At 62.2% G+C, this 114,166-nt stretch carries 105 protein-coding genes, 4 tRNA genes and 2 pseudogenes (1 of these 111 cut by a window edge); 65 read left to right on the top strand and 46 right to left on the bottom strand.

The window, feature by feature from the left end:
* The 4 genes from QMK31_RS10870 to QMK31_RS10855 form a co-directional block, all read left to right on the top strand.
* Positions 1-394 carry the 3' portion of a (2Fe-2S) ferredoxin domain-containing protein gene (locus tag QMK31_RS10870; RefSeq protein ID WP_283500956.1) on the top strand. The gene continues 32 nt to the left of window position 1, outside the view, so 394 of the gene's 426 nt are visible here — the last part of the coding sequence; its start codon lies beyond the left edge, outside the window; the stop codon is at positions 392-394.
* Between the two features lie 21 nt (positions 395-415).
* Positions 416-727, top strand: coding sequence for a GTP-binding protein (locus QMK31_RS10865; protein ID WP_349361557.1), 312 nt, complete (start codon positions 416-418; stop codon positions 725-727).
* Positions 724-1,368: a TetR/AcrR family transcriptional regulator gene (locus QMK31_RS10860; protein WP_283500955.1), complete on the top strand. Its 645-nt coding sequence runs from the start codon at positions 724-726 to the stop codon at positions 1,366-1,368. The genes QMK31_RS10865 and QMK31_RS10860 overlap by 4 nt, the downstream gene beginning before the upstream one ends.
* A gap of 101 nt (positions 1,369-1,469) precedes the next feature.
* Positions 1,470-3,998, top strand: a complete 2,529-nt coding sequence (locus tag QMK31_RS10855; protein WP_283500954.1) for an MMPL family transporter — start codon at positions 1,470-1,472, stop codon at positions 3,996-3,998.
* 48 nt (positions 3,999-4,046) lie between these two features.
* Here QMK31_RS10855 and QMK31_RS10850 read toward each other — a convergent pair whose 3' ends face one another.
* Positions 4,047-4,529 (bottom strand): pyridoxamine 5'-phosphate oxidase family protein, encoded by a 483-nt coding sequence (locus QMK31_RS10850; protein ID WP_283500953.1) that lies wholly within the window; start codon positions 4,527-4,529, stop codon positions 4,047-4,049.
* Positions 4,530-4,679: 150 nt separating this feature from the next.
* On the opposite strand from QMK31_RS10850, the gene QMK31_RS10845 reads away from it, so the two are divergent.
* From QMK31_RS10845 to QMK31_RS10825, 5 genes are all read left to right on the top strand, one after another.
* Positions 4,680-5,000, top strand: coding sequence for a DUF2249 domain-containing protein (locus tag QMK31_RS10845; RefSeq protein WP_283500952.1), 321 nt, complete (start codon positions 4,680-4,682; stop codon positions 4,998-5,000).
* 9 nt (positions 5,001-5,009) lie between these two features.
* On the top strand, positions 5,010-7,622 hold the full coding sequence (locus QMK31_RS10840) for a multicopper oxidase domain-containing protein (RefSeq protein WP_283500951.1): 2,613 nt from the start codon (positions 5,010-5,012) through the stop codon (positions 7,620-7,622).
* Between the two features lie 216 nt (positions 7,623-7,838).
* Positions 7,839-8,408, top strand: coding sequence for a hypothetical protein (locus tag QMK31_RS10835; protein WP_283500950.1), 570 nt, complete (start codon positions 7,839-7,841; stop codon positions 8,406-8,408).
* A gap of 130 nt (positions 8,409-8,538) precedes the next feature.
* Positions 8,539-9,975, top strand: coding sequence for a glycosyltransferase family 2 protein (locus tag QMK31_RS10830; protein ID WP_283500949.1), 1,437 nt, complete (start codon positions 8,539-8,541; stop codon positions 9,973-9,975).
* 5 nt (positions 9,976-9,980) lie between these two features.
* Positions 9,981-10,241 carry a hypothetical protein gene (locus QMK31_RS10825; RefSeq protein ID WP_283500948.1) on the top strand — a complete coding sequence of 87 codons (261 nt, stop codon included), beginning with the start codon at positions 9,981-9,983 and terminating at the stop codon, positions 10,239-10,241.
* On the opposite strand, the gene QMK31_RS10820 is transcribed toward QMK31_RS10825, so the two are convergent.
* Both QMK31_RS10820 and QMK31_RS10815 read right to left on the bottom strand, forming a co-directional pair.
* Positions 10,231-10,644: a DUF1294 domain-containing protein gene (locus tag QMK31_RS10820; RefSeq protein WP_283500947.1), complete on the bottom strand. Its 414-nt coding sequence runs from the start codon at positions 10,642-10,644 to the stop codon at positions 10,231-10,233. The genes QMK31_RS10825 and QMK31_RS10820 overlap by 11 nt on opposite strands.
* 181 nt (positions 10,645-10,825) lie before the next feature.
* Positions 10,826-11,563, bottom strand: a complete 738-nt coding sequence (locus QMK31_RS10815) for a flavodoxin family protein (RefSeq protein ID WP_283500946.1) — start codon at positions 11,561-11,563, stop codon at positions 10,826-10,828.
* A 150-nt stretch (positions 11,564-11,713) separates the two neighbouring features.
* Here QMK31_RS10815 and QMK31_RS10810 point away from each other — a divergent pair.
* Positions 11,714-11,786 (top strand) — tRNA-Arg (locus tag QMK31_RS10810).
* Positions 11,787-11,842: 56 nt separating this feature from the next.
* Here QMK31_RS10810 and QMK31_RS10805 read toward each other — a convergent pair.
* A complete protein-coding gene (locus QMK31_RS10805) occupies positions 11,843-13,120 on the bottom strand; it encodes a tyrosine-type recombinase/integrase (RefSeq protein ID WP_283500945.1) in 1,278 nt (425 codons plus the stop codon).
* On the bottom strand, positions 13,113-13,376 hold the full coding sequence (locus tag QMK31_RS10800) for a helix-turn-helix domain-containing protein (protein WP_283500944.1): 264 nt from the start codon (positions 13,374-13,376) through the stop codon (positions 13,113-13,115). Before QMK31_RS10800 ends, QMK31_RS10805 begins: the two co-directional genes overlap by 8 nt.
* A gap of 257 nt (positions 13,377-13,633) precedes the next feature.
* Between QMK31_RS10800 and QMK31_RS10795 the strand changes: the two genes are divergently transcribed.
* On the top strand, positions 13,634-14,266 hold the full coding sequence (locus QMK31_RS10795; RefSeq protein WP_283500943.1) for a hypothetical protein: 633 nt from the start codon (positions 13,634-13,636) through the stop codon (positions 14,264-14,266).
* Between the two features lie 38 nt (positions 14,267-14,304).
* Here the strand turns inward: QMK31_RS10795 and QMK31_RS10790 are convergent, their stop codons facing one another.
* From QMK31_RS10790 to QMK31_RS10780, 3 genes are all read right to left on the bottom strand, one after another.
* On the bottom strand, positions 14,305-14,655 hold the full coding sequence (locus QMK31_RS10790; protein WP_283500942.1) for a hypothetical protein: 351 nt from the start codon (positions 14,653-14,655) through the stop codon (positions 14,305-14,307).
* Between the two features lie 219 nt (positions 14,656-14,874).
* Positions 14,875-15,369 (bottom strand): hypothetical protein, encoded by a 495-nt coding sequence (locus tag QMK31_RS10785; RefSeq protein ID WP_283500941.1) that lies wholly within the window; start codon positions 15,367-15,369, stop codon positions 14,875-14,877.
* A 158-nt stretch (positions 15,370-15,527) separates the two neighbouring features.
* The gene (locus QMK31_RS10780; RefSeq protein ID WP_283500940.1) at positions 15,528-15,956 is read right to left on the bottom strand and encodes a hypothetical protein; all 429 of its coding nucleotides are present in this window, start codon (positions 15,954-15,956) and stop codon (positions 15,528-15,530) included.
* A gap of 249 nt (positions 15,957-16,205) precedes the next feature.
* On the opposite strand from QMK31_RS10780, the gene QMK31_RS10775 reads away from it, so the two are divergent.
* The 6 genes from QMK31_RS10775 to QMK31_RS10750 all read left to right on the top strand — a co-directional run bounded on the left by QMK31_RS10775 (position 16,206) and on the right by QMK31_RS10750 (position 27,336).
* Positions 16,206-16,409 (top strand): helix-turn-helix domain-containing protein, encoded by a 204-nt coding sequence (locus tag QMK31_RS10775; protein WP_104136694.1) that lies wholly within the window; start codon positions 16,206-16,208, stop codon positions 16,407-16,409.
* A 161-nt stretch (positions 16,410-16,570) separates the two neighbouring features.
* Positions 16,571-19,777, top strand: a complete 3,207-nt coding sequence (locus QMK31_RS10770; protein WP_283500939.1) for a helicase-related protein — start codon at positions 16,571-16,573, stop codon at positions 19,775-19,777.
* The gene (locus QMK31_RS10765) at positions 19,774-20,478 is read left to right on the top strand and encodes a DUF4391 domain-containing protein (RefSeq protein WP_283500938.1); all 705 of its coding nucleotides are present in this window, start codon (positions 19,774-19,776) and stop codon (positions 20,476-20,478) included. The genes QMK31_RS10770 and QMK31_RS10765 overlap by 4 nt, the downstream gene beginning before the upstream one ends.
* On the top strand, positions 20,466-22,328 hold the full coding sequence (locus tag QMK31_RS10760; RefSeq protein WP_283500937.1) for a site-specific DNA-methyltransferase: 1,863 nt from the start codon (positions 20,466-20,468) through the stop codon (positions 22,326-22,328). The genes QMK31_RS10765 and QMK31_RS10760 overlap by 13 nt, the downstream gene beginning before the upstream one ends.
* Before the next feature lie 4 nt (positions 22,329-22,332).
* Positions 22,333-25,383, top strand: a complete 3,051-nt coding sequence (locus QMK31_RS10755; protein ID WP_283500936.1) for a type III restriction-modification system endonuclease — start codon at positions 22,333-22,335, stop codon at positions 25,381-25,383.
* A gap of 585 nt (positions 25,384-25,968) precedes the next feature.
* Positions 25,969-27,336, top strand: coding sequence for a hypothetical protein (locus QMK31_RS10750; protein ID WP_283500935.1), 1,368 nt, complete (start codon positions 25,969-25,971; stop codon positions 27,334-27,336).
* Here the strand turns inward: QMK31_RS10750 and QMK31_RS10745 are convergent.
* The 3 genes from QMK31_RS10745 to QMK31_RS10735 form a co-directional block, all read right to left on the bottom strand.
* Positions 27,333-27,509 (bottom strand): hypothetical protein, encoded by a 177-nt coding sequence (locus tag QMK31_RS10745; RefSeq protein WP_283500934.1) that lies wholly within the window; start codon positions 27,507-27,509, stop codon positions 27,333-27,335. The genes QMK31_RS10750 and QMK31_RS10745 overlap by 4 nt on opposite strands.
* Positions 27,510-29,390: 1,881 nt before the next feature.
* The gene (locus QMK31_RS10740; protein ID WP_283500933.1) at positions 29,391-30,002 is read right to left on the bottom strand and encodes a hypothetical protein; all 612 of its coding nucleotides are present in this window, start codon (positions 30,000-30,002) and stop codon (positions 29,391-29,393) included.
* A gap of 766 nt (positions 30,003-30,768) precedes the next feature.
* A complete protein-coding gene (locus QMK31_RS10735) occupies positions 30,769-31,026 on the bottom strand; it encodes a hypothetical protein (protein ID WP_283500932.1) in 258 nt (85 codons plus the stop codon).
* Between the two features lie 42 nt (positions 31,027-31,068).
* Here QMK31_RS10735 and QMK31_RS10730 point away from each other — a divergent pair, with 42 nt between their 5' ends.
* Complete coding sequence (locus QMK31_RS10730; protein ID WP_283500931.1) at positions 31,069-31,311, top strand: hypothetical protein; 243 nt, start codon at positions 31,069-31,071, stop codon at positions 31,309-31,311.
* An 8-nt stretch (positions 31,312-31,319) separates the two neighbouring features.
* Here QMK31_RS10730 and QMK31_RS10725 read toward each other — a convergent pair whose 3' ends face one another.
* The 3 genes from QMK31_RS10725 to QMK31_RS10715 all read right to left on the bottom strand — a co-directional run bounded on the left by QMK31_RS10725 (position 31,320) and on the right by QMK31_RS10715 (position 33,052).
* Positions 31,320-31,565 (bottom strand): hypothetical protein, encoded by a 246-nt coding sequence (locus QMK31_RS10725; protein WP_283500930.1) that lies wholly within the window; start codon positions 31,563-31,565, stop codon positions 31,320-31,322.
* A 107-nt stretch (positions 31,566-31,672) separates the two neighbouring features.
* Complete coding sequence (locus tag QMK31_RS10720; protein WP_283500929.1) at positions 31,673-32,104, bottom strand: hypothetical protein; 432 nt, start codon at positions 32,102-32,104, stop codon at positions 31,673-31,675.
* A 171-nt stretch (positions 32,105-32,275) separates the two neighbouring features.
* The gene (locus QMK31_RS10715) at positions 32,276-33,052 is read right to left on the bottom strand and encodes a hypothetical protein (RefSeq protein ID WP_283500928.1); all 777 of its coding nucleotides are present in this window, start codon (positions 33,050-33,052) and stop codon (positions 32,276-32,278) included.
* A 258-nt stretch (positions 33,053-33,310) separates the two neighbouring features.
* On the opposite strand from QMK31_RS10715, the gene QMK31_RS10710 reads away from it, so the two are divergent.
* From QMK31_RS10710 to QMK31_RS10695, 4 genes are all read left to right on the top strand, one after another.
* Complete coding sequence (locus QMK31_RS10710) at positions 33,311-33,616, top strand: ATP-binding protein (RefSeq protein ID WP_283500927.1); 306 nt, start codon at positions 33,311-33,313, stop codon at positions 33,614-33,616.
* Positions 33,617-35,977: 2,361 nt separating this feature from the next.
* On the top strand, positions 35,978-38,104 hold the full coding sequence (locus QMK31_RS10705; protein WP_283500926.1) for a GTPase: 2,127 nt from the start codon (positions 35,978-35,980) through the stop codon (positions 38,102-38,104).
* 2 nt (positions 38,105-38,106) lie between these two features.
* Positions 38,107-39,825 carry a GTPase gene (locus QMK31_RS10700; protein ID WP_283500925.1) on the top strand — a complete coding sequence of 573 codons (1,719 nt, stop codon included), beginning with the start codon at positions 38,107-38,109 and terminating at the stop codon, positions 39,823-39,825.
* A gap of 127 nt (positions 39,826-39,952) precedes the next feature.
* Positions 39,953-40,708 carry a uracil-DNA glycosylase gene (locus QMK31_RS10695; protein WP_283500924.1) on the top strand — a complete coding sequence of 252 codons (756 nt, stop codon included), beginning with the start codon at positions 39,953-39,955 and terminating at the stop codon, positions 40,706-40,708.
* Between the two features lie 16 nt (positions 40,709-40,724).
* Here QMK31_RS10695 and QMK31_RS10690 read toward each other — a convergent pair whose 3' ends face one another.
* Positions 40,725-41,267, bottom strand: coding sequence for a hypothetical protein (locus tag QMK31_RS10690; RefSeq protein WP_283500923.1), 543 nt, complete (start codon positions 41,265-41,267; stop codon positions 40,725-40,727).
* Positions 41,268-43,586: 2,319 nt separating this feature from the next.
* Here QMK31_RS10690 and QMK31_RS10685 point away from each other — a divergent pair.
* The 3 genes from QMK31_RS10685 (at position 43,587) to QMK31_RS10675 (ending at position 48,439) form a co-directional block, all read left to right on the top strand.
* Complete coding sequence (locus tag QMK31_RS10685; RefSeq protein WP_283500921.1) at positions 43,587-46,586, top strand: hypothetical protein; 3,000 nt, start codon at positions 43,587-43,589, stop codon at positions 46,584-46,586.
* Between the two features lie 367 nt (positions 46,587-46,953).
* Positions 46,954-47,256 (top strand): hypothetical protein, encoded by a 303-nt coding sequence (locus tag QMK31_RS10680; protein ID WP_283500920.1) that lies wholly within the window; start codon positions 46,954-46,956, stop codon positions 47,254-47,256.
* Between the two features lie 100 nt (positions 47,257-47,356).
* Positions 47,357-48,439, top strand: coding sequence for a hypothetical protein (locus QMK31_RS10675; protein ID WP_283500919.1), 1,083 nt, complete (start codon positions 47,357-47,359; stop codon positions 48,437-48,439).
* A gap of 317 nt (positions 48,440-48,756) precedes the next feature.
* Here the strand turns inward: QMK31_RS10675 and QMK31_RS10670 are convergent, their stop codons facing one another.
* Positions 48,757-49,188 carry an antitoxin VbhA family protein gene (locus QMK31_RS10670; RefSeq protein ID WP_283500918.1) on the bottom strand — a complete coding sequence of 144 codons (432 nt, stop codon included), beginning with the start codon at positions 49,186-49,188 and terminating at the stop codon, positions 48,757-48,759.
* A gap of 104 nt (positions 49,189-49,292) precedes the next feature.
* Between QMK31_RS10670 and QMK31_RS10665 the strand changes: the two genes are divergently transcribed.
* Positions 49,293-50,096, top strand: a complete 804-nt coding sequence (locus QMK31_RS10665; protein WP_283500917.1) for a metallophosphoesterase family protein — start codon at positions 49,293-49,295, stop codon at positions 50,094-50,096.
* 2 nt (positions 50,097-50,098) lie between these two features.
* Here the strand turns inward: QMK31_RS10665 and QMK31_RS10660 are convergent, their stop codons facing one another.
* The 3 genes from QMK31_RS10660 to QMK31_RS10650 all read right to left on the bottom strand — a co-directional run bounded on the left by QMK31_RS10660 (position 50,099) and on the right by QMK31_RS10650 (position 51,493).
* Positions 50,099-50,365, bottom strand: coding sequence for a hypothetical protein (locus QMK31_RS10660; protein ID WP_283500916.1), 267 nt, complete (start codon positions 50,363-50,365; stop codon positions 50,099-50,101).
* A gap of 235 nt (positions 50,366-50,600) precedes the next feature.
* Positions 50,601-51,200, bottom strand: a complete 600-nt coding sequence (locus QMK31_RS10655; protein ID WP_283500915.1) for a hypothetical protein — start codon at positions 51,198-51,200, stop codon at positions 50,601-50,603.
* Entirely contained in the window at positions 51,197-51,493 is a 297-nt protein-coding gene (locus QMK31_RS10650; RefSeq protein ID WP_283500914.1) for a hypothetical protein, read from the bottom strand. Before QMK31_RS10650 ends, QMK31_RS10655 begins: the two co-directional genes overlap by 4 nt.
* A gap of 93 nt (positions 51,494-51,586) precedes the next feature.
* Here QMK31_RS10650 and QMK31_RS10645 point away from each other — a divergent pair, with 93 nt between their 5' ends.
* Together QMK31_RS10645 and QMK31_RS10640 are read left to right on the top strand one after the other, a co-directional pair.
* A complete protein-coding gene (locus tag QMK31_RS10645) occupies positions 51,587-51,856 on the top strand; it encodes a hypothetical protein (RefSeq protein WP_283500913.1) in 270 nt (89 codons plus the stop codon).
* Between the two features lie 74 nt (positions 51,857-51,930).
* A complete protein-coding gene (locus tag QMK31_RS10640) occupies positions 51,931-52,413 on the top strand; it encodes a hypothetical protein (RefSeq protein WP_283500912.1) in 483 nt (160 codons plus the stop codon).
* A 226-nt stretch (positions 52,414-52,639) separates the two neighbouring features.
* Here the strand turns inward: QMK31_RS10640 and QMK31_RS10635 are convergent, their stop codons facing one another.
* Both QMK31_RS10635 and QMK31_RS17385 read right to left on the bottom strand, forming a co-directional pair.
* Entirely contained in the window at positions 52,640-53,365 is a 726-nt protein-coding gene (locus QMK31_RS10635; protein WP_283500911.1) for a CBS domain-containing protein, read from the bottom strand.
* Between the two features lie 83 nt (positions 53,366-53,448).
* A pseudogene (locus QMK31_RS17385) lies at positions 53,449-53,629 on the bottom strand (IS256 family transposase); the annotation flags it as partial.
* 227 nt (positions 53,630-53,856) lie between these two features.
* Between QMK31_RS17385 and QMK31_RS10630 the strand changes: the two are divergent.
* The 3 genes from QMK31_RS10630 to QMK31_RS10620 all read left to right on the top strand — a co-directional run bounded on the left by QMK31_RS10630 (position 53,857) and on the right by QMK31_RS10620 (position 58,979).
* Positions 53,857-54,120 carry a hypothetical protein gene (locus tag QMK31_RS10630; protein WP_283500910.1) on the top strand — a complete coding sequence of 88 codons (264 nt, stop codon included), beginning with the start codon at positions 53,857-53,859 and terminating at the stop codon, positions 54,118-54,120.
* A gap of 46 nt (positions 54,121-54,166) precedes the next feature.
* Positions 54,167-54,853, top strand: coding sequence for a hypothetical protein (locus QMK31_RS10625; protein WP_283500909.1), 687 nt, complete (start codon positions 54,167-54,169; stop codon positions 54,851-54,853).
* A 403-nt stretch (positions 54,854-55,256) separates the two neighbouring features.
* Positions 55,257-58,979, top strand: coding sequence for a YobI family P-loop NTPase (locus tag QMK31_RS10620; RefSeq protein ID WP_283500908.1), 3,723 nt, complete (start codon positions 55,257-55,259; stop codon positions 58,977-58,979).
* Positions 58,980-59,272: 293 nt separating this feature from the next.
* Here QMK31_RS10620 and QMK31_RS10615 read toward each other — a convergent pair whose 3' ends face one another.
* On the bottom strand, positions 59,273-59,962 hold the full coding sequence (locus tag QMK31_RS10615) for a hypothetical protein (RefSeq protein WP_283500907.1): 690 nt from the start codon (positions 59,960-59,962) through the stop codon (positions 59,273-59,275).
* A complete protein-coding gene (locus QMK31_RS10610; RefSeq protein ID WP_283500906.1) occupies positions 59,955-60,566 on the bottom strand; it encodes a hypothetical protein in 612 nt (203 codons plus the stop codon). Before QMK31_RS10610 ends, QMK31_RS10615 begins: the two co-directional genes overlap by 8 nt.
* A 479-nt stretch (positions 60,567-61,045) precedes the next feature.
* Here QMK31_RS10610 and QMK31_RS10605 point away from each other — a divergent pair, with 479 nt between their 5' ends.
* The gene (locus QMK31_RS10605; protein ID WP_283500905.1) at positions 61,046-62,509 is read left to right on the top strand and encodes a cryptochrome/photolyase family protein; all 1,464 of its coding nucleotides are present in this window, start codon (positions 61,046-61,048) and stop codon (positions 62,507-62,509) included.
* 12 nt (positions 62,510-62,521) lie between these two features.
* Here the strand turns inward: QMK31_RS10605 and QMK31_RS10600 are convergent, their stop codons facing one another.
* The 4 genes from QMK31_RS10600 to upp all read right to left on the bottom strand — a co-directional run bounded on the left by QMK31_RS10600 (position 62,522) and on the right by upp (position 66,219).
* Positions 62,522-63,220, bottom strand: coding sequence for an SDR family NAD(P)-dependent oxidoreductase (locus QMK31_RS10600; protein ID WP_283500904.1), 699 nt, complete (start codon positions 63,218-63,220; stop codon positions 62,522-62,524).
* Between the two features lie 252 nt (positions 63,221-63,472).
* Positions 63,473-63,934, bottom strand: a complete 462-nt coding sequence (locus QMK31_RS10595) for a MarR family winged helix-turn-helix transcriptional regulator (RefSeq protein ID WP_502852947.1) — start codon at positions 63,932-63,934, stop codon at positions 63,473-63,475.
* A 422-nt stretch (positions 63,935-64,356) separates the two neighbouring features.
* On the bottom strand, positions 64,357-65,061 hold the full coding sequence (locus tag QMK31_RS10590) for a winged helix-turn-helix domain-containing protein (protein WP_283500903.1): 705 nt from the start codon (positions 65,059-65,061) through the stop codon (positions 64,357-64,359).
* A gap of 525 nt (positions 65,062-65,586) precedes the next feature.
* Positions 65,587-66,219: a uracil phosphoribosyltransferase gene (gene upp / locus QMK31_RS10585; RefSeq protein ID WP_283500902.1), complete on the bottom strand. Its 633-nt coding sequence runs from the start codon at positions 66,217-66,219 to the stop codon at positions 65,587-65,589.
* A 45-nt stretch (positions 66,220-66,264) separates the two neighbouring features.
* On the opposite strand from upp, the gene tadA reads away from it, so the two are divergent.
* Positions 66,265-66,732 (top strand): tRNA adenosine(34) deaminase TadA, encoded by a 468-nt coding sequence (gene tadA, locus QMK31_RS10580; protein WP_283500901.1) that lies wholly within the window; start codon positions 66,265-66,267, stop codon positions 66,730-66,732.
* A 3-nt stretch (positions 66,733-66,735) separates the two neighbouring features.
* Here tadA and QMK31_RS10575 read toward each other — a convergent pair whose 3' ends face one another.
* Complete coding sequence (locus tag QMK31_RS10575) at positions 66,736-67,698, bottom strand: cation diffusion facilitator family transporter (RefSeq protein ID WP_283500900.1); 963 nt, start codon at positions 67,696-67,698, stop codon at positions 66,736-66,738.
* Between the two features lie 92 nt (positions 67,699-67,790).
* Here QMK31_RS10575 and proC point away from each other — a divergent pair, with 92 nt between their 5' ends.
* Positions 67,791-68,639, top strand: coding sequence for a pyrroline-5-carboxylate reductase (gene proC / locus QMK31_RS10570; protein WP_283500899.1), 849 nt, complete (start codon positions 67,791-67,793; stop codon positions 68,637-68,639).
* A gap of 41 nt (positions 68,640-68,680) precedes the next feature.
* Here proC and QMK31_RS10565 read toward each other — a convergent pair whose 3' ends face one another.
* The 3 genes from QMK31_RS10565 to QMK31_RS10555 all read right to left on the bottom strand — a co-directional run bounded on the left by QMK31_RS10565 (position 68,681) and on the right by QMK31_RS10555 (position 72,339).
* A complete protein-coding gene (locus QMK31_RS10565; RefSeq protein ID WP_283500898.1) occupies positions 68,681-70,075 on the bottom strand; it encodes a MinD/ParA family ATP-binding protein in 1,395 nt (464 codons plus the stop codon).
* 115 nt (positions 70,076-70,190) lie between these two features.
* On the bottom strand, positions 70,191-70,862 hold the full coding sequence (locus QMK31_RS10560) for a potassium channel family protein (protein ID WP_283500897.1): 672 nt from the start codon (positions 70,860-70,862) through the stop codon (positions 70,191-70,193).
* Positions 70,855-72,339, bottom strand: coding sequence for a TrkH family potassium uptake protein (locus QMK31_RS10555; protein ID WP_283500896.1), 1,485 nt, complete (start codon positions 72,337-72,339; stop codon positions 70,855-70,857). Before QMK31_RS10555 ends, QMK31_RS10560 begins: the two co-directional genes overlap by 8 nt.
* 51 nt (positions 72,340-72,390) lie before the next feature.
* On the opposite strand from QMK31_RS10555, the gene QMK31_RS10550 reads away from it, so the two are divergent.
* The 4 genes from QMK31_RS10550 to QMK31_RS10535 all read left to right on the top strand — a co-directional run bounded on the left by QMK31_RS10550 (position 72,391) and on the right by QMK31_RS10535 (position 73,724).
* On the top strand, positions 72,391-72,837 hold the full coding sequence (locus tag QMK31_RS10550) for an ArsR/SmtB family transcription factor (protein ID WP_283500895.1): 447 nt from the start codon (positions 72,391-72,393) through the stop codon (positions 72,835-72,837).
* Positions 72,838-72,946: 109 nt separating this feature from the next.
* Positions 72,947-73,045 carry a 30S ribosomal protein bS22 gene (locus QMK31_RS10545; protein WP_003792170.1) on the top strand — a complete coding sequence of 33 codons (99 nt, stop codon included), beginning with the start codon at positions 72,947-72,949 and terminating at the stop codon, positions 73,043-73,045.
* Between the two features lie 113 nt (positions 73,046-73,158).
* Positions 73,159-73,428 carry a glutaredoxin family protein gene (locus tag QMK31_RS10540; RefSeq protein ID WP_283500894.1) on the top strand — a complete coding sequence of 90 codons (270 nt, stop codon included), beginning with the start codon at positions 73,159-73,161 and terminating at the stop codon, positions 73,426-73,428.
* The gene (locus tag QMK31_RS10535; RefSeq protein ID WP_283500893.1) at positions 73,425-73,724 is read left to right on the top strand and encodes a Dabb family protein; all 300 of its coding nucleotides are present in this window, start codon (positions 73,425-73,427) and stop codon (positions 73,722-73,724) included. Before QMK31_RS10540 ends, QMK31_RS10535 begins: the two co-directional genes overlap by 4 nt.
* 137 nt (positions 73,725-73,861) lie before the next feature.
* Here the strand turns inward: QMK31_RS10535 and aspS are convergent, their stop codons facing one another.
* Positions 73,862-75,175 carry an aspartate--tRNA(Asn) ligase gene (gene aspS, locus QMK31_RS10530; RefSeq protein WP_502852999.1) on the bottom strand — a complete coding sequence of 438 codons (1,314 nt, stop codon included), beginning with the start codon at positions 75,173-75,175 and terminating at the stop codon, positions 73,862-73,864.
* Between the two features lie 90 nt (positions 75,176-75,265).
* On the opposite strand from aspS, the gene QMK31_RS10525 reads away from it, so the two are divergent.
* The 5 genes from QMK31_RS10525 (at position 75,266) to ccsB (ending at position 80,025) form a co-directional block, all read left to right on the top strand.
* Positions 75,266-75,910 carry a histidine phosphatase family protein gene (locus QMK31_RS10525; protein WP_283500891.1) on the top strand — a complete coding sequence of 215 codons (645 nt, stop codon included), beginning with the start codon at positions 75,266-75,268 and terminating at the stop codon, positions 75,908-75,910.
* 26 nt (positions 75,911-75,936) lie between these two features.
* Positions 75,937-76,509, top strand: a complete 573-nt coding sequence (locus QMK31_RS10520; RefSeq protein WP_283500890.1) for a TlpA family protein disulfide reductase — start codon at positions 75,937-75,939, stop codon at positions 76,507-76,509.
* On the top strand, positions 76,506-77,267 hold the full coding sequence (locus tag QMK31_RS10515) for a cytochrome c biogenesis CcdA family protein (RefSeq protein ID WP_283500889.1): 762 nt from the start codon (positions 76,506-76,508) through the stop codon (positions 77,265-77,267). Before QMK31_RS10520 ends, QMK31_RS10515 begins: the two co-directional genes overlap by 4 nt.
* Positions 77,251-78,927 (top strand): cytochrome c biogenesis protein ResB, encoded by a 1,677-nt coding sequence (gene resB, locus QMK31_RS10510; RefSeq protein WP_283500888.1) that lies wholly within the window; start codon positions 77,251-77,253, stop codon positions 78,925-78,927. The genes QMK31_RS10515 and resB overlap by 17 nt, the downstream gene beginning before the upstream one ends.
* Before the next feature lie 69 nt (positions 78,928-78,996).
* Positions 78,997-80,025, top strand: a complete 1,029-nt coding sequence (ccsB, locus tag QMK31_RS10505; protein WP_283501022.1) for a c-type cytochrome biogenesis protein CcsB — start codon at positions 78,997-78,999, stop codon at positions 80,023-80,025.
* Between the two features lie 293 nt (positions 80,026-80,318).
* Here ccsB and QMK31_RS10500 read toward each other — a convergent pair whose 3' ends face one another.
* The 4 genes from QMK31_RS10500 to QMK31_RS10485 are packed head-to-tail and all read right to left on the bottom strand — an operon-like array spanning position 80,319 to position 82,971.
* Positions 80,319-81,302 (bottom strand): o-succinylbenzoate synthase, encoded by a 984-nt coding sequence (locus QMK31_RS10500; protein WP_283500887.1) that lies wholly within the window; start codon positions 81,300-81,302, stop codon positions 80,319-80,321.
* Positions 81,303-81,361: 59 nt separating this feature from the next.
* Positions 81,362-81,616, bottom strand: coding sequence for a hypothetical protein (locus tag QMK31_RS10495; RefSeq protein WP_283500886.1), 255 nt, complete (start codon positions 81,614-81,616; stop codon positions 81,362-81,364).
* Entirely contained in the window at positions 81,613-81,948 is a 336-nt protein-coding gene (locus tag QMK31_RS10490; RefSeq protein ID WP_283500885.1) for a DUF7882 family protein, read from the bottom strand. Before QMK31_RS10490 ends, QMK31_RS10495 begins: the two co-directional genes overlap by 4 nt.
* Positions 81,949-81,987: 39 nt before the next feature.
* The gene (locus QMK31_RS10485; protein ID WP_283500884.1) at positions 81,988-82,971 is read right to left on the bottom strand and encodes a sigma-70 family RNA polymerase sigma factor; all 984 of its coding nucleotides are present in this window, start codon (positions 82,969-82,971) and stop codon (positions 81,988-81,990) included.
* A gap of 219 nt (positions 82,972-83,190) precedes the next feature.
* Between QMK31_RS10485 and QMK31_RS10480 the strand changes: the two genes are divergently transcribed.
* The 3 genes from QMK31_RS10480 to QMK31_RS10470 are packed head-to-tail and all read left to right on the top strand — an operon-like array spanning position 83,191 to position 86,333.
* Positions 83,191-84,102, top strand: coding sequence for a 1,4-dihydroxy-2-naphthoyl-CoA synthase (locus QMK31_RS10480; RefSeq protein ID WP_283500883.1), 912 nt, complete (start codon positions 83,191-83,193; stop codon positions 84,100-84,102).
* Positions 84,103-84,117: 15 nt separating this feature from the next.
* The gene (locus QMK31_RS10475) at positions 84,118-85,344 is read left to right on the top strand and encodes an AMP-binding protein (RefSeq protein ID WP_283500882.1); all 1,227 of its coding nucleotides are present in this window, start codon (positions 84,118-84,120) and stop codon (positions 85,342-85,344) included.
* On the top strand, positions 85,341-86,333 hold the full coding sequence (locus QMK31_RS10470; RefSeq protein WP_502852938.1) for a 1,4-dihydroxy-2-naphthoate polyprenyltransferase: 993 nt from the start codon (positions 85,341-85,343) through the stop codon (positions 86,331-86,333). The genes QMK31_RS10475 and QMK31_RS10470 overlap by 4 nt, the downstream gene beginning before the upstream one ends.
* Here QMK31_RS10470 and QMK31_RS10465 read toward each other — a convergent pair.
* A complete protein-coding gene (locus QMK31_RS10465) occupies positions 86,307-86,606 on the bottom strand; it encodes a DUF4229 domain-containing protein (protein ID WP_283500881.1) in 300 nt (99 codons plus the stop codon). The two genes, QMK31_RS10470 and QMK31_RS10465, sit on opposite strands and share 27 nt — an antisense overlap.
* A 72-nt stretch (positions 86,607-86,678) precedes the next feature.
* Between QMK31_RS10465 and QMK31_RS10460 the strand changes: the two genes are divergently transcribed.
* The 3 genes from QMK31_RS10460 (at position 86,679) to QMK31_RS10450 (ending at position 89,817) form a co-directional block, all read left to right on the top strand.
* On the top strand, positions 86,679-87,161 hold the full coding sequence (locus QMK31_RS10460) for a PLD nuclease N-terminal domain-containing protein (RefSeq protein WP_283500880.1): 483 nt from the start codon (positions 86,679-86,681) through the stop codon (positions 87,159-87,161).
* Positions 87,154-88,872 (top strand): 2-succinyl-5-enolpyruvyl-6-hydroxy-3-cyclohexene-1-carboxylic-acid synthase, encoded by a 1,719-nt coding sequence (gene menD, locus QMK31_RS10455; RefSeq protein WP_283500879.1) that lies wholly within the window; start codon positions 87,154-87,156, stop codon positions 88,870-88,872. Before QMK31_RS10460 ends, menD begins: the two co-directional genes overlap by 8 nt.
* A 99-nt stretch (positions 88,873-88,971) precedes the next feature.
* On the top strand, positions 88,972-89,817 hold the full coding sequence (locus tag QMK31_RS10450) for a SirB2 family protein (protein ID WP_283500878.1): 846 nt from the start codon (positions 88,972-88,974) through the stop codon (positions 89,815-89,817).
* Between the two features lie 219 nt (positions 89,818-90,036).
* On the opposite strand, the gene QMK31_RS10445 is transcribed toward QMK31_RS10450, so the two are convergent.
* Positions 90,037-91,278 (bottom strand): isochorismate synthase, encoded by a 1,242-nt coding sequence (locus QMK31_RS10445; RefSeq protein WP_502852997.1) that lies wholly within the window; start codon positions 91,276-91,278, stop codon positions 90,037-90,039.
* A gap of 100 nt (positions 91,279-91,378) precedes the next feature.
* On the opposite strand from QMK31_RS10445, the gene ubiE reads away from it, so the two are divergent.
* From ubiE to QMK31_RS10430, 3 genes are read left to right on the top strand one after another with little or no spacing between them, the layout of a single operon-like run.
* Positions 91,379-92,080 carry a bifunctional demethylmenaquinone methyltransferase/2-methoxy-6-polyprenyl-1,4-benzoquinol methylase UbiE gene (gene ubiE, locus QMK31_RS10440; RefSeq protein WP_283500876.1) on the top strand — a complete coding sequence of 234 codons (702 nt, stop codon included), beginning with the start codon at positions 91,379-91,381 and terminating at the stop codon, positions 92,078-92,080.
* Between the two features lie 22 nt (positions 92,081-92,102).
* Positions 92,103-93,173 (top strand): polyprenyl synthetase family protein, encoded by a 1,071-nt coding sequence (locus QMK31_RS10435; RefSeq protein WP_283500875.1) that lies wholly within the window; start codon positions 92,103-92,105, stop codon positions 93,171-93,173.
* Between the two features lie 33 nt (positions 93,174-93,206).
* Positions 93,207-94,589, top strand: coding sequence for an FAD-dependent oxidoreductase (locus tag QMK31_RS10430; RefSeq protein ID WP_283500874.1), 1,383 nt, complete (start codon positions 93,207-93,209; stop codon positions 94,587-94,589).
* 74 nt (positions 94,590-94,663) lie between these two features.
* On the opposite strand, the gene QMK31_RS10425 is transcribed toward QMK31_RS10430, so the two are convergent.
* Entirely contained in the window at positions 94,664-95,152 is a 489-nt protein-coding gene (locus QMK31_RS10425; RefSeq protein ID WP_092106423.1) for a YajQ family cyclic di-GMP-binding protein, read from the bottom strand.
* Between the two features lie 168 nt (positions 95,153-95,320).
* Here QMK31_RS10425 and QMK31_RS10420 point away from each other — a divergent pair.
* The 3 genes from QMK31_RS10420 to QMK31_RS10410 all read left to right on the top strand — a co-directional run bounded on the left by QMK31_RS10420 (position 95,321) and on the right by QMK31_RS10410 (position 97,676).
* Positions 95,321-95,405, top strand: a tRNA-Tyr gene (locus QMK31_RS10420).
* Between the two features lie 76 nt (positions 95,406-95,481).
* Complete coding sequence (locus QMK31_RS10415) at positions 95,482-96,315, top strand: inositol monophosphatase family protein (protein ID WP_283500873.1); 834 nt, start codon at positions 95,482-95,484, stop codon at positions 96,313-96,315.
* 185 nt (positions 96,316-96,500) lie between these two features.
* On the top strand, positions 96,501-97,676 hold the full coding sequence (locus tag QMK31_RS10410) for a M23 family metallopeptidase (RefSeq protein ID WP_283500872.1): 1,176 nt from the start codon (positions 96,501-96,503) through the stop codon (positions 97,674-97,676).
* A 97-nt stretch (positions 97,677-97,773) separates the two neighbouring features.
* On the opposite strand, the gene QMK31_RS10405 is transcribed toward QMK31_RS10410, so the two are convergent.
* Positions 97,774-98,556, bottom strand: a complete 783-nt coding sequence (locus QMK31_RS10405; RefSeq protein ID WP_283500871.1) for a GTP pyrophosphokinase — start codon at positions 98,554-98,556, stop codon at positions 97,774-97,776.
* Positions 98,553-100,253 (bottom strand): glycoside hydrolase family 13 protein, encoded by a 1,701-nt coding sequence (locus QMK31_RS10400; RefSeq protein WP_283500870.1) that lies wholly within the window; start codon positions 100,251-100,253, stop codon positions 98,553-98,555. Before QMK31_RS10400 ends, QMK31_RS10405 begins: the two co-directional genes overlap by 4 nt.
* Positions 100,254-100,379: 126 nt before the next feature.
* Between QMK31_RS10400 and QMK31_RS10395 the strand changes: the two genes are divergently transcribed.
* The 3 genes from QMK31_RS10395 to QMK31_RS10385 all read left to right on the top strand — a co-directional run bounded on the left by QMK31_RS10395 (position 100,380) and on the right by QMK31_RS10385 (position 101,036).
* A tRNA-Thr gene (locus QMK31_RS10395) sits at positions 100,380-100,451 on the top strand.
* A gap of 31 nt (positions 100,452-100,482) precedes the next feature.
* Positions 100,483-100,556: transfer RNA gene (locus QMK31_RS10390), tRNA-Met, on the top strand.
* 135 nt (positions 100,557-100,691) lie between these two features.
* Positions 100,692-101,036 (top strand): hypothetical protein, encoded by a 345-nt coding sequence (locus tag QMK31_RS10385; RefSeq protein ID WP_283500869.1) that lies wholly within the window; start codon positions 100,692-100,694, stop codon positions 101,034-101,036.
* 455 nt (positions 101,037-101,491) lie between these two features.
* On the opposite strand, the gene QMK31_RS10380 is transcribed toward QMK31_RS10385, so the two are convergent.
* On the bottom strand, positions 101,492-102,094 hold the full coding sequence (locus tag QMK31_RS10380; protein ID WP_502852995.1) for a cation efflux transmembrane domain-containing protein: 603 nt from the start codon (positions 102,092-102,094) through the stop codon (positions 101,492-101,494).
* Between QMK31_RS10380 and QMK31_RS17380 the strand changes: the two are divergent.
* The 3 genes and pseudogenes from QMK31_RS17380 to QMK31_RS10370 all read left to right on the top strand — a co-directional run.
* Positions 102,026-102,223: pseudogene (locus tag QMK31_RS17380) on the top strand (transposase); the annotation flags it as partial. The gene QMK31_RS10380 and the pseudogene QMK31_RS17380 overlap by 69 nt on opposite strands.
* A 146-nt stretch (positions 102,224-102,369) precedes the next feature.
* Positions 102,370-102,924, top strand: coding sequence for a hypothetical protein (locus tag QMK31_RS10375; protein ID WP_283500867.1), 555 nt, complete (start codon positions 102,370-102,372; stop codon positions 102,922-102,924).
* Between the two features lie 553 nt (positions 102,925-103,477).
* Complete coding sequence (locus QMK31_RS10370) at positions 103,478-103,987, top strand: GNAT family N-acetyltransferase (RefSeq protein WP_283500866.1); 510 nt, start codon at positions 103,478-103,480, stop codon at positions 103,985-103,987.
* Positions 103,988-104,166: 179 nt separating this feature from the next.
* Here the strand turns inward: QMK31_RS10370 and QMK31_RS10365 are convergent, their stop codons facing one another.
* Positions 104,167-104,649, bottom strand: a complete 483-nt coding sequence (locus tag QMK31_RS10365; RefSeq protein ID WP_283500865.1) for a MarR family winged helix-turn-helix transcriptional regulator — start codon at positions 104,647-104,649, stop codon at positions 104,167-104,169.
* Positions 104,650-104,689: 40 nt separating this feature from the next.
* Here QMK31_RS10365 and QMK31_RS10360 point away from each other — a divergent pair, with 40 nt between their 5' ends.
* From QMK31_RS10360 to QMK31_RS10345, 4 genes are all read left to right on the top strand, one after another.
* Positions 104,690-105,604 carry an EamA family transporter gene (locus QMK31_RS10360; protein WP_283500864.1) on the top strand — a complete coding sequence of 305 codons (915 nt, stop codon included), beginning with the start codon at positions 104,690-104,692 and terminating at the stop codon, positions 105,602-105,604.
* A 283-nt stretch (positions 105,605-105,887) separates the two neighbouring features.
* Positions 105,888-106,292, top strand: a complete 405-nt coding sequence (locus QMK31_RS10355) for an ArsR/SmtB family transcription factor (RefSeq protein ID WP_283500863.1) — start codon at positions 105,888-105,890, stop codon at positions 106,290-106,292.
* The gene (locus QMK31_RS10350; protein ID WP_283500862.1) at positions 106,289-108,193 is read left to right on the top strand and encodes a heavy metal translocating P-type ATPase; all 1,905 of its coding nucleotides are present in this window, start codon (positions 106,289-106,291) and stop codon (positions 108,191-108,193) included. Before QMK31_RS10355 ends, QMK31_RS10350 begins: the two co-directional genes overlap by 4 nt.
* 40 nt (positions 108,194-108,233) lie before the next feature.
* On the top strand, positions 108,234-109,478 hold the full coding sequence (locus QMK31_RS10345; protein WP_283500861.1) for an MFS transporter: 1,245 nt from the start codon (positions 108,234-108,236) through the stop codon (positions 109,476-109,478).
* 49 nt (positions 109,479-109,527) lie between these two features.
* Here the strand turns inward: QMK31_RS10345 and QMK31_RS10340 are convergent, their stop codons facing one another.
* The 3 genes from QMK31_RS10340 to QMK31_RS10330 are packed head-to-tail and all read right to left on the bottom strand — an operon-like array spanning position 109,528 to position 114,025.
* A complete protein-coding gene (locus tag QMK31_RS10340; RefSeq protein WP_283500860.1) occupies positions 109,528-113,304 on the bottom strand; it encodes an SCO7613 C-terminal domain-containing membrane protein in 3,777 nt (1,258 codons plus the stop codon).
* Positions 113,301-113,549, bottom strand: coding sequence for a helix-turn-helix domain-containing protein (locus QMK31_RS10335; RefSeq protein ID WP_283500859.1), 249 nt, complete (start codon positions 113,547-113,549; stop codon positions 113,301-113,303). Before QMK31_RS10335 ends, QMK31_RS10340 begins: the two co-directional genes overlap by 4 nt.
* Positions 113,549-114,025, bottom strand: a complete 477-nt coding sequence (locus QMK31_RS10330) for a DUF2975 domain-containing protein (RefSeq protein ID WP_283500858.1) — start codon at positions 114,023-114,025, stop codon at positions 113,549-113,551. Before QMK31_RS10330 ends, QMK31_RS10335 begins: the two co-directional genes overlap by 1 nt.
* Between the last annotated feature and the right edge of the window lie 141 nt (positions 114,026-114,166).

Genomic DNA, 114,166 nt, shown 5'->3' with positions numbered 1-114,166 from the left:
TCCCGGCGCGAGCGGCCCACTCGTCGCTCTCTGCGCAGGACACCGCTGCGAGGCTCTGCACCGGCTGGCCGATGACCAGACCGGCACCGACAGAGTGCGCACCACGATTGTGAGCGGCCGCGGCGCCGTGCTCGTGTCCGCACCCTGCCTGGGAGCCTGCGCTAACGGGGCAGTCGCCGCTGTTGCCCGCCGCGACGGAGTCACCGGCACGACCGGACCATCCGTCTGGCTGGGTGGCGTGGACCGGCCCGCAATCCTGGACGCGCTCCTCGGGTGGATTCGCTCCGGCGGACCGCTGCCAGGCGAAATGCCGGCCAACGACGTACCCCTCACGCTGCAGGACGCCGTCCTCGGCATCGGCAAACCCATCCTGACGCACCGTAGTAAGCGTTAGGCAGAGCCGGCTGCACCGCCAGTGGCACGACCGAACGAAGGAGAGGCATCCGCTGTGCGGCAAGTTCCGGTGATCGCCCTCACGGGCCACCTTGGCGCCGGCAAGACCACGGTGCTCAATCACTTACTGGGCGCCCCGGGCGCGCGCCTGGGCGTCGTCATCAACGACTTGGGCGTCCTCAACGTCGATGCCGGGTTGGCGATCGGCCACATCAATGAGATGGCGGGCATCAGAGGCAAACGGGCGCATGAGCATCCGTTCGCGACTAGCGCTGGGCTCAAGCGAAGGGGTTCTTGCACTTTGTGCGTCGATGCACTTAGTGTAGGCAGGTGACAACGTCCAGCATCGCCCCTGATCGCCGCTCCGAACTCAAGGCTCGGTACCGCCAGGCCATTCTGGATGCCGCCGCAGCACTCATCCGCGAACGAGGCAAGCCGCAGTTCAGCGTCGACGAACTCGCTGAGCGTGCCGACGTCTCTCGGCGCACGGTCTTCAACCATTTCTCATCGCTCGACGACGTGATCATGACCACCTGCACCCAAGTGCTCACCGCCACCGTTGATGAATTTCGTGCGGCGACGGCATCCACTCCTGCTGGTGACGGTAGTCGCAACGGACTGTTCGACGAGCTCAGTGCGGCGCTGCGCAATATCGACCTGCCGCCCGTGGTCGCCTACCTCGCCGGAGTGCTCACCGTCGAGGGCGAGGACGGTCGTTCACGGCACAGCATCAGCGACGTCTTCACCCGCACCACCGAACAGCTCTCGACCGAGATAGCCGAACGCACGCGCGCGATTGACGAATTCGAGGTTGCGATCCTGGTGAGCTCGGTGATGAACGGCATCGCCGTGGTGTCTGGTCATTGGCTGGCCCGCACCGGCGGGGCGCTCGATTCGTCCTCACGCAGAGTGTGGAACGAACTACTCGACCGCCTCATTGCCACCATCCGCACCGGCTACGCGCCGCCCAACTGAGCCGGCTCCTTTCGATCTGGCGCCTCGATTCCGACGACGCGATGCGAGACGCCACCTCGGTCACCCGACCACACCCGACACGCAGAAAGTACCTGAGAACTATGGCTTCCCTTCTCTACCGTCTCGGGCGGTTCTCCGCCCGCCGAGCGTGGCCGGTTATCGTCGCCTGGATGGTCATTCTTGGCCTCGCGGTCGGTGCCTTCGCTGTCTTCGGCGGAACACTCACCTCGTCCGTCAGTATCCCGGGCACCGCTACCCAGAAAGTCAGCGACGAGCTCGCGGCGAAGTTCCCCTCGGCCAGCGGTGGGCGTGGCACGGTTATCTTCACCACAACGGATGACTCCACCTTCACCGCCGCACAAAAGACGGCAATCGGTGACCTACTAGCCCGCACGGTCGACCTCGACAGTGTGAAATCGGCGACGAACCCCTTCGATACCCAGGCTCAGATCGATGATCAGTCCCGGCAGGTTGTGGACGGCCGCCAGACGATCGCCGACGCAACGGCCCAGCTCAATGACGGGCAGGCTCAGATCGACGTGGCCACGGCCCAGGCCACGGCCGGGCAGGCGCAGCTCGACGCCAGCCGCACGCAGGCCGAGGCCGCGGGGCAACTCGCCGCCGCTCAGCCGACCCTCGATGCGCAGCAAGCCCAGCTCGACGCGGGTCTGACGGCGATTGCCGCGCAGCAGGCCACTCTCGACGCGAGTCGCACCGAACTCGAAACCCAGAGCACCACGCTGGAACAGGGCGCCGACCTGCTCGACCTGGCCGCGGGCATCCGTCAGGTATCGTCCGACGGGACCACCGCTGTTGCGAGCGTGCAGTTCGACACGTCGCTCAACTTGGTGCCGGCCGAGTCGAAGGAAGTCGTTGTCGCAGAGATGAACGACGCCGGGATCGACGGCGTCACGGCTGAAGTCTCCAATGACATTGCCTCCAGCATTCCCGAGATCCTCGGCCCGGGTGAGATCGGCGGCGTGATCGTTGCGGCCATCGTGCTGTGGGTCATGCTGGGAACACTGATCGGCGCGGGGCTGCCGTTGTTGAACGCGCTGATCGGCGTGGGCGTCGGTGTGCTCGCTTCCCTTGCACTGTCCGGATCCGTCGAGATGCTCTCCGTCACCCCGGTCCTCGGAGTGATGCTCGGACTGGCTGTCGGCATCGACTATTCGCTGTTCATTCTCAACCGGCATCGCACCCAGCTGAGTCGTGGTCTGCCCCTGCAGGAGTCGATCGGACTGGCCAACGGCACGTCCGGAAATGCGGTCGTGTTCGCGGGTGCCACCGTGCTCATCGCCCTGCTCGCCCTCAACCTCACCGGCATCCCCTTTCTCGGGCTCATGGGCACGGTCGGTGCTGTCTGCGTCTTCGTCGCGATTCTCATTGCGATCACGCTGACGCCGGCAGTGCTGGGCCTGGTCGGCACAAAGATTCTCACGAAGAAGGCCCGCGCCAAGGTTGGCCACGCCAGCAATTCTGCCCGAGTGCCGGTCAGGCCGATGAACACCGCGCGGGCCGTCGTCACGGTGGTCGTGGGCATCGTCGTGCTGCTCATTGTGGCCATCCCCGCGCTCTCGATGCGCCTCGGACTCCCCGCGGGCTCGTCCGAACCGCTGGGTTCGAGCGCTTACAACGCGTACAAACTGGCGGACGACAAATTCGGGGCCGGCGTAAACGGCCCGCTGCTCGTCGTCGCGGATCTTGAGACAGCCATCACGCAGGACGACCTGCTCGCCGAGCAGGTGCGCATCGGCGCCGCACTCCGAGCGGAGAATGACGTCGTCGCCGTCGCGCCGATCGGTGCATCCGACGATGATCTGCTTCTCGCTTTCCAGGTCGTTCCCGCAGAGGGGCCGAACAGCGAATCGACCGAGCAGCTGGTGCGCGACCTCCGTAGCCTCAACCTCGACGGTGTCACCTCCCTCGGTGTCGCCGGGAATGCATCCGGAAACATCGACGTGAGTGAAAAACTCGCCGCCGCGCTCCCGCTATACCTTCTCGTTGTCGTTGGGCTCTCGTTGATCATTTTGATCTTCGTGTTCCGCTCGATACTGGTGCCGATCACCGCAACCCTGGGCTTCGTCTTGTCGCTTTTCGCATCCTTTGGAGCGATCACGGCGGTCTTCCAGTGGGGCTGGCTCGGGGCAGTGTTCGGCATTCACGATCCGGGGCCGATCCTGAGCTTCCTGCCCATTCTCGTCGTGGGTGTGCTGTTCGGACTGGCGATGGATTACCAGTTGTTCCTGGTGAGCGGAATGCGCGAGTCGTACGTGCACGGCGCTTCGGCGCGCCTCGCCGTGCAGCGCGGGGTGCACGCCGGGCGTACCGTGGTCATCGCTGCCGCGCTCATTATGGCGTCGGTCTTCTCCGGTTTCATCTTCTCGAACTCGGTGATGATCCAGTCGATCGGTTTCGGGCTCGCCGGTGGTGTACTGCTCGACGCGTTCGTGGTGCGGCTGCTGATCATCCCGGCCGTGATGCACTTGCTCGGGGACGCGGCCTGGTGGCTGCCGAAGTGGCTCGATCGCATCCTGCCCAACGTGGATGTGGAGGGTGCGTCGCTCGAGCGGTCGCACCCGGCGCACCTGCCGAGCAAGCCCGAGCGCGTCACGACGTCGATCGGTTAGAAGAGCGTGTCGGGCGGCGGCAGCGCTGTCGCCCGACACTCGAGCCTTCTAAAGTTCGACCTTGCTGTTGTCGCCTCCGTCGAAGGGCTGGCCGGTGACCTTTGCCTTGACGAGACTGATCACCGAGGCAATACGCCCGCCGGGGGAGTCCCAATATTCAGCGCTGTCCGCGGTGAATTTTATGAGCACAGTGTTGGGGTCGTCGGGTCCCTCGGGGAACCACGCTTCGACCCATTGGTTCCACAGTTGACCGATTTTCTGGGAATCTTCGACGACTTCTGCGGTTCCGGAGAGGGAGACCCAGGTGTCGTTGGACGCAAAAGAAACCCCCACGATCGGGTCTGACGTTAGCTCTGTGACGGTGTGCGAATTTCGAGCGGCGATGAACCACAGGTCGCCGTCGAACTCTGCCTCCTGCACGGTCATCGGGCGAGCCACCAGTTTGTCGCCCGGGCCGGTGGTGGTGAGCATGGCGAAACGAAATTCTTTGACCAGTTTCGCTACCTTCTGGACATCGTTGGGGTCACTCATGCCTGCTCCTTCTGGATGCGTTGTGGCGCTGTTGCGCCATTCGCCAACCACAGTACCCAGATCCTGGTTTTCCGCTCTCGCGGAGGGTGAGTATATTAAACGGAAATCTATACTCTAAAATAGGAGTGCACACCGATCCGAGGAGATACCATGACCGCCGAACCGATCCTTATTGCTGCCGGGCCGAGCGCACACGCCCACGAACCCGCTGGGGCGACATGTACCTGCGGTCACGATGACAGTGAATCGATCGTCTTGGACAGCCGCACCATCCCGCACGCGATTCGTCACGCCGCGATCTTCGGCGCGCTGGAGGCAATTCAGCCCGGAATATCGCTTGACCTGATGGCATCGCACAACCCTCTTCCGCTGCTGGCCCAGCTCGAACGAAACCACCCGAACACGTTCAGCATCAGCTACCTGGAGAGTGGTCCCGATGTGTGGGCCCTGCGCCTGACCCGTATCGCCTAGCTGTCCGTCATGAAACCCAGCCTTAAACGCCGGCTGTGGCATCAGGTCACCGGCATGCTCGTGCCCGCTTGGCTGACCCTGGGGATTGTCAGCGTCGTTCTCTATCGGGCATCGTCGTTCGGGCCCTGGCTCATGGTGCACCTGCTGCTGCTCGGCGCGCTCTCGACGGCCATCCTGGTCTGGAGTCAGCACTTCGCCGACAGCCTGCTGAAGAACACCGCCCCCGGCGGCCGATACTGGCTCGGTGTTCGACTGACCGTTCACACGGTCGGTGCGGCGCTGGTGATGATCGGAATGACCGGGGTCTGGTTGCACGTTGTACTCACCGGGGGAATCCTGGTCGGGCTCAACGCGGTCGTGCACGCCACGATTCTCGTGCGACAGCTGCGCGGCGCACTCCCGGCCCGGTTCGCGCCACTGGTGCGGTACTACATTGCGTCGGCCGGATGCCTCGTGGTCGGTGTCACCCTCGGAGTTTTGATGGCCCATCCCGGCAGTACGGCAGCGGGTGACTACTACGAGCGGCTCTACATCGCGCACATCGGGTTAAACCTGCTCGGCTGGGTCGGTCTGACCGTCATCGGAACCGTCGCCCTGCTGCTCCCGACCGTTCTGCACTCCCGAGTACTGTCGACCACCCAGGCGGCCTCCCGGGCTACCCTGCCGCTTCTTCTGGCCGGACTGGTGGTTCTGGGTGCCGGCTCCTACGCGGACTCCCGAATCATCACCGCGGCCGGTGTGCTGATCTACCTGGTCGGCTTCGCTCGGGTGGGGCGGGAGTTGGCCGGTCATCTTCGCAGCTCACCCGCGGTCAGCTATGCCGGGTGGAGTGTCAGTGCCGCACTGGCCTGGTTCGCGCTGTGCGCGGTCGGTTTCGCCGTCGTAGTCGTCACCGCTGTTAGCTGGGCGGATGCCGCGGCCGGGCTCAAAGCGCTCGTGCCGTACTTCGCGGTCGGCTTCGGCGGCCAGATCATGATCGGTGCGCTGAGTTTTCTTATCCCGGTCGTGCTTGGCGGGGGACCGCGAGCGTTCAAGGCCACCGCGCACGAGCTCGATCGTGCCGGGCTGTTTCGAGTGAGCGTCGTCAACGGCGCACTCATTCTCACCCTTTTGCCGGTGCTCGACCTCGTCACCGCCGGGCTCTGGGCGGTTATCTTGACGACCCTCGCTGCGTTCATCGTTCTGATGGTGCGGGCCCTGCGCCTGAATCGAAAGACCCGTACTCCGCCGGGAGCGGGGCTTCCGCCCCTGGTCCGCGATGTCGCGGCCGTTCCCCCGCCGAAACCGCATTCTCGCACCGGCCCGTTGATCGCGGCTGTGGCGGTCCTCGCCCTCACCCTCTCCGTCGGCGTCGCGCTCGAGCCCGCCGGCACGACCCTCACCTCCGGAGATACCGGCCATACGACAACCATCGACATCACGATGATCGACACCCGGTTCAGCCCCGACAACATCGATGTGCCGGTCGGCGACACTCTGGTGATCACCCTCACCAACGCCGACACCATGCTGCACGACCTCGTCTTCGACAACGGAGTGGATTCTGGCTCGGTCGAGCCCCACGCAACGACGATCGTCGACGTCGGGATCATCGATGCCGACCTGGGTGGTTGGTGCTCGCTGGGCGGCCACCGGCTGCTCGGAATGCTGCTGACCGTGAATGCGATCGGTGCGGAGTCGACCGCCGCTGCCGATTCGAACGCTGACGCGGTGCCGAGCGATGCGTCGGCATCCGCTGCTGCCGACATCGATCCCACGGCCGTGCCGGGCGACGACTTCGTCGCGCGTGACGCGCGACTTGCGCCCGCGGCATCCGCTACCGTGCACGCGAGCACGATGACCGTGAGCAATACCGAAACCGAGGTGGCGCCGGGCGTTACGCAGATGCTCTGGACCTACAACGGAACGGCGCCGGGACCGACGCTGCGTGGCACGGTCGGCGACGTCTTCGAGGTCACCTTCGTTAACGAGGGAACGATTGGCCATTCCCTCGACTTTCACGCCGGTTCTCTCGCCCCGGACAAACCGATGCAGACCATCGACCCCGGCGAGGAACTCACCTACCGGTTCACCGCGACCCGGTCGGGAATCTGGATGTATCACTGTTCCACGATGCCCATGTCGGTCCACATCGCCAACGGCATGTTCGGTGCGGTCATCATTGACCCACCAGGGCTGAGGGCCGTCGAGCGGGAATATGTGCTGATCCAGTCCGAGTTCTATCTTGGCCAGCAGGGCGAGGAAGGCGACCCGGTCAAAGTGCAGATGCAGCTGCCTGACCTGCTCACCTTCAACGGCTACGCCAACCAGTATCTTGCGGCGCCGCTGACCGCGACCGTCGGCGAGACGGTGCGCATCTGGGTTCTCGACGCCGGGCCCAATGCGAACAGTTCCTTTCATGTGGTCGGTGGCCAGTTCGACACGGTGTTCTCGGAGGGCGAGTACCTTCTGCAGGACGGCGGCAGTACCGGAACGGGCGGGGCGCAGACGCTCGCGCTGGCACCAGCCCAGGGCGGCTTCGTCGAGCTCACCTTTACGGAAGCCGGTAACTATCCGTTCGTGAGCCACGTGATGTCGGATGCGGAGAAGGGCGCGCGCGGGCTGTTCGTCGTCGCCGGCTGAAAGAGCGGATGCTGCGCCAGTCGCCGAACCGCCAAAGTAGATGCGCGGAGGGGAGGTCGCTCCACCGACCCTGGACGACTATTAGCGATAACGGTAGGGAGCAAATAATACGGCAGCATAAAATAGAAGTCACCTGCACGAGGAAGTGGTGGCGCAATCATTTGGAATCGGTCCCGGCGTCGTGCTGACGCTCACGCGCACGTCAGTGAACCCGACGTGAACGCTGAGCTGCCCGACCTTGAGCGCACGGTTGACGAAGGCCTGCTCATCGCGCTTTCGGCGGTGCGAATGGCGGTGAAGAACGACATAATCGTCGGAGCACTACGAGAACACTTTGACTACGATCCCGCGCGGTACGCCGACAACGCCCGCAGCGAGTTGCATCGGCTGGCTCGGCAGAATGAAGAGTACGCCCGACGGGTCAGCCGCATGGGCAAAGACCTCGCAGCGATGAAGTGGCGGCTGAGCTTTACCGACGACCAACGACACGACCTCAAGCAGTTCGCGCTCAGGCTCCGGGTGCACGAGCGGTTGACGCTCGCCCTCGACGCCGTTGCCGATGATGACGACCAGGTAGCGCGCATCGTGGCCAGTGCGCAGCGGTCAGCGAGCGAGGAAGTCAGCTCGGCGGTCTCGTCGAAGCTCATCGAACTGGCTGTCGACCAGCGCGAGCCGGACTACGCTGAACATCGCGACGAACGCCTCGAAGCGTTCGTTCTTATCAACCTCGCGATTCTGAAAGCCAAGCACGACGCGGCGATTAGCCCTGAGTTCAACGAGTACTGATTGCCGTGATCGCCCGTGGTCCCGTCGGTCCGCAGCCTGATCGGTACTCGGCCCGTGGCCAAACTGGCTACTTGCCGAGAAAATGTCACTCCACAGCAAGTAAACAGATCCGATCGTTACAGTGCCCATTATGGGGGGACAAAAGTTTAGCCGTTCGGTAGGCCTGCTGGTCGCCGCGACTGCCGTCGGCGCCGCGACACTGCTCTGGGTGGCCGTCGCCTCAGACGAGCCCGTAGCGGGCCAAGCCGTCGACGAAGGCTTGCTCCTCGGTGTTTGGACCTACCTCTATGCCCTGGACATACCAGCCCCCCGAGTTCTGCTGGCCGCCGTTGCCTTGGCGATATTTTTCGCTGTAGGGGTTGCCCTGATCGAACGCCGGGTGACCAACAAATCGCGAAGGTCGTCGAACTACCGCAGGGCCCCGCTCGCTCCCAAGATCGTGATGGCAGCCACGCGCGGTGTTTTCGCTGGTCCCGTCGCCATCACCGTGTTGATTCCCGCCCACAACGAGGAAGCGTCGCTGCCGGCCACTCTCAGCTCGCTCTTGTCGCAGTCCCACCGACCCGAACGGGTCATCGTCGTCGCCGACAACTGCACCGATGGCACTGTGGCCGTGGCGCTGAAACATGGAGTCGAAGTTTATGAATCGCTGGGCAACACCAAGAAGAAGGCGGGCGCCCTGAACCAGGTTCTGGCCCGCATTCTGCCCGATCAGGGCGACAACGACATCATCATGATCGTCGACGCCGACACGACACTGGATGCTGGTTTTCTCGAGACCGGCGTCGCCCGTTTCACCAGTGATCGTGCGCTGATGGCCGTTGGAGGTTTGTTCTACGGCGAACCGGGCCGCGGAATACTCGGTCAGATGCAGCGCAACGAGTACGTGCGCTACTCCGCTCAGATCAAGCGCCGCCGCGGGATGGTCTTCGTGCTGACGGGAACGGCATCCATGTTCCGGTCCCGTGCGCTGCGGGCGGTCGCGAGCAATCGCGGTTCGACGCTCCCCGGACAAATCGGTGATGTGTACGATACCCAAGCGCTCACCGAAGACAACGAGCTGACGATAGCGTTGAAGTCGCTCGGGGCGCTCATTATCTCGCCGTCGGAGTGCACGGTAGTCACCGAGGTCATGCCCACACTGCGCAGCCTGTGGGTGCAGCGCCTGCGCTGGCAGCGCGGGGCTTTGGAAAACATCGGCGCGTACGGCATTACGCCGTCCACCCTGCGGTACTGGGCCCAACAGCTCGGCATCGGCTACAGCGCGATCGCCCTCTCGGCCTTTCTCTTTCTCATTGTTCTAACGCTGCTGTCGGTGGACGCCTGGGTGTGGTTCCCCTTCTGGCTGGGCATCGGCACCATCTTCACGACTGAACGTGTCGTCTCCGTCTGGAAGGGAGGCTGGGCGGCCCGCGCGCTTGCCGTCACGGTGCTTCCGGAACTGCTCTTTGATATGTACCTCAACGCCGTCTACGTCAAGGGAATCATCGACATCACGCTGGGACGGCAGGGAAGCTGGGGCCACGTGAAGCAGCCGATCACGGAGCGACCGGTGGTGATCACATGATCAGCATGATGTTGATGCCCCTGGGGATTCTGCTGCCGGGGTCGGTACTGCAATCCGACTTCTTCGCCATCCTCGCGACCTTCGTCGCCATCAACACGGTGATGTACGCGGCACTTGCGATCGCGAAGATCCTGCCGCGGGTGTACCTCGGTGACCTCATGCCGGGCCAGCGACGTCGCCTCGAAACCCGAAGCATCTACCCCCAGACTGATCCGGATACCGTCGCGACGCCACGCGACGGCGAAGAATCCGAAGTCACCGCGTGAGGAAAGTCTGCACCGCGTGAGTCGTTAATCGATCGACCGCGGGTGAACTCAGGGCAACGAAGAGGCCGCCGTTGAGCACGACCGTAGCCCAGAACGCCTCGCGAAAGCTTTTCTTCTGGGTCTTATGGCGCAACACCTGCTGCGCCACGATGGCACCAGGCCAACCGCCGATGAAGCCCCAGACCAGCAGGGTGCGTTCCGGCACTCGCGAGCTGCCGTTCCTCGCCCGCCGCTTGTCCGTGGCGTACAGCACAAAACAGATCAGGCTGGCGATGAGGTAGAGTCCAGCCACCCAGAGCGGACGGGGCCAATATGCGGCGACGATCAGGTAGACCACGGCAAAGACGACGATGGCGAGGTAATTGCCCGGCCCCGCAGCGCGGCGGGAACGGGCGATGACCATCACCCCATGCTAGAGGTCACAGCCCCGACAGAAACCGTTGCCACACGTGGCGGCGCTCGCCGCCGGTGTCGCACTCGTCGAGTGCACCCGGTGTGGGAGCGGGCGGCGCGAACGAAGGCTAGAACAAAAATGTTTGGCGTAGCGCTGGGTTCCCCGATCTGTCGAACCGTGCTTCAGATTGCTACCGATATTCCGGGTTCGGCTCGAACCCGAAGCGCTCGCCGCGGTCCCAGTCCTGGCGCAGGTTGCCGAAGGCCGGAATGCCGCCGTTCTTCTTTAGGATCGAGGCGAGGTGCATGAGATTCCAGCTCATGAAGGTTGTGTTGCGGTTGGTGAAGTCGTTCTGCGGGCCGCCCGAACCCTCGTCGAGGTAACTCGGGCCAGGTCCGATTTCGCCGATCCAGCCGGAATCGGCGGCGGGTGGGATCGAATAGCCAACGTGCTGAAGGCTGTAAAGCAGGTTCGACGTGCAGTGTTTCACGCCGTCTTCGTTGCCGGTGATGATCGCCCCGCCGACCTTGCCGTAGAAGATGTATTGTCCCTTCTCGTTGTATTCACCCGAGTGAGCGTAGAGCCTTTCCACAATGCGTTTGGTCACCGAGCCGTTGTCGCCGAGCCAGATCGGACCGGCCAGCACGAGGATATCGGCGGCTTGCACCGTCGCAAATAGCGACGGCCAGGCATCCGCTGGCCAACCGTGTTCGGTCATATCGGGGTAGACCCCGGTGGCGATGTCATGGTCGATGGCACGAATGAGGTCGACCTGCACTCCCTGTTCCCTCATGATTCGGGCGCTGAGGTCAACGATTCCCTGGGTGTTGCTCACCTCCGGGCTGCGTTTGAGGGTGCAGTTAATGAAGACGGCGCGCAGGTCGGAGTAGTCAAAGGATTCTCGTTCGGTACGACTCGTCTCGTTCACCCGGTTAGTAAAGCACCCGACTGCAAGCGATAACAGGGGTTGATTTTGCCGGCGTTGGCGCGTTCGAACCGGGCCGCGGCGCGAGGAGCCTCCGTTAGCTGGTATAGTTTTCAAGTTGTCTCCGGGCGTTAAAGTTCGCGGGATTGACATGCGCTCGTAGCTCAACGGATAGAGCATCTGACTACGGATCAGAAGGTTGGGGGTTCGAATCCCTTCGGGCGCACAAGAAAACCCCCGCAATCATTGGGATTGCGGGGGTTTGTTGTTTGTCCCGAAAATTCAGTCGCCACTTTCATTCGCCACATTGGGTCCGACAAGGTCGCCAAGTATCTCTGAGTTGTCGACAATTTTGCGGCCCTTCTTGCCGATGTAGTACTTCGCGGTGACCTTCGAGCCGCCAACTACTGCGACCGCATGCCCGAGCTGCGCTGACGCGGCAGCAAGGCCTGATTCGTTCTCAATCCAGGTCGCGACGGACGCGCGGAGGGACTTCATCTCTGCCCAGACGAGTGGGGATTCGGTGCGGGCTGCGCGCCATGACCGGGCGATATTGTGTGAGTTCACGAAGTTTCCGGTCCCGGTAGAAAAGATGTATTCTGCGTGTCCATTGAGTTTCGCCTGCCGCTGGAGAGCGTCGAGGGCGAAACGAGGCAAGGTGATTGTGCGCATGCCCGCGGGGGTCTTGGTCCGAGGCTGGAATCTAAGGCCGAGTCCGTCCAGCTCGACGAGGGTTCCGCACACGGCGACCGTTCCCTGCTCGTAATCGACGTCGGAGTGCCGCAGCCCTAGGAGCTCGTTGATTCGTAGCGCAGTCCCGCCCAGAATTTCAACGACGTCCGTAAGTACAAAGGAACGGTCTCGTTGTGCGCCACCGAGGCCGGCGCGGGCCGTGCGCCAGTCAACTATCAACTGCCTCATCTTCTGAAAGTCCTCAATAGTGAGAACTTCAGGTTGTTCGTGCTCGGGTCGCTTCACTTTAGGTGTATCCATCACCAAGTTGTGTGGGAGCGCCTTGTCCAGCACAGCGTCCGCGAGCACTTGCTGAAGCATCCATCTTGCTCGGCGAGCCAAGGACGGCTGGGTTTGAGCGAGCGTCGTGAAGTAGCGCTTGAGTCGGCCCGCATCGAGGTTACCGACCTCGGTGTTGCCATACTTAAATAGGAGTGACTGCCTCGCAGTTTGACGATACGTATCCCGAGTCTGTGCCCGGCGTAGCGGGTCGCCATCGATTGACCGCAACCACAGCGCGATGGCATCCCTAACTAGAGTTTCAGGCTCAATCTTCTCGATGGCCGTGGTGAACTCGGGTCGAATTGTCACGCCATCGACATCCTTGGTGGGTCTGCGCTTGCGTACCGGCTCTGTCGCGGTGAGCAATTTGGCTTTCAGGGCAGCTATCGCGAAGTCGTCGTCAGCTCCTTGAGCTGTAAACGGATACAGTTTTCCACCGATCTCGAAACGAATACGAGCTTTCGCTTGCACATTTCCGTTCGGGAGCGGTCGAGTAGATATTTTGCCAAAGGGCGTGCCGCCGACGCCAAGCGTGCGGTTAGCCACGAGCGGCGGCCTTTGCCGAGGTCTTGGCAGCGATTTTGGCAACGATATTGGCTGCCTTGTTTCCGCCGCCGGTGAACCAAGAATCGACGGCTTGCTCTGTGAATCTCAGGTGGCGTCCGACGAAATATCCTTCAGGACCTCCGCCGACGGAACGCCACTTGTACAGAGTCGCGAGGGGGACGCGGAGCCGATTGGCGACCTCATCGGCGGTGAGGAGCGTCGCCCTGGGCGACGTGTGGGTAATTAAAATGGTCATGGTTCTGTGCTTCCGGTTCGATGTGCGGATCGAGGTGTTCCGCGGTCCACACACGTCATGCGCGGCATCTGCCAGGTTTCTGCGAGAACCCAACGAGCTTCGTCGTGACTCCGGTGGCCCACGGCGGCCTCGCATCGAGGGGAAGACTCGTCGGCTCGCGAGTACGGCCGCGCTCTATGCGAAGCAAAGCGTCACTCGGGCTAAGTAAGCTCGTACGGTCCGAGTTCTCGATCAAGCACCACGGAGCCCACCGAATCATGACAAAGGAACACAATCTCTCCGACAGATTGTCTACAGTCGAGGCCCAGCATGGCGTCGCGCATGCTCTCGCTTCTATCTATCTCGGGAACAGCTTCGAGTCCATCGAGCGGGATTCCGGCGGTTGGTGCGAAGTAAGGTCGTCATCAACGAACGGTGACCCGGAAACCACAGCGCGCATCGCCCTCGCCGGGCCATGCGCTGATCTGGCGAAAGAGCTCCGGGACGGTGAGGACGTTGACCCAGACCAGCGTGGCCGTGAGATCTACGGAGACGAGACATATGAGGACTACCAGGTCACCATGATGCTTCGTGCGGTCGACAACTGGATGTATGACGCTCTCGATGCCGAAGAAGACGAAGCCAATGACGTCGTCCGAACGGACGGTTGGGTCGAACGGGTCGCGCCTTGGACCTATGCCTTCGTCGCCGTCAATTACGACCTAGTCGTCGAGGGCTCCAGGATGCTCATGGAAGCCGATGACGTCCTTGCCTACGAACCATTCGTCGACCGGTTCAAAGACCGAATCGTGACAGTCACGCCAGCCGATTTGGTTGATCCCGCACGGTTGCTGAAATGGGCACCCCTCGACTCTGTGGACAAGGCCATCGCTGAGCACAACGAGTACTAGCCTGACCAGTGCGTAGCGTCGCGGAATCGATAGAACCCCTATCGGCTAAGAATGTGCTGGACGACCAGACTGGGTTCAGCTGCCAAGTCGCGATACTGGGAGAGCAGGCCACGGTTGCAAACCACTGATGAGCTTTGCGCGGTTGGAATGCCGTCATCTTCAAGGAGGAGTCGGACCATTGCCGCGTACATTGCTTCGGACGGGTTAAAGCCCGTTTCTGTGGTGCTCGCGAGGATGGGCCTGTCGAGGGCAGGCTTAGGGGCAAGCTCGTCTCCCCAGATGGTTTCAATTTCCGCGGCGTATGAGAGTAAGAGCCTCAGAAGGCGGTCATTTGTGCTCCACTCGTCAATAATTTCGGCTGCGGTGTAGTCAGAATCGTTGTTCGTCATGGTCGTTCCTTAGGGTGGCTGTACTCGAATGATGTAAATTTTTCGACGGCAGGTATCTGCCGCCCCGTAGTCCATGCGCGGCACCTGCAAGCTTTGCCAGAGTTATTACAAACTCGAACGAGTAATTTTGGCAACGCTGGTCCTGCAATGTCCTGCGCCCGCGTGGAGGTCCGTCACAAGAGTCATGCGTAGACAGAGACCGAGATTTCGAAAACAATCTTAAAGGTAGGGTTCGTGTACCTTGCTCTTGCCGTTGACGTGACCCGCATCTACCATCCCCAGCTTCTTTAGGCTGATCAGTAAGTGCGCCGGCGTACGCGCCTCGAGAATCAAAACATTGCCTTTTACGGCGGTCCGTTTTGTCCGTGCCCGCGCGTCCGAGGATTGCACGAGCACGAGGGGCGCCGCGCAACTCCACACACCAGCGCTTGGGCCTCGTCCGGCTTTGTTTGCGCGCAACCGATCTCGCTCCCATGTCGGCGCCGTATCTTCATTCCACTTGCCCTCCTCTATCGCGTGCTCGATCAGTCCCTCCTGACATGCGGTGGCGGCCGCGAGGAGGAAATTGTGTCGGAGCTTCGCGCGCGCCGCATGATCAGCTCCCTCGGAGCAGCCCAGTACGAGGCCCTCGATAAGCGTTTCGGTGGAGGTGGACACCCACAACTGCCCGTCGGTGAGCAGGCCGGTCACGTAATAGAGGGATGCGTCTTTCATATGGAGGTCATGCGCGGCAATAACTCCACCCCTGTTGCTCCTATCGCGAAGTACACCGCCGAGAAAGCGATCGTCGACGTGGCGGTGGCCGCGGCAAAATCTGCGACCAACCGTGAGTGGAGGTCAATCCAGGTGTCGGCACCCCACAGCGTCAGAGGCTATTCGATTGGGAATCCAAGTTCCTTGAGGGTAAGGGTGGGGGTGCTCTGCCGGCGTTCCTCGTGCACGGCGAGCAGCATGCGAATTGCCCAGTCTTGCGTCACCGTGAGCGCGCGGAGTTTTGCGAGCATTTCTGCCGTGGGTTCGTAGGTCTCAGGGTCATCCTGCATATCCTGGGCCAAGAAGGTCCCCACGTCCAAGGGCGCAGAAATGCACCCCTGATGCAAAGCGAGCAGTCCGAAGGCTTCGTCCTCGCTGAATTGTGGCCCAGCGGACAGTTCCGCGGTGACGATATTGTCGAAGGCGCCCAGTAATGATGTCGTCGGGTCAGAACCGAACTGCTTCATGTCCCGGGAGAACCAGCGTTCGAGGCTCCTCCTGCGACCTTCAGCGAATGGTGAATTCTGGCTTAAGGGAATCGTGGTCATGGTGGGCCTTTCGGTTCGGGGCTGTGCCCGTATTTTTGTGTAGCGAATAACATCAACAGGTTGGTGACGTTGATTACTCCATGCGCGGCACATTCTTGCTTTCCGCGAAAGTCGATCGGAACCGGAATAAATGGTGGTCGAGTGCCACCATCGCCTCGCACGTCCGGACTGCGACGGCTTTGTGCAGTGAAGTGCGGTAACCCGATACGATCGGTTTAGATCCGGTGAAACTGGCAATGAGGGGGTGCGATGTCGGAACGGTGGCTCTCGGTTGAAGACATTGCGGAACACCTCGGTGTGAGCAGAGACACTGTCTATGCCTGGATCGCCGCGAAGGACATGCCAGCTCATCGCGTCGGGCGTCTATGGAAGTTTCAATGCAGCGAAGTCGATGGCTGGGTGCGTTCCGGTGGGGCAACGGATGGCGCTGCGCCAATTGGTGGGATCAAGTGACGAAGTACCGACTCTGTTTCACTATCAGTGCGCTCTTCGTCAGGGAATCGGCGAGTGGCGCGGAACAACGCCACGGTCCGCAAATGTAGTGGGGGTGAGGTCGCGTGCACATCATTGATAACGTAAACGAGCTGCTGGGTGACGACCTCAAGTCGGAGATTGTGCCCGGCTCGAAGGTTCGCATAGCCGCGTCGACCTTTTCAATCTTCGCCTTCGAGGCTTTGAAGAAAGAATTGAACGGGATCGAAGAACTTCAGTTCATCTTCACGTCCCCTTCGTTTGTCACGGCGAAGGCGACGGATCGGGTGTCCAAGGAGCGGCGCGAGTTTTTCATCCCTCACGCCCGCAATGGTGAGTCGACTCTGTACGGGTCGGAATTTGAGATTCGCCTGCGCAACAAGATGACCCAGCGGGCGATCGCGAGGGAGTGCGCAGAGTGGGTGCGTCGCAAAGTGCGTTTTAAGTCGAATACGACTGGCGCCCCGATGCAACAGTTCGCAACCGTTGACGACAAGGCGACGTACCAGCCGATCCAGGGGTTCACTGCCGCTGATCTGGGTTATGAACGCGGTAATTCGGTCTCAAACTTCGTGACGAAGATTGATGAAGCCCCGATGACATCGCAATACGTGCAGCTTTTCGATCAGCTATGGCACGACTCTGATCAACTCGACGACGTGACCGAGGCGGTCCATGACCACATCGCGTCGGTGTATGCAGAGAACTCCCCGTCCCGGATTTACTTCCTGATTCTGTACAACCTGTTCGCAGAGTTTCTTGAAGACCTCAGCGAGGATGTCCTCCCAAACGATTTGACCGGCTACCAAGACAGCGCGATCTGGAAGAGCCTTTACAACTTCCAACGCGACGCCGCAACGGGAATCATCAACAAACTTGAAACCTACAACGGATGCATCCTCGCCGACAGCGTCGGACTCGGGAAGACTTTCACTGCGCTTGCGGTCATTAAGTACTACGAACTGCGCAACAAATCGGTCCTCGTCCTTGCCCCCAAGAAGCTCGCCGAGAACTGGACCAACTACAACGCCAACCTGACGACGAACATCTTCGCGTCCGACCGCCTCAACTACGACGTTCTCGCGCACACTGACCTGTCTCGGACAAGGGGAGAATCGTTAGGTATCCCGCTCGACCGGGTGAATTGGGGCAATTACGACCTTGTCGTGATCGACGAAAGTCACAACTTCCGGAACGCCGACTTCACGACTGAGAAGGAGACCCGCTACCAACGGTTGATGCGGCAGGTCATTCAGCAGGGTGTGAAGACCAAGGTGCTCATGCTTTCGGCCACCCCGGTCAACAACCAGTTCACTGACCTGCGCAATCAGCTGGCGCTGGCCTACGAGGGCGACTCTCAGCAGCTCTCGGCCAAGCTCGACATTTCCACAAGCATCGAAGAGGTCTTCCGTCAGGCGCAACGAGTGTTTAACGAGTGGGCCAAACTGCCCGTCGAAGACCGCACCGCTGAAACTATTTTGGCACGGTTAGATTTCGACTTCTTTGAACTGCTTGACGCAGTCACGATCGCCCGCTCCCGCAAGCACATCCAAGCGTTTTACGATACGACTGAGATCGGTGCGTTTCCCCACCGGCTGCCGCCGGAGTCAGTGCGTGCACCGCTGACTGACCTACCGGACGTGCCGACGTTTAATGAGATCTTCGAGCAGCTCTCGTCGCTCACATTAGCGATCTACGCCCCGCTGAGCTATGTGTTCCCGAGTCGGCGCGAGAAGTACGAGCGCTTATACGACCCGCAGGGCAATAGCGCCGTGGCCAACCTGGGGCACATCAATCGAGAACGTGGCCTCAAGCGTCTGATGACCACAAACCTACTCAAGCGCCTCGAAAGCTCGGTCGAAGCCTTTCGGCTCACCCTCGGTAGGTTGGCAACGGCGCATGACGGAACTCTCGACACAGTGGAGGGGCATGCGGCTTCGGTCGCGAACCTATCCGACGAGTTTGGCGATATTGAGGCCGACGACGATGACTTCGAAGTTCCAACAGGTGCGGTGGTGGGATCGAAGGTGCGCATCGAGCTGGCCGACATGGATGTGGAGTCATGGCAACGCGACCTGAATCATGACCAGGCAATTATCGCGGACCTGCTGGGCGAGATGAACGTGATCACACCGGAACACGACCTGAAACTTCTTGAACTCAAGCGACGCATCGTAGCCAAGGTGAGCTCTCCGATTAACTCAGGCAACCAAAAGGTTTTGGTGTTCTCCGCGTTCGCCGACACCGCCGACTACCTGTACCGCGAGATCGCTCCATTTCTCGCCAGCAGTGGCCTTGAAACAGGCATCGTCACCGGCAAGAACACCCCCCGCACGACCCTCGGCAAGGGCTTTAGCTTCCAGCAATTGCTGACGCTGTTTTCCCCGCGATCGAAGTCTCGTGACATCCTCATGCCCAAAGAGTCCCGAGACATCGACGTGCTCATCGGTACGGACTGCATCAGTGAGGGCCAGAACCTCCAGGACTGCGATTACCTGGTCAACTACGACATCCACTGGAACCCAGTGCGCATCATCCAGCGGTTCGGGCGTATCGACCGTATCGGCTCCACGAACGCTCAGATCCAGCTCGTAAACTTCTGGCCGGACATCTCGCTCGACGAGTACATCAACCTCAAGGAACGCGTTGAAAGCCGCATGGTGATCGCCGACCTCGCAGCAACCGCGGACGACAACATACTTACGCAGCAGTCCAGCGACACTGCCTTCCGGAGGGAGCAGCTCCGCAAGCTTCAGGACGAAGTCATCGAGTTAGAGGATGTGCGCACTGGAGTCTCCATCACCGACCTCGGCCTGAACGACTTCCGCATGGACCTACTCGGCTACGTCAAGGAGTACGGCGATCTAGCTGCGGCACCCAAGGGGTTACATGCTGTCGTGCCCGCTCGGCCAGAGGTGGGCTTGTACCCCGGGGCGCTCTTCGCGCTGCGAAACGTCAACGCCGACGAAACCATCAACCGTGGCAATCGCCTGCACCCGCACTATCTCATCTACCTCGACAACGAGGGCAATGTCATCGCCGACCACACAGAGGTCAAGCATCTGCTCGACCTGATCCGCATCGGATGCCGTGTGTACGATGATCCCGTCGCCAGCGTCTGTCGCATCTTCAATACCGCGACTCGTGGGGGCGCGGAGATGAGCCACTACTCCGACCTGCTCACCGCAGCGATCCGGTCAATGATCGACGTGACCGAGGAACTTGACCTCGATAGCCTGTTCACCGGAGTTCGAACTACTGCCCTGACGCAGGCCATCAGCGGACTCGATGATTTCGAATTGGTCGCCTTCCTAGCCGTTGTGGACCCGGCCAGTGGAGCCGTCGAATGATTGCGCCGCTCTATCGCTGGCCAGCGGCCGCAAAGTTTGGTCGTGTCGTCCCGAAGACCAAGTTCTACGAGAACGCAATGATCTCGTTTGCCGTGCGCGATAAGTTCGTCTCCGAAATTCAGCGAATTACCTGGGCATACAAACTCTCCGACGAAACGATCCATCTCCGCGGTGACGTACTAGTCCCCGAGATCCAGATCTTCGCGATCGACGCCAAAGACGATGATGTTAGTGATGCCGTCCTCGCCGCCATCGACAAGGCCATCCCGTTTCCGATCGTCTTCGAGATCAGCCGCGGTAGCGGCGATCAGATCAGAACGCGAATGACCGCCGCCTACAAGCAGATCGCCGGAATGCAGCGACTCGGCGTCTATTTCACGACGGACTGGCAGGGGGCGGAGGCGACACGAGCACCGCTGCCCCCTTCCCGCGATCTGTCCGGCCTTTACATCGGCCTGCTCACACCCATCCTGCCTATCGCATTGCGCCCGGGTGAGGACATGTCGGTGGCCGCTGGCAGGATAGAACAATGCCGCAAGCTTGAACGCGAAATAGCCGCCATGGACAAGAAACTCCGCGCTGAGCCCCAATTCAATCGCAAGGTAGAACTCCGACGACAGCTTCGCGATCGAACCGCTGCGCTCAGTGCGCTCACCGAACCTGCAACACCAAAGACCGAGGAATCCCCGTGGAGAAGTTGAAAATGCACTCGCCCGACCTGACCGAGCGGAACTTCGACAAGATCGCTGAACTCTTCCCCACGGTCATTACCGAAGGCGTCGACGACGAGGGCAATCTGGCGCGCGCTATCGACTTCGATCTCTTACGCCAAGAGCTGTCTAGTCACGTCATCGAAGGCCCGCAAGAGCGTTATCAGCTCGATTGGCCGGGAAAGCGGGAGGCTCTGTTTGCGGCGAACGCTCCAATTGCAAAGACCATGCGCCCTATGCGCGAGGATTCTGTCAACTTTGATTCGACGCGGAATCTCTTCATCGAGGGTGACAACCTCGATGCTCTCAAGCTGCTGCAGGAGTCGTACCTCGGCAAGGTCAAACTGATCTACATTGATCCGCCCTACAACACCGGAAAAGACTTCGTCTACGACGATGACTTCTCGGAGAGCACCGCGAAGTACCTTGCACGGTCCGGGCAAGCCGACGAAAGCGGCAATCGGCTGGTAGTGAATACCGAGTCGAACGGGCGATTCCACTCGGATTGGTTGAGCATGATCTATCCGCGCCTCAAGCTCGCGCGATCACTCATGACTGATGATGGCCTCATTTTTATTTCCCTAGATGATGGCGAGGTCGCAAACTTGCGACGGCTATGCGACGAAATCTTCGGCGAGCGACAGTTCGTCGCGCAGATTATCTGGAAGAAGCGAAACACCCCGCCAAACGATCGTGTAATGGGTGCACAGCATGACTACATGCTCGTCTATGCGCGCACCGACCTGTCAGGCCTTCGGCTGCGCCCTCGCTCAGATGATCAGATCGCGCGCTACAAGAACCCGGACAATCATCCCAAAGGACCATGGGTAGCTGGTGATCTCACGGCCAACGTGAAAGGCGGGCGCTACGTTGAATCTCTCAATTTTCCCATAGCCAATCCGCGGAACGGCATGATTCATCGGCCATCGAATGGTGGGAATTGGCGATTCAACGCCAAACGGATTGCGCACCTGATTGAAGAGGACTCGATCTACTTCGGGAAGGACGACCTCGGTGCGCCAAAGCTGAAGCGATTTCTCGCTGAGGTAAAGGACGGCGCTACGTGGACGACGCTTTGGGACTTTGCGCCCTTTAATTCGGCGGGCTCACGAGAGATGGCCGAACTTTTCGGGAACGGTACGATCTTCGAGTCACCAAAACCTGTCGGGCTCCTTCTCCATGTGCTCGAAGCGGCCACGAACCGTGATTCGGTCGTGCTCGACTTTTTCGCGGGATCGTCTTCAATGGCTGCTGCGGTGATGGAGGCAAACGCGCGCGATGGTGGAGTCCGGAAATTCATTATGGTCCAGCTGGCGGAGAAGGCCGCTCCCAGCACAGTAGCGGCTCAGTCGGGCTTCGCCAACATCGCCGAGTTGAGCCGTGAACGCATCCGCCGAGCTGGCCAGAAGCTGGTCGCCGCGGGCCCGGCCTCTGATATAGGGTTTCGCGCGCTCCGTGTGGATTCCTCGAACTTGACTGAAGTGAGGCGCACACCCGATACGCTTTTTCAGGACGATCTTTCTCTCTACAACGACAGTGTGAAACCTGACCGCACCTCCGAAGATTTACTTTTTCAAGTCCTGCTCGACTGGGGGTTGGATCTGACATTGCTTATCACCGTCGAGACGGTTGATGGATGCGATATTTTCGTGGTCGACGAAGGCGCGCTCATCGCGTGCTTTGCCGACAACATGAGCACGGTCGTTGTTCGCGAGATCGCGAGCCGAGCGCCGTTGCGTGCCGTATTCCGTGACTCGGGCTTCGCGACCGACGCGGACCGCATCAACGCCGAGCAGGTCTTCGCCGAGGTATCGCCTGCGACTGATGTCAAGGCAATCTAGCCTGATGAAACTTCAGTTCAAAATCCAGAAATACCAGACGGAGGCAGTTGGCTCAGTCGTCGACTGTTTCGCGGGGCAGCCACGCGACGACGGGGTAAGTTACCGGATTGACCCGGGGCGGCGCGTACTTCCGACTCTCACGGATGACTCGGGCTTTCGGAACGCTGCGGTCGAGGTGAGCTCCACGCAATTGTTGGAGAATGTCCACGCAGTCCAGCGCAGCCAGAATCTGCCGTTGTCGACGTCGCTCGTCCCGAGCAAAGCCGGGCCGATAAACCTCGACATCGAAATGGAAACAGGAACAGGCAAGACGTACGTCTATATCAAGACGATTATGGAGTTGAACCGGCGCTATGGCTGGTCGAAATTTATCATCGTGGTGCCAAGCGTCGCGATCCGCGAGGGCGTAAGGAAATCGTTTGAGATAACCGCTGAGCATTTTCAGGAGACCTACGGATCCAAGCCCCGGTCGTTCGTCTACAACTCGAGTCAACTGCACGAGCTGGAGAGGTTCAGTTCCGACGCTGGCGTGCAGGTGATGATCATCAACATCCAAGCGTTTAACGCAACAGGCAAGGACAACCGTCGGATTTACGATGAGCTGGACGATTTTCAGTCCCGGCGCCCCATCGACGTTATCAGCGCGAACCGGCCGATCGTCATCATTGACGAGCCGCAGAAGATCGGCGCGCCCAAGTCCTTGGAAGCATTGAGCCGGTTTGACGCTCTGATGGTGCTGCGATACTCAGCCACTCACAAGGTTGAGCACAACAAGGTTCACCGCCTCGACGCGCTGGATGCGTATAACCAAAAGCTAGTGAAAAAGATCTCGGTGCGTGGCATCTTCGTCAAGGGTCTGGCGGGCAGCACCGCGTACCTGTACCTCGAGGGAATCGAGATCGCCAAGGGCGCGAAGCCGCGTGCACGCGTTGAGCTGGAGGTGCAGACCAAGAACGGCATCAAGCGGCAGGTCAAACGACTTGACGTTGGTGCGAACCTGCACGATGTGTCTGGTGGCATCGAGGCATACAAGGGCCTGTATGTCAACGACATCGACGCCAATCGAGATCTGATCGAGCTGAGCAACGGCGATTTCGTGAGCGCGGGGCAGGCTACAGAGGACGTGACCGACGAGGCCAAGCGCCGGATCCAGATCCGAGAGGTCATCCGCGCCCACCTCGATAAGGAACGCGAGTTATTTGCCCAAGGAATCAAAGTGCTCTCGCTCTTCTTCATCGATGAGGTGGCCAAATACCGCGACTACGAGCGCGAGGACACTCTCGGCGATTACGCTCGCACCTTCGTCGAAGAATACAACGAGCTTGTCGGGGGCGAGCTGAGCCAGTTGTCGCTCGATGCGAACGCTGAGGCTTACCGTAGTCACCTTAAGTCCATCGCGGTCGAGGCCACCCATCAGGGCTACTTCTCGATCGACAAGAAGTCCAAGCGACTGGTCGATGGAGAGGTGAAGAAGGCCGGAGACGAGAAGGGCCAGTCGGTCGACACCGACGCCTATGATCTGATTCTGCGCGACAAGGAACGGCTGCTGTCGTTCGCTGAGCCGGTACGATTCATTTTCTCTCACTCGGCGCTACGTGAGGGGTGGGATAACCCGAATGTCTTTGTCATGGGCATGCTCAAGAAGAGCGATAACACCGTCTCCCGCCGCCAGGAGATTGGCCGAGGGCTCCGGCTGTCGGTGGATCAGCGCGGCGAGCGGATGGATAATCCTGCCACCGTGCACGACATCAACGAGCTGACCGTAGTTACTGACGAGTCCTACACCGATTTTGTAGCGGGTTTGCAGAAGGAGATCAGCGATTCTCTCGCCTCCAGACCTCGCAAAGCAAGCGTCAAGTACTTCCTCGGAAAGACGTATGTGACTGCGTCCGGCGAGAGTGTCATCGAGGAGGTGTTGGCGAACGTCCTATACAAGTACCTCGTGAAAAACGACTATCTCAATGATGACGACACCATTTCCGACGTATACAGGGCAGCGCGCGATGAGGGTACTCTGGCGGATCCGACCTCGGATGTGCTCAGGCCAGTGATTGATTTTATATGGCCACTTGTCGATTCGCTCTACCTGAACATCGACTTCGTGAGCAATGGGCGCAAGCCGAAGAAGATTCCCATAAACGAGGAAAACTTTGCGAGGAAGGAGTTCAAAGAACTCTGGAGTCGAATCAACCACAAGGCGATCTACCAAGTCGAGTTCGATGCCACCGAATTGATCAGTAAGTGCGTCACTGAACTGGACGTTCACCTCAACGTCACCGCGATGCAGTACGTCGTACAATCCGGCAAGCAACGCGCGACTATTGACGCCGATGATCTGTCCGATGGGAGTGGATTCACCGTCAATTCGACGAGAACCCATGGGGAAGCAGTCTCTTCGGCTTCTCAAATCAAGTACGACCTCCTCGGCGAGATCACGGAAAAGACGAAGCTCACCCGTCGCACGGCCGGAGTGATACTGAGCAAGATAAAGCCAACGACGTTCGCGAAGTACCGACAGAACCCGGAGCAATTCATCACCGAGGCCGCGCGTCTCATCAATGAGCAGAAGGCCACCGTCATCGTCGAGCACCTGACGTACGACACCCTCGCTGAGCGCCACGACACGGCGATCTTCACCGCGAACCAGACGAAGCAGGACTTCGCGAAGGCCGGAGAAAAGCTTAAAAAACACATCTACGACTACGTGATCACCGACTCCAAGATCGAGCGCGACTTTGTGACCGAGTTGGATACCAGCACAGAGGTCGTCGTTTATGCGAAGCTGCCGCGCGGGTTCTTCATCCCCACCCCGGTTGGCGACTACAACCCCGACTGGGCCATTGCGTTCCAGGAAGGCCAGGTCAAGCACGTGTACTTCATCGCCGAGACCAAGGGCTCCTTGTCGTCGATGCAACTCAAGGGAATCGAAGACGCAAAGATCGAATGCGCCCGCAAGTTCTTCGCCGCGATCAATCGCAAGCACGATGAGACCGTGACATACGAGGTCGTCACCGACTACAGCGAGCTCATGCAACTTGTTGGGGCGGTAGCATGATTGAAGGGTGGCGTTAGAGGCTTGGACGTATGAGCTCTTGTGCGTACCCGGTACGAGCTGCCGCAGGCATTTCGGAGAGCGGATTTAGTGCATTCTATTGCGCCTGCAATTTGTGGCTGCTGATCGCCATAGTGGACTTCCCTGGACCGGCGGTAAGCGCGTGATGAGTTCCGGGCGCCGAGTGTTGTAAAACCCTTCGATATTGCCGATGAAGTCGCTGCCGGAGATCAGCGGTAGGTTATGGTTAGACGTCGTCCGACGGGCTAGGCCTGGGTGTGCGGTTGGAAGTTCGACTCTTCCATGGGCCGCTGTAGTTGCTTGTCTTGTTTGCTGCTTCTCATTTCTCGCACCTATTGTTTCGAAAGTCAGAAACTCGACTCGAGGGAGAATTTACGGAACAGCTCAGAAGGGAGCATCCATGAAATTTGTTGTGGGCGCTATCGCACCTGCACTTACTAATGTCGGCTACAGCGTCTCAGGCACGGTGCTCTATGAGCTGGCCACCCAGACCTAGCCTTTCGGCGTGTCGGCTGGGCCGGCCGAGTACTTTGGCGGCCGCGGATGAAATCGCTGAATGGAAATTCTATGACTGAGCTTGTAATCGACAGGCTTCCGCGCGGGGAGATAGCTGTTCGACAGCTCGTCGATGCAGTCGTGGAACGTGGCGACACGGTCGAGCGTCACTATCTTGAAGTGAAAAGTGCTGTTGATCTAAGAACCAAGATCGGCCAGGCGAAGCTAGTCAAGTTCATCCTCGGGGCCGCCAACCGTCGGCCCGAGGTCGCTGCGCAGGCGTTTGAAGGCCACGCCATAATGATTCTCGGGGTCAGCGTCCATGGTGCGGATGGAAACCCTCCCATCGAGATGATGGAACTTTCCCGCAACCTCGAGCCGTACCTGTCGTCGGACGGGCCGAAGTGGGACGTTCAGCGGCTGCCCGTCGACGACGGGAATGAAGTGCTGCTCGTCATCGTCGACCCGCCTACTGACGGCCTTTCGATGTTCGTCTGTAAGAAAAACGGTGAGGGCCTCGTCGACGGGGGAATCTACTTCCGTGCCGACGGCGAAACCCGGCAGGCGAAATCGGAAGAGATCGCGATGTTGCTGGCCAGGGCCACAGCGTCAACGCCGGAGACCGAAGTTCGCGTGGAATCACTAGGATCAGCAACCTTCGTAACGTGCAATCGGAGCCTTAGCGTCGATCCATGGATCGAGGCTGTCACGGTCAAGAGGTGGAAGTCGTACGAACTTCATGTCCGGGCGGAGAGCCCGGCTTCGTTCACGAACTTCGCAGAGATCGCGGCCCTGACCATTCCACGCATGTCTGCGCTCATCGGTGAGAAACCGGAACCGCGTACGAGAGAAGCCTATGAGAGCCAGATCGACGCATGGGGCGATGAAGTACGTGCGAGCTGGCCATCCGCTTTCGACGAGACGGTCTCAGCACGACTCGGCGACGTGAGGTTTACGATCGTGAACGAGAGCGACACTTATCTGACGGATGTGGAGTTGAGAATCCACCTCGAGGGCGACGTCGACGCTCTCGACTGGGTCGACCCACAACGAAAGAACATCCGGTCCGAGCTACCTGTTCCGCCTCGGGAATGGGGACCGCTCCCATCCGCTTCTGCCGCGGAAATGCTTCGCTACCAGCATGTGCAGTACGCCGCCTCGAGTCCCTACGTTCCGTCGTTGCCTAGCGCTACGCAGTTCAGGAACTCGGGGTCCGTCGACATCGAGATGAGTGTTGGAGACCTACGGCCGAGGCAGGCGTGGACTTCTGACGAAGACCATATGGTCCTAGTGCTTCGAACCGCCGGTTTGGCTGAAGTCCAAGGCACGTGGGCGATGACTGCACGCGACCATCACCGCGTGTACCGCGGAACGCTCACGGTGTCTGTCGCATCGCCCGTCGACCTCACCGCCCAGGTTAGGCGTGAACTTGATCTTTAGGCCAGTCCGCCCCTGACGATCAGCAATTGTCGGCGAAACTCGCGGACCGGCGTCAGGCTTTCTACCGTGCGGCGTGACCTTGCCGATGTCGTGAAGAACAGCCAAAGTCGGTTCACCTCCCTTGAAGCGTACAACAGCACATTCGCCGCAATACCCGAAACGATTCGCGCCATCTGCGCTTCTAATTCCCCGGTGGACCGAATCACCGTCCGCAGTCGCAGCGGTGACCTTTTCGACGCCGTAGGAACGGGAGGGCGGGCTATTTTGGGGCGTCTTAGCCGCTGTCGGAATGGAATCGGTGGCCGTCGGACGTGGAAGCCCGGAACTGGATTGAGTCGGCCGACCAGAAGATTGACCGTTTGCAGCATCTCTTTGCTGATGACCCTGATGTAATGTCTCTTGCCAACCAGTTGACTCTCGATCGTCGATACGTTGCATAGGCTCGGGCCGGGCGGCGGAGCGGTAATCCCATCCAGCTCGTCTAGACCAAGTTGCGGAGGCGAAGGGGAGGTCTGGCCGGCCCCACGCCCGGGGCGCCAGGCGTGTAGGGCAATCCCGAACTGTTGATCGCATCAATTCTGGTGGGGTGGTCGCTGGCGCCGATGTGTCCGAGCGCAGTCTTCCACAGAGGTGCGGGCTCGTGATCCCGACGTAGCCAGTAGGGTACCGATCCAAGCAGCGATGCGTTCTCGGCGAGGGCCTGCGGCTGGAAACTGCCCCGCGAGGTGAACGGGACGTCGAAGGTGTCAAGCAACGAGACCGGCTCCCACAAGCCTTTGGCTGGACCAGTTGGCCGTTCGCAATCCAGTGTCCGGACTCCCGGCGCCGCCGCACCGCGTACCGGAAACCAATCTTGCCAATCGGCAAGGAACATCCGCTCGGCCACCCGATTGGCGCTGGTGCCGGGGGAGGATCTGACCGCTGCAGTTATGGCTTTGCGCACGGTGGCGAGGATGGAATTAGTCCCGTCTCGGTCTTGGACATCTTGACGGTTGACGTGGCGAGTAGCGCTTGATGGTAGCGCCAGTCCACGCACTTGGTGTGTTATCTCGTGACATCGTGGACACCAAATCTCATCACTTCGTGGACGCTGGGTCTCATTGCTTTGTGTGTCCTGTCTCAGAGCATCGTGGACACACGATCTCATGACATCGGGGACACCATGTCTCACAGCATCGGTGGTTGCGACCGGTGCCGCGCATGTAGATCGAGACCGCCCTGGGCACTCCGGTGCGGCAACAACAGCTTTGAGGAGCTTTCCGTGCCGATGTCCCCGACCTTAAGCAGAAACCCGTCCGATTACCGCCAGCCGCAACGCAACACAGTCCGCAGCTCCAAGCACGGCGACGCAAACCGCTACCGGTATGGATGCCGTTGCATTCCCTGCATGTCGGCCCGCACAATCGAATCGCGAATGGAACGGAGGGCATATAGCGACCAGCGGGTGGCGGAGTTCGCAGTGACCATCCTCGCTAGACTCTCCGCCGGCGCGACGATGGCCCAAGCCTGTGATGGCACGCTTGCAACCCCTGGGAGGCTCTATGGCCGTGCTCGATGGGATTCAGATTGGCGCTCATCTCTCGACGCCGCCCTCACTGCTGGTCGCCCTGCCTGGGTGACCCATGGAACGGCAGCCGCATACAAGCGCGGTTGCAGGTGTCCGGAATGCAGGACGGCTCACCACCCAGGGTCGCACAAGTAGTGGGCTCGGCCAAGACGCGAACCACGAGTTGATTGGGGTGTGCGGGAACGGCCCGGTCGGGGGCGCATGTAGCAGTCGGAGGAGCGACGGGACCATTTTTTGAAACCTGAGGAGTTCCGCGCATGTAGTTCACGGGGCAACAGCTCCACGCTTTCCGCCAGTGATAATGAGGCGGGGCACCGATTCTCAGAAGCCGCTCATGACCGGGGAGTGGGCGGCGGCGGTCGACCACCGGCATCAGCGCCGTGCAGCCGACCAGCTGGCGTAATTTAAGTAAACCGACGCACAGCTTGAGCGTGCCAGGGTGCTGCACTGCGACGTCCGATTCGCGGTGCGGTATCCCGGCGTGCGCTCACAGACCCGGGTCCACCACCTGGCTGGGCGAATCCAGCCGACCAGCAGTCGTCAGCATTCCCAATTTTCGCAGGCTCACCAGGACGTCGGCCTCCGACCGACCTGCGACCACTAAGACGTTTCCTCCGATCAATGCCCGTCGAGCTGCTGACCCGCGTGCTGCGTTCAACGGGGCAACGATGATCAGTGGGACGACTCCGGACCATGGTGCACCGAGATCACCGCGCCATGACTTGTTCGCATGGAGGCGATCCACCTCGTAAGGCGAGGCCGTCTCTTCCTTCCAAACCTGATCCTCGGTCGCCTGCTGCATGAGCCCTTCCTGGGCGACGGTGGCGCAGGAGACGATGTAGTTGTGCCGGGCTTCGGCCTTAGCCGCCGGGTGTGCGGTGGCCGGATAGTTTGGTATGAGACTGGTGATCAGCGTCTCGACGCTCTGAGAGCACCAGATCTCGTTATTCGTCAGCATCCCGCAAACGACGAAGAGCGGTTCAGTTTTCAGCGGTTCAGCTTCCATGTCTTCCATGCCCAGATCATGCGCGGCAAGGTCCATGTTCCAGTAGTGGGCTGCCGCACCGGTCCGAGCCATCGCCCCAAACATTTCGGTCACCGAACTGCATTCGTGAGACGCCGCCGAGCAGCCAGCAGCTGTGGGCCACGGCCCAGGTTCTTTGTTGAAGGTTTCTGGGGCGTTTTAGTTGGTGGGGTGCTCGACGACATCACGTATCTGCAAATTACGGATCTCTGCCGCGCATGCATGTCTCGAAGCCGCTCGCCCGGGTGGCTCTGCTTCCTCTACCTCAGCTAAACGAACGGCGAGTCCCACGACAGGGGGAGCTCGCCGTTCGGCTCTTGAGGAGAGTGCCGCCATCTGACAGAAGAAACGAGAGCATGATGAGTAAATCCAAGAGAAACAAGAAGCGCGCGGGCCAGTGGCTGGTTATTTTCGTCACGCCGTCCGATGAGCGCTCTCACGGTCGACGGATAATGAACACGGGTTACACGCCTCATCCGACGAGGGCGGAGGCTCACGCATTCGTGCAGTCTGTTCTCGATTCTTACGAGGAACTTCGCCCGCTGAGCGATTTGTGGAGGCGCGGTGCAGATGGTGACACGGTGAGTTTTGACACGACGGCGCTTGCTATTCGACCCGTTCTCCCTCAGGGACAATTCGCCACCGCCCAGAGTTGGCAGGCCGAAATACAGGCTGCAGCTGCTCGAGACGGCCGTGACGTAGTTCTCGCTCACCACAGATGAACTTGAGCCGAGGCGGTCATCGCAGTAAGTGGTGAGCGCCTCGGGGGGCACGGAAGATACGAACCGGTATTTTGCCAGGAGCCGACAGCCCAGCCCAGTGCAGCTCGGCCCCCTCCGTTTCACCGCTCATCCGCCACCAGCTCGTCATACCGCCGATCAAATACCTCAAGTAGCGCGTTGATTTCGTCAGCCGTCCCCAGGGACGTGACCCGTGACGCCCGCCAAATTTTAACGATCTCGTCAACGGCTGCCTCGTTCGTGATCAGCCCGTCGTACGAGCTTCTTTCATAGAAGGCCGCCAATTTGTTGGCGGCATCCCGCAGCAGGTGAACGGCGGTGTCAGTGTCACGATAAACCCTGTCATCTGAATCACCCATACCCTTTCCATGCGCGGCACCGGCGCCGCGCATGACCTCCCCATGACCAACTCAACCCCTCCCAGTTTCCCGGGCCGTTACACGACCAGCCGTGCGGTGACCATAACCGACGCTGTTGACGAGGCTGTGGCCGCCGGCGAACGGTGGACAGATGGTGAACCCCGCTACGGCCTCACGAAGGCGACGGTGACACGCGAGCAGGTCGAGGAACTACTGTCTGGCGGCGTCATAGCGCTTGACTCGGCCGAGGAATACGTGGTCACCCTTACGCTGCGTGAGGAGTGATGAGCAGGTCAGAGAACCCGGTCGTTGTATACGACCTTATGCGCGAAGCTGCGACCCGACTCATGGGCGCATATCAAAGCCAGCTCACTTGTGCGGAGCTGCGCTGGCAGTATGGCGGCTGGCAGGATCAGTGCGAGCGTCTGGAGCAGAAAGGCCGACAGGAGTAAGGCCTTGGGGGTCAGAGTGCGGCCCCAGGAGAAGAGCGGCACCTGCTGGCGTGCGGCCGCCAAGAATCGCCGACCGGCGACCGTCACGAAAGCTTTTTTGAAGAGCGGGCTTTTCGGGTGGCATGCCGGCCGTGGCCTACAGCGTGGCATGCGAGCCGCGTCCTGCCAGCTTCACGCGGCCCTCCCAGTACGGCTTACACCTCGGCGAGGCTGACCAAACTTCCGTGCCGCTTCGGGTCTTTGTGCCGAAGGCGCATCTCAGCATGCTGAGATGACTGGACTTCCTCTGCACTCGGCTCCCGCCCAAGCTCACCGTGCAACCGAGCGATGACCTGGGGTATGCGGGTGAGGCGGCGCTCAATTGCCACAACCTCAGACAGCGGTGTGACGGCGGCCGAGTTGAACCACTTGCTGACCATCTCGTCCAAGACCGCTCCAAGGTATTTATCCCAGTCGGGGTTGTGCGGCGCAACGCACCCTGCGGCGACGTCGCCGAGCAGCCGGCAGACGTACGACGCAGCTTCCGTAGCGAGGTGGGCTTGGAGGGTCATGCAGAACATCGAGATCGTTTGGCGGACGTTGGCCGAGGCCTCGCTCACCGGTGTCCAGCGCCGATGGTCAGGCATTTAAAAACTTGCAGAAACGAACCGCGGTACTGACGGGGCGGGAAGGTGATCCGGAACCCGAGTTGAAACCCGATCCGGCCCGGTGGCGGGGAGTGGCGTCGGAGGCCAATGTGAGAACGCCGAGTGCGGCTGGCAATACATCCCGAAGGTGCTGCCAGCCGTCCTGTGGGGCTATTCCCTCTGGCTCATGAGACCTGCTATTAGCGAGGTGGACTCGCTATCTCGACACGGCATAACGGCTACAACCGAGTCCTCTTGTGTGAAGGTGGCTCCGTTTGAATCGGAGTCGAATGGGGCGTCGCAGCCTAAGTAGCCGCCTTCCAGACCCAACGCGAGAAGCGCGTTGTTGGCTTCAACGAGCGTTTCATTGAACGCGTCTTCTGTGGTGCGAGATCCGAAGGGGAGGTCGTAACCGTGGAAGTTCTCGTCGCTGCCGTCGCCGTCGAATCGGGCGAGCCGAGTGATACCTGTAAAGTAAAGGCGGTTGAGATCCCACTCCCCTTTCGGGTTGCGAACCCAGCCGTCGTCTCCTTGCGGCGCGATGAAAGCCTCGCCTCCGGAGCCGTCGGTGTTAAAACGCACGTAGGTGCGCGCCGCGCCGTCTAGGACACCGTCGACGAGGTATTCCGCTTGCGCCTGGTTGAGTTTAAGCTTGACGCGTGTGGTCGCGGCCTTTGCCAAGCGACGAATCTGGGTCGCTGCCTCCTTTTTCGTACCGATGGCCTGTTGGGGCGTCTTGGCGACCGGCTCTGGGATGCCTAGGGTTGTTTCGCCTGTGGTGCCTACCGCCGGAAACACCGGCCTGGGGCCCGCACTCGGCGAACCGGGAAGGGCGCTCTCGGCCGGCACGAGGTTCTTATGCCTGGTAGCGGTGCTCGTGCTGCCGCCGTTCGCTGACCTCGCCGGAACCCGGGTCGGAGTGAGCTCTGGTGATTTGTTGCTTGTCATGGTGCTTTCCTTCGTCATGTTATTAAGTACTGCTATTTGGATAGAACCACCCGCTTTCGCAGGCTTCGGGTGTGTCATGCGCGGCACCTTTCGGCCTGCGACCGAAACCATGACCTCCGGCACGAGGTGCGAGCCGGAGGTCGGTTCGGGGGGTAGGAGGCGGGCGTCTTAAGAGCGGCCAGCGTGGCTTTGGCGGCTGCCGCGATTTCATGAATCGCGTCACTCGCCAGGAGCCGCAGGTCGGCAGTCGTCGCGAGAATGCTCGATGCTCGGACGTCGAATTTAGCCTTCGCCCGATGGGGCGACATATTCAGCGATCAGATCGAGGCCGCCACGATGATCGATCGCATCGTCCACTACGCCGGCGTTCTCACCCTCAAAGGCGCTAGCTGCCGGGTCCACAACACCGGCATCGAATCGCTACCTTCAATCCGAGCCGAAAACGCGGCACAACGAAAGCAAGACAAGTGGCTCAATTTTCACTGGCGATACTGGCTCACTTTTCAATCGTCGCTGACATCAGGGGCGCGGGCCGCGCCACCGATGTCGTTTGCATTGGATTGAGGACCGCTTTAGCCGATTTTCTGCCAGGTTTAGGGGGCCACCTGAATGGCCAATTATGGGGCCATTCAACTCCGCGAGAACAAGTTGCGCAGACGCAGGGGAGGCTTTGACGGCCCCACGCCCCTGACGCCTGAATCGTGGGACAAACCCGAACTTTCGATCGCGTCAATTTTTGTGGGGGGACCGCCATGATCGGGGTTTCTGCGCGCAGTATTCCAGAGGGGTGCGGGCTCATGATCCCGACGTAGCCAGTGGGGCACCGATCTGAGCAGCGAGGCGTTCTGGGCGAGAGCTAGTGGCTGGAAACTGCCCCGAGGGTAGAAGGGGACGTCGAAAATGTCGAGCAATGAAGCAGGTTCCCACAAGCCGGTGGCTGGACCTGTTGGCCGTTCACAATCGAGTGTGCGGAAGCCTGGGCCTGCCGCACCGCGTGTCGGAAACCAGTCTTGCCAATCGGCGAGGAACATCCGCTCGGCGACCCGATTTGCGCTGGTGCCGGGGGAGGACCTGACCGCTGCAGTTATGGCCTTGCGCACAGTGGCGAGGATGGAATTAGTTCCACCTCGGTCTTGGACGTCTTGTCGATTGACGGAGAGAAAGAGCACCACGAGGCCACTGTCGCCCATGGGCCTGTCAGCGAGGAGCCGCGCCCACCTCGCTACCTTCGCATCGAACGCGGTCCCTGACGCTGATGCCGTGAGCTCGACTGCGATCCTCACCCCGTCGGTTCTAACCAGTGTCAGGTCGGCGCTCATTTGGGAGGACGTTCGGGGCAGCCCGAGGCCGGAGTGGGCGAGAAGGTCCACCGTGGAGATCTTTTCTCCGAGCACGCTCGCTATCTCGCCGTACTCGGCTACTCGTAATCCGAACTCGGCTCCCAGCACGTTGTGGCGTTCGTACTGGCGGCCGGAGCCCCAGGGCAGGCCGCCCGTGACGGAAAGCCATTCCGGTCGGGTCAGGAGTGGCTGTACAGATTTCTCGAAGACGCGGCTGCGCGATGGCCGATACAAGGCTCCCCGTGATTCTCCGAAACTGGTCCGGGTTCCGTGCGCAAACCCGCCGACGTCAATCAGACCATTTTGAAATAGACCGGTCAAAGCGCTGTCTCGGCCGCTGGCGAATCGATGGATACCGGTGAATGCCGCGAGCTGCTCCGATGTAGCATTTCTCCAAGAGTCGACGACGCTGAGCGCGGCCAGCTTCATCGGCCGGAACGTATCCGATTGCACCCACGAAAAGTCGTTAGGTCGAGCATTCGCGCGGAGATAGTGCTGAAGTCTCGGCCGTCCAGCCTCCTCCTGCAGGCGCGAAACTGATGCTTCAGCCCACACCGCATTGCTGCCGGCGGACCAAAAACCATCCCAGTACGGGTCGTGCCGTTTCGCCGCGGTGAGGTCCGGGTCAGGGCATGCTGACTGCATGTTGCCGAAGGGGATGGGATCTTCACTAATGGGAGGCCTCGTTCTCGGTCCGACACGGCTTTCATGTCGAAGGAGTACGTGTGCGGCGCCGTTTTTACGTGCTCAAATTCTTGCGCGAAAGCGAAATTCCGGCAGCGTATTTCCCCGGGTAGGTCGCCGGGTGGCGCGATCGCCTTCTTTGGCTTGGATGCTGGGATTGATTGAGATGTCGCGACGGAGGACTGCGGTCCCTCGCAACCGTCGGACGGTTCGGTTAGATGCGCTTGGGACAGCGCGAACCTGCAGATTGGGTCGTGCCGAAACCTGTGATCGCCGTCAGCGGGCCGCCTGCGCTGGTTTGGCAGATAAACGCAGTGCGTGAGGCCGTCTAGAAACGCAGGTCCTTTCTCGGCTGAGCCGGCAGCCATCATTGATGTTTGCCGCTTTCCTCCCAAAACCAGGACCAGCACCTGCACCAGCGCGGACGCCTGTCGATCCCTGGTCGCGGGCCGATGAAGAGTGTCCAGAGAGCGCAATGCGCAATTTGCAGAAAAAGTTGTTGTGCCGCCGTTCGGTGAGTATCTCGCGTGACCCCCACCCGCATTCCAGACGACCGGAAAGGCCGGCGGCGGGAAATCTGTTGGACGACGACACCAGGTGAGGTCGAATCCGACATAAGGACTCACAAAAACCCTCAGGCATCCCCTTCTAACGGACATCCACTTCAATGCCCATCTGTCAGATCTTGTCCGTCTGTCAGACATCACGGCGATCGCCGGCGGTCGCTCTCGCGCCCGGTAAGCATGAAGCCTCTGACAACAACCGACTTTGCGCGGTCGTAGGGTGCAAACCGCGAGCAGCTTCAACTAGCGTCCGGTGCAGAATCCAGCAACTTGTCGGGCGGTGGCCGTGATCACCCGGGTGGTTCACTCTCTGTCGGACCCGCATGGGAGAATCGGGCATGACTGAGCGTGCCGTGCCTTCCCGCCATGAGTGGCTCCCGTCGGCGCTCCCGGTGCTGTTCGGTCAAGAGCCCGTGTTAGCAAATCCGTGGCCGGCACTCCGGGACGCCTTGGCAATCTTCGCCGTTCAGGCCGGAGCCATGCGCGATCAGGCGCTGAACGATGCGGCTTCGCTCGATGGGATCGACTCCGGACTGCTCAGTTTCGAACTTGGACCATGGGAAGCCTGGCAGGAAACAACCGACGACTTCAACGCACCGATGCGCGTTGTGCTGATGGGGCGGACGATGGCCGGCAAGTCGTCGCTCCTGGCGGCGTTGTCTGGCTCACACTTCGACAGGATCGGAGATGGTCGTCAACGATTCTCACGTGACGTTTTCGCGGCGATTCCGACGGCGTCCGGCAGTATCGAGGTCGTCGACACTCCCGGTGTCGGCGCACGCGATGGAGCAGAAGACTTCGCGCTGGCGTTTAGCGCCGCACGTGATGCAGATCTGATCTTGTGGGTCGCGAGCAATGACTCAATCCAGGAGGACACAGCACGTGCCCTCCGTGAACTTGGGCTCATCGGCAAGCCAATCATTGTCGCCCTCAATTGTCGTCAGTCTCTCGCCGGTGTCGGCAGGCTTAACCTCCTGAAATTTCCCGAGCGCGTTTTCGGGGACCGCGAGGGACTAGTCGATGAGATCACGCGTCATATGGCGGCGGCCGCCGTCAAACCGCTTAACGTGATCTATCTCCACGCGCTGGCTGCAACCGAAGCGTTGGCACACGGGAGTCAGGTCGACGCTGAACTCTATGAGGCGAGCCGCATCGATTACCTCACTGATGCCCTGAACCGCGAGCACGCCGCTCACAGCGAGAGCCGCCGTGCGCTCAGGGTCGTCGACGGACAGCGCCAGCAGGCTGACAGTCTCGTATTGTCCTTGGCGCTCGGATCGACGGCTCTGCGCGCGCATGCAAATCAAAACAGAAAACTCAACGAGGACGTGCATTCCAGACTCACCCGCGTCGTTCGTGCTGCGGGCGAAGGTATGGTCTCGGACATCGCCATAGCAGTCGGGCAATGCCGAGATTGGCACCTGAACTTGACTGACTTTGGAAAGTCGCTCCAGCAAGATTGGGAGAAGAGACTCGACGCGTTGCATGCGGAGGTGAACCAGACACTGGATAACAAGTTGATGCAGTTGAGGGCTGACGCGGACTCGACAATCACCGCGGCAGAAGCCGAATGGGCCAGCGTCTCGCCAGACCAGTTTGTCCTGCGAGATCTCACCGGCTTCGACTCCGTACTCGGGAACCGGATGGCGCGGGCGGGCTTCGCGGCCATCGGCGTTGCTGGCTCCTTGGTCGGTTTAAAACTAGGTGTCGTGATCGGTTCGGCTATCGGGCTCACGACCGGTCCCGGGGCGGTCGTCACAGCCATCGTTGGCGGCATTGTAGGAGCCGCCGTCGGCCTGATGGTGAAGCCTCTCAAACAACTCACTGATAGCTGGATCTTGGGCAAAGATGGTGTGCTGCGAAAAAGGCGTGACGAGGTGGCAAAGCAGGTCGGACCGCGTCTCGACGAGCTCAAGGCCGATTACGAACGCGCCGTCAGCGAGCAACTCGACGTTCTCCAGGGCAGCCTTGCCAGCGAGCGCGGCCACGGTGAAGTTCGTTCGGCAACACTCGATTCATTGGCCGACCGCTGGACTCACCACAGCAAGGGCTTACATGCGCTGATCCGCGAGTTGGACAAGGAGACGACGTCGGCCTTACTTCGAATCGCGGGCCGTGAACGGCTCGCACGATCCTTGAAGCGGGCAACACGTGTACCCGGCGTCTGCATTCTCGCCGAATTCGAGAACAGCGCGTTCTGGGAGTCCTGGCTGTACCCGCCAGACATCGGGGAGAGATTGGCTGGCGGAAGGGTCCCGAGCCCCGGCGGCGAGGCAGCGGGTGCTCTTTCATACGCACTCGGACTCGTCGATGCGCCAGCGCACCTATCGAAGGCAGACTCATCCTCTGCCACCATCTGCGTAAATGATGACCTTCTCGCGGGCATCGCGGAGACATGGTCTGACGCGTTGACCTCCCACATCCGCAGAAATATCCGCATCGAGAGCACCAGGAGGAGTTCCTAATCATGAGCGTCAACCTTTTCAAAGAAACGTCCGCCGTCACGAGGGAACTGGGAGACCAGCTTCGTGACGTCTTCGGCGAGCTCGATGCTGCAATCGCGCAACCCTTACTCGACCGTCTCACGGTAGAAGACCACCCCATTCCACTGCTGGTGGTAACCGGCCAGTACAGCAGTGGCAAGTCGACTCTCATCAGAGCGCTCACGAACGGCGGTGCCGACGTAGTCATTGGATCCGGTGTCACCACCGATGCCGTGAAGGAGTTTGACTGGGACGGCGACGTTCGTCTCGTCGACACGCCGGGCGTGCATGCCGGGCGCCCGCATCACGATGAGCGCGCAGAAGAGGCGCTTCAGGCAGCTGATCTCGTTCTGTTTGCTGTAACGGTCGAGCTTTTCGACGACGTGCTGTCAGCCCATCTCCAGGACGTGATGGGACGACTCGGCAAGTCTCAGCAGACACTCATCGTCGTCACCAAGGCGGGAACGATGGACGCCGCCGAGGGCGTGAGAGAGGAAGCGATCGAGGAAGCTCTCGGCTCATTTGACCAGATCCCATGGATCGAGTGTGACGGCCAGTATTACCTCGACGGTATGGCGCTTGCGGACTCTGATCCCACAGCCTCGGAAGCCTTCATTGAAGCGTCCGGTTTGGAGCATGTCGCTACCCTCATCAACCGTTTCGCGAGCCAACAGGGAGAGTTCGGCCGACTGAGCCAGCCGCTTCAGTTCATCGTCGCGCTCGCCCTCGAAGCGTCTGCCAACCTTACAGATGACCCGGATGAACAGGCCACACTCACCGTTCTTGCCCGACAGCGTCTAGCGCTTTCCAAAAAGCGGATTCTTCTGGACAATCTGCTCGAAGCGCGCGCGGCCCAGTTCCGAGCGGATGCGGTGCGCGCCGCCACGCAGCTCGCGGACAGCATTGAACGCGACAACCAGAGCGGGACCGACGAGGCATCGGATGCGCACCTAACAGCACTCAACGACCACCTCCGCGCTGCCTTGGATCGATTTGAGGATGCCGTCGGTCAGGTGCTCGAGATCCAATTCGACGACCTCGCTTCCGAAGTCCTGGAGATCGAAGCTTCTCCCTACGGTCGCATTTCGATCCAGCTCGGTGACCCGGAAACCAGCGGCTTCGAAGCGCGACACGTGAACGTCCGGCCAGGTGGTTCTCCGCTTCCACCTCCGCCCAGCTGGGCAGGCGACGTTTCCAAATACCTCAAGCAGTTTCAACAGATCTGGGGTGCGGGCAGCGGTACGAAGGCAGCCGCCGGCAGTGCAGGGCACAAAGTGGTGCTGAAAGTCGGTAAGGCGTTTGGTAAGAAGTTCAAGCCTTGGGAAGCGGTGCGGGCCGCTAACAAGATCGGGAAAGTTGCCAAGGTCGGCGGGGTCGTTATCTCCATCGGATTGGAAGCGTATGGAGTAATTGCCGAGGAGTGGTCGGCTGTCAAGGAGGAGAGGGCGCGGGCAGAGCGTCGCCGCAGTATCACTCAGGAGGTACTGGCCCAGGCCGACGGTATTTCGGTTGATGCACTACGCACGGTCCGTTCCAATTTGGAGGACACTTTCAGGCCGGCGTTAGAACGCATCGACGCGTTGGCGGACGAGATCCACGGGGCGCGTGCGATGCAATCTGCCCTGCGTAATCGGCTCGCTTCCATTAAGCAGCGAGCGGAGTCCGCGTTGGCCGTGCTGTCGGTCTCGAACGGCACCCTGTGAACGTATCCGCTGGATTGGCAGCGGGGCTTATCAACTTGCCGCATGGTGCGGGACATCCGATTCGACTTGCCGTCGAGTGTGGGCCCACCCGCCGAACACGATTGCCCGGCCACGACAGGTCAAGCCTGTGATGTCCACCGCTCCGCGTTCTCTGGGCATTGATTCGGTGTTGGACGAGCGGCTCAGGATGCGGCACACGGTGCCGACGGCGGGGCCGCTGACGGTATGGGTCACGCAACTCATCGCCGTGCGCGTGAGCGCGGGACTGAGCGCGGAGATTCCCACCTTCGACCCGGCTGACGCGGGTATCGACGCGACGGTGTTGCTGCTGATGGAGGCTCCCGGTCCGATGACCAACGCGCTAAATGCCCGTCCGGGGTCTGGATTCATCTCGTCAGATAACAATGATGCAACCGCAGAGAACCTGTGGCACGCGCGTCACGCCGCTGGCCTCGTTGACGGCGCGTTGCTCTGGAACGTCGTGCCCTGGTACCTCGGCCCCGCCAAGGTAAAGCCCCGGCTGGCTGACCTTCAGGCTGGCGCGGTGCCCCTCCGCGAGCTCATCGCCATGCTCCCAGAGCTGCACACCGTCGTCACTCTCGGCAACTTCGCGCGTCGGGGGTGGCAGCGGTTCGGCCGCCCAAGTCTTGGAGTCGGGCTGCGCACGATCGAGACGTGGCATCCCTCGAACCAAGCAATGATCCAGCCAGGGAAACGCCAGCACCTTGTGGAAGCGCTCACCCGGTCCACGCGCGACTGGCGACGCGAGGAAGCGGGCGACAGGCCCGTCGTCATCGACCATGACCGTGCGGGGAACGCCGTCGCGCAGTGGTACGCCAATGAGGAAGGTGACCGCGTTGACTTGCACCCTCGGTGGTGGTGACAGTCTCGTCTCCGGATCAGCCTTCATCGCTTCGTCGACGTGCGTCGTTGAACGCCGACACGAACTCAGCACGCTTGTTCCCTAGTGGGAAGGGGATGCCCGTGTCCTGCGGTACCGACAATCCGGCGGCGCGGAGTGGGCCGTCGAGCATGAGGTACAGGTCAGATTTCACCACGACGACCTCATCCGGGTTGAGGGCGTGTGCTCGTGTGACACAGCCGGCGACGCTCTCTCGCAGGACACGAGTTCGTGCGGTCTGTGATCCGGCGTTGACGGGGTAGGGGGCGAGGTCAATGAGATAGAAGCCGTCGGATCGAAGGCGCTCCAGCCAGGGCCGCTTACCGGTCTGCTTGAGGTCCTCCTTCGTCGTCCCGTACATCGCTTGGACGACGCTGCGGAAGAGGTTGTCGGCGCGACCAAGGTGATCGGCGTAGAAGAAGTGACGTTGCGTCGGGTCTCCACGGTCGTCGGGGGCGGACTCCGCGATCAATAAAAGATGAGCATGTTCCGGCTTCCATTGTTCCCGCAACTGCGAATACCAGGTTTCCTCATCGACCATGAACTCCACCGTATCGGTTTGAAGTCACCCGACCCGCGTTTGTGCATTTCCGACGGTGGTCCTGGCGCCGGGCGTGGCCGGCCATCCGGACCACGGTCGTTCTCTCGGCGCTACGGCATCCATCCACGCCATGAATCGTCGGCCGTAAGTTCGTTCGTCTAGGAGCCATTGGACGGTGCGTTGGTTTCGACGATCGTCGTCGGGCAGTCCAAGCACGGCAGACACGTGGGCGAGGATATGCTCGGTTTGCTTGATTGTGAAATCCGGGCTTGTTAGAAGGAGGCGCCGAAGGGGAAGGCGCATAAGTGGTCTACCTTCTGGCGTGGCGGCGTGCTCGACGAGATCATGAATGGTGACAACACCGATGGCCACGGCTGTCAACCATTCGCCTCTCATCTCTTGAGCGGATGCCCGAGCAAGGTGTAGGTCGATGATGGCGTTGTCGGGTCGCGACGAAGCACGCCCGGATGACGAGACGGTTGGCGTCGGTTCGTGATCCGGGGGAACTGGAGAGGTCATAGTTGGAACTTTCTGATTGTGATTAGGCAGTAGTGCCGTGCTGCCGTGAAATGCCGGAATCGCCTGCACCGACGACTTGTTGGTGCCGATCAAACGCACAAACCATCGGCACCGTCATGTACGCGAACGCCCACGACTACGTGTGCGGCTGAATGGTGGTGAGCGGAGTGCGGGCGCGGCTGGAAGGCAACAATTTGAATCGCCGCACACGTAATGATCAAATGCGAACTTCACCAGGGGGCCAAGAATGAACCGGCGAAACCGACCGTGGCGCCTGCCGCACGGCAAGAGAGCAATCGAACTCGCCCGGGCACACGGTCTCATTCGCCGGGCACATGCGCTGGTTTTCACGTCAAGGAGTACCGGGATTGCAACAAAGGAGGACCGGCGCGCGGCAGATGAGCAGCAGCGTCTCCTCAACGCGGCGTTCGCCATCAGGGAGGGGTTTGACGACATCGGTGACGACGCTCGCTCAACCGACTGGAAGGTTCGCTTTGTCGTTGCATACATTCGGTGGTCGACAACGGCCGAATTGAGGCTGCTCGCCAACGACAAAGACGACAGGATCTCCTCAGGAGCGCGTCGGACACTCAGGAGACGCCGAAATTGAGTGACGATCGTCCAGCGACCCCAAAATTAGAACGATAATCGCATTCATTGTCGCGCCACAGCGCGCATCCGGCTCATAGCGGCTCTACGCGCCCGACTGACGCGTTAGGAACGGACCTACGAGGCTGCGACCGTCTTGCGCCGCTGAGCGCTCTGATGGGCTGCCGTGGCGTCGGATTGGGTTGCAGGCCGGACGCGGATCCAAGCCAGCAGCTGGCGACGTATGCCGCGTTGGCACCATCCACCCCAGGTTACCGGATTACCCAGCGATTACCCACATTGGGTAATGTATAAATACCTGATCAAGCGGCATATCGAGCGAACCAAAGGGCGCATTACCGAGGTTACCAAACAATAGCGGCAATATACAGGGAGAAACAGATGGGACACCGGAGGCAGCAAAGATGTCCCTTCTCTCCTCTTCTATATATATATTTATGTTAAATTCTGGTAATAAGGTAATTAAAGAGGAGAAGAGCCTCGGATGGCAGTCATTCAGGGGAATTTGAAGTTACCAAGCTCTGGTAACTTCGGGTAATTTGGGTAATCGACGCCGAGGACTAATCGGCGACGTAACGGAACCGTGTGCACCCTTACGGCGACCGCCGCTCCTTGCGAGTCGGTCGCTCGCTCGCTCGCTCCGAGTTGCGATCCTGAGGTTGCGGGGTTGGCCACCCAGTTGGTTGTCGATCGGCGATACGGTGAAAGAGCCTGGCGTGGTGTGCCTGGATTGCAATGCATCTCCGCGGGCAAATTGTCAGTTCTCACTGTAATCGAGACTGGTTGACCTAATCGAGACCACGTTTTTGCTGGGTTTCGGTTTGTCGGGTGCACCAGGTTTTCTCATGCAAGTCGAGACTGCGATCGGCGCCGGCGGTAGCACACCCGCATGTTTACGCGGCTGCACGCCATTTCCAGCCCCGATCAGCGGACCAGTCTCGATTTGAATGAGAAAAGTCTTGATTACGTTGAGAAACGACACAAATGGATTGCCCGTTCGGATAATGTTTCGCCGCTTTCCAGCCGATTTTAGTGTTCGCGCATAGAGACCCTATGAACACTCAAACACGGCCCACAGTTTCCCGTTCGGCTTGGGCAGCCGACTCATATCTGCCCAACGTGCGGGAATCCGGAGCGCAAGTACTCGCGACTTCCGGAATCGCACCCCTGGTAGCCGCAGCGCGCGGCTACGTGACCCTCGAAGCTCCCGACGTTCCCGAGTTCGCCAAGCAAAACAGCATCGGAGTGTCGATATCCCGGCCATACCGCCAACTCAACGGTGCTGCTGTACGCGGCGACACGACGGTTATTCCCTGGTATTCAGCCGACCTGGTGGGCATCGCTCACGGTGAAGGACGCACGCCGTATTACTCGTCGATTCAAATTCGGCCAAGTGCCCCCGTCACTACTTCGGCTGGAAAACTTCTGTCCTTCGAGTTCGTGCAGGGCTATGAATCCCTCCTAGATGCCAATCCCGGTACCCCCAAGGAATGGCTTTTGCGTTCTCCTCGCATTCTGGTCACCGAGGGCATCCTGAACGGCGATGCAGCCCTCACAGCGTTGCTGCGCGCCAACGGCATCGATGACGTCGCCCTAGAAGTGCCGGCGCAGACTACCCGCGCGGATGCGATTCGGTCGCTCCACTCGTTGATGATGCAGATTCCAGCATCAGAACGAGTGACAATTCTGTCACTCGACCACGTGCGCCATGGGAAGGGCAGTCACGCCTGGGAGGCGTGGAGCTTGGCCGGCCGCGAAGTTCTCCTTGCGGTTGAAGGCGACGTCGACAACAGGCGCAGCGTTTGGCAATATACGAATGGCCTCTGGACTTTCGCTGAGGGTGCCGGTGCGACCGTGAAGCTCGTCGGTTTCCAGCCCGACTTGGACCACGTACTCGACGCTCCACTGCAGATACAGTCGGTGCCGATGCACGGTGCGAATCAAGGCCCGATGGTGAAACATGGTTTGGCTGGCTACTTGGCGAGTGGTGAAACGTGGCACAACCTGCTCGACCGCGGTCGAGCTGAGATGCCCGTCCCGCCGCCGCGGAACCGCAGCGAAGCCAAAGTCGGGACCTGGCGGGTCACGGATGATGGCAACGCAGTCGAGGTACTCGCGACAGTACTCTACGCGGACTCTTCTAGAGCTAACGAGTGGCAGACAGCTGTCAATATCGGCGGCCGAATTGTCGCGGTTGAAACTCACCGGGGGCCCACACTGCAGGAGGTGCGGACCGCTCATTTCGGGGCAGGCATGGACGAGACCGATGAGGGGGCCCGGTCAACCTGCCGCATCGAGCTCCAATGGCTGAATCAGGACGGGGAAACTGAGCGTGCAGTCGTGACGGGCCCCGCCGCCCTGCTGATGTATCCGGCCCAGGAATGGGACAAACGAAATGCCAGCATTCCCAATGCCGTACTGATGCACCCGGAGTGGCCGCCGGCCGGAAAATGGCTTTCGGCCATCAAGGACAACACCGACGTGCCCGTCCAGCACGTCGTATCGTGGACCACCATGGGATATGTTCCCGCTGAGGACTCAAACATCTGTAGTTTCATTTCCGGGCGAACCGTGCTGGCGTTCAATGACGCGGACCGCGGGAAAACGATAGCCGGGGTCACGGAGAATGTGCTTCCTGGAGCATCGAGTTTCAGCCTTCCACCCACGCACGGAGTCGTTGACTCTGATGAGTGGCGGGACCAGGTCAGAAACGACCTTCGGTCACTGCGGGAACACTACGTCGACCTTGCGCCGTGGACGGACGTGAATGTCGCGGCTGTGGTGATGGCTGCGGGGTTGCGCCCGGCAGTGCCCATTGACTGCACCACGGTCATCTACCTTCAAGGACCTCCAGGAAATGGGAAGAGTTGGACCGTTTCGCAAATCCTCTCATTCCACCAGAAAATAGGGACTTGGACCGCGAAGAAACTCCCGGGCTCCATGAAAGATACCGCCACGGGGGTTGAGCAAGCGATTGCACAATCGAACGTCTGGGTGATGGACGACTTGGCGCCTTCACCCGACAAACGCCTATACGCCCTTGAACTGGCGAAGATTGGCGACATCATTCGGTCGGTCTTCAACAAGTCGTCCAAGCGGCGCTCGGGGGTGGACTTGAAGGCCCGCGAGGTCTTCGCACCGCACGCACTGCTCCTCGTGACCGCCGAAAACCCGCACACGATTAATTCTGTGCGCGACCGGACCGTTATCGTCAACCTGGGCCAAAGCTCGCTGCGAAGCGACGACGCTCGGCAACGAATGGACCGATTCCGAGATGAAAACCGCGCCCCGGGCCGGTTGATGGCGGCAGGAGTGCAGGCCTTTCAACATCTGGCATCGGTATCGACCTGGACGGAAATGATTGACTCCATCGACCGCAGTCCCAGTGCCGGGCTGGACGACAACCGTGCTGGGGACGAGGTCACGCAGTCCTATCGCGCCTCCTACTTCAGACTCGCCACCACGATTATGGCCACCGTGAAAATTGAGGGAAAGTCTGACGCCCGGCACGTCGAGATGGCGGTAGACCTGATGCTCGGATTCGTGCCGCTGACAATCCTGGCCGGGCTGGTCGGTGATGCAGGCATGCTGCGCCTGCTGGACCCCGAGAATCTCGATTCCCTACCGGCTCGCGTGGCGCGCATGGTGTCGACCTCGCTCCAGAGCCAGAGTGAACAGAGTCCCGGGCTGGCCGTGCTCGAGGCATTGAAAGATACGCTGGCCGGTGGCTACGCGCACATCGAGAACTTCACTGACGCATCGAAGCCTCCCTTCCCCATAGGGAACACAATTGAAAATCGAGCACTTGGTTGGCGCACTGACGGCGACGGGAAGGCACATCCCCTGGGCTCAGCCATCGGTTTTCTGCATCACCCACGAGGCGGCGACCTGAATGCAGTACTTCTCAATGCACGGAACTCGTTTGATGTAGCCCAGAAGTACCACCCCACGGTTATCCCGGCTGGTTCCTCGGCAGTGACGACGTTCAAAAGTTTGTGGAATGAGAAATTGATTCACCCTCGGTACCTTGAAGCCGGACAAAAGGAGGGGCGCCACGACGTCCTCATCAAGCGGAACGGACGCAACATTCGCAAGGTCCCAGTCCACCTCGACCAGCTCCTTGGGACTCTGGTCGCCGACGAAGCGTTGGACTACGACGGGAGTGCTCCCACCGTAGGCCACGAGGCGTAATCGCGGCGGTGCGCGGTCTCACGTTCGTCACTCCAGTGACGAGCGTGACCCCTGTACACCTCACCGCCGGACCGCCCCAGCCGCCGTTACGGGTGGACGGTGGGCAGCACGGTCACAGCCGGCCTCGTGACGATCCACATCGACGAGCACGCCACCGACGGCCTAGATCCGTGGCCGGAAATCGGCGCGAGGTACGAGGTGCGCCCAACGACCCATTCCGGCTGCGAACCGGGCCCGCTGACGGGAGCTGACCGAAATCGCCAGCACGTTACTCATAGCGGCACCACGTATCGCCCTGCGGCCCCAAACCATCCGCGCCACCACTCAGCAGCACCATCCAGTTTTTACCCAACCCAGGAGAATCACCATGACACCCACAGCCCCGACAGACAACCGGCACGTTGAACGTGCCGGTCCATCCGACCGTCCAGGCAAAACCGAGCCAGGCGATCCTTGGGCTGATGGACTGATCAGACGCAAAGGTCTGGCTCTAAAGATCCCTCTCCACACCGTGTTCGATAACGGCGGCACCATTGAATGGGCGGCGGAGCGGACGGGCGTGAGCGTCGCCGAGGCGGAGGCCGAGTACGACGCGTGGCAGGCCTTGGTGTTTGCCACCCGGCCGGTCTCCCGGTACTACCACCCCGGCGATGACGACGACGATTTCTAGACCGACCAACGAAAGCAGAACCACATGACCGCCGCAGTAACCTTCGCTCACCGGCCAGCTTCGGGGGATCGTGCGAGCAACGGGTGCAAAAATGTACAGCGTGCTAGATATCATTCCTGACGGACCGTTGCTTTCTCCTGTGCAAGCCAAGCAGTTAGACGACGAGTTCTTCCTAGCTCGACCACTGCCCTATTTCTCGGCAAGAATCGCGAGTCTCCTAAAGGCACAGAAGAATCCGAGTGCACCCGATCCTGACGATTTTCAGGAGTTTTATGGTGCCCTTGGGCTGCCCTCCACGTCCCAGATCCTGGATTATGAAGTTGGCGACCGCCAACTGCAGGTATCCGTCGATGCACTTGCATTGCGTCATCATGCGGCGGAGGCCCTCATCCGGTTTCTGCACGCCGTCACTGTCGCCAAACAGGGACCTGGGGATGCCCCGTCGACGTGGGTGGCCATAGCAGATGGTCCACCAACTCTGTTTGACGTTGCTAAGCAGCTCCGGGAGGTAACGAATTCCGATGAGCATGCCTTTTGGCACGCGTTCATCAAAACCGGAGTGAACAATACCGCCGAGGTCCGCGAAGCATTTGCGACGGCCTGCGGATGGGTAGATCGTGCCATCCAATTGCTTACGGACGATGAGTTGACGATCAACGCGGCTCACAACAAGGTGAAGCACGGGCTCGCCATCAGTGCCAGAAACGATGTCCGTATTGACATTCTTCGCGGTAACCCGCCTGAAAAGGACGGCACGATTCCGTTGAGTTCATTCCAAAATGGGAATTCGATTCCACTCTTCGACCGTCCAATGCTTAGCTACCTTGCGCGCCCCCACGGGAAGCCTCGGCAGGGTCTAGAAATTACATCGTTGCAGGTGGACCTACCCATCGTTCTTGCCGAAACACGAATGATCGCGGTCATATATGCGGCATGCTTTCACGTCGCCGCCCTAGCCCATTTCGGCGTCGCTGACGCCATTGCGCCCTATCCCGTTCTGCATAAGGGCCCGACTCCGGAACAGTTGCTAGGCCATTCACTTCAGGGCTACCGCGCCACGGTAACAACACCTCCGGATGGGAAAACCCCTCCTCGCCCAAGCGGTCTCTTTTTCCCGGGCGTTTTTCAGTCGATGGTGATCGACTTCGAGAACATAACGCAGGCAGTCGTCGTGGATGGGTAACCGGAAGGAACACCGGCGACCGGGTGGTAAGAGCCGTCGACCGAGCCTGTGATCGCGAGCGTTTGCTCCGATCGGAGTCTCTACGCGTATCGCAACCTGAGTGTCTCGAACCTGTGGCTTGTGGGGCCTCGGGGGGAGATCCGCTTCTCTTTGAGGGCAACCGTTCCGCCGGGTCCCGACTCGGTCGGCTCAAATAGGTTGACGCCGTTCCGCGACCCTGGTGCCGGCCTCGAGCCCGAGTCACCAACCAATCAGACAGACGAAGAAGCGGCACGCCCAACATGCCGCCCGTCCTCCACAAGCCCAACACCCGCCGCTCAGGCCTCGTGCCCAGCTGCGATCATCGCGACGAGCGAGTGATCGTGCAATTCGGAATTAATCAGCCCACCACTAAAGGCATCGTGAAGATCCCCGATTGGCCCACGGACCGGAATCCAGGAATCCGAGTACTGCGAGGCCGGAGAAGGCGTTTGTCGGACGACCGGGAGATTGACGGCAGCCTCGATGAAGTCGGCTTTCGTGAACACAGCGGCTGCTAGGTCGCCGGCCAGCTCCGCTACCGTCCGCGAGTACCGCGCCATTATTTCGTCGATCGCCTCCTCATAGCCGATGTCGCCGCTCAAGAGACGCCGGACGCGGTCTCCGGCCTCATCGGTAAGGGGATGACCGATGGCGCGAAAAGCGGCTCGGATCTCGCCGACGCGAGCTTCAAGCTCGGCACGCGAAATATGGCGGTCTGCATTGTCCATTGATCTCTCCGCTCTATTCACTGCTCTCATGCGCGGCAGCCAACCACCCGTCCCGACCTCCGGCCTGCCACACGGACCGGGCGGGTGCCGCGCATGATGGGTGCATGACTAATGATCTGACGTTGCCGGGTGAGAAAGTGGTGGCTGTAATTGGCGACATTCACGGCGACACCCGATGGACTGGCGAGGTCCTGCCGCACGCAGCTCGGAAGATCCCAGGCCTGCGGTCGGTCCTGCAAGCGGGCGATTTCGGCTTCTGGCCGCCGATCCGAGGCAAAGGGTTTCTGGGCACGGTCGACTTCTGGTGCAAGAGTGCAGGCATCGAACGACTCCTCGTAACGCCCGGAAACCACGAGCATTGGACGAACTTGAATTCTGAGTTCGGGAAGAACCCGGGAGGCATCGCGCAGGTTTCCGAGACGGTCTTTATGATGCCGCGAGGCTACCGGTTCACGCTTGCTGGACGGTCGTTCCTGAGCTTCGGCGGAGCGGCCTCGCTGGACTTCGCGGATCGGGTCCCGGGTCAAACGTGGTTTTACGAGGAGGTGGCCACCGACGCTGAAGTCGACCAGGCGATCGCCGGGGGCCCCGTCGACGTACTTTTGACTCACGAGACGATCAACGGTGGCACCCCGCTCGTCGAACGGATAATCGGCGCCAACCCGATGGGCTGGAACTCAACGGAGCTCGCCTACAGCGCCGTCAGTCGTCGACGAATTACGCGGCTCTACGAGGCTGTAAAACCGGAGATCCTCATACACGGCCACATCCACGTCAAAGACGAAACGGTCACCACCACTGGAACGCGGGTTTATTCATTGGCCTGCGACGGCGAGCAGGGTAACGCGGCCAGTTTCGACCTCGAGACCGGGGTGTGGGAATGGCTCGGCGACCCTCGCCGCCGCTAAACCTAGACCCCGAGAAAGGGGTGGCGATCGATGGTCTTGACGATGCCGCCCTTGAACGGGATCAGCTGGTCATCACGGTCGACGTCGACGAAGGTGACGGAAGCGGCCTCTCCGGGCACCAGGCGAACAGCATCAACGATTGCGTAGGGGACGTCTTCGCCAGGGGAGGCGATGGATTTTCCCGTCACCCAGTTGCGGACGACCAGGATCACCTCCGTGGTCGTGACGATACGAAAAAGTTCGACGGTGGGCTGGGCTGTGGTTGTCATGGACCTTGCATGCGCGGCACAGGGTTGGTCGGAGGTGGCGGCGCGCCGAATATCGTTTGGCGCACACGGTGCTACCGAATAGCGGGACGCGTCGTTCAACCATCCGGGCGCATCAGGGCTTCGAAGCGCTGGGCGCACCGTCGGCTACCGAAGAGCTGGGCGCACCGCCGGTCGTTGCGAACATCCACAACGGATTTCTGTGCGCCCGAGCGCCCGGCGTCCCGCCGACCGCCACCTACCGATCGAGCGGCTGTCGACGCATTTGTACGGGCGAGATCCAGTCGATTCGATACGCGGTGGCTTCCATCGAGAAACCGGGAACGCCTTCGTCCGGGTCGAGACCGGCCCATGTGAGGGACCCCCGTGCCCCGACGGCAAAGGCGAAGCTAGAAGTTTCGTGGGCGCGCCCATCGCCTCGGTATTCCATTCCCTCTGTTTCGAGCGCTGGTGCGCGCGCCGCTCGCGCCCCATCGCCGTTCAGCCAAACGACTACGTGCTCTTTTAAACTGAAAACCCGATACTGGCCAAACGGGGAGCCATTCAGGAGCACTTCGACCGTCTGTGCGACAGCCTCTATGGATAGCACCAGCCCCCACGGAACGGTGACTGGGCCTCTGCGCCCCTCGGCTGTCATCGTCCAGTGGTCGCCCACCGAGATCAGCATTTGGTCCAAGTACTCTCCCGACCATTCCGGCGCTGGCCGAAGCCAAGGCTCGGGGAACGCCCGGCCGAGGCCGCCGGGGCCCACCAGGACCCGGACCAGCGGGCGACCGGCGCACTGCACCAAGTATTCACCGACCGGGGTCTCGGCCGTGATGTGCGATTCGTAGGTCATGACGCGGCCCGCTGCTGAGGGCCAAGGATTCTGACCGCATTCTCGAGGACATTTTCACCTATAAAGGAGCCGCGCTCGAAGGCTACGATGGCCGATGACCCGATTTCAAAGAAGGCGCCTGTGCACGGTTCCCAGGCCGCGCCGGCGCGAACGGACGCAGAAGCCGAGCCGTCCACGTGGAGTGCATAGAAAATCAGCTCGTCCCGGCTCGTGGCAATTGCATAGGCATAGAGGACAGCGGGCCGGGGTTTCATGTTGAAGTCATGCGCGGCAGCCCAGGTGGCACCGCGCATGATGGTCGTATGAGAATCCCGGCGATATATGACAGGTCGCATCCTGTCCCGCCAGGCGTTCGTCCGAGCTACTGGGAGCTTCGCAGTATCTGGGTGGCCGATTCTCTCGAAGGCCTGGTCGGGCCGAGTACCGGCACGCTGATCCTGCCGCCTCACGTTGACTGGTCGAGTCGGCGGCCGGTGCGGCTGGATGATCCGGCGTCGGTGATGGAATGGTACGCCGCGATCATGCGGGAAGCGCTCAATGATGCGGAAGATCTCGCGCTCATGAACTGTGACTTGTTCTTGAGGGTATGGCCGGATTTGATATTGCCCGGCAGAGTTCGCGCCGCGTGGCAAAATTCGTTTCCAGAGCTGCGTTGATCTGACGGGAGAGTGGTCGGTTCTGCCTTTGGCACGCCGGAAAATATGCGGCGCCCTCCGCGCATGTTGCGACCATGACTACGACGACTGGATCGCTTGCCCTCCTCAACCTCACCTTTGACCCTGAGCTCGGGGCGCTCCTCGACGTGATGCCTGAGGAGCGAAGTTGGTGGTGGACGGCTGCGCACACACCGATCGAGCACACGGCGTGGTCGGCCGTTTTTCTCCACGACCTCGTGTCCGTCGTCAACGCCCGAACCGGACTCCCGTGGGCGGTCTGTGGCGATACGGGCTCGGGGCGCTGGTTTCAGGTCTATGGCGAACCGGACGCCTGCACCGTGGAGCTTTCGATTCCTGGAGATACGAACGCGATGGCGGTTCTCGGGATTCCTGGTGGGAGTTCAGAGATGGTTGCAGTGTTCGGCGGGGAGCACGCCGTCGTGGCTGAGCGCCGGCAGGTGTTGACGCTGGCGGCCGCCCATGCGGCTTTAGATTCTTGGGTGCTCGGGTTGGGCCGTGTTCCTGAAGGCTTCGACGTTCGACGCGTCCATTATTGAGAGGCTCGAACGGCCGTTGCTAAAACGGTGGATTCCGAGACCGCGGCGACTGATCTCGGATCTGCCGCGCATTCTGCTCAGAAGCCGTGAACGAAACCCCTTCGTCTAAAAACTCGCGGCCAACGTGTCTGAATGTCGGCGGCCGTGACAATCGGGCACGATCGCTAAACTTTGGCGTCAGACACTGAACTGAACAGGACGCGAGTGCGAGGAGCGCTCCGGGCAGTTAAACGCCCAGGCTACGCAGTAGCGCAGCAACATCGGCCTGGACGCACATCCCTAATGGAGTCTCGGAATCTTTGCCGTGCTCAGTTAGGACGATGGCCGCCGGTGGGTTGCCGGCGCTCCCTCCGAAGATTCGTGCGGCTTCTACTGCCCGCAGGTCTCTCGGCTTGAGAACGAGCCTGTCGCCGTCTTCGGCAAACCTCGTGAAATCGCGAACGCGCGCGTTGTCCAACACAACACCCATGCCCGGCGCGTACTGTTCTGCGACCCATCGTGCAACAGAGTTGGTCGTGATGAGCCGCAGCTTACCGCTCACATCCCGGACGGGTGCTTGTGAGAAGTTTGTCGGCTCTCCAGCAAGCGCCAAGAATATGCTCACGTCGTCATCCTCGGAGAGCACTTGTGGGTCTCGGAGCTTGAGCACATCTTTCACCAACGGCGGGCGCTCAATGATTATGGCCTGCGCCTCCATCCACTGCACCACGTCATTACGGGGACTGGCTATTGGAACGAGCCCATCTTCGTAGGGGTTGTGTACAATCGCATTGCGAAGGCGAGAGTACTGGCGGAGTCGTTGCTTTTGCCCTTCCGCGAGCTCCTTAGAATCACGAACGAGGTTGCTGAACCCTTCTTCATTCTTAGCGAACGGCTTCGTGGAACGGTCCCGGAGAACTTGCTCTATCGCATGAAATGCATCGAGGAACCGTCGTGCGTTCGTGTCGCTCATGATGCTCCCTTGGTTCGCCGGAGGCTAAGCCGCTCTACCTGCTGGTCATAGTCGTCAACACAGTGCGGTTCAGCTTTTCTATTTTATGAGGGGGTGAGTTCGGGGAGAACCACCGCCTCGTCGATGATGCCGATGGGGTCGTTCATGGTGGCCAGTTCGAGCATTGGGCCTCGGAGGAGTAGCGGCGTTCGCCAGCCGGCTTCCCCAATCGTCGTCCTGCTCGATCAGGACCGACCCTGGTGGGCCTAGCAGGGCCGCGGCGTTCGATGTGTCGGTACAGCGTGTACCCCCAACGGAACGTCAGGGCTCAGTCGGAACGTCTGTCAGACAAGGCGTGTTTCGATATTTCTTGACACCGGCTGATGCGGCTCTCAGAAAAACCCTGACGCGATGACTTTCTCAAGCCGTCATGTTGTGATCTAAGAGTATCGGGGAAATCCCGTTTGTCCCGAAGACGAGCTTCGCGTGTCAAGGAGCCTATAATCGCCAGCATGATTCAGGGACCAGCCATGGCCATTGGTGAGTGCGTCGACATCGATAACGACGGCGTTACCGTAACCCTCACGCGAGAAGACGAGACGGAATGGTCCCTGACGCGTGACCGCGGCGGGCAGATTCAGCACTCATGCGCCATTTATTCGAGCACTGTGAGCGCACGGGTTGTGTGGCGGGTCGCGCCCATTCCCGCCCGCGACAGCGTGCAACGCTTCGATGAGTGGGACCAAGCACTCCGACATGCACTGTCACTCAGCTGAGCTCAGTGACTGGGCCAGGTGGGAATGTCTGTGAAGGGCCAGACTTATGTCAACGTGGTTTGTGAAGCCGGGTGACTACGTTCGTGTTACCGAGGACGTTGGAGATCACCAAGATCCTAATGCTCACGGAGAGCAACGGGTATACACCTTCTACGTCGCATCGACAGGCTTCTTCGACGATGTTGCACAACAAGGCCCAATGGACATCAGCTCCGATGAGGGGCTGCATTTCAGTGAAACATCACCAGAGATAAAGCTTGAAGTTCTCAAGTCTTCGCCCGTTCCGTGGGAGCAAGGGTTTCAAATCCGTGCCCTCTTGAATCAGGAATACTTTGGTTCAACTTTCGATGCTCCAGGGGAAGCTGCCTTACTGGCGGGGGAAGTAACACTGGTGCCGGGATCGCATGCGGGTCGGTGGGTCGTGGTCGAATACCGTGATTTCCTGCAGACTCTCCGTGGTGACGTTCTCGACAATGACGAGGATGCTCCCTACTACTGGCGGGATCCGGAGATTTCGCTGAACATCGTGCTGCGGGGTCGGATCTCGGCCGCGCCCACCGAATTCGTCTACGGCCTGATCGAACAGAGTTGGTCAAAATTTGCCGAACCACCGCTTGGGTTCAAGGGCGACGTTGTTGCTTACGCTGCGCGTACGGATCTCTATAAGCTCCTGACCCACGTCGATTGGGCATGCTTGCTTGGCCTTGATGATTCCAGTGACGTTGATCTGTGAAGACCCTGCAGCCCTACGTGTTAGGGGCTGGTGCGCCGATGTGTTGCGACGCCTTCAACCTCAGCGACCTGACGGTGCGAAGCTGCTCTCCAAGAAGTAGTCGCGCGTCCGTGAATTTCCAGACCACCTCAGGTTGACTCGCAAATAACGATGGAAAGGTCCATCCAACCAGCAACCTGCGAGACATAGTTGAGAGAATCACCGGTCCGCGACTCTTCGTGACGCCAGGCAGTGCCGGCGTCGCGACGACGAGATGGGCGGCAACGCTTGTCTTGCGAGACAGCGGCCTGAGATCGATTGCAAAATTGGCCTACCCGTTCAGCGCGTGCCCAGCCGTCCTCGACTGCGTAGTGCATATCGCGCCTCGTGCATGCGGGGTGAGTTCCGACCATACGATGAACGCATGTCCGAGAACGTATTACCTCCTCTGCCCGGGTCTGGTCATGGGGCAGGTGGGAACCTGTATATCAGGAGCTTGGCACCCCAGTTCGACGGTGATCAGCACCAGCTGTACGCGGACCTGTTGCTGAGAGCGCTGAACACTGACGGAACGAAGAACATCGCTCTCACCGGTGCGTATGGAACGGGTAAGAGCAGCATCCTGTCCAGTCTCAGGGACACACACCGGCGTCGCGTGGTCGAATTGTCGCTCTCGACCATTGCACCGGATGTTCCGGACACCGTTTATTCGGGTGGGGCGTTGTCTCGCACGAACCAGATCCAGAAGGAACTCGTCAAGCAGCTCCTTTACCGTCTTCCGGCCAGCAAGGTGCCGCAATCGAGATTCCGTCGAGCCAGCGTGCCGGATAAGCGCCGTGACTGGGTGATCGCCGGCATCGGAGGCGCCGCAGCGTTCGTTCTCCTGTTCGGACTCGGCCTGATCCAATCACTTGTCGAAGCGCTCCTTCCCATTCCTTGGCGGCAATGGGTCGCGTACGGGCTACTCCTGGCTTCCATGGTGGGCGCAACCTGGACCGTGCTCGTCATCGTGCGAGGTCGGCCTGTACTGAGCGCGTCCGTGCAAACTGGACCGGCGACGATCACATTGTCGAAGCAATCCGAAACCTACTTCGACGAGTACCTCGACGAAATTGTCTACTTTTTCCAAGCAAGTCGCCGCGACATCGTCCTGATCGAGGACATTGACCGATTCGAGGACGTGCAGGTCTTCGACACCCTGCGCGCACTCAACAGCCTCCTGAATGAATCGACACAGATCGGGCGGCGAATCGTCTTCGTCTACGCGATCCGGGACAGCGTGTTCGAAGAGATCGGATCCCAAGCCGAAGTCAAGCCGCCCACAGACCCTATGCCAGTGACCGACCGCGCTAAATCGACTCTGAAAAGGGCGAGCCGCACCAAGTTTTTCGACGTCATCATCCCAGTGGTGCCATTCGTCAGCGCGGATAACGCTCGAGACATCATGTCCAGTGCAATGGCGAGCGACGACTTCGAGATCAATCCAACGCTCATCCGACTCGCCGCCCGGCATGTGGCCGATATGCGCATGATCCACAACATTCGAAATGAATTCGAGGTGTACCGAAATCGGCTCATCGTCACGGAGAACCGGATCCCGGGGATCGACGACGACCTGGTGTTTGCGATTGTTCTCTATAAGAACACTCACCTTGCGGACTTTGAGAAAATCCGGCACCGGGAGAGCTCACTCGATCTGCTGTACTCCGTATGGAGAGCCCTCGTTCAGGAGAACATAGCGGCGGACACAACACGACTTATACAGCTGCGCCAGTTGCGGAGGCAGGAGTCCACGGCACAGGCGCGAGCTCGACGACTGGGCCGACAACTTGAGGAATTCGCCGGGCTTCTGCGCGCGGCAGCGCAAGCCTCCAACCCTCAGGCAACAGTGGAGCTCCAAACGCCAGCGACAGGCGCAAACATGGAGGAACCGAACGTCTGGGCGCAAATTGTTGCGGAAGGTTCGCAGACCATCAGACTGCATAACCCGGGAAGTCGATACCAAACGGCCATCGACTTGTCTTTCTCCACAGACCAGCTCAGCCAGGTTCTTCGGACGACCATCAACGATGACGATTGGGAGACTGTTGACCTGGCGAAGGTCGACGCGAATATTCGTCAGGCCCAGGACGATCTCGAGTTTCTTCGGCACCACACCTGGCAGACGCTCGCTAAGGACGCACAGCTCGCTGTCGACCCTGTTCCTTTCGCGCTAAACGACTCGACAGGTGCCCCCGTTACCAAGAGCATCTCCTTCGACAGCGTCATCGATGCGACGTTGGAATCCGACCTTGCACGGGAGATGGTCCGACATGGCTTCCTCACATCCCACTTCGCGCTCTATACGGCCAGCTACTACGGCAATCACCTCGGCCCGGACGCGATGGAGTACATCCGGCGGTGCATAGAGCCGGGCGAGCCCGACATGACGTACGAGATCGGCGAAGACGAGGTTGCACAGATCCTGAGAGAGCAGGGTGCTGCCACGAGCGACGTCGCTGATCTTTTCAACGACGCCAGCATCTTCAACGTCAGCATCCTTGACTACCTTCTCTCACACCGGCCCGAGGCAGCTTCGGCTGTTGCCTATCGACTGTCGCGCCTCGACGAACAAGAGCAGGAATTCCTGGATACTTACACCTCACACGGCGCCCACCCAAACGCGCTACTCGCAGCGATGGCACCCCACTGGAAAGGGGTTCTCCTCTACATTGCGTCCCCGCGACTCGGCACCGACTCGCGGACTGACTCGATCAACGCCGTTCTCGGCGCACTGCCACACTCACACTACGAAACCGACGACGAGGTCACATCGATCATCGAAGCGACGTACCAGCACATGGACGCGGTCACACAACCGACGTCCGACAAAGCAGCACACACCGTCCTCGGGGTCGTGAAAGCCGCCGGCGCCACACTCACCGATCTCGCACCACTCAACGCGACCGCACGCAAGACCGCCGTGGAACTGCACCTGTTCCCACTCACAGAACATAACTTGCGGATACTCATCCCTTCGGGGCCGATCGCCCTTGACACGCTCCGCAAGGACACGGCTCTCTACCAGTACGCGATCGAGCAGCTGAGCACCTTCCTCACCCTCGCAACGACACCGCCGAACTCGGTTCTGATGGTCTCCGACCCGAAGGCGTTCACAGTCATCCTCACCGATATCGTCGACAGCGCGAGCTCGACACTCGTTGACGAGGTTGTCAGAAAAACTGACGCCCGATTCCAGGTCCCCCGCCTCGACGACGTTCCCTCCGAAGTCTGGCCGTCCCTTGCAACCCAACTCAGGACAGACCCCACGTTCGAGAACGTCTCCACCTATCTTGCGGAGTACGGGCTCGACGCCTCGCTAGCCGCTTTCCTCAACAAGGCCAAGAAGATCACCACGTGGGAAACGTACCCCGCACCTGAGCGACTCGATGTAGCCCTGGCCGTTCTGAACGCGCGTTCAGAGCTTCCTTCTGTCACCGTACGAATCCGCATCGCAAGAAGCATCGCTCCTGAAACGATCCCCACAGAACGGATCCAACCTGAATCCGGCGATCTGATAGCGAAGCTGATACGCGCCCGCCTGGTGCCCGACGACGCATCCACGTTCGACGAACGCCTCATGATCGACTGGAAAACCCTTGCCGCAACCATCGAAGCATCAAGAAACTTCGCAACCTTCGCTTCCCCCAGCATCCTCACCCCGGGTCACATTCCCGCGCTGCTTCGACGGCCTTCGATCCAACTCGACGTCCGCCGAGCTGTCGTATCAGATCTTCGCTCCTATCTCGCCGAAGCTACCCGCAAACAAGCCTTCGACATCGCCAACGCGCTGATCGAAACCGGCTGGCAACTCTCCTACGAACTACTCGAAGCGCTCCGAACGTCTGGAGCGAACACTGGTCAAGTCGTCGCACTCATCCACAACCGCGGCGAGGACCTGTCCACGGACCACATGAAAACCCTCCTTCAGGCTCTCGGTAGTGAGTACTCACGGATAGCCTCCGGTGGGCGCGGCCAGCCCACCTTCACCGTCACCGACGCCCACACATACATTCTGAACCGGCTCCTCGGAGACACCATCAAAGGAATCGAAACCAAGTCCTTTAAGCTCAAGGGACTTCGGCTGGTGGCCAGTCTTCAAACTTGACCTTAGGCCGCCTACCGGCTGAACCTGAGCTGTGGTGGGAGGCCGAAGACACGCTGGCGCGGATGCCGTGCTGGTCAAAGGCGTTTGCCCTCGATTTGATCGGTTGTGTCGATGTGGGCGCCGACTTCCCCTTCGCCGTCATCGGCGAAGCTTGCGGGCGGTTGGCGGATGCGAGTTTTCGGGACGCGGGGGAGCTCATACCTCGTGGAGCTCGGCGGTGCCGATACGAATGTGTTGGCCCGCGGCAGCTCAAACAGCCCGCTGCAGAACTGCTGGCTTTGGAGGACGGACGTTCACAGCCGGGGGCGCTCTGACTGAGGGGACAGGGCGCGCAGTTGCAGTTCGTGCACCCATGACTTCTTTGCTGCGGCGACGAGTTTCTGGTCTGCCTTTGACAACCGGATGACCTTGCCCATCAAGTCGAAGGCGCCACCGATCATGGTGGGCAGGTCTTGGATGTCCACGGTAGAGGCTCGGTGGAGGATCTCGGCGGCGACCGCTGGCTCGACTCCTTCCAGCTTCATTAGGGCGAGAATCTCGCGAGCATCCTTTTGGCCCTTCTCGGAGAAGTGCCGGTCGAGGAGCGCCGCCATCTTGGTTGCGATGTGGGCCTCGAGGCGCAGGAGTGTCCATCTCTCGAACGAGAGCTCGTCGGGATATTCGGCGAGCACCTCTACTTTCAACCGCAGCTTGCCGCCGAGTTGAGATTCGTAGGGCAGGTAGATGTCGAGGTGAACGTTGTCGATCGTTGCCCGGAGCTTTCGTCCTTGGTGGTTGTTGCTGGGCGAGAGGTCGGTCATCAGCTGTTCGAGTTTGTGGCGGCTCTCCTGGGAGGTGATGAGGTCGATGTCGAGACTGATTTCGCCTCCGACTCGAACAAACGTTGCCCACCCTCCGATGAGAATGGACGGCTCGAGGTCGTGACCCAGCCGGTCGACGAGCGCGCGGATAACTCCGTGCTCGTCTTCGTAGAGGTTAGGCACTGGTGCGCTGCTCCCAATCGGCGTCGGCGAATAGTTGTGCTTTCAGCGCCCGGGTGAACTCGGCCGCCTGCCATCCCGGGCTCGCCCACAGGTCGGCGTAGGTTTGCGCGAGGCTGGCGTATCCGGAGCGCCAGGTTCGTGCCGCGACTGGATCTTCGGTGAGGATGATGACTTCATCGCCCACAGGAAAGTCAGCCTCCGAAAGTGCTCGGGTGGTGTATACGATCCGGCGGCCGAGATCGGCGACAGTGTTGCGGCCACCGAGGTAGTGGACGGCAGCTGTGCTGCCGCTCAGTGCGTAGTCGACCTCGACGTCGTCAAGTAGGTTTTGGGTAGCCAGCAGGGTTGTCGACACCATTGTGTCGGCACGCAGGTTGCGGTGGGCGGCGAAGGCTTCGAGAAGCTTTTCCGGCGAGACGACTGTGTAGCCGCGACGCGAATTGGCGCGAACAGCTCCGATGTCGAGAAGTCGTCTTAGCGCCTGATGAGTGGTGGACGGCGCTACGGCAGCTGCGTCGGCGATAGCGCCGATGCTGGCCCAGTCTCGTTGATCGTCCAGCGCGGCGTCGGCCAACGTGCGCCAGACTATCTCCACGTTTTTCATCGCACCATCATTGCATATTTCATAAAAATGCGGAAGACGGCATCCGCATTTATATGAAAGGGTGCTTTGGGTCTTGGATTTCCGATGTTGGCGGGCGCACTGCTCGAATCCCTCGGTTACTATCGTACGCGTGAGGGCAGCTGGCGATGTCGAAGACGGTTCGCCACTTTGGCCCGCAATTCGCCACATTGCGTTCGCCACTATGGGGCTCCCGGACCAGTGCCGTAATCGGCAACGGGAGTCCACAAAAGCCTGATGAGACTCCGAAACCTGAACACTGCTGATCGGTGTTGAATAGTGGCGAAAACCACGACCCTAGATCAGAAGGTTGGGGGTTCGAATCCCTTCGGGCGCACATCTTCAGCCCCGTTCGACATTGCATCGGGCGGGGCTTTTTTGGCTTCAACCCACCGGCCTGCCTGGCGCCGACGTGAAAGGCCATCGGCGCTCAAGAAGGCGCGCTCGATAGAATTGAGGCTATGCCTCATCTGCGTTTTCTCTTCGCCGATCAGCTCGGCCCTCACTTCGACGACGGTGGGCCGATCGTGCTGGTTGAGGCGGCGGGCGTACTGGGGCGACGCACCTACCACCGCGCCAAAGCCCACCTCATTCTCAGCGCACTGCGCCATCGCGCGCGGGAGCTGGGTAATCGCGTCGAGTTTCTGCAGGCCGAACATTACCGTGACGTGCTCCGAGGCCGTGACCTCGAGGTGATCAATCCCACCTCGTGGGGTGCGCGGGCACTGGTAGCCGAGCTCGGGGCATCCGTTCTGCCCAGCCGAGGGTTCGTAACGAGCGAGCACGATTTCGCCAGCTGGGCCGGCGGCCGGCCCGCGTCCCGCCTCGTGATGGAACAGTTCTACCGGCACGTGCGTACGAGCACGGGAATACTCATGCGAGGCCCGGAGCCCGAGGGTGGACGCTTCAACTTCGATCATGACAACCGGCAGCCGCCTCCGAAGAATGCGGTCGGTCTCGGCCTGCCCGATCCGTGGGCTCCCATCGAAGATGACATTGACGAGGAGGTGCGACGAGACCTCGACCGTCTCGTTGCCGAGGGGCGGGTGCACCTGATCGGAGAGGACGGCCCGCGCCGGTTCGCCGCTACCCGCGCGGAAGCGCTCGCGGCGCTCGACGATTTCATCGAGACACGGCTGCCAGACTTCGGGCCCTTCGAGGACGCATCGCTGATCGGGGACAGCACGATGGCCCACTCGCGGCTGAGCGTTCCGCTCAACCTGGGCTTGCTGCATCCGCAGGAAGTCGTCGACGCGGTCGTCGCGGCCTTTCACTTGGGCCAGGCGTCGCTGCCCAGCGCCGAAGCCGTGGTGCGCCAAGTCATGGGGTGGCGGGACTGGGTCTGGCACCTGTACTGGCACCTCGGAGAGAACTACGTCGCGCAGAGCAATTTTCTAGCTGCCCACGAGCCGCTTCCGCGGGCTTTTCGGGAGTTGAACGGTGACGCCGTCGAAGCGCGGTGCCTGAGCCACGTGCTCGATGAGGTATCCCGTACCGGATGGGTGCATCACATTCAGCGGCTCATGATTCTGGGCAACTGGTCGTTGCAGCGCGGGTACGAACCTTCGGCGCTGTCGGATTGGTTCATCAATGCCTTTGTCGACGGAACGCCGTGGGTCATGCCAGCCAATGTCGTTGGCATGTCCCAGCACGCCGACGGTGGAATCGTCGCGACGAAGCCGTACGCCTCCGGCGGCGCGTATATCTCGAAAATGACCGATTTCTGCGGGAGCTGCCGGTTCAATCCCAAGATCCGGCTGGGACCGGAGGCCTGCCCGTTCACTGCCGGGTACTGGGCGTTCCTGGATCGCGTCGAGCCGCGCATCCGCGGCAATCATCGAATGGCTCAGCCTCTCGCCGGCCTGCGGCGTCTCGTGGACCGCGACGCGGTCGTCGCGCAGGAGCGCGAGCGCACCGACTGGTAGCGAAGCGGTCCGTTACGATGCGAAGGCGGTGCTCGGCAGGTCGCGCTCGCCGGAGATGATCGCGTCCACAATGCGACGGGCGACATCCGCTGGGCTGTAGCCGGCCGGCAGTCGCGGCGCGAAACCCTGGATGGGCCGAGTGGCGAGTCCGGTTTCGGTGTGGCCCGGTCGGGCATCAACGAAGCGGATGCCGTCCCGCCGCAGTTCACGCCCGGCCGCTTTCGCAAACGCCGCGAGTGCGGCTTTGGACGCCGAGTAGGCCGCCATGTTCGCGGTCGGGCTCTCGCTGACGACACCGCTGAGCGTCAGAAAGAAAGGATCACGATGATTGCCAGAGGACTCGATCAGGGCGGGATGGGCGGCGCGGAGCAAACGAATCGGCGCCGAGGCGTTCACCGCCATCAGAATGTCGATCGTGTCGTCCGAGACCTCCGCCATCGGCCCGAACGCCACTACTCCGGCCGCGTTGACAACGCCATCGAGGCGCCCGTGCGCGTTCAGCGCGGCTGCGACGAGTTGGGCGGCCGTCTCCGGCTCAAGCAGGTCGCCAGTGACCCTCGCCGCTGGAATGCCCAGATCGGTTATGCGCTCGGGCGTGCGTCCGTGCAGGGTGAGCAGGGCTCCCTCCGCGTTGAGAATCTGTGATATTTCTCGGCCCAGCCCCCCGGTGGCGCCGACGACGAGGATAGAGGAGCCGGTGAGGGAAGTCATGCCTTCAGCGTAGGCGGGATGCTGTGTGGTTGCGCAAGATTAGGCTTTCCACCCCCAAGCTGGGATAGCATCGGCAGACGTGAGTAGAACTCACTAGTCTGTATTCGTTTTGATTCCCAAATCCGATACGTGCTTGCGTCTGAGTTTCTCACCTGGCAATGTTCGGGCGCCCGGTGAGGAAGGCATTCCTGCGAGGGACTGCCTCGGTGGGACGAGGGGTAGGGCCCTCGTTCCATCGCCCGTATCCCCGGGTTACGCGAGGGGCGTTGAATCATCTCCCGGGCAGTCAGCGCGCAGCTTGTCGCAAAGCACGGTCAGCTGTTCCAGCTCAATTTCGCTGAGGGTTTCGCCGATGCGCGTGGCAATCGAACCCATGTGGTCGACGGCCACCCGCCGAAACAGGGCGAGCCCCGCATCTGTGAGCTCGACGATGGCGCCGCGCCCGTCGGTCGGGTCGGTGTGCTTGTGCAGGTATCCGCGAGAGACGAGCCGGTCGACAAGCCGACTCACGCTCGGTTGGGTCAACAGCACGTGCTGGTTGAGTTCACGCAAGCGGATGCGCCGGTCCGGCTGCCGAGACAGGTTGAACATCACGTCGTACTCGTTGAGTGAGATTTCCTTGGAGGGAAAATTCGCCGCCAGACTGCGCATGATGGCCACCTGGGCCCGAAACAGGGATTCCCATGCGCCCACCGCGACCGTTCGATCTACCACCTGCGGCTCCTTGCCTCATGCACCACGTCGTTCTCCAAGAATAGAGACTCGGGGAGGCCGGCGGCCACCGGGCGAGCAGTGGGGCTGCATTCGCTCGAGCGGGCAACAGCAGAAACTTGGCATGAAACTCGCAGGTGATTTTCGTGACGAAAGGTGGCGCCCGTTACCTATTCGTTATATGTTTTAGGTGCGTCAACCGTTTGCTGTGGCGGACGACGTGAAATGTGATTGCAGGACACTCTTGGTGCAAGGGAAGAGGGTCAGTCGTAGCCTCTGCGACTGGCCCTCAATCACATTTAACAGCCCGTGTTTACCGGCCCGTGTTTACCGGCCCACGGTTACCGGACACACTGGCCCCGGCATGCGCGGCATCACACCTGGTCGGCATCATGCCTGCGCGTCACCACACCGTCGCGGGCGGTCTAGAACAGGTCGGGACTCGGCGTACTCGACTGGCGGATGGCGACGTCGGCGTGACGGTCGAAACGGTAGCCGACTCCGCGCACCGTGCGCACGATATCTTCGTAGCGGCCGAGCTTGGAGCGCAGGCGACGAACGTGCACGTCGATGGTTCGTTCGTTTGGGGTGTCTTCATCGTCGGCGGAGTTCCACAGTGAGGCAATGATCTCCGCGCGATCGATCGTGCGCCCCTCGCGCAGTACCAGGTATTGCAGCAGCTCGAACTCCTTGTAGGTCAGAGCGGCCGTCTCGTTGTCGAGAATGACGCGTTTACGGGAGATGTCCACGACGACGCCGCTTTGGGCACGGTCCAGTTCCTCCGGCTCGGCGCGGTGCGCAGCCAGAGCGGCCGGGTCCTGCAGGGCGAGCCGCACGACGTCGACGTCACGGCCTCCGGCACCTTCGGGCGCCAGGGCGACGGCGGCGTACGTTTCCGCTGAGGGGGCGATGTTGGCGGCGAGGGCCTTGAGCGCCTCAACGATGCGATTCAGGCTTGTGCCGGCTGCGGCCGCCTTGGCTTCGTCGATGCCGACGTAGAGCACGAAGCCGCGAGCCTCGGTGCCGGTCGGTACGGCGCGAATGCGGGGGGTGGCAACCGGCGGGGCCAGGGTTCGCGCCGGGCTGTTGAACGGGGTGGGGCGAGTGGTGTGGATATGTGCGAGAGACATGGGGGTCCTTGACTGTTCGATCGTAGGGAGCCCGACGGATGCGCGATAGCGCGATTTTCGTCCGTGGAAGCTCCGGATGGCCCGCAGGGCCGGAGGTCGAGTGCTTCAAACAAGCACGCGGGGCGTCGGCCTGACCCTTTAGAGGTGAGTCAGGCAGGGACGCGGAGGAGAGTCTCGGTTAGCGGCACATTCGGCAACAGCTGATGGCGGGGGTGCCGGCCATCATCATGGCGGCAGTCCCGGGGGCCTCGAGGGAGGTCAGGGGGCGTGCGCTAGTTGTCATAACTGTGAGTAAACCGGAATGTGACGCCGTGTGTCAATTCGATGTCGCGGTATGTCTTCGGATGACGCGCATCACGTTCGCGCGGCCACGTGCATTTAGACGATTCCACGCACAACCACGCCTTTGTGAAATTTTCCGTGCGGAAATCTACATTTGTCAAAGATTATTGATCCGAACCCGGTCTAACGTGTTTCCGGTCGCAGAACCTGCGCGCGTTTGGCCGGGTGCGTTGGGTCAGATCGTCAGACCAGCCCGTACAGACGGTCTCCGGCGTCGCCGAGACCGGGCACGATATAGCCCTGCTCGTTGAGCTTCTCGTCCACCGAGCCAAGCACGATGGTTACTTCCCGGCCGGCCAGGGCTTTTTCGACGGCGGCGAGGCCTTCCGGCGCGGCAAGGATGCAGATGGCCGTCACGTCGACCGCGCCACGGTCGAACAGAAAGTTAATGGCGGCAATGAGTGAACCGCCGGTGGCGAGCATCGGGTCGAGCACGAAGCACTGCCGATCGGACAGATCATCGGGCAGGCGCTCAGCGTAGGTCGTGGGCTGCAGCGTCTCTTCGTTGCGCGCCATGCCGAGAAATCCGACCTCGGCGGTCGGCAGCAGCTTCACCATGCCCTCGAGCATGCCGAGACCGGCGCGCAGTATCGGTACGACGAGCGGCTTCGGGTCGCTGATGCGCACACCCTGGGCGGCCGATACAGGCGTCTGCACGGTGACCGCCTCGACGCGCACGCCGCGCGTGCCCTCGTAGGCGAGCAGCGTCATGAGCTCCTCGACGAGCGATCTGAACAGCGGCGACGGCGTGTCCTTATCGCGAAGCACGGTCAGCTTGTGCGTGATGAGCGGGTGGTCGGCAACATGGACTCGCATAGGCTCAATTCTACTAGAGCACTCCCACGGTTTGAGGTGACACAGATGCGCGCACGAGATCAGCACACTGAGTGGATGCTGCTCGCCCTGGCCGAGGCGCGCGCGGCCTTGAAATCCGACGACGTCCCCGTCGGAGCCGTCATCGTCGACGCTGCAGGCGTTGTGATCGGCCGGGGCCGGAACGAACGCGAACTGCACCAAGACCCCACCCTGCACGCCGAGGTCGTCGCCATTCGGCAGGCCGCCGCGCACACCGGCGACTGGCACCTGACCGGCGCCACCTTGATCGTCACGCTTGAACCCTGCGTCATGTGCGCTGGCGCCATTCTCGCCGCGCGGCTGCCCACCGTCGTGTTCGGCGCCTGGGACGAGAAAGCCGGAGCGGCCGGATCCGTTTACGACGTGCTGCGAGACCGCCGACTCAACCACCGCGTCGAGGTATTCGCCGGGGTCAACGACACCGAGTGCGGCGAGATCCTGCGAGCGTTCTTCGACGATCCCGCCCGCCGCTGACTTCTACTCCAGTCCTTTGATCACGAAGGCGTCGGTCGGCGGGTTGGCTCGCGTCGCGTCGAAGAAGATATCGGGCTCGAGATAGATCGTGCGGGCGAGCGGTACCGCGGCGCGAATGCGGGATTCGACGGCATCGATGTCGGCGGCGACGTCGGCAAAGCGGTGCTCGCCGTCGAAAGCGAGCTTGGCACCGACCAGAATCTCATCCGGGCCGAGGTACAGCGTCTTGAGGTGAATGATGCGTTTGGTCTCCGGGCCGTCGAGAATGGCCGCTTCGATCGCGTCGAGGTCCTTCTTGCTGGCCCCCTCACCCACCAGCAGGCTCTTGGTCTCGATGCCGAGAATGATCGCGACCAAAACGAGCAGGGCGCCAATGAAGAGCGTTCCGATGGCGTCCCAGATCGGTTCATCGGTGATGACGGTCAGGCCGACGCCCACGAAAGCGAAGGCGAGGCCGGTGAGGGCCGCGACATCTTCGAGCAGCACGACCGGCAACTCAGGCGCCTTGGCGTGGCGGATGAACTGCACCCAGGTTTGCGTGCCGCGGGTGTGGTTCGACTCCCGAATGGCGGTACGGAGCGAGAATCCTTCGAGAACCATCGCGATGGCGAGCACCAGAATCGGCAACCAGGCGTTCTCCAACGGATGCGGGTGCTGCAACTTGTCGAAGCCCTCGTAGAGCGAGAACACTCCGCCGATCGAGAACAGGATGATCGACACCACGAAGGCGTAGACGTAACGTTCCCGTCCATAGCCGAACGGATGCTCCAGATCGGCCCGCTTCTTGGCCTTGCGACCGCCCAGCAGCAGGAGCAGCTGGTTGCCGGCATCCGCTACTGAGTGCACCCCTTCGGCGAGCATGGACGAGGAGCCGGAAAAGGCCCAGGCTACGAACTTGGTGACGGCGATGCCCAAATTTGCCGCGAATGCCGCGACGATTGCCTTGTTCCCACCCGATGCGCTCATGAAATCATCTTAGAACTGCCCGCAGACTCACCGAGGCAAGCCTCCGGCGCATCGTTTCGGGCACCCGGAACACAAAAAAGTAGACTGGTCTAATGACTTCTTCCCAGACTGTGACTCTGCCCACGATCGCCTTCCTCGGCGCCGGCTCCATGGCCCGTGCCATTCTGGCCGGTCTACAAAAGCCCGGCGTGACCGTGAACGGCGGCATTCGTGTCACCAATCGCACTGCGGCGAAGGCCGCTGAGCTGGCCGACGCCGCGGGTGTCACCGCCTTCGCGACCGAGGTCGACGCCGACGCCAACCTCAAGGCCGTCGACGGCGCCCAGATCGTCATCATCGCGGTTAAGCCCTACATGGTGGCTGATCTGCTCGCCGAGATTGGTGCCTCCCTCGCGCCCGGCACCCTCGTATTGAGCGTCGCGGCCGGAGTCACGATCGACACCTTCGAGTCCCTGCTGCCCGACTCTGTGCACGTCATTCGCACCATGCCCAACACCCCCGCCATCGTGGGCATGGCCGTCACCGGCATCAGCGCTGGCACCCGGTCGAGTGAGGCCGACCTTGCGCTCGCGAGCGCCCTGTTCGCCACCGTCGGCGACGTACTGGTCGTTCCCGAGAGCAAGCTCGACGCGCTCAGCACCATCTCCGGCTCCGGCCCGGCCTACGTGTTCTACCTCATCGAACAGCTCACCGAAACGGCGATCAGTAAGGGCTTCACCCCCGAAGAGGCTGCTGTCATGGTCAACGGCACCTTCCTCGGCGCGAGCGCGCTCCTCGCCGTGTCCGACAAATCACCGAACGAACTGCGCCGTCAGGTCACCAGCCCGGCCGGTACGACTGAGCGTGCCGTGTGGGAACTGGAAAAGGGCGGCCTGAAAGAGCTGTTCGATACCGCAACGGATGCCGCACTCGCGCGCGCTCGCGAACTCGCCGCCTCCTAAAGCTGGCCGCCAGCCCTGGACGCTCTACAGCCCTGCGCGCTCTACAGCCCTTCGGCGATGGCTGCCGTCGCCTGCAACCACGCGGCGCGGGTGCGCGGCGCCAGGGCATCGACGTTGAGCGGGCCGCCACCGACCAGCGACGCGTCGTAGGGAACGTCAACGACCGTGCGGGTGAGCTGGCGAAAGTGGTCGTGCAGACGCTTGGACAGCTGCTCGTCGGCGGTTTTCGACGGCGACGCGAGCACGGTCACCGCCTGGGCGACCTTATCGGCGTGGCCCTTCTGCCTCAGGCCGTCGATCAGCGATGCCGCACCATAGCCGGTGTCTTCGCGGATTGTCGACACGATCACCAGCTGGTCGGCGGTATCGACGGCCGCTTCCCAGTTGCTGGCCCGCATGTTGTTGCCGGTGTCGATGACGAGCACCCGGTAGAAGCGACTCAGTGTTGTGTGGAGTTTGCGAAAAGCATCGTCGTCGATGCTCGCGGCACCCGCCGGATCGAGGTCGGAGGCGAGCGCGTCGAACTGCGCATCGCCCTGCGAGCGCACATAGTTGTCGAGATCGCCCACCCGGGAGCGGGCATCGCCGAACCGGTCGAGGTCGCGCAGCAGATCAACGGCCGTATTGGTATGCCGAGCGGCCTGGGCGCGCACTCCGAGCGTGCCCATGGTCTCGTTGTTGTCCCAGGCGAGGGTGTAGCCACCGCGGTAGATGCCGAACGTGGCCGCGATGAGCAGGGTCGCCGTCGTTTTGTGCGCTCCCCCCTTGGGGTTGAGGACCACGATCGTGCGCGGGCCGTTCAGGCTGCGCTGCACGGCGGAGACGGCGTTGCGGTGCTTTTGTTCGCTGGAACTCGGCGTGGGCGAGATCAGACCGCCACTGAAACGGCGCAGAGCGCCCTGCCAGCCGCGCTCGGCCGGTCCGGCGGGTGCTGGGGGGCGCGAGCTGAGAAAGTCGGCAAGGTTCGGCGCAACGGGGGACGCCGCGGTCGGCGCCGCAGCCGCTGTCGGCACGGCTGCCGCTGTCGGCGCTAACAAGGATTCGAACAGGGCGCTCGCCGGGGTGTGCAAGGGTGGCTGCAAGAGGGCGGCGAACGGAGTCGGTTCCTGCCTGTCGGGCACGACAGGAAGGGGCGCGGTGCTCGCTGGCTGGGGGCGGCTGGCGATGACTGGCCCGGCCGACTCGACCCGCCCGTTGGGATGCACGGTCAGTGGCCAATCGCCCTGCTCGTCGCTGACCTGCAATAGAACGGATTGTCCGCGACTGCGAGCGGTTTCGACCACGAGACCGATGATCTCTTCGCGAACGCCGGCTTCGTCGGTGCCGGTGACGCGGCGTCTCGCGCCGTCAATGGTCACCTCGCCCGTCGTGTCGGTGTGAACTGCGGCGACGATGTCGGCCGTCGTGTTGGTGAGAGCGGGCACGTCGGGTGACATGGGAGAGCCTTTCCGTTCACGCACACCTCGTCAGCGCGCAGGCACGGGTGAGCTGCGGTGAGAAATGTCCGTAGTAGGAGAATAGCCGGTCGAATTCCCCAAATAGGGGGGAACCCTACGAACCGAGAGCTGCGAACCGTTCGATATCCGCCTCGGCGCCCGACACGATGATGAGGTCGTGGTTGGAGACGACGGTCTCCGCTGTCGCGTAGGTGAAGGGCTTTCCGGGGCTCTTGACGCCGACGACGGTCACGTTGTACTTGCGACGCACCGCGGAGTCGACGAGGTTGAGCCCGCGAATCGGCTTCGGCGGGTACATTTTTACGAGGGCAAAATCGTCGTCGAACTCGATGAAGTCCAGCATGCGTCCCGACACGAGGTGAGCCACTCGTTCGCCGGCCTCAGCCTCAGGGTAGATGACGTGGTTGGCACCAATGCGCTCGAGAATCTTGCCGTGCGACTTGGAGATAGCCTTGGCCCAGATTTGCTGAATTTTTAGGTCAACAAGGTTGGCGACGATCAATACGCTGGCCTCTACCGACGATCCGACGGCACAGACGGCAACCGAGAAATCCTGGGCACCGATCTGCTGCAGGGCCTCAATCGAGCGGCCATCCGCTTGCACGGCGTGGGTTACGCGCTCCGACCACTTCGAGACCAGGGCCTCGCTCGTGTCCACGACGAGTACTTCTCGGTTCAGTCGGTCGAGCTGGCCTGCAGTCGCTGCGCCGAATCGTCCGAGCCCGATAATGAGCACGGGGGCGTCGTGTTTGATGCGATCAACCAACGATGGGTCTCTCTTCCGGACGTTTAAAAAGTTGTCTGCTGTGGCTGGCGGCCAGTGCTGCCGCGAGAGTCACTGTACCAACCCGGCCCATGAACATCGTCGCTGCCATTACGTAGACGCCTTCAGGCGGCAAATCGGCGGTGAGCCCCGTCGACAGGCCACAGGTGGCAAACGCACTGATCACGTCGAACAGCACAACGTCGAACGGCTCTTTCGAGATATGCAGAATGAGGATGCTGGCTACGGCCACGGTGGTCGCACCCCACAGCACAACGCTCACCGCCAGACGCAGAATATCGCTGGGAATTCTCTTGCCGAAGGCTTCCATCTCCTGCTTGCCCCGGGCTTCGGCAAAAGCGGCCAGAAAGAGGATGGCCAGGGTGGTGACCTTGATGCCTCCCGCAGTCGACGCCGACCCGCCGCCAATAAACATGAGCATGTCGCTGAGCAACAGGCTGGACCCGTGCAAGTCACTGATATCGATCGTCGCGAAACCGCCCGAACGCGTCATCACGGACATAAATAACGACTGAAAGATCGTGTTGCCGGCGTTCAGCGACCCGAAGGTCTTGGGATTATCGAACTCGAGAATGATGTAGAAGACCATGCCGAGGATCATCAGGGCAACGGTCGTAACGAGGGTGAGCTTGACATGCACCGACCAGCGGCGCGGCTTACGCCAGCCGCGAGCGAAGGCGTAGATCACCGGAAAGCCGAGGCTGCCCAGAAACACACCGATCATGAGTGCGCCGAGAAACCAGTAGTCGTCGGCGAACGGGTCGAGGCCGCCGGGGTTGGGATTGAAACCGGTGTTGGTGAAGGCCATCGCTGCGTAGTAGAAACTGTGCCAGAGCGCTTCCATCAGGGACACCCCGGCCTGCAGCATCCGGGGGAATAGCAGGGCTGCCACGCCGACTTCGATGACGAGTGCGCTGATCGCGACGGTGAGCAGCAGGCTTCCCACCTCGCCGAGCCGCACGGTTTGACCCTCGTTGACCGGTCCGGCGTGAATGCGCGACGGGTTGGAATCGCTCGCCGCCATCAGCTTGGCGCGGAGCCCGAGCCGGCGCGCGATGACGAGCCCCATCAGCGAGGCGAGCGTCAGCACACCGATGCCACCAATATTGACGCCGACGAACACCAGGATATTGCCAAACGGCGACCAGTGGGTGGCCATGTCGACCGTGGTCAGGCCGGTGACGCAGATGACAGAGACGGCAGTGAACACGGCATCGTGCAGCGGCGTGATCGTGCGATCCGCCGAGGCGATCGGCAGGGAGAACAACACGGTGAATACCATGATGAGTGCAGAGAACACCAGGATCGCGAACCGCGATGGGGACTTGTGGGCGAGCGAATCCACGCCATCCCGAACCCGCACCAAAATGGATACCGGGCGCGGAAAGAATGGCTCGGTTCCACTTCGAGACAACACCTGGAACCCCCGATTGACCTGCGACCACTGCCAGTTTGACATGGTACTACCCGGCGGTGGTCATTAACCAGAAGAAATGACTACCCTGATGTTATGGCAGACATCTTCACCGTGGTGGCGGACTCGGCGCGACGGGACATCTTGCGCATCCTTTTAGAGCGATACATACCCTCCGGTGAAATTCGCGGCGAACTCAGCGTGTCCGATATCGTCGGCCATCTCGGGCTGAGCCAGCCCACCGTCTCGAAGCACCTTAAGGTGCTTCGCGAAGCCGGTCTGGTCACCGTGCGCGAAGATGGCCAGCACCGCTTCTACCGCCTGGAGTATGCGCCGCTCGAAGAGATTGAGGACTGGTTGATTCCCTTCCTCAGCGTCGACTTCGACCAGGCCGTCAAGGGCGCCGAGCTGGACACCGACGCCGGTCTCAAAGACGAGCAGCGTGCGTTCGCCGCGGCCATCGGCAAGGCGTTCGCCGAAGCCTCACAAATGTCGCATGTCGTCAAGGGAGCTACCGCGAAAAAGTGGCGAAGAAACGGCTAGATCAAGCCCGATCCGCCGGCTGAGTAGTTGGAGCCGATTTTGTCCGGTAGAATGGTGTTTTCGTGTCAGTCGCGGGCCCCGCGACTAAACCAATACTTGTGAGGTCCGTGTGGGTTCTGTAATTAAGAAGCGACGCAAGCGTATGGCGAAGAAGAAGCACCGCAAGCTGCTTCGTAAGACTCGCCACCAGCGTCGTAATAAGAAGTAGATCGACTGCGTAGTTATTCAGCTGCTCGTTGAGCAAAGCGCTAGCCCTTCGGGACTGGCGCTTTTTGCTTTTTGGCGGGCGGGCACTCGCGCCGAACGCCGTAGGCTGGAACAATGGCCACCGCACACCTGACCCTGATCGGCAAGCCCGGTTGTCACCTCTGCGACGACGCGCGTGATCTGGTCAGCAGCGTCGTCGCCAAGCTCGCTGACGCCGCCGCCGCCCCCACGATCACCTTCGAGGAACGCTCGATTCTCGATGACGCCGAACTGCACGAGCTGTACCTCGAGGACATTCCGGTGCTCCTCATCAACGGCAAAGTGCACAACTACTGGCGCATCGATCCGGTGCGCCTGCGCACCGCCCTACTGGAGGTCTCATGACCATTCGCCACATCGTCTGCTGGAAGCTCACCGCCCTCACGCCCCGCAAGAAGGCTGAAGACGCCGCGGGCATTGTGGCCGGTCTCGAGGCCCTCGTGGGCGTCGTTCCCGAGATTCGAGCATTGACCGTGGGACCGGATGTCGCTGGTGATGAAAACTGGGACGTTGCGCTGATCGCCGACTTCGACGACCTTGAGGCGCTCGAGCGCTACCAAAAGCACCCAGAGCACAAAAAGGCCGGCGCCTTCATCCGCACCGTCGTCGCAGACCGTCTCGCGGTCGACCTCGAGGTCTAGCTCGCTCGCCCCGCTATTTGGCGGGTCGCCGGCATCCGCTGGCGACGCTTATGCCGGAATGTCTGGGTCACGCCAGACGCCGCCGCCCGCGTGTCGCAACATTTACCGGTTCTGCGTACCCCGCGAGGGGCCGAATGCTACGGCTCGAGGCGCGTCGGGCCGCGGAACAGGTAGGTGACCTCGCGAATCGAGGCCTGGTGCAGCATAAGCATCAATACCCGCGCCAGGCCCATGCCGAAACCGCCGTGCGAGGGAACGCCGTAACGGAAGAAGTCGAGGTAGCCCTCGATCTCCTTCGGGTCGAGACCCTTCTCAATCGCCTGCGCCTCGAGCACCTCGATGCGGTGTTCGCGCTGGGCGCCGGTGGAGATCTCGGTGCCGTTGAAGATGAGGTCGTAGCTTTTGGTGATCGACGCGTCGCCCTCGTGGCGCATGTGATAGAACGGACGGATGCTCGAGGCGTAGTCGGTGAGGAAGACGAATTCGTGCCCGTACTTCTCGGCCACGTAGGCGGCGATCTGGCGCTCGCCCTCCGGGTCCATGTCGTCGTCGTCGCGGGGAACCTCGTAGCCGCGGCTCTTGACGATCTCCTTGGCCTCGGCGAGCGGGATGCGCGGGAACGGCGTGCTCGGAACGGTCACCTCGACGTCAAACAGGGCCTTGACCTCGTCGCCGTGCTTGGCCTTGACGGCCGAGAATCCGGCGACCATAAGGTCCTCGTGTAGCTGCATGACGTCGTCGTGGCTGTCGATCCAGCTGATCTCGGAGTCAACACTGGTGAACTCGGTGGCGTGGCGGCTCGTGAACGAGGGGTCAGCGCGGAACGCCGGCCCGACCTCGAAGATCTTGCCGAAGCCGGCCGACTGGGCCATCTGCTTGAAGAACTGCGGGCTCTGCGCCAGGTACGCCTTGGTATCGAAGTAGCCGACCTCGAACAACTCAGCGCGAGACTCGCTCGCACTCGCCATGAGCTTGGGGGTGTGCAGCTCGATGAAGTCGTGCTCGATCCAGTAGGTGCGCAGCGCGTGCTCGAACGTGGTCTGGATGCGAAAGATGAGGTTCTGCTTGGGGTTGCGCAGGTCGAGAAAGCGCCAGTCCATGCGCTTATCGAGGCTCGAATCCGCCGCGATCGGCGTCTCCGGAATGGCAGCGGATACCACGGTGAGGGTGGCCAGCTTAATCTCGATGCCGCCGAGCTTCACGCGTTCGTCGTGCTTGAGCTGCCCGGTGACGGTCACGAAGGTGCCCTGGGCGAGACCGGAGATGCTCGTGGCCGGCTCGTCGGCGACGACGACGCCGTCGGCATCCGTGGTGCGGGGATTGACCAGCTGCACCGCGCCGGATTCGTCACGAAGCACGACGAATTGCACCTTTTTCTGGTCGCGCACCGTGTCGACCCAACCCGACACCGAAACGGTGCCGTCATCGAGAGCGGACAGGTTCTTGATCAATACGCGCGAAGTCACTGTACGAGTTTAGCCGAGCCGTCGCGGGCACCTCTCACGGCGGTTTCTAGGCTGGCCCCTCCGTAGACTGGTCGGGTGGTAGCTAGTCAAGTGCATCTCGTGCGTCACGGTGAGGTCTTCAACCCCGAACGCGTGCTCTACGGACGGCTGCCGAACTACCGGCTCTCCGACCGAGGCGTGCTCATGGCGGCCACCGCCGCGGAGGAACTTGTCGAACGCGGCCGCGCCGTCGCGCGCGTCATCGCCTCGCCGCTGCAGCGCGCGCAGGAATCGGCCGCGCCGATCGCCGCCGCCTTCGCGCTCCCGATCGACACCGACGAACGCATCATTGAACCAACGAACGCGTTCGAGGGCAAGCGGATGCGCGGCCCTGACGGCGCGCTGCGCGACGCACGCAACTGGCCGGCCCTGATCAACCCGCTCCGGCCGAGCTGGGGTGAACCGTTCCGCTCCGTCTCCACGCGCATGCTCGCGGCCATCGACGACGCCTGGAACTCGGTCGACGAGGGTGACGTTGTGCTGGTCAGTCACCAGTTGCCGATCTGGATGGTGCACCGAGCGCTGGCCCACGAACGCCTGGCACACGATCCACGCAAACGCCGCTGCGACCTGTCGAGTATCACTACCGTCTCCTGGCACGGCGACCACTTCGCCGAAACCGCCTATGCCAGTCCGGCACTGGCTCTTCTCGACCCGAGCAATGATGTGGGTGCCGTATGAACCGCCGTCTCACTCCACTGATTGCCTTGGCTGCCGCTGTTTTTCTGCTCGCCGGTTGTTCCTCCGACCCGCTCGCCGATCAGTACCGGGAAGGGTCAAGCAAGGGTTTCATCGCCGGCGACGGCAGCGTCACCGAGATCGCCCTCGGCGACCGTGGCGAGCCCATCGAGTTCTCCGGCGTGACGGAGACGGGCGATACGGTCACCAGCGCCGACAAGCTCGGTGAGGTTCTCGTCGTCAACTTCTGGTACGCGAGCTGCGCGCCGTGCCGCGCCGAGGCATCCGATCTGCAGAGCATCAACGCGCAGTTCGAAAACGAGGGCGCCAGTTTTCTTGGCGTGAACGTGCGTGACCAGGCCCCGAACGCTATCGCCTTCAACGAGACCTACGGCGTGACCTACCCCTCGATTCTCGACGTGGATGCCGGTGCCATGCAGCTCGCTTTCAGTGGCAGCATTCCGCCGAACGCGGTGCCCACCACCCTCGTGCTCGACGCCGAAGGCCGGGTCGCGGCGCGCATTCTCGGCCAGCTCACTTCGCCGTCCATTCTGGAAACCCTGATTCGGGACACGATCGCGGAGAGTGGCACGACCGAGTGAGCAATCCCTTCGGTGAGATCGTCTTCAGCGGCCAGCTGCTCTTCGCAATCCCCATCGCTTTGCTGGCTGGTCTGGTATCTTTCGCCTCCCCGTGCATCTTGCCGCTCGTGCCCGGCTACCTCGCCTACATCGGCGGCTTCACCGACGGACGCACCGGCGCTTCCAAGCGCGACCGGCGCGGCCGCACCCGGCTCCTCGCCGGGGTCGGCCTGTTTGTGCTCGGCTTCACCGTGGTGTTCGTGCTCACCGGCGTGGTGTTCGGTGCTGCCGGATTCTGGCTTAACTCCTACCGCGACCTGATCACGCGGCTCGCCGGCATCGTGGTCATTCTGCTTGGTCTGGTCTTCATCGGCCAGTTCGGCGCGATGCAGCGCACGATCAAGACCAACTGGCGCCCCAGGATGGGCCTGGCCGGCGCTCCCGTGCTCGGCGCGGTGTTCGCGGTGGGCTGGACGCCCTGCACCGGCCCCACTCTCACCGCCATCAACTCCCTCAGCCTCGGTACCGGCTCGCCCTGGCAGGGCGGACTGCTCGCGTTGTTTTACTCCCTCGGCCTCGGAATCCCGTTCCTGCTGATCGCCCTCGGCCTCAACTGGGCCACCGGATCCGTTGCATTCCTCAAACGGCATATACGTGCCATCAACCTGTTCGGCGGCGTTTTACTCGTCGTCATTGGAGCACTCATGGTGAGCGGCATCTGGAACACCTGGCTCCTCGACCTGCAAGGGGTGATTGGCAGCTTTGTCCCGGCCATCTGACCACATCGATTCCCGCCCGCAAACGTCGCAGGCCGGCATCGTGCAGCCCAAACTCGGTGTCACGGGCTGGCTGCGCTGGTTCTGGCGTCAGCTCACGAGCATGCGCACCGCCCTGTTCCTGCTGCTGATGCTCGCCATCGCCGCCATTCCCGGATCGCTCGTGCCGCAACGCACGTCAGACCCCAACGGTGTCACCCAATACTTCGTCGACCATCCCGACCTGGCACCCGTGCTCGACAGGGTGCAGGCCTTCGACGTCTACAGCTCGGCCTGGTTCTCGGCGATCTACCTGCTGCTGTTCATCTCCCTCATCGGCTGTGTCATTCCGCGCACCAAACACCACTTTCAGGCCCTGCGCGCCAAACCGCCGACCACCCCGGCGCGCCTCGCCCGCCTATCCGGTTTCACCACCAGGGACGCACCAGCCCAAACGGATGCCGCCACCGCCATCACGCACGCCCGTACCGTGCTCAAATCCAGCGGCTACCGCGTCGCCCGCTTTGACTCAGCGGGGGAATCATCCGTTTCGGCGGAGCGCGGCTACCTGCGGGAAACGGGCAACCTGCTCTTTCACGCTGCTCTCGTGGGTGTTCTGATCACCGTCGGCTTCGGCGGCGGTTACGGCTTCGGCGGCCAGCGCGTGCTCGTTGAGGGGCAGACCTTCGTGAACACCCTGCTCGCCTACGACTCCTTCAATCCGGGACGATTCTTCGACGACACCACCCTCGACCCGTACACGCTGAGCCTGGACGATTTTGCGGTCTCCTACGAACAGCAGAACCTGCAGGCCTACGGGCAGCCGATCGACTTCACGGCCGACGTGACCGTCACCCCCAAGGGTGATGCCGCCGAGCCCGGCGTCGTCAAGGTGAACGGCCCGCTGCGCACGAACGGCACGAACATCTACCTGCTCGGCAACGGCTATGCGCCGACCATCACCGTCACGGCCCCCGACGGTACCGTCGTGTTCTCCGACTCGGTGCCGTTCCTGCCGCAGGACGCGAACCTCACGTCACTGGGCATCGTGAAAGTACCCGACGGCCTGTCCGAACAGCTCGGCATGATCGGCTTCTTCTACCCGACCCAGGACAAAATGGCCTCCGGCGCCAATTTCTCGAGCTATCCCGATCTGGAATACCCCCTGCTCACCCTCAACGTCTACACGGGTGATCTCGGGCTCGATGACGGCGTGCCGACCTCCGTGTACGCCCTCACCACCGACACCCTGAAGCAGCAGACCGGCGGCGCGACCGGCGTCGACTCGATCGAGCTCAAGCCGGGCTCCTCGGCCGAGCTGCCGAACGGCCTCGGCACCGTCAGCTTTGTCGACAACGACCCGGCCGCCTCAGCCGCCGGAGATTTCTCCCAGTCGGTTCCGCGCTTTGCGAGCTTCGACATCCACCACGACCCCACACAGGTCTGGCTGATTTCCTTCTCCGCGCTCGTTCTGTTCGGCCTGTTCACCGGGCTGCTCGTGCCGCGTCGCCGGGTCTGGGTGAAAGCCACCACTCGCGGGGACGGCAGCGTTCACCTTGAATACGCCGGCCTGGCCCGCGGTGACGATCCGGCTCTCGAAGCGGCGGTCACGGCGATGGCCGACCGTCACCTCAAACTGTTGAACACCCACCAACCCGTCGTCGCCACCCCCGAACCGACTTAGGCTTACATCGTGAATCTGACTGACCCCGCACTGCTCAACACGTACTCGCTCTACGCGCTGTACTCGGCGATGGCCGTCTACGCCCTCGCGTTCATCGCTTTCGCCGTGGACCTCGCCCGTCGCTCGAGCGCCGTCGATGCCATCGAGGCGGCCGACCTGGTCGAAGCGGATGCCGCCCCTGCGGCCGGTGCTGCACCGGCCGGCGCCGCATCCGCTGGCAGCACCCGTACCCTCGAGCGACCAGCCCTGAAGCAGCCAGTGCTGAGCCGCATCAGCGCCCGCATGGACAACGACGCTGCCCTGCCCTACGGGCGGTCGTCGAGCCTGCGCGTGGGAGTCGCCCTGACCGTGCTCGCGTGGGCTGTGCACCTTGCGGCCACGATCATGCGCGGCTTCGCGGCCGACCGGGTGCCGTGGGCGAACATGTATGAGTTCGCCATGACGGGCACCCTGCTCATCATGACGGTGTTCCTGATCGTTCTGATTCGCTCCGACCTGCGCTTTCTCGGCACCTTCGTCACCGGCCTCGTGCTCGTGCTGCTCGGAATCGCCGCCCTGCAGTTCTACGTGGAAGTGGCCCCGCTGCCGCCGGCACTGCAGTCCGCATGGCTGGTCATCCACGTCTTCGTGGCGTCACTGGCCACCGGAATGTTCGCGCTCGGCTTCGCGCTGTCGACCGTGCAGCTGCTGCAGTTCCGGCGGGAGAATCACGTAATCGAGGGCACGGCCGCGCCGCGCGGAGCCGTCGCATCCGCTTTGCGCTTGCACTTTTTGGCCACGCTGCCCTCCTCAGCGACACTGGAGAACCTGGCCTACCGCATCACCATCATCGGGTTCATCCTGTGGACTTTCACCCTCATGGCAGGCTCGATCTGGGCCGAACAAGCCTGGGGTCGTTACTGGGGCTGGGACACCAAAGAGGTATGGACCTTCATCATCTGGGTTATCTACGCCGGCTACATTCACGCCCGCGCGACCCGCGGCTGGCGCGGATCACGCTCGGCCTGGCTCGCGATCATCGGATTCTCCGCCGTTATGTTCAACTTCGGCATCGTCAACGTCTTCTTCAAGGGCCTGCACGCCTACTCCGGCCTCTAACCCCCACCCCTTAGCCACGATCCACCGATGCGATGCGATGCGATGCGATGCGATGCGAGACGATGAGCGACGAGGCCGCCGGCGCTTGAATATCGTCCGCCGGTGTCGCGGATGCCGCGCCCAGCTCAGTCAAGAAGGCCGAACGCACCACGAAAAACTAGCGCGCAATCCCGGGCTGTGCGCGGCGCAGTAGCGCCTCACTGACCGGTAAATCTTTCGTGGAGGCAGACGCTGTGTCCTTATTCATGCGCGGCATTCGTGCGCGGCACCTGAGCGAGGCTTAGGGGAGTTGGTTACTCGGCGTTGAGCAGGGCGTGGGTGCGAGTCAGGCGGGCCAGCCACCAGTCTCGGCGCTCGGGGCTGGCCGCATGCTCGGTTAGCAGCGCTGCATCGGGAACGACCCGGCGCACCGGGATAGCCCCATTGACCGGCAGCAGCGGCTCACTCGTCACGTCGTCGGCGAGCAGCGAGGCTGTGCCGAGGCCGCAGTCGAAATACAGGCCGGGAACGGACGCCGCGAGGTGGGCGCCCATCGACAGCCCGACCGACGTGTCGAGGGCGCTGGAGACCACGACCGGCAGCCCGGTCTGGCCGATGATGGACAACGCGGCGCGGATTCCGCCGAGCGGCTGGGCCTTGATCACGAGAATGTCGGCGGCACCGGCTCTGGCTACGGCGAGCGGGTCGCCGCTCTTGCGCACGCTCTCGTCGGCGGCGATCGGCACACTCAGGTAGGCGGTGCGGTGGCGGATCTCGGCGAGTTCGGGCACGCTCATGCAGGGCTGCTCGACGTACTCGAGATCGAAGGCGCTCAACGCGTGAATGGCATGTTCGGCTTCGTCGACGTTCCACAGGCCGTTCGCATCGATACGAATGCGCCCCTCAGCGCCCAGCACGCGGCGCACCTCGGCCACGCGGGCCACATCGTCGGCGAGGGTCTGGTCGGGGCTGGCCACCTTTACCTTGGCGGTGCGACAGCCGGGAAAACGGGCGAGCACCTCCGCGACCTTCGCGGCCGGGACAGCGGGCACGGTGGCGTTGACCGGAATGCTCGTTCGCAGGGCGTGCGGCGTGCTCTGCCAGCCGAAGTCGATGGCGGCCCGCATCCAGCTCGCCGCCTCGGCATCGTCGTACTCGACAAATGGCGAGAACTCGGTCCAACCCTCCGGTCCCTCCAGCAGCAGCGCTTCCCGGCGGTCCAAACCGCGAAACCGATCGAACAGGTTCAGGGAGACGACGTGCGCGGAACCGAGTAACTCATCCAGTGAGGGCATCATAGTTCCAGTGTGTCAGTCTCCGGCTGGGTAGACGGCCTGAGCCAGCGCCAGCGCGGGGGCTATTCCTGTTCGTACAGCTCGTCCCCGTCGTGATCGTGGTCGACGCCGTTCGGTTTGACGTTGACGAGAGCTACGGCAACTCCTGGCGCGATGAGCAGATAGGCGTCTTCAAACCGGCCCTCACCGCTGTTCACCCGCATCCAGTAGGGAAGTCCCGCGGTGAGGGCCCCGTCGATCTCGACCTGGACCGATTCAATGGAACGGCCGCCGAGTGAATAGGGTTTGCCGCCGTAGACGATGTCGATGCGGTTCATGGTTCGTCCTTCACGGAGTTGGAGTGTGCAGCCGGCGAGCGAGGTTCCGGAACGATTTGCAATCCGCCGGAGGAATTGGCTGTGGCCATGAGGGCTTCGATCCAGTCGCGGTTCAGCGTGGGCGAACGACTACCGAAATACTTGTAGGCGATGGGAATACCGGGGTTCAACCAAATTGTGCTGCGCCCGTCCCCGGCCTGCGGGTCGTCTCGCCAGCTGAAATAGAACGATTCACCGCGGCGTAGTTTGGCGCCGATGACAACCTGGATATGGGCCAGTACCCGGTCGTCGAAGTCGGCGGTGAGTGTCGAGTCGTAGGTCAGTTTTCCCATTTCTCGCTCCTACTCGCGTGCAATCGGTGCTGTCGTCGTTCAGTCCCTGAGGTAGTGTTCCAGCCGCGGTACGTGCAGCAGCGCCAGCGCGCGCTTCTCAATCTGCCGCACCCGCTCCCGGGTGACGCCCTCAATGTGCGCGATCTGGTCGAGGGTGCGAGGCTCATTGCCATCGAGGCCGAACCGTGCCCGCAAAATAGACCGTTCCCGGGGCGGCAGGGTGTCGAGGAAAAAGCGGATGTCCGCAGCCCGCAGGGTCAGCGTCGCATGTTCATCTGGCTGGGGAAGGTCATCGTCGATGATGAGTTCGGCCATGTCGCCGGCGCCGTCACCGACCGGTGTGTGCAGGGAAATCGGTTCGTTGTCGTATTGCAGCAATCGCAGTACGTCTCGCACCGGCAATTGGGCGGCTTCACCGATTTCACGTGCCGTAGGATCGCGGTCGAGCACGCTCGTGAGGTCGCGCCGGATGCGCTTGATCTTATTGAGCTTTTCGGCGGTGTGCACCGGGATGCGGATCATGCGCGACTTGTCGGCCATGCCGCGGTGAATGGCCTGCCGAATCCACCAGGTGGCATAGGTGGAGAATTTGTAGCCGGTCATGAAGTCGTATTTCTCGACGGCGCGAACCAGCCCCATATTGCCGTCCTGCACGAGGTCCATGATTGGCACTCCGCGGCCGGAGTAGTGCTTGGCGATGCTTACGACCAGGCGAAGGTTGGCCTCGATGAACTGGTTCTTGGCGCGGCGCCCATCGTGCACCAGCCAGGCCAACTCGCGTTCGTCGGCCGAATCACGCGGGGCGGAGGCTTCGACGAGCAGAAGCCGCGCTTCAGCGAACAGTCCCACCTCGATGCGGCGGGCCAGGTCCACCTCCTGCTCGGCGTTGAGCAGGCTGCCCTTGCCGATGCGGCGCAGGTAATCGCCAAAGGCATCCGTTGATGCTGCGTTGTAATTGCCAGGAGCGGCGGCGCGGCGGGGTGGTGTGGCGGTGGTGCGGGATTCCTGAACGGTGGTCGTCATGGTTGGGCGCCCCCGCTTTTATGCTTTGTGCCGTATGTGATATTCATGGCGACCTCCCCATACTTTCAGAGTCATTAGTACACCCCCGAACGGGGTGGCTTGCAAGGGGTTGACTTCTTGCTCGGTCCACAGTACCTGAGGTTTTTTCGTCTTCTCAACCCTCGATATTACGAGTTTGAGACAGGCGAATAGCGCGTCGGCTGCGCGTAGGCTGACAGCATGAGCGAACAGGTATCCGAAATCTTCGACGCAAGCCAATGGTCGGCCGTTGCGGGCTTCGAGAATCTCACCGATCTCACCTACCACCACGATCTCAGCGGTCGGATCGCCCGTATAGCGTTCGACCGGCCAGAGGTGCGCAACGCCTTTCGGCCCCGCACCGTCGACGAGTTGTTCGCGGCCCTGGAAGATGCCCGTACCAACTCGAAGATCGGCGTCGTGCTGCTTACCGGCAACGGCCCGAGCGCCAAGGACGGCGGCTGGGCTTTCTGTTCCGGCGGCGACCAGCGCATTCGCGGTCGCGACGGCTACAAATATGCCGAGGGTGACACGGCGGCCGGCATCGACCGGGGGCGCGCCGGACGGCTGCATATTCTGGAAGTGCAGCGGCTCATCCGTTTCATGCCCAAGGTAGTCATCGCCGTCATTCCCGGCTGGGCCGCCGGCGGGGGACACTCGCTGCACGTGGTCTGCGATCTGAGCATCGCGAGCGCCGAACACGGCAAATTCAAGCAAACGGATGCCGACGTCGGCTCCTTCGACGCCGGTTACGGCAGCGCCTACTTCGCCCGCCAGGTCGGCCAGAAGGCCGCCCGCGAGGTGTTCTTTCTGGCGCGGGAGTATTCCGCCCAGCGCGCCCTCGAGATGGGCGCGATCAACGCGGTCGTGCCGCACCTTGAGCTGGAGACGGTCGCACTGGACTGGGCCCGCGAGATTCTGACCAAATCACCCACCGCCATTCGAATGCTCAAATTTGCCTTCAATGCCGTCGATGACGGCCTGGTCGGCCAGCAGGTGTTCGCCGGCGAGGCAACCCGGCTGGCCTACGGCACCGACGAGGCCGTCGAGGGCCGGGACGCCTTTCTGGAGAAGAGAGAACCCGACTGGTCGCCGTACCCCTGGCAGTACTGACGTGGGCGGGCGCTCGTGAGGCCGCTTCGGGTACTCACGCCGGAGCATGCCCTCGACTTTCTGGCGGTGTTGCGGGATGCGCTCGCCGGCAGCGGGCCGGCCGTGCTGCCGGTGCCGGTCGGGGTTGGCGCGGTAAAGCCCGCCGCCAGAACGCACCTCGGGGAGGTGCCGAAACGGGTCGCCGTGGTGATCGAGACCTCGGGCTCGACCGGTGTGCCCAAACGGGTCATGCTAGCCACCAATGCATTGCTGGCCGGTGCCGCAGCCTCGGCCGTGGCCCTTGGTGGGGCCGGGCAATGGCTGCTCGCACTGCCCGTGCACTACATCGCCGGGGTGCAGGTGCTCGTGCGCTCCATCGCCGCCGAGACCACCCCGCTCGTGCTGCCGCCTGGTCACTTCGACCCGCAGAATTTTCGACGGCTGGCCGAGGCCATGACCGAACCTCTGCGCTACACCGCGCTGGTTCCGGTGCAACTGGCCCGTCTGCTCGACGCAGCGGATGATCCGGCCCTGTTGGCCGTGCTGCGGCGTTTCACCGCGATCCTGGTCGGCGGGCAAATGATCCAACCGGGCCTCATCGCGCGGGCGGCCGAACTCGACGTGCGCGTCGTGCGCACCTACGGGTCGTCGGAGACCGCCGGCGGATGCGTCTACAACGGTGTTCCGATCGGAGACACCCGCGCGCGCGTCGTTGGCGGGCAACTTGAACTGTCGGGTACCGTGCTCGCTGAGGGATACCTCAACGACGAGGCGCGCAGCACTGACCGCTTTCTGTTAGAGCACGGTGTGCGCTGGTATCGCACCGGAGACCTCGGAGAGATCGACCCGCAGACTGGCCGTGTCACGGTGCTCGGCCGGGCCGACAACGTGATTATCTCGGGCGGTGTGAAGGTGTCGCTCGATGCCGTCGAACGCATCGTGCGCGCGCATCCGGGCTTCGAGCAGGCTGTCGTAGTCGGCGCCGACGACGAGAATTGGGGGCAGGTTCCCGTCGTGGTGGTGGCCGGGGGAGCGGCCGACGCGGGGCTGGCGGCATCCGTTGAGGTGGTGCTGGGACGAGCGGCACGGCCGACACGCGTCGTGCGGGTGAGGGAGATTGTGCTGCTGGCTTCGGGCAAGCCCGATCGCCGCGCGCTGGCTGTTGCTGCGGCCAGTCTTGCGCAAGCCAGTCCGGCACCTGACAGTACTATGGGGGCGTGGCACAAGGAGCTCGGCCGGTCAGGCCCAAACAACAACGATTGAACCCCGCGGCGAAGCTGGCTGGTGCTGATGTCGGCACCAGGACCAGCGGCAAATCAGGCCATCCCGCCTTCAAGAACGGCCCGCCGCGCAAGGGACCAGCCGCGAGAAAGCCAGCCACGGCCGCCGACTGGATCTCGGGCGCACGATTGCGCACCCTGCCCCTCGCCATCGCTCCGGTTCTGGTCGGCACCGGTGCTGCCATCGTCGCGAGCGGCCCCGGCATCTATCACCCGGTTCGCGCGCTCCTCGCGCTCGCCGTTGCACTGTTGCTGCAAATCGGCGTCAACTACGCCAACGACTACTCCGACGGGATTCGCGGCACCGACGCCTTTCGCGTCGGACCGGCCAGACTCACCGGCGGTGGCGTAGCCAACCCGCGTACCGTGCTGCGAGTTGCCCTCGTCTTCTTCGGCCTTGCTGCCGTGGCCGGCCTGATGCTCGTCGTGCTGACGCAGTACTGGTGGCTCCTGCTCGTCGGCGTGGTCGCCCTCGCCGCAGCGTGGTTCTACACCGGCGGCAAGAAGCCCTACGGCTATCTGGGACTGGGCGAACTGTTCGTCTTCGTGTTCTTCGGCCTGGTGGCTGCCGCTGGCACGACCTATGTGCAGGTCGGTGAGTTCACGACCGAGAGCGTGCTCGGTGGTGTGGCCATTGGGCTGATCGCGTGCGCGGTGCTCATGGTTAACAACCTGCGCGACATCGCTCCCGACAAGGCTGCCGGCAAGCGCACCCTCGCGGTGCGCATCGGCAGCACGGCCTCCCGGGTCGTGTTCTGCGTCTTTCTGTTGCTGCCGTTCGTGATCGCCGGGTTCTTCAGCGTGTTCTATCCGCTGGGAATCTTCACGTTCTTCGTGCTGCTACTGGCGCTGCCGGCCTGCCTCATTACGATCACCGCGACGTCGGCGAAGGAGCTCATCCTCGCGTTGAAGCTGACGAGCCTCGCGGCGCTGGCCTACGGCCTGCTACTGGGACTTGCTTTCGCGTTCTGAGTCGGCCTGTTCCTTGGCATTCAGCGCCAGGTCCTCGACTTCGGAATCCGGGTTCGCCGGCTCCTTGTCGGGGTGTCGCGCCCGGTAGAGGTCACTGGCAACGCTCTGGCGGGACTTACCCAGCAGAAGATACGACAGACACAGCCCCAGTAGGGCGGCAATCACAGCCGCAGCCCAGGGCCAGAACCCCAGGGACAGCAGAATCGCCAGCGGAACGGCAAACATCAAGACGCGTAAAACGGAGTAGTACAGCCAGGGGGCCACGAATTTCATAGATCCAGCTTAGAATGCCGCGGCTGGGCATCCGCACATGTCTCTCACGGCCAACCGGCTTACAATCGAGTTATGCCCAAGCTCTTGATCGGACTAGGACTTGCCCTGGTCATTCTCACGGTTTACACCCTCGTGGACTGTGCCGTGTTCGACCGCAAACGCATTCGCGGATTGCCGCGTTGGGTGTGGATTTTCGTCATCGTACTGGTGCCGCTGATCGGTCCGCTGCTCTGGCTGCTCGTCGGCCATGGACGCGCCACTCCCACCACCCGATCTTTTCGGTCGGTCGCTCCCGACGACGACCTCGATTTTCTGCGTGGTCTTAATGGCGGCGGCAGTGCTGCCACCGGTACGGGAGAGAACCGCCCGTTCAACGAGAAAGACCAGCAGGAACGCATCCGTCGCATGGAGCAAGACCTCGCCGATCTCGACAAAAACGACCCGACACCGGGCAAGGGCGGCGTCGCTGGCACCGCAGACACGGCTGGCGTCGACCCCAACAAGAAGAAGAGCGAACCGGGCGAGGGCGAGCAGCCTGGCCGTCGGGATGCCTGAGCGAGTCAGCGTAAACCCGAACCGCACCAGCCCGGCGACCGATTTCAGCTTCGCCCTCCTAACCGCATTCGTTCGACTTGGCGTGCGTGACCTGGTGCTCTGCCCAGGAGCACGGTCGCAGGCGCTCGCCCTCGCGGCGGCCGAGCTGGAACGGGCCGGCAGCATCCGCTTGCACGTGCGTACCGACGAACGCAGCGCCGGTTTTCTCAGCGTCGGCCTCGCGCTTGAAACCGGGTTGCCCGCCCTCATCGTCGTGACGTCGGGAACTGCCGTCGCCAACCTGCACCCGGCAGTGCTCGAGGCGCACCACGCCGGAGTGCCGATGATTCTGCTCACGGCGGACCGCCCGGCCGAGCTGCGCGGCATCCGCTCGAATCAGACCACCGTGCAGTCCGGCCTGTTCGGAGTCGCCACCCGGCTGTGCCTCGACGTTCCGGCGCCGGTCGGCGAGCCAGATGAGGCTGGCATTGCCGAGGCACTCGCCCGGCAGGCAATGGATGCTGCTACCGGCGTTCTAACCGCGGCTCCCGGCCCCGCACAACTCAATCTGGCGTTTCGCGAGCCGCTTTCGGCTGCGCTGCCAAGCGGGATTTCCCTGGCGGCGTCGGTTCCCCGTGAGCCCCCTGCTGAATCCGGTGACGAGCCGGCCATGCTGCTCGGACCGGGACCGCACACGGTCGTCGTGGCCGGCGATGGCGCCGGACCAGCGGCCGAAGAGCTCGCGCATGCCGGCGGTTGGCCGTTGCTGGCCGAGGTCTCGAGCGGTGCCAGGTTCGGACCGAACCTCATCGTGTTCTACCGGGAGCTGCTCGCTGCCGTCGATCTCGGCGGTCAGGTTGAACGCGTAATCGTGTTCGGTCACCCCACCCTGAGTCGGGAGATTCCGGCCCTCCTCGCCCGCGACGGCGTCGAGACCATCGTCGTCGCCCCGACCGGACTGGAGTGGTATAACCCGGGGCACGCTGCACGCGCCCTCACCCGCTCGATCGGAGTGGATGCCGCGTGCGCGGCGGGCGCACGCACGCCGGCCGGTCGCCAGTGGCTGGGCCGCTGGGTCACGACCAGCCGGGCGCTGGCCGAGGCAGCGGCCGATGAAGGGCGGGTGCCGATCGATAAGCGTGGCATCACCCGCGCCGAACTCGCCGTGCTGCGCGCGCCGCTGACCCGGGAGATGCTCGTCGACGCGGTCTGGCGGGCGTCCTGGCCGCACGACCGGCTCGTGCTCGGCGCCTCCAGACTCATTCGCGAGGCCGACAAACGCGTGCCTGGCAAAAAGATCACCGTGCTGGCCAACCGTGGCCTGGCCGGCATCGACGGCACCATCGCGACGGCCCTCGGTGTGGCACTCGCGAGCCAGGCCGAACCAGAGGCGAGCTCGGTCGGGGTGACCCGGGTGCTGCTGGGCGATCTCACCTTTCTGCACGACGTCGGGTCGCTGCTGCTCGCCCCGGGAGAGCCCCTGCCCCGGGTTCAGGTCATCGTCGGCGTCGACGGCGGTGGCAGCATCTTCGACGGCCTCGAGGTTGCCTCGACCGCCCCGCCGGCGGCGATGGAGCGTGTGCTCTACACCCCGCGCAGCGTCGACCTCAAAGCGCTCGCCGCAGCCTACGGCTGGGACTATGAGCTGGCCGCGACCCGCAATGAACTCGAGCGCGCACTCACGGGCGCTCCCACCCGCCCCGCAATTCTTGAGGTTCCGCTCGTTCGGTAGTTTTGTCCCGGCCATCGAGTAATCCACAGGTTCGCCGGGGAAGGGTTTGGGAGTGGGCGGCTTGGTACCGTTGAGTCAGACCGATGCCGGGAGGCCCAGATGACCATCGACTCGCCCGAGGGCCCGCAGCCCGCCGGCCTGCCCGAACAGTTCCCAGTGCCGGGCACACCCCGACGTCGCCGCGGAATCGTTCTCGCGGCACTCATCGTGGGCATCAGCGCCTTCGTCACCGGCTGGATTCCAGTGGTGGGACTGCTTCTGGGGCTCACCGGAATCGTGCTCGGCGTCGTGGCACTGCGCAAACCGGAAGGCAAATCATTCGGCTTCGCGGGCCTGATCGGGTCGGCCCTGGCCGTTCTTACCAATGTGCTTGTGATCACTGTGATCGTCATCTCACTGGTCAATTCGGGGATCGGCACGGCACTCCTGACCGACGCCCAGCCCATCATCACCCCGTGCTATTCCTTCAATGGGCCGGGTGAGTACCTCAACAACCAATCCGAAGAGAAGACGCAGGGCTGCACCACCTCACTGGAGCTGTGGGGTGAACGCGACGCTGACGGTGTCATCCACAAGACGGGGGTCGGTAGCATCCTGGGCAGCGTGCTGGTGGAACCGGTGGCGGTCGCCAGCACCGACGAATGGGCTCCGAGCGGAAGCCTCGACGAGATGGTCGAGTTTCTGAACCAGAGCTACTTTCCGGAGGCCGGCGAGGTGACGAGCCTGAAGGAGACCGTCACCCTTGACGGCGTCGACGCCAACCTCACCCGCCTGATCAGCACCGCCGAGAACACCCGGACCAAGGCGTTCCTCACCGTCTTCGCACCGGACACCTACCAGTCTGCAGACGAACCGGTGAAGTTCTTCATAATTTCCTTCGTCATTCCCGAGGACAACGGCGAGGAGATCATTGCCGCCGCCGTCGATTCCTGGCGCTGGAAATAACCGCGAGGCACCCGTTCACGCTCCCTCGGGGGCTGCACGGGCGGCGCTGAACGCGGCGGAAGCGGCGAGACCGCCCCTGTCACGAGGAGCCAGGACTACCGTGACGCGGCTCGTCTTGGCCAGCTGCGCGACGATAGCGAGGCCGAGGCCGAGGCCGTGGCTGCTCCCGCGCTATCGGATGTGGCTGGCCCGAAATGCTGGCTGACACCGTCGCTCGGGTTAGCCGAAGGCCTCGACGATCGGGCGAAACTTCATCTTCGTCTCGGCTAGCTCGCGCTCCGGGTCGGAGTCGAGAACGATGCCACAGCCGGCGTAGGCCGTGATGCCACCGGTCGGAGCCACCTGGGCGCAGCGCAGGGCGATGGCCCACTCGCCGTCGCCGTCTGCTCCGACCCAGCCGACCGGTCCGGCGTAGCGGCCACGGTCGAAGGGTTCGAGCTCGCGAATCAGGCTCAACGCCGCATCGGTGGGGGTTCCGGCGACAGCGGCCGTCGGGTGCAGCGCCGCGATGAGGTCAAGGGAGGTCGACCCGTCGCTCAGGGTGCCCTCCAAATCGGTCGCCAGATGCCAGAGGTTTGGAAGTTTCACGGTGAAGGGAATCTCGCTCGTCGCCAGCACCGAGGTGTGCGGTCGCAACGACTTGAGCACGCTCTGCACGGCGAACTCGTGCTCGTCGCCGTCCTTGGAGGAGGTCGCGAGGGTGAGGGCTGCCTCGCGGTCGTCCTCGGCATCCGCTCCCCGCGAGATCGTGCCGGCGAGAACGCGGGCGTTGACCGAACCGTGGTCGGCACGAATGAGGGTCTCGGGGCTTGACCCGATGAGTCCGTCGACGGCGTAGGTCCAGCAGTCCGGATAGCCGAGCGCGAGTTTGCCGATGGCGCGGCGCAGGTCGGATTCGGCTGGCACCCGCCCGACCAGGTCGCGGGCCAGCACGACCTTGTTGACCTGCTGGGCTCGAATGCGCTCGATGCCTGAACTGACCGCTGTGCGAAAGTCATCGGGAGGCAGCGCGCCTGGCAGCAGCGCGATGCGATACTCGTCGCCGAGCGGATGCAGCACCAGCGGGTTCTGCGCCGCCCCGTGCTCCGGGGCGTTCTGCCCGGTCGCCCAGATGCGTGTCACCCAACACTGGCCGTCTTCACGGCCCACGATGACCTCAGGCACGATCAGCACGCTGGTCTGCGCGGAAGACTCGTCGAAAGCGAACGCGCCGAAAGCGAGCAGCCCGGTGCCGGTGCGCGTGAGCGGGTCGGTCACGGTGGCCAGCGCGACGACCTGTTTCCACGCGGCCGCGGCATCCATCATGCGTGTGGGGCCGGAGAATTCAAGCCGCAACGCGCAGCCGATACCGGCCAGGCCCTGGTTACGACGCATCCAGAGCAGGGGCGCGCGGCCGTCGAGCAGCAGGATCAGTTGGCGGATATCGGCTATCGGGGAGGTTTCGACCGTCAAGGCCTGCACATTCACCTTTACAGCCTACGCCCGCGCCACTGCGCCCATGCGAAGCTGGGCCCCGGCAACCGTGCAGCTTCGGCGGGCGTGCGCAACCTAGAATGATGGGGTGAATAGAGCAGATCTGAACAAACGGCCCGCGCAGGTGGCTGCCATGTTCGACGAGGTCGCCGCCCATTACGACCGCACGAATGCGCTGCTGTCGGTCGGCAACGCGTCGCTCTGGCGCCTCGCAACGACCAAGGCGGTCAACCCGCAGGCGGGCGAACGCATCCTCGACATCGCCGCCGGCACCGGAACCTCCAGCGCCGCCCTCGCGCACAGTGGCGCCCACGTCGTCGCCGCCGACTTCTCGGCCGGAATGATCGAGGTCGGCCAGGCCCGGCACGCGCACAACGCGAACATCGAGTTCGTGCAGGCCGACGCCACCGCGCTTCCGTTCAAAGACAACGAATTCGACGCCGTCACCATTTCGTTCGGGCTGCGCAACGTGGTCGAACCAAAGAAAGCCCTCGCCGAGTTCTACCGGGTGACCAAGCCTGGCGGCCGCGTCGTCATCTGCGAGTTCTCGACACCGCCACTGACGCTTGTGCGCCAGAGCTACTTCGCCTACCTCAACCACGTCATGCCCAGGGTTGTTCGGCTGGCCTCCTCGAACGCCGAAGCGTACGACTACCTCGGCGAATCCATTGCGGCCTGGCCGACCCAGCCGGTACTGAGCGGATGGCTGCGCTCGGCCGGATACTCCCAGGTCGCCTACCGCAATCTCACGCTCGGCATCGTGGCCCTGCACCGCGGCACCAAGCCCTGACCGAATCGATAGGCTGACTTACGTGAAATCCAGAGCCCCCGTGACGCGACGCAGCGCGTCGGTGACCAGCCAGGCGGGCCTCGGCGAACGTATTTTCTCGACTTCCGCCGACCGCGGCCTTGCAGCGAACATCGATGCCGGCATCGAAAAGGTGGAAGCGGCGCTCATCGATGAGCTCGTCTACGCCAACGAAATCGCCACCGTCACCAGCCGTTACCTGCTCAACGCCGGCGGCAAACGAGTGCGTCCCATGCTCGCGCTGCTCACCGCGCACCTCGGCGACGGTGTGGTGCCCGATGTGATCACGGCGGCTTCGGCCATCGAGCTGACCCACCTCGCCTCGCTCTATCACGATGATGTCATGGACGACGCCGACAAACGCCGAGGGGTGCCCAGCGCGCAAACAGTGTGGGGCAACTCCATCGCCATCCTCACCGGCGACCTGTTGTTCGCCCGCGCCAGCCAGCTGATGGCCCGGCTCGGCGAACGTGCCATCAAACTTCAGGCGACGACATTCGAGCGCCTCGTGCTCGGCCAATTCCAGGAGACGGTCGGCCCGCGGGTCGGCGAGGACCCGGTCGAACATTACATTCAGGTGCTCGCCGGCAAGACCGGTTCGCTTATCGCCGCGGCCGCCCAGGGTGGCGTGGTGTTCTCGAACGCCCCGGCCGAGTACGAGCAGCCCGTCGTGGACTTCGGCGAGAAGATCGGCGTGGCTTTTCAGCTCATCGACGATGTGCTCGACCTGTCTCCGCAACCGCAGGAGACAGGCAAGGTGCCGGGAACGGACCTCCGGGCCGGAGTCGTCACACTTCCGCTGCTTCGGCTGCGGGAGCGCGCCGTGGGCGACGGGGCATCCTCTGATCTGCTGGTGCGGCTGGAACGGGACGTCATGACGATCGGTGCTGAGCAGGGCGAGGCCGCCGATGCGGCGATCACCGCGCTGCGCGAGCACGCCGTCACCGCCGAAACTCTGGCCGAGGCACACGGCTGGGCCCGCGACGCGGTCGCTGCCCTCGCTCCGCTGCCGAACGGTTCGGTCAAGAAAGCCCTCACCCGATTCGCCGAGTCCATCGTCGAGCGTTCCAGCTAGACTTCGCCCGCTCGCGCAGTAAGGAAAAACTCAGTGACTAAATTGAGACTGGCCATCGTCGGCGCAGGTCCGGCCGGCATCTACGCCGCTGATATTCTGCTCAAGGCCGAGCGCAACTTCGAGGTGTCGATTGACCTCTTCGACCACTTGCCGGCGCCATACGGGCTGGTGCGCTACGGTGTCGCCCCCGATCACCCCCGCATCAAGGGCATCATCACCGCACTGCGCGGCGTGCTGGACAGTGGCGACATTCGCGTGTTCGGCAACGTGCGGTTCGGCGTGGATGTCACCCTCGACGACCTCAAGAAGCACTACAACGCGGTCATCTTCGCGACCGGCGCCGTGCAGGACGCAGACCTGAACATTCCGGGCGCGTCGCTCGACGGTTCCTATGGCGCCGCCGACTTCGTCAGCTGGTTCGACGGGCACCCAGACGTGCCGCGCACCTGGCCGCTGACGGCCCGCGAGATCGCCGTGATCGGCAACGGCAACGTGGCCCTCGACGTGTCTCGCATGCTCATCAAACACGCTGACGACCTGCTTGCGACCGAGATTCCCGCGAACGTCTATGGCGGGCTGAAGGCGTCACCGGTGACCGACGTGCATGTTTTCGGGCGCCGCGGGCCAACATCCGTCAAGTTCACCCCGCTGGAACTGCGTGAGGTCGGCGAGCTGAACGATGTGGACATGATCGTCTACGACGAGGATTTCGAGTACGACGAGGCCGCCACGGCCGCCGTCGCCAGCAACAAGCAGGTCTTCGTGATCGATAAGACACTGAACCAGTGGCGCGCCCGCGAGACCGGCACGGCCAGCCGCCGCCTGCACCTGCACTTCTTCGCCAAGCCCGTCGAAATCGTCGACGACGGCACCGGCCGGGTCGCTGCTTTTCGTTGGGAACGCACCAGAACGGATGCCGCCGGCGGCGTCGTCGGTACCGGTGAGATGCGCGAGATCCCGGTCCAGGCGGTGTATCGGGCGGTCGGCTACTTCGGGTCGGAACTGCCGGACGTGCCGTTCGACAAGAAACGCGGTGTTATCCCGAACCGCGAGGGTCAGGTGCTGCGCCGCGACCCGTCGGCTGGCACCGGCGGACTGTTCAATCAGCAGATGTACGGTGTGTACGCGACCGGGTGGATCAAACGCGGCCCGGTCGGCCTGATCGGCCACACCAAGAGCGACGCGATGGAGACGATCAAGCACCTGATCAACGATCTCGGCAACTGGTGGCGCCCCGAATCACCGTCGGAGGAGAGCATCCTGGCGTTGCTCGATGCGCGCGGCGTGAAATACACCGGTCTCGACGGGTGGCACAACCTCGACCAGCACGAGCTCGCGCTCGGCGAGGCGGCTGGCCGCACCCGCATTAAGGTCGTTGACCGCGACGAGATGGTCGCCGTCTCCCGCGCTGAATAGCCGCTTCCGGGCGCGCGGCCGGGCTTGGCGTGTCGGTCACCGGCGTGTGGATGCCGCTGGCGTGCGCCGTGGCGCTAGCGGAAGTTCGTGAACTGCAGGGCTACGTCGAGGTCCTTGCCCTTCAGTAGCGCCATCACGGCCTGCAGGTCGTCGCGGCTCTTCGAGCTGACCCGCAGCTCGTCGCCCTGGATCTGGCTCTTGACGCCCTTGGGGCCCTCATCGCGAATGATCTTGCTGATCTTCTTCGCGTTCTCCTGGTCGATACCAGCCTTCATGGACGTCTCGATGCGGTATTCCTTGCCGGAAGCGAACGGCTCCCCGGCGTCCAGGCTGCGCAGCGAGATGCCGCGCTTGATCAGCTTGGCCTCGAACACCTCCAGGATTGCCTTGACGCGCTCCTCGGTGTTCGCCTTCATGAGCACCTTCTCGCCGCTCATCGCGATTGAGGCTCCCACGTTCTTGAAGTCGTAGCGCTGCGCGACTTCTTTATGCGCCTGGTTGAGGGCGTTATCGACCTCCATCGGGTCGACCTTGCTGACGATGTCGAATGTTGAATCTGCCATTCCCCCATGGTATCCGACCGGTAGGAACGCAGTACCTGCCCGCCCGCGGGGTGGCGGACGCGCCTTAAGGTGAGAGCTGGCATCCGCTGATTTCTCGGTGAGGCGTTTCGTCTTGTATTGTTAACCCCGCGTCTCCGGTCAAGTGATTACACCTGGTCGGGAGCGCCTGGCGAGTTACCCAAGCGGCCAAAGGGATCTGACTGTAAATCAGACGGCGTAGCCTTCGTGAGTTCGAACCTCGCACTCGCCACCAGCAGTAGAGCAGTCCAGAACAGGCAGGCCCTCGGGCCTGCCTGTTCTGGTTAAGGCCCTACCTGTAACGTGAGGGCATGACGCATCCTGCCCCGACCGAGCTGCTCGACCTCGCGCGCACCATCGCCCTCACCGGCGGCGCGCTCGCCCACCGCCGCCGCGCCGAGGGGGTCGAGATCGCCGCCTCCAAGTCCTCGCCCGAAGACATCGTCACCGCGGCCGACCGCGAAGTCGAGCTGCTCATTCGCGGCCTGTTGGCCGATGCCCGGCCGAACGACGGCTTCTACGGTGAGGAATCCGACGCGACCGGCGGCACGAGCGGGCTCACCTGGGTGGTCGACCCCATTGACGGCACCGTCAATTATCTCTATGGCATCCCGTTCTACGCCGTCAGCATCGCCGTGGTGCAGGGTGATCCCGATCCGGCGACCTGGAATGCCCTTGCCGGCGCGGTCGTCAATCCGGCTCTCGGCGAGGTCTTCACCGCGTCAGACGGCTCGGGCGCCTGGCTGGGTGACAAGCGCCTGCACGTCAACCACGACGTTCCGCTCTCGCTCGCCCTGGCCGGCACAGGCTTCAGCTACGAGGCGCCTCGGCGCGTGTGGCAGGCGAATGTCGTGGGCGGTCTCATCGGCCAGGTGCGGGACATCCGTCGGATCGGTTCGGCCGCTCTCGACCTCTGCTCGGTGGCCTGTGGGCGACTCGACCTCTATTTTGAACGCGGCCTTAATCCGTGGGACCACGCCGCCGGCGCCCTGATCGCCCGCGAGGCTGGCGCCCGCGTGGGGGCTCTCCAAGCGGATGCCGAGGGTCGTGACCTGCTCATCGCCGCCGACCCTGGTCTATACGAGCAGTTTGAACCGGTGCTGGCCGGGCTGTTCGAACGCTTCCCGGTCGCCCCGAAAGCATAGTGACGTCAAGCCCATTTACCCCCATTTCGGTGTGAACGGTCACTTTCCTCTGGTATTCTCAGGGTTGCGCGTTATCCTTAATCAATTCGTTATATTGGCTTGCCATAATTTGGCGTTATCCAGTACGAGTTCCCGTTCCCGTCCGCTACGCCGAAAGCTGCACTTTGTCACGTCACACTCCATCCATGGATACCCCCGTGTCCGGCGAGAGTGACGGCACCGTATTTACCCCAGCTGAACCGGCAGCGCTCACCCGACGCGAACTGCGCGAGCGCGAGCGCGCGGCCTTATCCCGATTGGCTCCGGTTGACGAAAACGGTGTCGACGTAGTTCGACTCAGCCCCGCCGCGGACCTGATCGTCGCTGCTGATTTGTCTCGACCCGACCTCGAGTCGGCCGTAGTCACCGAGACCGACCGCGTTGTCGCCGCCGTGCCGATCGCCGACGCCGAGCCCACCGACTACGAGAAGCTCCTGACTCCCGGCATGGCCCAGGCGATCCCGACGGTGATTCCCGCCGTCGGCGACCGGCCTCGCCGCCGCCAGCGCATCGAACACAAGCCCGGCGAGACCTTTGCCCCCGCGCGCAAATTCGTTCCGGCCGAGTCGCTGCCCCGCCGCACGCCCCGCGCACGCCCGCTCGGCAGCACCATGCGCAGGCGCGCCACCAAAGGCGCCTCGATCCTCGCCATGTCGTTTGTAGCCCTGATGGCCGTGGCTACGTCGCTTCCGGCGGAGGCGCTGCTGTCCTCGCAGGACGTGCAGGCATCCGCTTTGGAAGCCCAACGTGGTCTGCCGGCCGACGAGGCACAGAGCATGGATCTGGCCGGCGGCGACACCGTTACCGTGGTGCGCGACGGCTACGAGTCGAGCACCATCGCCGAAGTGGCCGCGGCCAGCGGTATTCGTATGGAAGACACCTTCACCAACAACCCGAACGGTACTATTCAGTGGCCGTTCGCCGTTGGTGTGCACCTCAATAGCCAATTTGGAATACGCCATTGCGCCGGCTGTTCCGTGAACCACGGCGGCCAGGACTTCAACCCCGGTGTCGGCGCCCCGATTCAAGCCATCGCCGACGGCGTGGTCAGTCTCGCCGAAGACGGCGAAGGCAGCCTCGGCGTACACATGATGATTGACCACATGATCGACGGCGAGCTCGTCACGAGTGTGTACGCGCACATGGTCCACGGGTCGATGCTCTTCAAGGAGGGCGACGTAGTGAAGGTCGGCCAGGTCATCGGCAAGACCGGAAGCACCGGAATGTCGACCGGCCCGCACCTGCACTTTGAAATTCGTGAAGGTGGCATTAATGGCACCAAGGTCGACCCGCTCGTCTGGCTCTACGCCAATACGAACTAGGCGCGATCGCTGGGCCAACGTCACGCATAACGGCCACGGAAACGAGTGAGTTATGCGGGATGGGTGTTGGAGACCCGCTCGAGCGAACCTGGCACGGCTATTCCGGCTCGGTGCGACCGCGCACGAACGAGTCGAGCAAGCCCTTCGGCAGCGGAAACGGCGGTAGACCGTCGAAACTGAACAGGTCGGCATCATTGGCATCGACACTCTCGAGCGCCACGACCTGGTCGTGCAGCAGCTCCATCTTCACGTCGAGTCGACTGGCAGCATCCGCTGCCTGCCGCAGGTCCTCGACGAGAGTGTCGGGCACGGCACCGTTGTACTTGTAGAAAATCTTGTGCTCGAGGCTCGCCCAGAAGTCCATGGCGATGGTGCGAATCTGAATTTCCACTGTGACCGGCTGCACGCGGTCGGACATGAACACCGGAATCGCGACGATGAGGTGCAGACTCTGGTAGCCATTCGCCTTCGGCTGCTCAATGTAGTCCTTCTCGTGCAGCACCGTGACGTCTCGCTGACCGGCGAGCAGGTCGCGAATGCGATAGGTGTCGCTGATGAAGCTGCAGGTGATGCGAATGCCCGCGATGTCCTGAATATTGTTGCGGATGCCGTCGAGTTCTAGCGGATACCCCTTGCGGATGGCCTTCTTCAGAATTCCTTCCGGCGACTTGAGACGCGAGCTGACATGCTCGATCGGACTGTAGTCGTGGATCGAGCTGAACTCCTCTTTCAGAATGTTGATCTTGGTGAGCATCTCGTCGCTCGCGAATTTGTACGACATCATGAAACGGGTCAGCTCGAGCTTCAGCTCGCGCATCGCTGCGATGCTCGCCAGCGCGGTGCTGCCGGTCTCGCTCGGTCCGCCTGCGGCGTCGGTCATACCTGGACTGCGCGCAACCAAGCCGTCGCGTCTCCGGGCAGGGTGCGGCCGACGAGGTCTTCACTGGCCAACAGAACGTCACCGGCCGGTAGCTGAACGGATGCCGTACCCGTGTTGGCCACGACGGTCACGTCGCCGTTGCGGTACGCCGCGACCTCTGGGCCGAAGCCAGTGATCCACTCGACCGTACCGGAGGCAAGGGCGTGCTCCCGGCGCAGCCGCAGTGCGAGTTTATACAGCTCGAGCGTTGAGCCAGCCACGCCGTCCTGCTGGTCTCGGGCCAGCCCGGCCCACTCGGCCGGCTGCGGCAGCCAGCTCTTCGCCCCGGTACTGAAGCCGAACGATTCGCCGGCGGCTTCCCACGGAATCGGCACGCGGCATCCGTCTCGCCCGTACCGGTCGCCGTTGGTGCGAAACCAGGTGGGGTCTTCGCGGGCATGGTCGGGCAGGTCGACGGCTTCGGGCAGGCCGAGTTCCTCTCCCTGATACAGGTAGCCCGACCCGGGCAGCGACAGCATCAAAGCGGATGCTGCCCGCGCGCGTCGGAGACCCAGCGCAGTGTTGGGCAGCCCCACCGTTTTCGGACCGATGCCGTGCCCCTGCAGATTGTCGCCGGTGAGGGCGAGCCGGGAGGCATGGCGCACCACGTCGTGGTTGGACAATACCCAGGTGCTCGGCGCGCCCACGTTGCCAAAGGCTTCGAGCGACTCATCGATGACGCTCTTGAGCTTCGCGGCGTTCCACGGGGTCTCGAGATAGGCGAAATTGAAGGCCTGGTGCATCTCATCGGGACGCACCCATTTGGCCATCTCGCTAAGCGGGTCGACCCAGGCTTCGGCGGCGAGAACGCGGTCGCCGGGGTAGGCCGCGAGCACCTGGTGCCAGTCGCGGTAGATCTCGTGCACGCCATCCTGCGCCCAGTAGGGGGCAGTCAGCGGCGTTTCGGCGGTGATGCCCGGTTCTAGAGCGGATGCCGGAGCCCCGCCCATGCTGCCGCCCTCCGCGGGAGGCGTGTAATCGGGGAGGCCGGGAGCCTTGATCATGCCGTGTGCAACATCCACTCGAAAGCCGTCGACGCCGCGGTCGAGCCAGAAGCGCAGTACCGCGCGGAACTGTTCGCGTACCCACTCGCTGTCCCAGTCGAAGTCGGGCTGGCTGCTGTCGAACAGGTGCAGGTACCACTGGCCGGGGGTGCCGTCGGGGTCGGTCGTGCGGGTCCAGGCGAGACCGCCGAAAACGGACTCCCAGTTGTTCGGGGGCAGCTCGCCGTTCTCGCCTTTGCCGTCGCGGAAGGTATAGCGGGCGCGTTCTTCACTGCCAGGGCCGGCGGCGAGGGCCGCCTGGAACCAGCCATGGTCGCTTGAGGAATGATTGGGCACGATGTCGACGATGACCCGGATTTTGAGGTCGTGGGCGGTGCGTTGTAGCACCTCGAAATCGTCGAGGGTGCCGAACAAGGGGTCGACGTTGCAGTAGTCCGAAACGTCGTAGCCGGCGTCGCGCTGCGGTGACGTATAGAAAGGAGAAAGCCAGATGGCGTCGACGCCCAGGTCTTTGAGCTGGGGCAGTCGCGCACTGATGCCGGCGAGGTCACCCATGCCGTCACCATTCGCGTCGGCGAACGATCTCGGATAGATCTGATAGATAACGGCCGTGCGCCACCATTCGGTGCCGGAAGTCAGTTCGGTGCCAGTCATCCTAAAATGCTACGGCATCGTTGCTGGGTGCCTGTAGCGCGGGAAAGTGGTCTGGACCTCGCTGTCGGGGTGATAAAGTTTCTAGGTTGCCAAAAACGCGGCATTGCCACTGTTTTTTGGTGCTCTGCCCCCTTAGCTCATTGGTAGAGCACTTCCTTGGTAAGGAAGAGGTAGTGGGTCCGATTCCCACAGGGGGCTCAGGCTTGGAAGCGAACAGCCGACAAGTCGCGGCGGGGTAGCTCAGTTGGTTAGAGCACACGGCTCATAATCGTGGTGTCGCGGGTTCAATTCCCGCTCCCGCTACACGGAATCATAAAATGCCCCGGACTTCTGCGGAAGTCCGGGGCATTTTTTCGCCGAAATGCGGTTTTGCCACCACAAACCCCGCACATAGATGAGGCCGTGAGCGTGTCGGCGTGACGCTGTAGTGTCATGAGCGTGAGTACGCAAGAGACAGGAGCGGTCGGTCCGCGATCGGGCGGGGAGATTGCCGCGTTCGTTATACTCGGCTTACTTTTGGGGTTCGCGACAGTGTATGCGAGCTTCATTGGCAGATTTCTCAGCTTCGGCTGGCTCGCCGACTCGAATCACCCGACGGACGGGCAGGTCGCCGCAACCATGAATCTTGCCGTCGGTGGCCCATGGGTGATCGCAGCTGTCGTTCTACTGTGGGGACTCCTGCGTCTCGTGAACGGAAAGGTGTCGTGGCCTCTTCCCCTAATTGGTGGTGTCCTACTCATCGTCAACTTCTACGTCTGCGCGGGCGTCGTCGCTGCGACCTGAGCGGAGAGGGCGCCTGCGCGTTCATGGCTGTGCGCACACAGCTGGCGATTTCCCAATCGCGGATAACGTAGGCGTGGGCGCCGGTGTTGATCACGACGAGATCGACGATTTGGTCGGGGAACGACCTCTTCGGTCTGGGCAGATGGCGGAGCTCACGCTATACGCTACTTACGAAAATCGCCCGACACGTGGGTGAAGCGGATGCCCGCGGCCCGCGCTGGCAGCGCGCGCCGCGGCGCTTCCCGGCGCCGATGAACTCGCTGCCGCGCTCGGGTGGAACGACAAGGTGCAGCAGGGTTAGTTCCGTCCGCACAGGGTCAGACCCGCCCGACGCGATTTTGGCTCATAGATCTCTGCACCAAAGACCGCGCTAAAACACCAGTCAGTACGCGGCACCGCCACCAGGGCCTTCATCGGCAAGCCGGTCGAGAACGGGTCGCTACCTCTGCATGCGGTCAGAAGGCGTCGTGCTGGAGCGGGCGTTCACCGGTCAGCGCGGACACCGGTGCTGCACAGGTGTCGCCTTTCCACGCTTCAACGCCTTCCCGAATGGCGAAACCGGCGATCACGAGGGCGGCGACCGCGTCTGCCCAGGCCCAGCTGAACAGGGTGTCCAGCAGCAGGCCGATCAGAACGGCCGCTGAGAGGTAGGCGCACAGGAGGGTCTGCTTCGAATCGGCGACAGCGGAGGCAGAACCAAGCTCACGACCGGTGCGGCGTTCGAGCCAGCTCAGCACGGGCATCACCATCAGGCTGACGGCCGCGAGCACGATTCCGACCGGGCTGTGTTCGGGCGTTCGAACTCCCAGTATTAATAGGCCAGCGTCGACGGTGACGGAGGCGGCGAGGGCAAAGAAGGAGAAGGCAATCACGCGCAATGCCATTTTCTCGCGCTGCTCCGGGTCTGGCGCGGCGAACTGCCAGGCGACCGCCACGCTGACTTCACCGCCGCCACCGGGGTTCCCGTCTTCTCCTGCGAGGCGTACTCGCCCTGGCAACGCGGCACCAACGAGAACACCAACGGACTGCTCCGCCAATACCTCCCCAGAAGCACGGATCTCAACCTGACCAACACCACGCGCCTCGAGGAGATCGTGACCGAGCTCAACAACCGACCACGCAGAGCCTTGAAGTGGCAGACTCCTCATGAGGTCTTCAACGCCGCCGTTCTTGCATTGACCGCTTGAAACTGTCGGCACTATTGGCCCTATTTTGGCCCGGCGTTAACATCCGTGCATGTTCGGGTATCCCGGTCGCCGTCCGGCTTGCGGGCGGCGGTCCCGAACGATTCGTGCCTGGACTGTTGGCAGGGGCGTGGTCGTAAGCTGGGGTGATGGGGACCCAACGACGGATTGATTTACGAGGGATCCTGCAACTCGCCGGGGCCGCCGTTCTCTTCGCGGTCGTTGCCGTTTACGTCGTCGCGCTCACCAAGAGTCTGGGTCCACTGGCGATTGTTCTCGTCGGGTTCACAGCCGCGGCTGCTGGCGTCTTCGTTCAATATTGGGAGTGGAAACGCCTCGGTGGGCGGGCGTCTGTCGTGATGACGGACGCGTGGATTCGCGGAGGCGAAATCCCTTCGAGTGTCCCCCGAGAGGTGTGGGTGCCGCTTCTCGTGAAAAGGGAGACGCGGGCGGTGAGAAATTGGTGGAGCCTCGTTGCTGGTGCGCTCCAGATTCTGCTCGCTATCGTTTCCATCATGTCCCTCAGATCGACCGCTGATCACGCTTTCTGGCTCTGCGTAGTCGTGTTCTGGACTGGAATCATCGTGTGGACGGTCTATTACAACCTGCGGTGGCTACCCGAGATCCGCCGACTTCTTCGACAAATATCAAACGCGGAAGTGACCCCGGCCGCCGCGAGCGAAATCGTCCCGGGCGCCGCATAACCATAATTGCTTCAAAGCTCCGCAGGGGGTTCCCACCCGGGCAGGCGGTACTGATCAGAAGCTGGCGTCGATCGTGCTGTCGTCAGGTGACGAAACGCCGCCCTGTGGCGGACCCCGTTGAGAATGTGTTTATGCTGCAAACCGAGGGCCAGTTATAGAGCGTGCCAGACTCGTGATCGTGCAAACAATTATCTGGGGATGGCTTACTTCTGCGATCGGGCTGGCAATACTTGTCCTCCTCTTTTTCTACGGAATTGAATACGGAACATGGGTAGATGAAGCGGGGCAGCTGCCATCTTCGCCTCCGACCTTCGTTATTCCCTTCGTCATCGCGGGACTTGGTCTGATCCTTTTCATAGGCGGACTCGTCCTCGGCGCTTCCGCGTCAACCCAACGGACAGAGGAGCGCATATAGCGCCCGCAATCGAATCCCACTCGGGCAGGCGGTACTGGTCGAAAGTTGGCTCAGATTGGGATTTCGTCAGCCAGTGAAACGCCGCCCCAGGACGGACCGGTCTACGGGCGCTTCAGGCCGATCTGTCATGCTCGACTAATGAGCTGGCCAACGATTGAAGCGGTTACGTCTGTGCGCTTACGCCTGGAGCCGCTCTCGGTGGAGCATGCGCTGGGAATGGTCGAAGTCTTGGCGGATGCTTCGGTGTATGAGTACACCGGCGGCGAAGCGCCCTCGCTTGAGCAGTTGCAAAGTCGTTACGCGGCACAGTCAATCGGACATTCCAAAGACGGGTCGCAAGGGTGGTTCAACTGGATCGTGAAATCAAGAGATGGCGACGCCTCGATCGGGTTTGTTCAGGCGACAGTCGCGCAGAACGGGCCGGGATTTGTTGCCGACATCGCCTGGGTTATTTCACCACTCCATCAAGGCCAGCGGATGGCGTCCGAAGCCACCAAGGCGATGACCGATTGGTTGCGATCCAAAGGCGTGAGCAGCTTCGTGGCGTATGTGCATCCTGAGCATCACGCCTCTATGGGCGTCGCGCAAAATCAAGGTCTTCATCCGACACTGCTGATGGAGAACGGTGAGATCCGCTGGGAATTTTAGCAACCGCCAAGCGACAGCACACGGATTCCGCAACAGACGAAGTCCCGCTGACCGTTGGTCTTGAGGGCGGCCCTGCCTGTCGAAATAAGGCCTCGACCGCGCTCTCGTGAGCACCTGAAAAGCCGTCCGCTGATCGTCCCGCTTGCGGGCAGCGACGGCGGTGCTAAGTGGCGCCAGGGTCAGTCGGCGGGCGCGGCAAGTTTGGTCAGCAGATGAGCGAGCATGTTCCGTTCGTTCGTCGATAGTTGCGCGAGAATTGTTTCCTCGGTCGCGAGGTGGTCGGGCAACACCTTGTCTAGGAGTTCCCGTCCTGAATTGGTGATTCGTACAAACTTTCCGCGTCCGTCGTCAGGATGGGGCTCTCGGGTGATGAGTCCGAGTTTGTCTAGCCGGTTTAGTCGCTGAGCAACAGCGCTGGTAGTGATCATGCTGTCTGCCGCGAGTTCGGCGGGGGTGATCCGATAGGGCGCCCCTTGGCGTGCCAGTGTCGCCAGCACATCGAAAGTGGACGCGTCGATGCCATGGTTTGCGAATGTGGCGGCCAATCGAGCGTCAACAGCGGCGGATGCACGGCTGAGGCGGCCGATCACGGCCATCGGGGCCGAGTCCAGGTCGGGTCGTTCGAGACGCCACTGCGCGACTATACGGTCAACGTGATCCACGGGTACAGCATATCGCTAAGAACTTAGATACTATGTCTAAGTGCTTAGCAAACTATGGCCTGTTCTCCTCACTACGGCTATCGCTCCCGTGCTCTGGGGGACGACCTACTACACGACCACCACTTTTCTGATCGAAGGTCACCCGCTGCTTACCGCCAGCCTGCGCGCTCTACCTGCCGGGCTGATCCTTCTCTGCATCGCGCGGCGTCGGCCGCGAGGGGCATGGTGGTGGAAGTCGGCCGTTCTCGGCCTGCTCAACATCGGGGTGTTCTTCGCATTGCTATTCGTGGCCGCCGAACGTCTACCGGGCGGAGTCGCCGCGGTCGTTGGTGGCATCCAACCCTTGCTCGTGGCCGTGCTTGCCTCCCGCCTGGTCTCGGAACGACTGAGCAGCACAGTGATCGCGGCTGGAGCGGGAGGCGTCGTCGGCGTCGCTCTCATCGTCCTTCGCGCCCAAGCGGGGCTCGATCTGATCGGTGTCGCCGCGGCCTTGCTCGGAGCAGTCTCGATGGCGATCGGGGTTGTGCTGACTAAGAGGTGGTCGGACGGCCAACCACCCATCGTCACCACCTCATGGCAACTGGTCACCGGTGGTGTCTTCCTTGTCGCACTGACCGCCATCATTGAACCGCTGCCAGTAAACGCACCCACCCTCGGCAATATCGCCGGATACGCATATCTCACACTCGCCGGGACCGCTCTGGCCTACCTCGTGTGGTTCCGTGGGATCATACTGCTCCCCACACGAGTGCCGGCATTCCTTGGGCTACTCAGCCCCATCGTCGCCCTGACCATCGGCGGCATCGCCGCCGGCGAGACCCTGACCTGGATCCAGGCCGCGGGCGTCGCACTCGTCTTCATGTCAGTTGCAACAGTCATCAGCACTACGGCAACGAACCGCGCGCAACTGATCTCGGAAGTAATCCGCGTTCAGGAAGATGAATCGTCCCGGTAAGGGTTGCGGGCAGCTTCCGCCACCGAAAATCTATCTAAGGCGGGCGCCCACGGTGTGTTTATAGAGAATCTCGGCGATGCCTGCCAGTTCCGGATTTTGGGAGCGCTCAAGCCTGCGGGCGATCGCTGATCTGTTCGAGCCGTGAATCATTGGTCGCAACACCCGGGCCGCGGGGGAGGCGGGCCGCGGGGACACCGCGCCCACTTCGGAGCTTACGCCGGCGCGAGAGCGGGCGATCGGATTCGGGCCAGAGCCGCTCTGACCAATGTGCAATAATCTGCGTATGGACGCAGATAAAGAGGTATGTGGTCGTTACCCGGATAGTCAGTACGTGGAACTCGCGGTCGAGGTGTTCAGTATGTTGGCCGATGCCACCCGGGTTCGCATCATCCTCGCCCTCCGCGATCAGGAGTTGTCGGTGAATCGCTTGGCTGTCATTGTCGATAAGACGCCGGCAGCCGTGTCGCAGCACCTTGCCAAGATGCGCCTGGCGCGAGTCGTTTCTACCCGGCATGACGGCACGCGCGTGTTCTACCGCCTCGAGAACGAGCATGCGCGTCAGCTGGTCAATGACGCGATTTTTCAGGCGGAGCATTCCCTCGGCGGTCATCCTCGTCACCACCACGACCCTGCTGGAGTCGCTGACCGGACCACCCTGCCGGTTGCTTCCGGCGAGGCCTCCGTATGAGCGGCACGTTGACCACAACAAGTATTCGGCCCGGTGGCCGGGAGCTTACGAAGCCGCCCTCCATATTCATTACCGGCAGCCGCCTACCCGAGGTGCGCTGGGCAGCCCTCGCCCTTGCCCTATTCCTTCTCGCGTGGCCGCTGCAGCTCGTCGGTGCTCCGGCAGGGTTGTGGTGGGGCATCTATCTCGCGTGCTACGCCGCTGGCGGGTGGGAACCGGCGCGGGCGGGAATCACTGCCCTGCGAGAGAAGACTCTTGATGTGGATCTGCTGATGATCGTTGCGGCGATTGCTGCGGCATCCATCGGCCAGGTTTTCGACGGTGCGTTGCTGATCGTCATCTTCGCCACTTCTGGCGCTCTGGAAGCGCTCGTGACTCAACGCACCGCCGATTCTGTCAGCTCCCTCCTGACTCTGGCACCGGAGAAGGCTGGTCGGGTGACGCGGAATGCCGACAGCGAAGTGGTGGTCGAAGTCGACACTGCCGAGCTTCGTGTCGATGACCTCATTCTTGTTCGACCCGGTGAGCGGATCGGTGGCGATGGAATCGTTGTCGATGGCGTCAGCGAGGTCGACCAGGCAGCGGTGACGGGCGAATCGGTCCCGGTGCGACGCGGTGTGGGCGACGAAGTACTTTCTGGCACGGTCAACGGCACGGGCGCTTTGACCGTGCGTATCAGCCGACCCGCGAGTGCGTCGGTCATCGCCCGAGTGGTGGCTCTCGTCGAGCAGGCATCGGCAACGAAATCAACTCGGCAGTTGTTCATCGAGAAGGTGGAGCAGCGCTATTCACTCGGCGTTGTGGCCGCGACAGTGCTGGTCTTCCTCGTGCCGCTGGCGTTCGGTGAGGAATTTCAGGCAGCTCTTCTGCGGGCGATCACATTCATGATCGTGGCTTCCCCGTGCGCGGTCGTGCTCTCGACGATGCCGCCGCTGCTGGCGTCCATCGCGAACGCGGGTCGGCATGGCGTACTCATAAAATCCGCCACGGTCATGGAACGTCTCGGACGCACTCAGCTCATCGCCTTCGACAAAACGGGAACCCTCACGGAAGGCGCCCCGGTCGTGACGGAGATCGTGGTCCTTGACACTCGATTCAGCGAGCAGGGCCTTGTGCGTCTGGCTGCGGGTGTTGAGCAGCACAGCGAACATCCGCTCGGCCGCGCCATCGTCCGGGCAGCGGAAACGGCCGTCGTTCCCGCCGCTGATTTTCGGGCCATCCCCGGTCACGGTGTCGAAGGAATCATCGACGGCCAACGGGTGCGCGTCACGCAGAATGCCGATGACGGTGCCCGGGTCGGAACGGTCGTTGACATCACCGTAGATGAGGTGCGGGTGGGCATGCTCGTGCTCGAGGACGCCCTGCGCCCGGATGCCGCTTTGACCATTAACCGCCTGACGACCATCACCAGTCAACCGGTGCACTTGCTAACCGGTGACAACGAACAGACCGCGTGGAACGTCGCTCGTCGCACGGGAATCAGCGCAACGCATGCCCGGATGCTTCCCGCAGCCAAGGCTGAGGCCATTCAACGTCTTCAATCGGATGGCACTGCGGTCATGGTCATCGGAGATGGCATAAATGATGCCCCTGCCCTGGCCACTGCTGATATCGGTTTTGCCATGGGCAGGCACGGGTCTGATCTTGCTCTCGACACCGCGGACGGGGTCATCATCCGTGATGAACTTCTCGTCATCCCGAAGGTCATCGAGCTATCTCGCCGCGCTCACCGCTTCGTCGTCGCCAATCTGGTGATTGCTGGAACATTCATCACCGTGCTGGTGGTGTGGGATCTCGTCGCGACGTTGCCCTTGCCTCTTGCCGTCGCCGGACACGAGGGCTCGACGGTGATCGTCGCCCTGAATGGCCTGCGTTTGCTGCGCCAGTCAGCATGGCGATGACGATGCTTGCTGATACCCGTAACCGACGGAAAGCACCATCGTGTTCTCGGTCCTAACCCATCCCGCTTATCGCAGGCTGTTCACAGCGCAAGTGGTCGCCCTTCTCGGTACCGGCCTGCTCACGGTAGCGCTGGGATTGTTGGCATTCGACCTCGCTGGCCCCGACGCGGGCGCCGTGCTGGGCACTGCTCTGACCATCAAGATGGTCGCGTACGTGGGCGTTGCCCCCATCGTCGCGGCGCTCATCGAGCGGTTGCCTATAAAAGTCATTCTGGTGACGGCCGACGTCATCCGGGCCCTCGTTGCGCTATCGCTGCCGTTTCTCACGGATATCTGGCAGATCTATCTCCTGGTTTTCATTCTGCAATCGGCGTCGGCTACGTTCACCCCGACATTCCAGGCCGTGATCCCGGCGATTCTGCCCGGTGAGAAGGACTACACGAAAGCTCTCTCCCTGTCGCGTCTGGCCTATGACCTCGAGGCGTTGGTCAGCCCGATCGTCGCTGCGATCCTGCTCACGGTGCTCAGCTACAACAACCTGTTCCTCGGTACCGCGCTCGGCTTCATGCTCTCCGCAACGTTCGTCATCAGAACGGCGCTTCCCGCCCGCACACAGCCAACCACGGTGGAGAAGTTGTGGAGGCGTACGACTATCGGCGGGCGCATCTTCTTTCAAACGCCGAGCCTACGGTTTTTGATGCTGATGAACCTCACCGTCGGCGCGTCGACCGCTCTGGTGCTGGTGAACACTGTCGTCTACTCCCGTGATGTCTTCGGGCTCTCCAACTCCAGCCTCGCTACCGCTCTGGCCTGCTATGGAGCAGGGTCGTTGCTCGTCGCGGTGAACATTCCCCGGCTGATCGATCGATTCGGAGACCGGTACCTCATGCTTACCGGCGGTGCACTCTCAACCCTCGGACTGCTCGGATCGGTCGCGATGACCATTGCGGCACCCACCTGGGCCAATGCGTGGTGGGTGCTTCTCGCGCTCTGGGCGCTCATCGGCGCCGGCAATTCGATGATCAGCACGCCTTCATCGCGGCTGCTCGTTCGAGCATCAACCGACTCCACCCGCGGCTACATCTACACCGCCCAGTTCTCCCTTTCCCACGCCTGCTTTCTCATTACCTACCCCCTCGCCGGGTGGCTGGGAGCGGTCAGCCTCACCGCCGCCGCCGCGACCCTGGCCGTGATAGCCGCGGGCAGCACGATCGCAGCCACACGCACCTGGAATACCTCAGTGGCCAAGAGAGTGCGCACGCCCACGACGACGGCTCCCAGCTGACCCACGAGGACTTCACGGAAGCGATCGCATGCAAGGCCGGGCGGTACGCCTAACGCAGATCTCGAAGCCGATCAGTAATGCTGTTCGCGTCACCGGCTCGCCGCTCATAGGTGACGGCGATGATTAGAAGCACGACGCCGACGACGGCGAGGGTGATCCACCACGGCATCGACTCGATTCCCCGGCCGATCTGTACCAGGAATACGAGAACATTCTCCAGCGGCAGCACGACGATGCCGATCAGGAACGGAGCCGCGAGCTTGAGACTCGAGCCGATCACAATGGCGAGGAGGGCAATCATGATCACGAGAATCGCCCGCCAGGTCTGTGGGTCAGTGAAGGTAGCCATGACCGATGCCAGCAGCAGGGTCACGATACCGGGAGCGAGCAGAGCCCACGAGCCGCTCCATCCTGCCGGCCAGCTGTTGACCGTCTCGCCGTGGCCGCGGCCAATGCCGGGAAGCTCGCACGCAGCAGAAGCTCGCGCACCAGTCAGAATTAAGGCACCGGCCGTAAGCAGAAAAATGCCCAGGGGTATTGAGAACCATTCGACCCGCAGGTCGCGCGGACTCCACGCCACGATCGCGGTGATCAAGGCGAGCGCGAAGATGAACCACACGGGCGGCAGGCTGGTGGGGTGGGTGCGCATCCGCCAGGCTATAACGACCATGGTGACGAGATACGCCAGCATGAGCGACCACATTGCCCAGATTGTGAACCAATCGCGCTCGATCGCTGTGCAGGTGGCGATCGCCACGTACACCGTGGGCGGTGCATAGAGCCAGCGGGAACGTGACAGTTGCGAGTCAACGGGCACGATCAAGCGGATGGCGCGCGCGCCAAGCGCCGCAGGCATCGCGCCGGCCAAGCCGATTCCAAAGCAGAGCAGAACGAGCGGCACCCCTCCGGTCATGATCGTGTCGGCGCCGAGACCGAATCTCACCCCTTGGATCGCACCGGCCGCCCCGGCGACGATCGCGACACCAAGGGTTGGTATTTGCAACACTCGTCGTAATTCGACGGACGCGGGAGCGCCCCGCCCGAGAAATACGCCAAGGCCGAGTAGGAGCCAGGACGCGGCGACGACGCCGTAACCACGCCACGGGGCCAGCGTCGCAGCATCCGTGCCGGAGACGGCCAGGACCACGAGAATCGGTGCAACGGCCACGACTAAGCCCGTGGTGTAGAGCCACACGGCGCGGGAACCGCGTGTCGTGAGGATCAGGCCAATGACCGCGGCGGCCAGGCTCGGCGGGAGCAGGTAGGGCTCGAGCGTGCTGATGCCGGCCAGGGCCCACAGGCACCACAGCGCGCCGGTAAATGAAGCGGCGGCGACCCACCATCCGTAGGAACGCTTCCCCCAAAATGACGCTGCTGCGGCCCCGAGCCCAAGGATGACCAGAACGATGAAGGTGGTCGGCAGACCCGAGGCGACGCGCACGAGCGACAGCCCGATCGCGATCATTGCGGTCAGCAGCGCCGAGACGTCGATGGCGACTCGAGCCGCCCGGGCATCCCGAGTTGCAACGCCCCGCTTGCTCAGGATTGAGCCGATCAGACCGCTGCTGGGGAGCACGATGGCGACAATAGCGGCGATCACCGGCAGGGTCACTGGAGACGCGCTGCGAAGAAGCACCTGCGCGCCCAGGCAGATCACCACAACGGCGAGTGACGGAACGAGAATACTGGCAGCGATCGCCCGAATCATGATGCCAAGTCCGGCACGCCGCGTGCTGAGAAGGGTAAGAGCCAGCAGAAAGATGAGGGCGGTCGAGAGCGCGGTCCAGCCGCTGCGCTCGACGCCGACCTGCACGACTCCGATCAGGAACGGCACCGACGTCACGACCAGAATCGCGTACCACGCTCGCGGCTCAACTCTTCGAAGGTAGGTTGCGGCGATCGCGCCGATCGAGCCGAGCGACGTGGTGAGACTCAGCAGTGGGCTGGTAGCGACGCCGAGCTGGTCGAGCGCGCTCGCGAAGACGAACAGCGCGTAGGCATAACCTACGCCGACGTGCAGAAAACGCACCTTGGGCGGCATGGTTTTCGCGATGATGGCGATGACAGTGACGATCACGATGCCCGCCCAGACGGTGACCGCACCATCGACCAAGGAGTAAACAGTGGCCAGGAGCACCGCAAAATGGCTGCCAAGCACGAGCGGCAGTCGCATCTTCAGTGAGGCATTTCGCAGGCGTGGAACCGTGACCAGCGCTAGGGTCGCCATCACCGCCAGGCTCAGGGCGATCGTGATGCGCGACCACAGCGGCAAGACCGGCAGGCAGGCCAGGGTGAGCCCGGCAAGGGCGCCGAGCCAGATCGCAATCGAGCCGGTCCACGCTGCCAGCTTGAGGGGAGCCTTCTCGGATGGGGAGGCATCCGTTTTCGCTGCGCTGTGGAGCCGGGCTAGCACCGAGAATGCTCCGAGCCCCGCAGCCATGGCGCCAAGGCCGAGCGCAACGGCGAGCACGCCACCCTGCGGCAGGATGCCGCTCGCACCGCGGTCTGAGCCGCTGAGAGAACTCAGCACCGTGACAGCCCCGATCAGAACGGCGAAGAGAACGGGTGAGAATACGCTCACACCGGCCAGCGTTAGCGCGCCGCCGAGGAGCGCTTGCCGCCCGAGGGCGCGCGCTCTCGGAGCCAGCACCCGCAGCACGAGGAGCGCGGCGGCGCCCGCTGCGGGCGTGACGCTCTGATACCACACGGCCGCACCGTGGGCTTCGAGATCGAGTGCAAAGGGAAGGCCGACCGCGGCGGACATCGCGGCAGCGCCGGTCACAGCGCTCCAGAAGTTCTTGGCGTACTGCCGTGTGGAGAGCGCGGCAAGCGCCGTTATAGCCAGCAGCACCGCGGTGATCATCACCCAGTGCTCGGTCGTGGTTCTGGAGTCGATGAACCACATCTGGGTAGCCACGATGGCAGTCGCAGCCATCTGGATTATCGCGGCCGTTAGGCGTTCAAATCGGAGGTGTCCATCAAATCGCTGAGCCAGCCCCGCTATCGAACCCATCAGGGCAAGCGCAACGAAACCCACTCCGAGGTGCCCCCAGGTTGCCGACAGTGCGGTTCCGCCCGCATATCCCAGCATTGCGGGAACGAGGGTGAGCCCGACGAGCGAGATCCAGAGCCAGCTGCGGATGCGTGCGCGCGTCGACACGATGACCATGACGGCCCCGCTCGCGAGCGTTGCGGCGGCGGCGAACACCCACGGGCTTAGGCCGGTCGGCACCAGTTCTGAGAACGCATAGACGTCGAGGGCAACGAAGACCATTCCGAGGCCGCCCACGGCCTCCGCCGAGAACTGTAGTTTGCGGCGGGCGAGCAGCCAGGCGCCGCCGAGGAAGAGGACCGTGATCAGGCCGACGATCACGCTGCGTAGAGCGTGATCGTTAAAGTCGGGGTTGAAGAACGTGAAGACGACGGCGGAGACCGCGAACAATCCAGCGCCCGCGATTGCCATCACGGACTGCACCGTCGCGCTCGACCGCGGTGCGACAGTGATCTCTGCCTTGCGGGTCGCCTGAGGTCGCGGCGGCATCCGCTGGTAACTCGGTGCCGGCAGCGCGCCGCCGGCTGAGGCCGTGCGCACCGAGGAGGGATGCGACACGCGCACGAGCGCCTCCTGCCGTGCTACGAGCGCGGCGGCGGCCGCCTCCGAGGCGGCCCAGAGCTCGGCCGCCAGCGCACCGACCAGCTCGGCACCGCAGTTGCGGCATGGTCCATTGGGCAGCGCGGCCATCTCGCAGACGGGGCACAGCCTCCGCTCGAGGAGGTGGTGAATCGCGACATCGCTCCAGGACTGCGCAACCCGCGGCACGCTCATACCCCGGTCGCCGTGGTGCGTGTCTCGGTGGCAGCCCCATCTTCGGGTACCCACATCAAGATGTCGCCGGGCTGGCATTCGAGCACACGACAGATCGAGTTCAGGGTCGAGAATCGCACCGCTTTTGCCCGACCGTTCTTGAGCACGGACACATTCGCCGGCGTGATGTCGATCGCAGCGGCGAAGTCGGAAACCGACATCTTTTTCTTCGCGAGTTCGACATCAAGGTTGATCACGATGGGCATCAGACGACTTCCGCGAGGTCTTGTTCGAGCTGGGAGGCTTTTCGCAGGAGGCCACGCATCACGATGATCAGCAACGCGTGTCCAGCACCGATAACGATTCCCAGCAAACACAGGATGACCACCGAAGGCGATGCGCCACCCGCGACTGCCAGGGTGATGAATGATCCCACGATGAGAAGGGTCGCCAGAGCGACGATTCCGAGAATGATATCGACGTAGGTGAAGGCATCGTCGCTGAAAATGATGGAGGCCCGCACCATGGAAAGCAACCGCCACACGCAAACGAGCGCGACCTGCACGCAGAGCAGAAACCCCACAGCGACGAGTATTCCCGGCACGTGCAGATAGCCGAGATGGGGGGATCGTTCGACCATTTGTTGTGCGACTGCGGGAACAACGAACACCTGGCACACCACTAATAGTGCGATGAGTACGAAGATGAGCGTTTTCAGGGAGGCGATCGTCGTGCGATTCATGCTTTTCCTATCGTTTATCGACATCAGTATATCGATAAACAATACTTACACGTCAAGTTTTGCGCTGACGAACTGAGCGCCGAAAACGACACCGTCTCGGCGATTGACGTCGCTACGGCGATTGCGACGGCACTGATCCCC

The organism is Cryobacterium sp. PH31-O1 (genome assembly GCF_030063455.1).
Lineage (GTDB): Bacteria > Actinomycetota > Actinomycetes > Actinomycetales > Microbacteriaceae > Cryobacterium.
Note: the sequence above shows the minus strand (reverse complement) of the source record. Positions and strands in the feature narration are given on the sequence as shown.

What these genes read in the sequence shown, in the direction of transcription:
- QMK31_RS10785 (WP_283500941.1), bottom strand. Translation starts at nt 15,369, where the DNA reads ATGAAAGACGCATCCCTCTATTACGTGACCGGCCTGCTCACCGACGGG.
- QMK31_RS10465 (WP_283500881.1), bottom strand. Translation starts at nt 86,606, where the DNA reads ATGAAATTCGTGGCCCCCTGGCTGTACTACTCCGTTTTACGCGTCTTG.
- QMK31_RS10795 (WP_283500943.1), top strand. Translation starts at nt 13,634, where the DNA reads ATGACAAAGGAACACAATCTCTCCGACAGATTGTCTACAGTCGAGGCC.
- QMK31_RS10820 (WP_283500947.1), bottom strand. Translation starts at nt 10,644, where the DNA reads ATGGTCATCGCCCGTTCCCGCCGCGCTGCGGGGCCGGGCAATTACCTC.
- QMK31_RS10825 (WP_283500948.1), top strand. Translation starts at nt 9,981, where the DNA reads ATGATGTTGATGCCCCTGGGGATTCTGCTGCCGGGGTCGGTACTGCAA.
- QMK31_RS10620 (WP_283500908.1), top strand. Translation starts at nt 55,257, where the DNA reads ATGTCCGAGAACGTATTACCTCCTCTGCCCGGGTCTGGTCATGGGGCA.
- QMK31_RS10840 (WP_283500951.1), top strand. Translation starts at nt 5,010, where the DNA reads ATGAAACCCAGCCTTAAACGCCGGCTGTGGCATCAGGTCACCGGCATG.
- QMK31_RS10550 (WP_283500895.1), top strand. Translation starts at nt 72,391, where the DNA reads ATGGCAGACATCTTCACCGTGGTGGCGGACTCGGCGCGACGGGACATC.
- QMK31_RS10425 (WP_092106423.1), bottom strand. Translation starts at nt 95,152, where the DNA reads ATGGCAGATTCAACATTCGACATCGTCAGCAAGGTCGACCCGATGGAG.
- QMK31_RS10490 (WP_283500885.1), bottom strand. Translation starts at nt 81,948, where the DNA reads ATGGGAAAACTGACCTACGACTCGACACTCACCGCCGACTTCGACGAC.
- QMK31_RS10400 (WP_283500870.1), bottom strand. Translation starts at nt 100,253, where the DNA reads ATGACTGGCACCGAACTGACTTCCGGCACCGAATGGTGGCGCACGGCC.
- QMK31_RS10540 (WP_283500894.1), top strand. Translation starts at nt 73,159, where the DNA reads ATGGCCACCGCACACCTGACCCTGATCGGCAAGCCCGGTTGTCACCTC.
- QMK31_RS10375 (WP_283500867.1), top strand. Translation starts at nt 102,370, where the DNA reads ATGGGGACCCAACGACGGATTGATTTACGAGGGATCCTGCAACTCGCC.
- QMK31_RS10705 (WP_283500926.1), top strand. Translation starts at nt 35,978, where the DNA reads ATGACTGAGCGTGCCGTGCCTTCCCGCCATGAGTGGCTCCCGTCGGCG.
- QMK31_RS10715 (WP_283500928.1), bottom strand. Translation starts at nt 33,052, where the DNA reads ATGACAAGCAACAAATCACCAGAGCTCACTCCGACCCGGGTTCCGGCG.
- QMK31_RS10575 (WP_283500900.1), bottom strand. Translation starts at nt 67,698, where the DNA reads ATGAGCGCATCGGGTGGGAACAAGGCAATCGTCGCGGCATTCGCGGCA.
- menD (WP_283500879.1), top strand. Translation starts at nt 87,154, where the DNA reads ATGCCTGAGCGAGTCAGCGTAAACCCGAACCGCACCAGCCCGGCGACC.
- QMK31_RS10625 (WP_283500909.1), top strand. Translation starts at nt 54,167, where the DNA reads ATGTCAACGTGGTTTGTGAAGCCGGGTGACTACGTTCGTGTTACCGAG.
- QMK31_RS10660 (WP_283500916.1), bottom strand. Translation starts at nt 50,365, where the DNA reads ATGACAACCACAGCCCAGCCCACCGTCGAACTTTTTCGTATCGTCACG.
- QMK31_RS10340 (WP_283500860.1), bottom strand. Translation starts at nt 113,304, where the DNA reads ATGAGCGTGCCGCGGGTTGCGCAGTCCTGGAGCGATGTCGCGATTCAC.
- QMK31_RS10790 (WP_283500942.1), bottom strand. Translation starts at nt 14,655, where the DNA reads ATGACGAACAACGATTCTGACTACACCGCAGCCGAAATTATTGACGAG.
- QMK31_RS10710 (WP_283500927.1), top strand. Translation starts at nt 33,311, where the DNA reads ATGCTCGATGCTCGGACGTCGAATTTAGCCTTCGCCCGATGGGGCGAC.
- upp (WP_283500902.1), bottom strand. Translation starts at nt 66,219, where the DNA reads ATGCGAGTCCATGTTGCCGACCACCCGCTCATCACGCACAAGCTGACC.
- QMK31_RS10335 (WP_283500859.1), bottom strand. Translation starts at nt 113,549, where the DNA reads ATGCCCATCGTGATCAACCTTGATGTCGAACTCGCGAAGAAAAAGATG.
- QMK31_RS10845 (WP_283500952.1), top strand. Translation starts at nt 4,680, where the DNA reads ATGACCGCCGAACCGATCCTTATTGCTGCCGGGCCGAGCGCACACGCC.
- QMK31_RS10655 (WP_283500915.1), bottom strand. Translation starts at nt 51,200, where the DNA reads ATGACCTACGAATCGCACATCACGGCCGAGACCCCGGTCGGTGAATAC.
- QMK31_RS10555 (WP_283500896.1), bottom strand. Translation starts at nt 72,339, where the DNA reads ATGTCAAACTGGCAGTGGTCGCAGGTCAATCGGGGGTTCCAGGTGTTG.
- QMK31_RS10755 (WP_283500936.1), top strand. Translation starts at nt 22,333, where the DNA reads ATGAAACTTCAGTTCAAAATCCAGAAATACCAGACGGAGGCAGTTGGC.
- QMK31_RS10650 (WP_283500914.1), bottom strand. Translation starts at nt 51,493, where the DNA reads ATGCGCGGTGCCACCTGGGCTGCCGCGCATGACTTCAACATGAAACCC.
- ccsB (WP_283501022.1), top strand. Translation starts at nt 78,997, where the DNA reads ATGGCCGTCTACGCCCTCGCGTTCATCGCTTTCGCCGTGGACCTCGCC.
- QMK31_RS10415 (WP_283500873.1), top strand. Translation starts at nt 95,482, where the DNA reads ATGACGCATCCTGCCCCGACCGAGCTGCTCGACCTCGCGCGCACCATC.
- QMK31_RS10330 (WP_283500858.1), bottom strand. Translation starts at nt 114,025, where the DNA reads ATGAATCGCACGACGATCGCCTCCCTGAAAACGCTCATCTTCGTACTC.
- proC (WP_283500899.1), top strand. Translation starts at nt 67,791, where the DNA reads ATGACTTCTTCCCAGACTGTGACTCTGCCCACGATCGCCTTCCTCGGC.
- QMK31_RS10535 (WP_283500893.1), top strand. Translation starts at nt 73,425, where the DNA reads ATGACCATTCGCCACATCGTCTGCTGGAAGCTCACCGCCCTCACGCCC.
- QMK31_RS10460 (WP_283500880.1), top strand. Translation starts at nt 86,679, where the DNA reads ATGCCCAAGCTCTTGATCGGACTAGGACTTGCCCTGGTCATTCTCACG.
- QMK31_RS10450 (WP_283500878.1), top strand. Translation starts at nt 88,972, where the DNA reads ATGACCATCGACTCGCCCGAGGGCCCGCAGCCCGCCGGCCTGCCCGAA.
- QMK31_RS10405 (WP_283500871.1), bottom strand. Translation starts at nt 98,556, where the DNA reads ATGACCGACGCCGCAGGCGGACCGAGCGAGACCGGCAGCACCGCGCTG.
- QMK31_RS10410 (WP_283500872.1), top strand. Translation starts at nt 96,501, where the DNA reads ATGGATACCCCCGTGTCCGGCGAGAGTGACGGCACCGTATTTACCCCA.
- QMK31_RS10700 (WP_283500925.1), top strand. Translation starts at nt 38,107, where the DNA reads ATGAGCGTCAACCTTTTCAAAGAAACGTCCGCCGTCACGAGGGAACTG.
- QMK31_RS10735 (WP_283500932.1), bottom strand. Translation starts at nt 31,026, where the DNA reads ATGGGTGATTCAGATGACAGGGTTTATCGTGACACTGACACCGCCGTT.
- QMK31_RS10565 (WP_283500898.1), bottom strand. Translation starts at nt 70,075, where the DNA reads ATGTCACCCGACGTGCCCGCTCTCACCAACACGACGGCCGACATCGTC.
- QMK31_RS10690 (WP_283500923.1), bottom strand. Translation starts at nt 41,267, where the DNA reads ATGGTCGATGAGGAAACCTGGTATTCGCAGTTGCGGGAACAATGGAAG.
- QMK31_RS10500 (WP_283500887.1), bottom strand. Translation starts at nt 81,302, where the DNA reads ATGATGCCCTCACTGGATGAGTTACTCGGTTCCGCGCACGTCGTCTCC.
- QMK31_RS10850 (WP_283500953.1), bottom strand. Translation starts at nt 4,529, where the DNA reads ATGAGTGACCCCAACGATGTCCAGAAGGTAGCGAAACTGGTCAAAGAA.
- QMK31_RS10640 (WP_283500912.1), top strand. Translation starts at nt 51,931, where the DNA reads ATGACTACGACGACTGGATCGCTTGCCCTCCTCAACCTCACCTTTGAC.
- QMK31_RS10600 (WP_283500904.1), bottom strand. Translation starts at nt 63,220, where the DNA reads ATGACTTCCCTCACCGGCTCCTCTATCCTCGTCGTCGGCGCCACCGGG.
- QMK31_RS10720 (WP_283500929.1), bottom strand. Translation starts at nt 32,104, where the DNA reads ATGCCTGACCATCGGCGCTGGACACCGGTGAGCGAGGCCTCGGCCAAC.
- QMK31_RS10830 (WP_283500949.1), top strand. Translation starts at nt 8,539, where the DNA reads ATGGGGGGACAAAAGTTTAGCCGTTCGGTAGGCCTGCTGGTCGCCGCG.
- QMK31_RS10800 (WP_283500944.1), bottom strand. Translation starts at nt 13,376, where the DNA reads ATGACCATTTTAATTACCCACACGTCGCCCAGGGCGACGCTCCTCACC.
- QMK31_RS10495 (WP_283500886.1), bottom strand. Translation starts at nt 81,616, where the DNA reads ATGAACCGCATCGACATCGTCTACGGCGGCAAACCCTATTCACTCGGC.
- QMK31_RS10745 (WP_283500934.1), bottom strand. Translation starts at nt 27,509, where the DNA reads ATGGCGCGAATCGTTTCGGGTATTGCGGCGAATGTGCTGTTGTACGCT.
- QMK31_RS10775 (WP_104136694.1), top strand. Translation starts at nt 16,206, where the DNA reads ATGTCGGAACGGTGGCTCTCGGTTGAAGACATTGCGGAACACCTCGGT.
- QMK31_RS10750 (WP_283500935.1), top strand. Translation starts at nt 25,969, where the DNA reads ATGACTGAGCTTGTAATCGACAGGCTTCCGCGCGGGGAGATAGCTGTT.
- QMK31_RS10350 (WP_283500862.1), top strand. Translation starts at nt 106,289, where the DNA reads ATGAGCGGCACGTTGACCACAACAAGTATTCGGCCCGGTGGCCGGGAG.
- QMK31_RS10670 (WP_283500918.1), bottom strand. Translation starts at nt 49,188, where the DNA reads ATGGACAATGCAGACCGCCATATTTCGCGTGCCGAGCTTGAAGCTCGC.
- QMK31_RS10605 (WP_283500905.1), top strand. Translation starts at nt 61,046, where the DNA reads ATGCCTCATCTGCGTTTTCTCTTCGCCGATCAGCTCGGCCCTCACTTC.
- QMK31_RS10630 (WP_283500910.1), top strand. Translation starts at nt 53,857, where the DNA reads ATGATTCAGGGACCAGCCATGGCCATTGGTGAGTGCGTCGACATCGAT.
- QMK31_RS10485 (WP_283500884.1), bottom strand. Translation starts at nt 82,971, where the DNA reads ATGACGACCACCGTTCAGGAATCCCGCACCACCGCCACACCACCCCGC.
- QMK31_RS10765 (WP_283500938.1), top strand. Translation starts at nt 19,774, where the DNA reads ATGATTGCGCCGCTCTATCGCTGGCCAGCGGCCGCAAAGTTTGGTCGT.
- QMK31_RS10370 (WP_283500866.1), top strand. Translation starts at nt 103,478, where the DNA reads ATGAGCTGGCCAACGATTGAAGCGGTTACGTCTGTGCGCTTACGCCTG.
- QMK31_RS10855 (WP_283500954.1), top strand. Translation starts at nt 1,470, where the DNA reads ATGGCTTCCCTTCTCTACCGTCTCGGGCGGTTCTCCGCCCGCCGAGCG.
- QMK31_RS10610 (WP_283500906.1), bottom strand. Translation starts at nt 60,566, where the DNA reads ATGAAAAACGTGGAGATAGTCTGGCGCACGTTGGCCGACGCCGCGCTG.
- QMK31_RS10355 (WP_283500863.1), top strand. Translation starts at nt 105,888, where the DNA reads ATGGACGCAGATAAAGAGGTATGTGGTCGTTACCCGGATAGTCAGTAC.
- tadA (WP_283500901.1), top strand. Translation starts at nt 66,265, where the DNA reads ATGCGCGCACGAGATCAGCACACTGAGTGGATGCTGCTCGCCCTGGCC.
- QMK31_RS10680 (WP_283500920.1), top strand. Translation starts at nt 46,954, where the DNA reads ATGACACCCACAGCCCCGACAGACAACCGGCACGTTGAACGTGCCGGT.
- QMK31_RS10635 (WP_283500911.1), bottom strand. Translation starts at nt 53,365, where the DNA reads ATGAGCGACACGAACGCACGACGGTTCCTCGATGCATTTCATGCGATA.
- QMK31_RS10590 (WP_283500903.1), bottom strand. Translation starts at nt 65,061, where the DNA reads ATGTCTCTCGCACATATCCACACCACTCGCCCCACCCCGTTCAACAGC.
- QMK31_RS10730 (WP_283500931.1), top strand. Translation starts at nt 31,069, where the DNA reads ATGACCAACTCAACCCCTCCCAGTTTCCCGGGCCGTTACACGACCAGC.
- QMK31_RS10780 (WP_283500940.1), bottom strand. Translation starts at nt 15,956, where the DNA reads ATGACCACGATTCCCTTAAGCCAGAATTCACCATTCGCTGAAGGTCGC.
- QMK31_RS10480 (WP_283500883.1), top strand. Translation starts at nt 83,191, where the DNA reads ATGAGCGAACAGGTATCCGAAATCTTCGACGCAAGCCAATGGTCGGCC.
- QMK31_RS10665 (WP_283500917.1), top strand. Translation starts at nt 49,293, where the DNA reads ATGACTAATGATCTGACGTTGCCGGGTGAGAAAGTGGTGGCTGTAATT.